The sequence below is a fragment of the Rhodococcus sp. 1163 genome, from assembly GCF_002091985.1.
Lineage (GTDB): Bacteria > Actinomycetota > Actinomycetes > Mycobacteriales > Mycobacteriaceae > Rhodococcoides.
Genome location: NZ_MKKX01000019.1, coordinates 1 through 82367 on the forward strand (window position 1 = coordinate 1; position 82367 = coordinate 82367).

Annotated in this window: 76 protein-coding genes, 1 tRNA gene, 3 rRNA genes and 1 riboswitch; of the genes, 29 read left to right on the plus strand and 51 right to left on the minus strand. The window is 61.8% G+C overall.

The genetic code is table 11. The features are described from left to right. Positions 1 to 235: 235 nt before the first annotated feature. The 3 genes from BJD99_RS08535 to murA all read right to left on the minus strand — a co-directional run bounded on the left by BJD99_RS08535 (position 236) and on the right by murA (position 4414). Positions 236 to 1753 (minus strand): 16S ribosomal RNA (locus BJD99_RS08535). A 741-nt stretch (positions 1754 to 2494) separates the two neighbouring features. Beyond that, positions 2495 to 2737 carry a hypothetical protein gene (locus BJD99_RS08540; RefSeq protein WP_143542096.1) on the minus strand — a complete coding sequence of 81 codons (243 nt, stop codon included), beginning with the start codon at positions 2735 to 2737 and terminating at the stop codon, positions 2495 to 2497. Between the two features lie 387 nt (positions 2738 to 3124). Next, positions 3125 to 4414, minus strand: a complete 1290-nt coding sequence (gene murA / locus BJD99_RS08545; protein WP_084346421.1) for a UDP-N-acetylglucosamine 1-carboxyvinyltransferase — start codon at positions 4412 to 4414, stop codon at positions 3125 to 3127. 54 nt (positions 4415 to 4468) lie between these two features. Here murA and BJD99_RS08550 point away from each other — a divergent pair, with 54 nt between their 5' ends. Beyond that, positions 4469 to 5053 (plus strand): cob(I)yrinic acid a,c-diamide adenosyltransferase, encoded by a 585-nt coding sequence (locus BJD99_RS08550; protein WP_084346422.1) that lies wholly within the window; start codon positions 4469 to 4471, stop codon positions 5051 to 5053. A 23-nt stretch (positions 5054 to 5076) separates the two neighbouring features. On the opposite strand, the gene BJD99_RS08555 is transcribed toward BJD99_RS08550, so the two are convergent. From BJD99_RS08555 to argS, 22 genes are all read right to left on the minus strand, one after another. Next, positions 5077 to 5514, minus strand: coding sequence for a DUF2550 domain-containing protein (locus tag BJD99_RS08555; protein ID WP_084346423.1), 438 nt, complete (start codon positions 5512 to 5514; stop codon positions 5077 to 5079). A 31-nt stretch (positions 5515 to 5545) separates the two neighbouring features. Next, positions 5546 to 5905, minus strand: a complete 360-nt coding sequence (locus BJD99_RS08560) for a F0F1 ATP synthase subunit epsilon (protein WP_084346424.1) — start codon at positions 5903 to 5905, stop codon at positions 5546 to 5548. 30 nt (positions 5906 to 5935) lie between these two features. Further along, positions 5936 to 7384 carry a F0F1 ATP synthase subunit beta gene (gene atpD / locus BJD99_RS08565; protein ID WP_084346425.1) on the minus strand — a complete coding sequence of 483 codons (1449 nt, stop codon included), beginning with the start codon at positions 7382 to 7384 and terminating at the stop codon, positions 5936 to 5938. A 3-nt stretch (positions 7385 to 7387) separates the two neighbouring features. Continuing rightward, positions 7388 to 8362, minus strand: coding sequence for a F0F1 ATP synthase subunit gamma (locus tag BJD99_RS08570; RefSeq protein ID WP_084346426.1), 975 nt, complete (start codon positions 8360 to 8362; stop codon positions 7388 to 7390). Positions 8363 to 8416: 54 nt separating this feature from the next. After that, positions 8417 to 10060 carry a F0F1 ATP synthase subunit alpha gene (gene atpA, locus BJD99_RS08575; RefSeq protein ID WP_084346427.1) on the minus strand — a complete coding sequence of 548 codons (1644 nt, stop codon included), beginning with the start codon at positions 10058 to 10060 and terminating at the stop codon, positions 8417 to 8419. Positions 10061 to 10151: 91 nt separating this feature from the next. Then, complete coding sequence (locus BJD99_RS08580) at positions 10152 to 10979, minus strand: F0F1 ATP synthase subunit delta (protein WP_084346428.1); 828 nt, start codon at positions 10977 to 10979, stop codon at positions 10152 to 10154. Between the two features lie 7 nt (positions 10980 to 10986). Further along, on the minus strand, positions 10987 to 11550 hold the full coding sequence (locus tag BJD99_RS08585) for a F0F1 ATP synthase subunit B (protein WP_084346429.1): 564 nt from the start codon (positions 11548 to 11550) through the stop codon (positions 10987 to 10989). 7 nt (positions 11551 to 11557) lie between these two features. After that, positions 11558 to 11806, minus strand: coding sequence for an ATP synthase F0 subunit C (locus BJD99_RS08590; RefSeq protein WP_084346430.1), 249 nt, complete (start codon positions 11804 to 11806; stop codon positions 11558 to 11560). Between the two features lie 69 nt (positions 11807 to 11875). After that, positions 11876 to 12601, minus strand: coding sequence for a F0F1 ATP synthase subunit A (gene atpB, locus BJD99_RS08595; protein WP_084346431.1), 726 nt, complete (start codon positions 12599 to 12601; stop codon positions 11876 to 11878). A 412-nt stretch (positions 12602 to 13013) separates the two neighbouring features. Next, positions 13014 to 13460: a hypothetical protein gene (locus BJD99_RS08605; protein ID WP_084346432.1), complete on the minus strand. Its 447-nt coding sequence runs from the start codon at positions 13458 to 13460 to the stop codon at positions 13014 to 13016. 31 nt (positions 13461 to 13491) lie between these two features. Beyond that, complete coding sequence (locus tag BJD99_RS08610) at positions 13492 to 14718, minus strand: glycosyltransferase family 4 protein (RefSeq protein WP_084346433.1); 1227 nt, start codon at positions 14716 to 14718, stop codon at positions 13492 to 13494. Further along, positions 14715 to 15998 carry a serine hydroxymethyltransferase gene (glyA, locus tag BJD99_RS08615; protein WP_084346434.1) on the minus strand — a complete coding sequence of 428 codons (1284 nt, stop codon included), beginning with the start codon at positions 15996 to 15998 and terminating at the stop codon, positions 14715 to 14717. Before glyA ends, BJD99_RS08610 begins: the two co-directional genes overlap by 4 nt. Further along, positions 15995 to 16663 carry an L-threonylcarbamoyladenylate synthase gene (locus BJD99_RS08620; protein WP_084346435.1) on the minus strand — a complete coding sequence of 223 codons (669 nt, stop codon included), beginning with the start codon at positions 16661 to 16663 and terminating at the stop codon, positions 15995 to 15997. The genes glyA and BJD99_RS08620 overlap by 4 nt, the downstream gene beginning before the upstream one ends. A gap of 70 nt (positions 16664 to 16733) precedes the next feature. Further along, on the minus strand, positions 16734 to 17618 hold the full coding sequence (prmC, locus tag BJD99_RS08625; protein ID WP_084346436.1) for a peptide chain release factor N(5)-glutamine methyltransferase: 885 nt from the start codon (positions 17616 to 17618) through the stop codon (positions 16734 to 16736). A 79-nt stretch (positions 17619 to 17697) separates the two neighbouring features. After that, positions 17698 to 18777 carry a peptide chain release factor 1 gene (gene prfA, locus BJD99_RS08630; protein ID WP_084346437.1) on the minus strand — a complete coding sequence of 360 codons (1080 nt, stop codon included), beginning with the start codon at positions 18775 to 18777 and terminating at the stop codon, positions 17698 to 17700. 109 nt (positions 18778 to 18886) lie between these two features. Then, positions 18887 to 19126, minus strand: a complete 240-nt coding sequence (gene rpmE / locus BJD99_RS08635) for a 50S ribosomal protein L31 (protein ID WP_084346438.1) — start codon at positions 19124 to 19126, stop codon at positions 18887 to 18889. 183 nt (positions 19127 to 19309) lie between these two features. Next, the gene (gene rho, locus BJD99_RS08640; RefSeq protein WP_084346488.1) at positions 19310 to 21520 is read right to left on the minus strand and encodes a transcription termination factor Rho; all 2211 of its coding nucleotides are present in this window, start codon (positions 21518 to 21520) and stop codon (positions 19310 to 19312) included. A 306-nt stretch (positions 21521 to 21826) separates the two neighbouring features. Further along, complete coding sequence (gene thrB / locus BJD99_RS08645) at positions 21827 to 22759, minus strand: homoserine kinase (protein WP_084346489.1); 933 nt, start codon at positions 22757 to 22759, stop codon at positions 21827 to 21829. 17 nt (positions 22760 to 22776) lie between these two features. Beyond that, positions 22777 to 23844, minus strand: coding sequence for a threonine synthase (thrC, locus tag BJD99_RS08650; protein WP_084346439.1), 1068 nt, complete (start codon positions 23842 to 23844; stop codon positions 22777 to 22779). Beyond that, complete coding sequence (locus BJD99_RS08655) at positions 23841 to 25145, minus strand: homoserine dehydrogenase (RefSeq protein ID WP_084346440.1); 1305 nt, start codon at positions 25143 to 25145, stop codon at positions 23841 to 23843. Before BJD99_RS08655 ends, thrC begins: the two co-directional genes overlap by 4 nt. Continuing rightward, the gene (gene lysA, locus BJD99_RS08660; protein WP_084346441.1) at positions 25142 to 26563 is read right to left on the minus strand and encodes a diaminopimelate decarboxylase; all 1422 of its coding nucleotides are present in this window, start codon (positions 26561 to 26563) and stop codon (positions 25142 to 25144) included. Before lysA ends, BJD99_RS08655 begins: the two co-directional genes overlap by 4 nt. Beyond that, a complete protein-coding gene (gene argS / locus BJD99_RS08665) occupies positions 26560 to 28212 on the minus strand; it encodes an arginine--tRNA ligase (RefSeq protein WP_084346442.1) in 1653 nt (550 codons plus the stop codon). Before argS ends, lysA begins: the two co-directional genes overlap by 4 nt. A 222-nt stretch (positions 28213 to 28434) precedes the next feature. Here argS and BJD99_RS08670 point away from each other — a divergent pair, with 222 nt between their 5' ends. Together BJD99_RS08670 and BJD99_RS08675 are read left to right on the plus strand one after the other, a co-directional pair. Next, entirely contained in the window at positions 28435 to 29358 is a 924-nt protein-coding gene (locus BJD99_RS08670; protein WP_084346443.1) for a DUF3105 domain-containing protein, read from the plus strand. Beyond that, a complete protein-coding gene (locus BJD99_RS08675) occupies positions 29355 to 30050 on the plus strand; it encodes a DUF305 domain-containing protein (protein ID WP_084346444.1) in 696 nt (231 codons plus the stop codon). The genes BJD99_RS08670 and BJD99_RS08675 overlap by 4 nt, the downstream gene beginning before the upstream one ends. A 19-nt stretch (positions 30051 to 30069) precedes the next feature. Here the strand turns inward: BJD99_RS08675 and BJD99_RS08680 are convergent, their stop codons facing one another. Next, positions 30070 to 32460 carry a phosphoketolase gene (locus tag BJD99_RS08680; protein ID WP_084346445.1) on the minus strand — a complete coding sequence of 797 codons (2391 nt, stop codon included), beginning with the start codon at positions 32458 to 32460 and terminating at the stop codon, positions 30070 to 30072. Between the two features lie 144 nt (positions 32461 to 32604). Here BJD99_RS08680 and BJD99_RS08685 point away from each other — a divergent pair. Continuing rightward, a tRNA-Arg gene (locus BJD99_RS08685) sits at positions 32605 to 32677 on the plus strand. A gap of 50 nt (positions 32678 to 32727) precedes the next feature. Beyond that, positions 32728 to 33576: a hypothetical protein gene (locus BJD99_RS08690; RefSeq protein WP_084346446.1), complete on the plus strand. Its 849-nt coding sequence runs from the start codon at positions 32728 to 32730 to the stop codon at positions 33574 to 33576. Here BJD99_RS08690 and BJD99_RS08695 read toward each other — a convergent pair. The 4 genes from BJD99_RS08695 to BJD99_RS08710 form a co-directional block, all read right to left on the minus strand. Continuing rightward, positions 33573 to 34685 carry a 3'(2'),5'-bisphosphate nucleotidase CysQ gene (locus BJD99_RS08695; protein WP_373270527.1) on the minus strand — a complete coding sequence of 371 codons (1113 nt, stop codon included), beginning with the start codon at positions 34683 to 34685 and terminating at the stop codon, positions 33573 to 33575. The two genes, BJD99_RS08690 and BJD99_RS08695, sit on opposite strands and share 4 nt — an antisense overlap. Further along, a complete protein-coding gene (gene cysC / locus BJD99_RS08700; RefSeq protein WP_084346448.1) occupies positions 34679 to 36520 on the minus strand; it encodes an adenylyl-sulfate kinase in 1842 nt (613 codons plus the stop codon). Before cysC ends, BJD99_RS08695 begins: the two co-directional genes overlap by 7 nt. After that, positions 36520 to 37431: a sulfate adenylyltransferase subunit CysD gene (gene cysD, locus BJD99_RS08705; RefSeq protein WP_084346449.1), complete on the minus strand. Its 912-nt coding sequence runs from the start codon at positions 37429 to 37431 to the stop codon at positions 36520 to 36522. The genes cysC and cysD overlap by 1 nt, the downstream gene beginning before the upstream one ends. A 93-nt stretch (positions 37432 to 37524) precedes the next feature. Beyond that, the gene (locus BJD99_RS08710) at positions 37525 to 38421 is read right to left on the minus strand and encodes a helix-turn-helix domain-containing protein (protein ID WP_084346450.1); all 897 of its coding nucleotides are present in this window, start codon (positions 38419 to 38421) and stop codon (positions 37525 to 37527) included. A gap of 91 nt (positions 38422 to 38512) precedes the next feature. On the opposite strand from BJD99_RS08710, the gene BJD99_RS08715 reads away from it, so the two are divergent. The 5 genes from BJD99_RS08715 (at position 38513) to BJD99_RS08735 (ending at position 42862) form a co-directional block, all read left to right on the plus strand. Further along, on the plus strand, positions 38513 to 39673 hold the full coding sequence (locus BJD99_RS08715; RefSeq protein WP_084346490.1) for a hypothetical protein: 1161 nt from the start codon (positions 38513 to 38515) through the stop codon (positions 39671 to 39673). Then, positions 39670 to 40452: an SDR family oxidoreductase gene (locus BJD99_RS08720; RefSeq protein ID WP_084346451.1), complete on the plus strand. Its 783-nt coding sequence runs from the start codon at positions 39670 to 39672 to the stop codon at positions 40450 to 40452. The genes BJD99_RS08715 and BJD99_RS08720 overlap by 4 nt, the downstream gene beginning before the upstream one ends. An 8-nt stretch (positions 40453 to 40460) precedes the next feature. Continuing rightward, the gene (locus tag BJD99_RS08725; RefSeq protein ID WP_084346452.1) at positions 40461 to 41606 is read left to right on the plus strand and encodes a sulfotransferase; all 1146 of its coding nucleotides are present in this window, start codon (positions 40461 to 40463) and stop codon (positions 41604 to 41606) included. A gap of 48 nt (positions 41607 to 41654) precedes the next feature. Beyond that, positions 41655 to 42245, plus strand: a complete 591-nt coding sequence (locus BJD99_RS08730) for a bifunctional 2-polyprenyl-6-hydroxyphenol methylase/3-demethylubiquinol 3-O-methyltransferase UbiG (RefSeq protein ID WP_084346453.1) — start codon at positions 41655 to 41657, stop codon at positions 42243 to 42245. Between the two features lie 89 nt (positions 42246 to 42334). Continuing rightward, positions 42335 to 42862: a MarR family winged helix-turn-helix transcriptional regulator gene (locus BJD99_RS08735; protein ID WP_084346454.1), complete on the plus strand. Its 528-nt coding sequence runs from the start codon at positions 42335 to 42337 to the stop codon at positions 42860 to 42862. Positions 42863 to 42943: 81 nt separating this feature from the next. On the opposite strand, the gene BJD99_RS08740 is transcribed toward BJD99_RS08735, so the two are convergent. From BJD99_RS08740 to BJD99_RS08770, 7 genes are all read right to left on the minus strand, one after another. Continuing rightward, the gene (locus BJD99_RS08740; protein ID WP_084346455.1) at positions 42944 to 43720 is read right to left on the minus strand and encodes an enoyl-CoA hydratase; all 777 of its coding nucleotides are present in this window, start codon (positions 43718 to 43720) and stop codon (positions 42944 to 42946) included. Then, positions 43717 to 44625 carry a 3-hydroxyisobutyrate dehydrogenase gene (mmsB, locus tag BJD99_RS08745; protein WP_084346456.1) on the minus strand — a complete coding sequence of 303 codons (909 nt, stop codon included), beginning with the start codon at positions 44623 to 44625 and terminating at the stop codon, positions 43717 to 43719. The genes BJD99_RS08740 and mmsB overlap by 4 nt, the downstream gene beginning before the upstream one ends. Next, on the minus strand, positions 44622 to 45680 hold the full coding sequence (locus BJD99_RS08750; RefSeq protein ID WP_084346457.1) for an enoyl-CoA hydratase/isomerase family protein: 1059 nt from the start codon (positions 45678 to 45680) through the stop codon (positions 44622 to 44624). Before BJD99_RS08750 ends, mmsB begins: the two co-directional genes overlap by 4 nt. Then, positions 45677 to 46816 (minus strand): isobutyryl-CoA dehydrogenase, encoded by a 1140-nt coding sequence (locus BJD99_RS08755; RefSeq protein WP_084346458.1) that lies wholly within the window; start codon positions 46814 to 46816, stop codon positions 45677 to 45679. Before BJD99_RS08755 ends, BJD99_RS08750 begins: the two co-directional genes overlap by 4 nt. Before the next feature lie 6 nt (positions 46817 to 46822). Continuing rightward, positions 46823 to 48328: a CoA-acylating methylmalonate-semialdehyde dehydrogenase gene (locus tag BJD99_RS08760; RefSeq protein ID WP_084346459.1), complete on the minus strand. Its 1506-nt coding sequence runs from the start codon at positions 48326 to 48328 to the stop codon at positions 46823 to 46825. Between the two features lie 75 nt (positions 48329 to 48403). Further along, positions 48404 to 49162, minus strand: coding sequence for an SWIM zinc finger family protein (locus tag BJD99_RS08765; protein WP_084346460.1), 759 nt, complete (start codon positions 49160 to 49162; stop codon positions 48404 to 48406). Continuing rightward, complete coding sequence (locus BJD99_RS08770) at positions 49162 to 51975, minus strand: DEAD/DEAH box helicase (RefSeq protein ID WP_084346461.1); 2814 nt, start codon at positions 51973 to 51975, stop codon at positions 49162 to 49164. Before BJD99_RS08770 ends, BJD99_RS08765 begins: the two co-directional genes overlap by 1 nt. Positions 51976 to 52159: 184 nt before the next feature. Here BJD99_RS08770 and BJD99_RS08775 point away from each other — a divergent pair, with 184 nt between their 5' ends. From BJD99_RS08775 to BJD99_RS08785, 3 genes are all read left to right on the plus strand, one after another. Continuing rightward, positions 52160 to 53077, plus strand: coding sequence for an NADP-dependent oxidoreductase (locus BJD99_RS08775; protein WP_084346462.1), 918 nt, complete (start codon positions 52160 to 52162; stop codon positions 53075 to 53077). Positions 53078 to 53192: 115 nt separating this feature from the next. Beyond that, positions 53193 to 53858: an HNH endonuclease family protein gene (locus tag BJD99_RS08780; RefSeq protein ID WP_084346491.1), complete on the plus strand. Its 666-nt coding sequence runs from the start codon at positions 53193 to 53195 to the stop codon at positions 53856 to 53858. A gap of 35 nt (positions 53859 to 53893) precedes the next feature. Beyond that, positions 53894 to 54706 carry a shikimate 5-dehydrogenase gene (locus BJD99_RS08785; protein WP_084346463.1) on the plus strand — a complete coding sequence of 271 codons (813 nt, stop codon included), beginning with the start codon at positions 53894 to 53896 and terminating at the stop codon, positions 54704 to 54706. On the opposite strand, the gene BJD99_RS08790 is transcribed toward BJD99_RS08785, so the two are convergent. Next, positions 54695 to 55543, minus strand: a complete 849-nt coding sequence (locus BJD99_RS08790) for an SGNH/GDSL hydrolase family protein (protein ID WP_084346492.1) — start codon at positions 55541 to 55543, stop codon at positions 54695 to 54697. The two genes, BJD99_RS08785 and BJD99_RS08790, sit on opposite strands and share 12 nt — an antisense overlap. Positions 55544 to 55629: 86 nt before the next feature. On the opposite strand from BJD99_RS08790, the gene BJD99_RS08795 reads away from it, so the two are divergent. Then, positions 55630 to 56829, plus strand: coding sequence for a benzoate/H(+) symporter BenE family transporter (locus tag BJD99_RS08795; protein WP_084346464.1), 1200 nt, complete (start codon positions 55630 to 55632; stop codon positions 56827 to 56829). A 6-nt stretch (positions 56830 to 56835) separates the two neighbouring features. Beyond that, positions 56836 to 57300 carry a thioesterase family protein gene (locus tag BJD99_RS08800; RefSeq protein WP_084346465.1) on the plus strand — a complete coding sequence of 155 codons (465 nt, stop codon included), beginning with the start codon at positions 56836 to 56838 and terminating at the stop codon, positions 57298 to 57300. Here the strand turns inward: BJD99_RS08800 and BJD99_RS08805 are convergent. Beyond that, positions 57297 to 58322: a phosphotransferase family protein gene (locus tag BJD99_RS08805; protein WP_084346466.1), complete on the minus strand. Its 1026-nt coding sequence runs from the start codon at positions 58320 to 58322 to the stop codon at positions 57297 to 57299. The two genes, BJD99_RS08800 and BJD99_RS08805, sit on opposite strands and share 4 nt — an antisense overlap. A 70-nt stretch (positions 58323 to 58392) precedes the next feature. After that, a complete protein-coding gene (locus tag BJD99_RS08810) occupies positions 58393 to 58770 on the minus strand; it encodes a hypothetical protein (protein WP_084346467.1) in 378 nt (125 codons plus the stop codon). A 328-nt stretch (positions 58771 to 59098) separates the two neighbouring features. Here BJD99_RS08810 and BJD99_RS08815 point away from each other — a divergent pair, with 328 nt between their 5' ends. Then, a complete protein-coding gene (locus BJD99_RS08815; protein WP_084346468.1) occupies positions 59099 to 60256 on the plus strand; it encodes an MFS transporter in 1158 nt (385 codons plus the stop codon). 90 nt (positions 60257 to 60346) lie between these two features. Then, a complete protein-coding gene (locus BJD99_RS08820; protein ID WP_084346469.1) occupies positions 60347 to 61036 on the plus strand; it encodes a hypothetical protein in 690 nt (229 codons plus the stop codon). Positions 61037 to 61099: 63 nt separating this feature from the next. On the opposite strand, the gene BJD99_RS08825 is transcribed toward BJD99_RS08820, so the two are convergent. Genes BJD99_RS08825 through BJD99_RS08835 form a run of 3 tightly spaced genes read right to left on the minus strand, consistent with a single transcriptional unit; the run spans position 61100 to position 63935 of the window. Next, entirely contained in the window at positions 61100 to 62521 is a 1422-nt protein-coding gene (locus tag BJD99_RS08825) for an NAD(P)(+) transhydrogenase (Re/Si-specific) subunit beta (RefSeq protein ID WP_084346470.1), read from the minus strand. Next, the gene (locus BJD99_RS08830; protein WP_084346471.1) at positions 62521 to 62859 is read right to left on the minus strand and encodes an NAD(P) transhydrogenase subunit alpha; all 339 of its coding nucleotides are present in this window, start codon (positions 62857 to 62859) and stop codon (positions 62521 to 62523) included. Before BJD99_RS08830 ends, BJD99_RS08825 begins: the two co-directional genes overlap by 1 nt. Beyond that, entirely contained in the window at positions 62859 to 63935 is a 1077-nt protein-coding gene (locus BJD99_RS08835; RefSeq protein WP_084346472.1) for a Re/Si-specific NAD(P)(+) transhydrogenase subunit alpha, read from the minus strand. Before BJD99_RS08835 ends, BJD99_RS08830 begins: the two co-directional genes overlap by 1 nt. Positions 63936 to 64270: 335 nt before the next feature. Between BJD99_RS08835 and BJD99_RS08840 the strand changes: the two genes are divergently transcribed. Together BJD99_RS08840 and BJD99_RS08845 are read left to right on the plus strand one after the other, a co-directional pair. Then, the gene (locus BJD99_RS08840; RefSeq protein ID WP_084346473.1) at positions 64271 to 64711 is read left to right on the plus strand and encodes an HIT family protein; all 441 of its coding nucleotides are present in this window, start codon (positions 64271 to 64273) and stop codon (positions 64709 to 64711) included. Beyond that, entirely contained in the window at positions 64708 to 65346 is a 639-nt protein-coding gene (locus BJD99_RS08845; protein ID WP_084346474.1) for a Type 1 glutamine amidotransferase-like domain-containing protein, read from the plus strand. The genes BJD99_RS08840 and BJD99_RS08845 overlap by 4 nt, the downstream gene beginning before the upstream one ends. Here BJD99_RS08845 and BJD99_RS08850 read toward each other — a convergent pair. Next, positions 65343 to 65654, minus strand: a complete 312-nt coding sequence (locus tag BJD99_RS08850; protein WP_084346475.1) for a hypothetical protein — start codon at positions 65652 to 65654, stop codon at positions 65343 to 65345. The two genes, BJD99_RS08845 and BJD99_RS08850, sit on opposite strands and share 4 nt — an antisense overlap. 124 nt (positions 65655 to 65778) lie before the next feature. Between BJD99_RS08850 and BJD99_RS08855 the strand changes: the two genes are divergently transcribed. The 3 genes from BJD99_RS08855 to BJD99_RS08865 all read left to right on the plus strand — a co-directional run bounded on the left by BJD99_RS08855 (position 65779) and on the right by BJD99_RS08865 (position 68344). Continuing rightward, positions 65779 to 66372, plus strand: coding sequence for a DUF3558 domain-containing protein (locus tag BJD99_RS08855; RefSeq protein ID WP_256895563.1), 594 nt, complete (start codon positions 65779 to 65781; stop codon positions 66370 to 66372). 9 nt (positions 66373 to 66381) lie between these two features. Next, positions 66382 to 66894, plus strand: a complete 513-nt coding sequence (locus BJD99_RS08860; RefSeq protein ID WP_084346477.1) for a DUF3558 domain-containing protein — start codon at positions 66382 to 66384, stop codon at positions 66892 to 66894. Between the two features lie 67 nt (positions 66895 to 66961). Then, the gene (locus BJD99_RS08865) at positions 66962 to 68344 is read left to right on the plus strand and encodes an FAD-binding oxidoreductase (protein WP_084346478.1); all 1383 of its coding nucleotides are present in this window, start codon (positions 66962 to 66964) and stop codon (positions 68342 to 68344) included. 17 nt (positions 68345 to 68361) lie between these two features. Here the strand turns inward: BJD99_RS08865 and BJD99_RS08870 are convergent, their stop codons facing one another. Beyond that, positions 68362 to 69879, minus strand: a complete 1518-nt coding sequence (locus BJD99_RS08870) for an ATP-dependent DNA ligase (RefSeq protein ID WP_084346493.1) — start codon at positions 69877 to 69879, stop codon at positions 68362 to 68364. Positions 69880 to 69941: 62 nt separating this feature from the next. After that, positions 69942 to 71501, minus strand: coding sequence for a carboxylesterase/lipase family protein (locus BJD99_RS08875; protein WP_084346479.1), 1560 nt, complete (start codon positions 71499 to 71501; stop codon positions 69942 to 69944). Positions 71502 to 71589: 88 nt separating this feature from the next. On the opposite strand from BJD99_RS08875, the gene BJD99_RS08880 reads away from it, so the two are divergent. From BJD99_RS08880 to BJD99_RS08900, 5 genes are all read left to right on the plus strand, one after another. Then, a complete protein-coding gene (locus BJD99_RS08880) occupies positions 71590 to 72243 on the plus strand; it encodes a hypothetical protein (RefSeq protein WP_084346480.1) in 654 nt (217 codons plus the stop codon). A 161-nt stretch (positions 72244 to 72404) separates the two neighbouring features. After that, positions 72405 to 72504, plus strand: a riboswitch (TPP riboswitch). Positions 72505 to 72545: 41 nt separating this feature from the next. Further along, on the plus strand, positions 72546 to 73238 hold the full coding sequence (locus BJD99_RS08885; RefSeq protein ID WP_256895565.1) for a TenA family protein: 693 nt from the start codon (positions 72546 to 72548) through the stop codon (positions 73236 to 73238). Next, positions 73235 to 74248 (plus strand): ABC transporter substrate-binding protein, encoded by a 1014-nt coding sequence (locus BJD99_RS08890; RefSeq protein ID WP_084346481.1) that lies wholly within the window; start codon positions 73235 to 73237, stop codon positions 74246 to 74248. The genes BJD99_RS08885 and BJD99_RS08890 overlap by 4 nt, the downstream gene beginning before the upstream one ends. Next, the gene (locus BJD99_RS08895; RefSeq protein ID WP_084346482.1) at positions 74226 to 75059 is read left to right on the plus strand and encodes an ABC transporter permease; all 834 of its coding nucleotides are present in this window, start codon (positions 74226 to 74228) and stop codon (positions 75057 to 75059) included. Before BJD99_RS08890 ends, BJD99_RS08895 begins: the two co-directional genes overlap by 23 nt. Then, positions 75056 to 75781, plus strand: coding sequence for an ABC transporter ATP-binding protein (locus tag BJD99_RS08900; RefSeq protein ID WP_084346483.1), 726 nt, complete (start codon positions 75056 to 75058; stop codon positions 75779 to 75781). The genes BJD99_RS08895 and BJD99_RS08900 overlap by 4 nt, the downstream gene beginning before the upstream one ends. A 2-nt stretch (positions 75782 to 75783) precedes the next feature. On the opposite strand, the gene BJD99_RS08905 is transcribed toward BJD99_RS08900, so the two are convergent. Then, the gene (locus BJD99_RS08905; protein WP_084346484.1) at positions 75784 to 76425 is read right to left on the minus strand and encodes an FMN-dependent NADH-azoreductase; all 642 of its coding nucleotides are present in this window, start codon (positions 76423 to 76425) and stop codon (positions 75784 to 75786) included. 58 nt (positions 76426 to 76483) lie between these two features. On the opposite strand from BJD99_RS08905, the gene BJD99_RS08910 reads away from it, so the two are divergent. After that, complete coding sequence (locus tag BJD99_RS08910; RefSeq protein WP_179142260.1) at positions 76484 to 76849, plus strand: helix-turn-helix domain-containing protein; 366 nt, start codon at positions 76484 to 76486, stop codon at positions 76847 to 76849. Positions 76850 to 76856: 7 nt separating this feature from the next. Here the strand turns inward: BJD99_RS08910 and BJD99_RS08915 are convergent, their stop codons facing one another. Then, positions 76857 to 77165: a homoserine dehydrogenase gene (locus BJD99_RS08915; RefSeq protein WP_084346485.1), complete on the minus strand. Its 309-nt coding sequence runs from the start codon at positions 77163 to 77165 to the stop codon at positions 76857 to 76859. Between the two features lie 240 nt (positions 77166 to 77405). Next, on the minus strand, positions 77406 to 78179 hold the full coding sequence (locus BJD99_RS08920; RefSeq protein WP_084346486.1) for a hypothetical protein: 774 nt from the start codon (positions 78177 to 78179) through the stop codon (positions 77406 to 77408). 134 nt (positions 78180 to 78313) lie between these two features. Between BJD99_RS08920 and BJD99_RS08925 the strand changes: the two genes are divergently transcribed. Continuing rightward, a complete protein-coding gene (locus BJD99_RS08925; RefSeq protein WP_084346487.1) occupies positions 78314 to 78619 on the plus strand; it encodes a GNAT family N-acetyltransferase in 306 nt (101 codons plus the stop codon). A 295-nt stretch (positions 78620 to 78914) separates the two neighbouring features. Here BJD99_RS08925 and rrf read toward each other — a convergent pair. Beyond that, positions 78915 to 79031, minus strand: a 5S ribosomal RNA gene (gene rrf, locus BJD99_RS08930). 133 nt (positions 79032 to 79164) lie between these two features. Beyond that, positions 79165 to 82322, minus strand: a 23S ribosomal RNA gene (locus tag BJD99_RS08935). Positions 82323 to 82367 lie beyond the last annotated feature (45 nt).

The window sequence follows — 82367 nt, forward strand, 5'->3', positions numbered from 1 at the left end:
CCTGTATCCGTCTTGCCTAGAAAGAAACACACTCACGCGTGTTCTCTCAGGACCCAACAGTATGCCGATATAGACCACGCCGGCCGACCACCAAGGATCAACCGATACGCACGATCTCATTGTCAGTGTTCCACCCGTGAGCTCCCGCAGATTCACATATGGAACCTAAACGGGCTCTGCCAGAACATCATCCAACACCTGTGTGCTGGTACATCTTCTGGAGAATGCTCCTTAGAAAGGAGGTGATCCAGCCGCACCTTCCGGTACGGCTACCTTGTTACGACTTCGTCCCAATCGCCGATCCCACCTTCGACGGCTCCCTCCCACAAGGGGTTAGGCCACCGGCTTCGGGTGTTACCGACTTTCATGACGTGACGGGCGGTGTGTACAAGGCCCGGGAACGTATTCACCGCAGCGTTGCTGATCTGCGATTACTAGCGACTCCGACTTCACGGGGTCGAGTTGCAGACCCCGATCCGAACTGAGACCAGCTTTAAGGGATTCGCTCCACCTCACGGTCTCGCAGCCCTCTGTACTGGCCATTGTAGCATGTGTGAAGCCCTGGACATAAGGGGCATGATGACTTGACGTCGTCCCCACCTTCCTCCGAGTTGACCCCGGCAGTCTCTTACGAGTCCCCGCCATAACGCGCTGGCAACATAAGATAGGGGTTGCGCTCGTTGCGGGACTTAACCCAACATCTCACGACACGAGCTGACGACAGCCATGCACCACCTGTACACCGACCACAAGGGGGGCCGTATCTCTACGGCTTTCCGGTGTATGTCAAACCCAGGTAAGGTTCTTCGCGTTGCATCGAATTAATCCACATGCTCCGCCGCTTGTGCGGGCCCCCGTCAATTCCTTTGAGTTTTAGCCTTGCGGCCGTACTCCCCAGGCGGGGCGCTTAATGCGTTAGCTACGGCACAGATTCCGTGGAAGGAACCCACACCTAGCGCCCACCGTTTACGGCGTGGACTACCAGGGTATCTAATCCTGTTTGCTACCCACGCTTTCGTTCCTCAGCGTCAGTTGTTTCCCAGAGACCCGCCTTCGCCACCGGTGTTCCTCCTGATATCTGCGCATTTCACCGCTACACCAGGAATTCCAGTCTCCCCTGAAACACTCAAGTCTGCCCGTATCGCCTGCAAGCCCGAAGTTGAGCCCCGGGTTTTCACAAACGACGCGACAAACCGCCTACGAACTCTTTACGCCCAGTAATTCCGGACAACGCTCGCACCCTACGTATTACCGCGGCTGCTGGCACGTAGTTAGCCGGTGCTTCTTCTGCAGGTACCGTCACTTGCGCTTCGTCCCTGCTGAAAGAGGTTTACAACCCGAAGGCCTTCATCCCTCACGCGGCGTCGCTGCATCAGGCTTTCGCCCATTGTGCAATATTCCCCACTGCTGCCTCCCGTAGGAGTCTGGGCCGTGTCTCAGTCCCAGTGTGGCCGGTCACCCTCTCAGGTCGGCTACCCGTCGTCGCCTTGGTAGGCCATTACCCCACCAACAAGCTGATAGGCCGCGGGCCCATCCTGCACCGATAAATCTTTCCACCCACCCCCATGCGAGAGCAGGTCATATCCGGTATTAGACCCAGTTTCCCAGGCTTATCCCAGAGTGCAGGGCAGATCACCCACGTGTTACTCACCCGTTCGCCGCTCGTGTACCCCGAAGGGCCTTACCGCTCGACTTGCATGTGTTAAGCACGCCGCCAGCGTTCGTCCTGAGCCAGGATCAAACTCTCCGTAAAAGACTCTAGATATCACAGCCGAAGCTGCTAATCAGTCAAAGACATAAGAGCCAAATCACTAGCAAAAAAACTCAACTAGCTATAAAACAACACCCAACCATAACCACCACAAGCGGATGATCATCGACATCGGATGCTTTCACCAAATATAAAATTCGGCACTGACATTCATCGACACACTGTTGAGTTCTCAAAGAACACGCACACACCACACAACCACGAAAATAATGTTCTCGCAGCGCCTGGGGCAACTGTTCCAGCGTATCCCAGCTTGGTCTCGGATGCAAAGATCCAACTCTTGGGGGATATTCTGTTTACTACAAGCCATTGAGACGAACTTCGTACAACCTCGTTGTCCCTGTCCGTGAAGACCGGGTCGGTGTCCGTGTCGCTCTGACTCGACAAAAGTTACGCGAGAGTGCACCCCTACGCAAATCGCCTGGTCACGGCAGTCCAGTCTCATATCGCCCCAGCTCAGCGCTCGGTCAATGCCGCCACACTCCCCAAACCAGCGACATTTGCCGACTGTGACGCCGGACATAGTGTTCACCAAGGTCTTCGAGTCCAGTTGCGGACGTCCCCCGGCGCCTGGAATTCGGCATCGAGACGGCGGTGAACTGCGGCTCCTACAAACCTGCCGTCGGCACCTGATCTGCTTCGGCGGCTATCGCATCGTCGCCAGGCCTTGGACCGCCGGCGGTCATCACTCGCTAGCCGAGCGCACTCCTCGGCACCATCGCGTCAGGGATTGATGCACGGAAGGACCCCCGGCTGACGATCGCCGCAAAGTCCACTCTCGTCACACCGTTCGATACCGAAGACCGGTGGCGGAATGCCGAAACCGTGAGCGAGCACCGACTTCAGGCGAGGAGTGTTGTAGCCCGTGCCCTCGTCGAGCAAGGATTGGAGGCCCACACCGGAGACAATGGGACTCACCAGCCAGGCGAAGAAGGGGTCTCGTTCACCGGGCCTGAGCGCGGTCACCGCCCACACTCAACGGCAACCCGCTTCCGAACGGCGGGAGAGGGCAGTGCGCGGACGACTTCGTTCTTGTCGAGCACACCACGCGAACACACCGATGCAACCTCGAACGAGAAGGGACGCGTCGCAGAATGCCAGCGTTTGCGAAAGCCGTTCTGGCACAGCCGTATCCGGCAGACTCACCTGCTGACCGACCAACTGGCCGTGGTCGGATCATCCAGCACCCGCGTAGTTACGTCACACCTCGACCTGACCGTTGGCTCCTTACCTCAGACGGTCGCGACCCCACGCCTGGATCACGGACTACTTCACGGGAAGCAACACCACGTGCCCCAGTGCCTTGACCGCCTGGGGCACGATTGTCAACCCCGAGCTAGCGGTGCAGCGCCGTCACTGCAGAAGCTCTGTCACCAAGGGCGCAGCTTCTTCGCTCACGCGCTCGATGTTGCCACCGAGGTCGGTCAGGTTCTCGACGAACTTCGGATATCCACGGTCTATGTGGAAGACGTCGTGAACCTCGGTGACGCCATCGGCACACAAACCAGCCAGCACCAGGCCTGCTCCTGCCCTGATGTCCGAGGACCACACCGGAGCGCTGGACAGCTGAGGCACACCGCGAACGACCGCATGATGCCCATCCGTTCTGGCATCGGCCCCCAGCCGGATCATCTCTTCGACGAAGCGAAAACGCGCCTCGAACACGTTTTCGGTGATCATCGACGTGCCGTTCGCTACCGCGGCCAATCCGATCGCCATCGGCTGCAGATCAGTCGGGAAACCGGGGAAGGGCAACGTCGCGAAATTGACCGCTGTCGGACGCTGGTGTTGAACGACGCGGAATCCGTCGGCCTCCAGGCTTATCTCGGACCCGGCGGAGCGCAGCTTGTCGAGGACAAGGGAGAGGTGCTTGGGGTTGACACCGCGAACACGGACATCGCCTCGCGTCATGGCCGCAGCAATACCCCAGGTCGCCGCGACGATGCGATCACCGATAACCCGATGAGTCGTCGGCGTCAAGGACTCGACACCCTTGATTGTCAAAGTCGAAGTTCCAGCACCCGAGACCTGCGCCCCCATGTTGTTGAGCATGTTGCACACATCGACGATGTCCGGTTCGCGGGCAGCGTTGTCGATGACGGTCTCACCCTTTGCAAGTACCGCAGCCATCAGGATGTTCTCGGTGGCCCCGACCGAGGGAAAGGCGAGGCGAATGTTTGCCCCGCGTAGCTCGTCAGCCTCCGCCACCACACAACCGTGCTGGATTTCGCTGTGTGCGCCGAGCAAGCGGAGCCCGGATTGATGCATGTCGAGGGGCCGCGACCCGATTGCATCGCCACCGGGAAGAGCAACCACCGCTCGCTTGCACCTGGCAACAAGCGGCCCCAGCACGCAGACCGAAGCCCTGAATTGTTTGACTGCCGGAAAATCCGCGTGATACTTCGGCTCTGCCGGCGTGGTGATGTGCACGACCGAACCCTCGAGTACAACCTCGCAGCCCAGGCCTCGCAAGACCTCGGCCATCAGAGGAACATCGAGTATGTCCGGACAATTGGTAATGGTGCTCGTCCCCTCGGCCAACAAGGTTGCCGCCATCAACTTGAGCACGCTGTTCTTCGCACCGCCGACAGACACCTCGCCGACGAGTCGGTTTCCTCCGGATACCAAAAAGCGTTCGCTCACGGTTCAACAGCGTAGCCGGGTCCGACTTCCCTACTGGAGCGGTACCGTTGCTCCATGGCTGTGCACTTGACCCGTATCTACACTCGCACCGGTGACGACGGGACGACCGGACTGAGCGATTTTTCCCGTGTCACCAAGAACGACCCCCGTCTTGTCGCCTACGCCGACTGCGACGAAACCAACGCAAGTCTCGGAGTCGTTCTGGCGCTTGGAAATCCGCCGGAAAAGATCGTGAAGGTCATTCGGACGATTCAAAGCGATCTGTTCGACGCAGGCGCAGATCTGTCCACACCCGTCGTCGCAGAACCCAAGTACCCGCCGCTACGAATCGATCAGTCGTACGTCGACAGATTGGAACAATGGTGCGACGAATTCAACGAAGAGCTCGATCCGTTGACGTCGTTCATACTCCCGGGTGGAACACCACTCGGAGCGCTCCTCCACACGGCTCGGACGATCGCTCGACGCGCCGAAAGGGCTGCATGGGCCGCTGTCGACGCGAGTCCCGAGGACACCAGCACGTTGCCGTCCAAATACTTGAACAGGCTGTCCGATCTACTGTTCATCCTCAGTAGGTATGCCAATCCTGGCGGCGATGTTCAGTGGGTGCCGGGAGCGTCGCGCTCTAGCGGCGAGTGATCACGCTCGAACGCCCCACGCGATCAACCTGCCGGCCGTCCGCGCTGCGATCTGCCGGACGGACGTGACTCCAGCCATGACATGAAGGCGGTCCGTGCGCCTCGGTCGAGGGCGATCTCGAAATGGCGGCCGGCGTCGGTCAGCTCGAGCACCGCAATTTCGTCGCTCATGATGTCGAATTCGTTCTCGCGGGGTTTACGCCGCTCGCCTACCTCGATGCCCTGACGGGTCAGCTTGTGGTCCGGACCCGGACGTAAGCTCGAGAGTTTGAAGAAAACTACGGTGTTGTCGCCGTATCGGATGACGCCGTGGCGCCATCCACTTCCGCCCGAGGACGGCGTCACGCGCATGATCGCGGCGGTTCCACCTTGGCGAAGAATGGTCAGTCGATACAGAAAAGCCGCGACGATTGCTGCGAGCAGCACAACCAGAATGACCAGAACAATCATTCCGATGCGCATGTCGCAGACTCCGTCGCGGCTTCTCGTTGATCTAGGCGCGCTCAGCGGCGCGAACTCGGCCCTTCGCGATTGCGAGGGCTTCCTTGTCGTCGCCGCCTGCGTCGAGCACCGAGCGAGCTGCATCGACGTCTATGTCCTGAGCAAAGTCCGCAGACTCCGCCAGAACGGTGACGGTCTTTCCCGTGACCGACAAGAATCCGCCGTGCACAGCAGCGACGATCTTCTCTCCGTCGGTCGTGGTGATGGACACGGTCCCGGCCTCGACCAGCTGGCCCAACACGGGCTCGTGCCCCACCATGATGCCGATCTCGCCCTCCGTGGTCTGAGCACTCACCAGGGTCGCGTTACCGGACCACAGTTTCTGCTCGACCGCGACGAGTGAAACCTCCATGCCGTTCGTTTCCGAAGAAGTCACGTCGGGCTACTTTCCGGCCATCTTCTTGGCTGCTGCCTCGACGTCGTCGAGACCACCACAGCTGTTGAAGGCCTGCTCGGGAAGGTGGTCGTACTCGCCCTTGGTGACCTTGTCGAAGGCCTCGATCGTGTCGGTCAACGACACGACCGATCCGGCTTCACCGGTGAACTTCTCGGCAACAATGAAGTTCTGGCCGAGGAACTTCTGGATACGGCGCGCGCGGCCGACCAGAACCTTGTCCTCTTCCTGAAGCTCGTCCATACCGAGGATCGCGATGATGTCCTGCAGTTCCTTGTACTTCTGCAGGATCCGCTTGACCTCGTTGGCGACGCGGAAGTGCTCTGCGCCGACAATGCTGGGCTCGAGGATTCGCGATGTCGAGCTCAGCGGGTCCACAGCGGGGTAGATACCCATCTGCGAAATCGGACGCGAAAGCTCGGTCGTTGCGTCGAGGTGCGCGAACGTCGTGGCGGGCGCCGGGTCGGTGTAGTCGTCGGCGGGAACGTAGATCGCCTGCAGTGAGGTGATCGAGCGTCCACGGGTCGAGGTGATGCGCTCCTGGAGCTCACCCATCTCGTCCGCCAGCGTCGGCTGGTAACCCACGGCGGAAGGCATGCGGCCCAGGAGGGTCGACACCTCCGAACCTGCCTGTGTGAAACGGAAGATGTTGTCGATGAACAGCAGAACGTCCTGACCCTGGACATCGCGGAAGTACTCCGCCATGGTCAGCGCCGACAGAGCGACGCGCATACGCGTGCCCGGCGGCTCGTCCATCTGGCCGAAGACAAGGGCGGTGTCCTGAAGGACGCCCATCTCTTCCATTTCGAGGTAGAGGTCGGTTCCCTCACGGGTGCGCTCACCGACGCCTGCGAACACCGAGGTGCCCGAGAACTCGCGAGCAATACGGGTAATCATCTCCTGGATGAGAACCGTCTTGCCCACGCCGGCACCGCCGAAGAGGCCGATCTTGCCGCCCTTGACGTACGGGGTGAGAAGGTCGATGACCTTGATACCGGTCTCGAGGATCTCGGTCTTGCCTTCGAGCTGATCGAAGGCTGGTGGCTTGCGGTGGATGCCCCACTGCTCGCCGTCACGGCCGAGGCCGGGTGTGTCGAGGCAGTCACCGAGGGCGTTGAAGACGTGGCCCTTGACGACGTCGCCGACAGGAACCGAGATCGGCTTGCCCGTGTCGGTCACCGAGGTTCCACGAACCAGGCCGTCGGTCGGCTGCATCGAGATGGTGCGGACCAGGTTGTCACCGAGGTGCTGAGCAACCTCGAGTGTCAGGGTCTTGGCCACCGTGGGCAGAGTGATCTCTGCATGGAGAGCGTTGAACAGGGCGGGGATGGCGCCGCGCGGGAACTCGACGTCCACAACGGGGCCGATGACCCGAACGACACGGCCGGACTGTGTGTCCGCTCCGCTCGCGTTCTCTTGGGCTACTGCTGCGGTCATTGCTTAGTCACTTCCTGCGCTGTCAGCCAACGCGTTAGCGCCACCGACGATTTCGCTGATTTCCTGGGTGATCTGGGCTTGCCGAGCCTGGTTAGCCTGACGGCTGAGAGTCTCGACCAATTCGTTCGCGTTGTCCGTCGCGGCCTTCATGGCGGTACGGCGTGCAGCCGACTCGGACGCAGCCGCATCGAGCAGCGAGGAGTAGATCCTCGTGCTGATGTACTTCGGCAGCAGAGCCGACAGAAGCGTTCCTGCCTCTGGTTCGAAGTCGTACTGGGCTTGGACATCGGACGCAGACGGGGAATCGGTGAGTGCATCGGCACCCATTTCGATTTCTTCGTCCGTGTACGAGACCTCCAGCGGAGCCATCCGACGCACCTCGGGCTTTTGCGTCAGCATCGACACGAAACGTGTGTAGACGATGTGCAGTTCGTCGACACCTTCGATGGTGCCTTCACCGTTCGGCGCATCGACTTCGTTGCCGGAGCCTGCCATGAAGAGCTCGACCAGGTGCTTACTGGCCTTGGCTGCGTCGGAGTAACCGGGCTCCTGCGAGAAGCCCGTCCAAGCTGCCTTCACATCGCGCTCACGGAAGGTGTAGTAACCGAGCCCTTTCGCCCCGAGCACGTAGATGACTGGATCCTTGCCCTCTTTGCGAAGAAGCTGGAAAAGCTCTTCCGCCTCTTTGAGGACGTTGGAGTTGTAGCCACCGCACATTCCACGGTCGCTGGTGACTACCAGAACCGCGGCACGCTTGGGCTCAGGACGCTCGTTCAGTAGCGGGTGGTCCAGCGAACCGGACGCACTCGCCAAAGCCGAGAGCACATTGGTGATCTCCTCCGCGTACGGCTTCGACGCCGCAACGCGGGCCTGTGCCTTGATGATTCGCGATGTCGCGATCAATTCTTGCGCTTTGGTGATCTTCTTGGTCGAGTTGACCGACTTGATCCGGGAACGCAGCTCGAGAATGCTTGCCATCTAGCTGTTCACGCTCCCTTCTCTACTCGTGAGAACACTGATCATGTCGCTGACCTACTTGCTGACTGTCTTGCGAGTGACGTTGACCTGTTCCTGGTTAACCTCGTCGGCGTTCAGCGTGTCCGCTTCTGCCTCGTTGACTACCCGGTTGCCCTCGGAATCCAAGAAGCCGGACTTGAACTTCTCGGTGGCCTCGGTCAGCGCCTTCTGCGCGCCATCGTCGAGTGCCTTGCCGCCGGCAATGCTCTCGTAGACGCCGCTGGCGTTGCGATGCAGGTCTTCGAGCAGCTCGGTCTCGAACCGGCGCACGTCGGCAACCGGAACGGAGTCGAATGCACCCTGGCCAGCGAGCCAGATCGAGACGATCTGATCTTCGACGGCGACCGGGGAGTACTGATCCTGCTTGAGCAGCTCGACCAGACGAGCGCCGCGCTCGAGCTGTGCCTTGGAGGCGGAGTCTAGGTCGGAGGCGAAAGCGGAGAAGGCTTCGAGCTCACGGAACTGAGCGAGCTCGAGACGCAGCGAGCCGGAGACCTTCTTCATTCCCTTGGTCTGCGCAGCGCCACCGACACGGGAGACCGAGATGCCGACGTTGATTGCGGGACGAACACCCTTGTTGAAGAGGTCGGACTCGAGGAAGACCTGACCGTCGGTGATCGAAATGACGTTGGTCGGGATGTAGGCCGAGACGTCGTTGGCCTTGGTCTCGATGATCGGCAGTGCCGTCAGCGAGCCGCCACCCAGTTCGTCGGACAGCTTCGCCGAGCGCTCCAACAAACGGGAGTGCAAGTAGAAGACGTCACCGGGGTATGCCTCACGGCCCGGCGGGCGACGTAGCAGCAGCGAGATGGCACGGTATGCCTCGGCCTGCTTGGTCAGGTCGTCGAACACGATCAGAACGTGCTTACCCTGGTACATCCAGTGCTGGCCGATGGCCGAGCCGGTGTACGGAGCAAGCCACTTGAAGCCGGCCGAATCGGATGCGGGAGCCGCGACGATCGTCGTGTACTCGAGCGCACCGCGCTCCTCGAGAGCAGCCTTGACGCCTGCAATCGTGGAGCCCTTCTGACCGATGGCGACATAGATGCAGCGAACCTGCTTGTTCTCGTCGCCGCTCTCCCAGTTGGCCTTCTGGTTCAGGATCGCGTCGATGCAGACCGCGGTCTTACCGGTCTTGCGGTCACCGATGATGAGCTGGCGCTGTCCACGGCCGATCGGGGTCATCGCGTCGATGGCCTTGATACCGGTCTGGAGCGGCTCTTCGACGGGCTGGCGCTCGAGCACCGAGGCTGCCTGCAATTCGAGAGCGCGATTCTCGCTGGACTCGATGTCTCCGAGGCCGTCGATGGGCTGTCCGAGAGGGTTGACAACGCGACCGAGGTAGCCGTCACCGACGGGGACGGAAAGTACGTCACCGGTCCGCTTGACTTCCTGGCCCTCTTCGATGTGCTCGTAGTCACCGAGGATGACGGCACCGATTTCGGTGGCGTCGAGGTTGAGTGCAACACCGAGCACTCCACCGGGGAATTCGAGCAGCTCGTTGGACATAGCCGACGGCAGTCCCGACACATGGGCGATTCCGTCGCTCGTGTCAGTAACCGTGCCGACCTCCTCGCGGGAGGACTCCGGTGAGTAGCTCGCGGTGAAGTTCTCGATCGCGCTACGGATCTCGTCGGAGGAGATCGTCAGCTCCGCCATATTTTTTCCTGCTCTTCCTTAAATGATCGCGGTGTCCAAGGCTTCGAATTTTCGAAGCGCTTCTTATCGGACTGTGGTGTCCGTACTCGGACTACTTGAGTGTCTTTCGCAATGCAGCGAGGCGGCCTGCCCCACTACCGTCGATGACCTCGTCGCCTATCCGGACCACGAGTCCGCTGAGCAGTTCGGTATCGACCTCGACGTGAACGGTGACCGGCTTGCCGTACGTACGGGTCAGCGTCGCGGTCAGCTTTTCGAGCTGACTGTCACTGAGTGGAGCCGCACTGGAGACGTGCGCAACGATCTGATTGCGCACCTGCGCGGCAAGTCCTGCCAAATGGTCGAATGCGTCGGCAGGCGCCGCCTTGCGGAGTCGACCGACAGACTGGAGTGCCAACGCCTCGGTAACTGCTGTCACCTTGCCGTAGAGCAGGCGTCCGAGAAGTTCGCGTTTCGCGTGAACAGGCTTGCCGAGATCCGACAGGTTCTGTTCGAGCACGGGGTTGGCCGCCACGATCCGACCCAGCCGGAACAATTCGTCCTCGACCGTATCGAGCTGATCCTGATCTGCTGCGGCGCGAAGCAGAGCTTCACGTCCCAGTTCGACCAGAGAATTCAGCAGATCCGATGGCTTGGACCAGCTGTCCGAAACAGCACTCACGAGAATCTTCGTAGTGGTCTCGGACACCTTGCCTGCGAACAGTTGCTGAGCGAGCGCGCTGCGGCGTTCGGCCGAAACCGACGCATCCGCGAGCGCGGTACGCAACGTGCGCTGCCCGTCGAGCGTCTCCACGACTGCGAAGAGCTCGGCACCCGTCTGCGCGGCAGCAGCAGTTGCAACTCCTGCCGACGCAGAACCCAGTGCATCGTTCGCAACCGAACGCGTGCGGGCAAGAGCCTCACGAGAAGTTGCGTACATGGTTATCTCACTTTCCGGCTGCAGAGTCAGCGGTGACGGAGTCGAGCTCGCTCAGGAAACGGTCGATCGAGCCTGCTCGCTTCGCCTCGTCGGACAACTGCTCTCCGATGACCTTCTCAGCGAGCTCTACTGCTGTGCGTCCGAGATCGCTTCGAAGTTCCGTGACGATCTGCTGACGCTGAGCAACGAGCTGATTGTGGCCTGCGGCCACGATCCGGTCGCTCTCTTCCTGCGCCTTCGTCTTCATTTCAGCGAGGATCGCCTGACCCTGGGTGCGCGCTTCCTCACGGATTTGCGCAGCCTCGGAACGTGCCTCGGCGAGCTGTGCATTGTAATGCTCGAGTGCTGCCTTGGCCTCGGCCTGAGCTTCTTCGGCCTTCTTGATGCCGCCTTCGATCAGATCTCCGCGCTCGGTCAATACCTTCTGGAAACTCGGAAGAATGTACTTCCAGAAGATGAAGCCGATAATGGCGATGCAGATCGCAGACCAAACAATGTCGTATGTCGCGGGGAGCAGAGGATTGATGTCCTCTTCGGCCTCCGCGGCCAAGATTGCGATGTTGGTTGCCATGTGGGGATTAACCGAACAGGAAGCCGGCGACGATACCGATCAGCGCGAGCGCTTCGGTGAACGCGATGCCGAGGAACATGTTGGTACGGATGGTGCCCTGCAGTTCGGGCTGGCGAGCGATGCCCTCGATGGCCTTACCAACCACGATGCCGATACCGATACCAGGTCCGATCGCGGCGAGACCGTAACCGATTGCACCGTATCCAGCGCCGGTCACCGTGCTGGTCGTTTCCTGTGCCAGGTACGCGAGGCTCATTAGAATTCCGTTCCCTTTCTGTTGCCCACTCGCCGGACGGCGCGTGGGTCAGGTCTAGCTAGTGGTGGATCAGTGTGAATCTGCGTGCAGCGCAAGGTCGATGTACACGGCTGTCAGCAGCGCAAAAATGTACGCCTGCAAGCCGATGACCAAGAGTTCGAAGAGAGTGAAGCCGAAACCTGCGGTCAGCGAGAAAATACCGAAGATCTTCATTCCCGCCGCGGCCTGGAAGAAAAAGAACTGAGTCGCGCTGAAGAACAGCACGAGCATGAGGTGGCCGGCAAGCATATTGGCCATGAGACGAACAGTCAGCGTGAACGGCCGCAGGATGAAGGTGGAGATGAACTCGACCGGCACCAGAACGAAGTGCAGCGCGAGGGGCACATCCGGAACCACGATGCTGCTCTTGACGTACTTGAACAACCCGTACTTCTTGATACCGACGTAGTTGAACGCCACGTACGCAATCAAGGCCAGAACCAGTGGCATACCGATTCGAGCGTTGGGCGAGATGTTCAGGAACGGAATCACCGACGAGAGGTTCATGAACAGAACCGCAAAGAAGATGGTCATGATGATGGGCGCGAACCGTTTGCCCTGCTCTTTGCCGAGAATCTCGTCGCAGATCTGCTCTTTGACGAAACTGAGTCCGTACTCGACGACGTTCTGCAGCCCACGAGGAACGATCTTCGGGCTTCTCATGGCGACCGCGAACAACACTACGAGCACGAGGCTCATCAGGATGCGGATAAGCATCAGCCGGTCGAGTTCGAAAGGGGTCCCTTCGAACAACACGGCGGGAGGAAAGAAGTCGGATATAGACGGCGGATGGAACTCCGCAGCCAGGTTGGTGACGCTCAGCGGTCTCTCCCGTGTTCGGGCCGCAGACTGCTAAGACTGCGGTTCGATCGGACATTGACGATCTATCAAGTCGACGATATCGGCTCGAGGTCGTCAGCAGCTGAGGCCTTGTCTTCACCGGCCAGCGTCTGTCGGGTGTCGGCGACTCACGTCGACTCGGCAGCTTGTCGAGCGCGTCTCGAAACTACGCACGCGCTTTCGGCTACCTGTAAAGATTGTCGTGCTCGCGAAATGTCCTGTTCGCGGCAGTTCAACCCTCACTTGGTCGGAACTTTATCAACCCAACTACGACGTTGTGTAGGTGGGGCCTCTTCTTGACCGATTACGACACAGTGTCGTACTACGTTCAGTCGGACTCGTGCTTGTCGGGCTGTTCGTCCACGTACGGCGCTTTGGTACGGACGACACCGTAGACCTCCGCCCCCAAAACGAGCACCAACGCCGCCACCACGACGAGTGCCAGCGACTTCTCACTGTAGAAGTCCATATCCTTGAGCAGCCCGAGGACGACGATCGCCAGCAACATCTTGACGAGCCAGCCGCCCAGGAGAACCGCACCGACCATCGTCGGCGGGAACTTGGACGTCAAGGCAATGGATAGGGCCGTGGTCAGAATGAACCCCCCTCCGAGGGCAGCGCCGATGAGCGCACCCCACAATCCTGGCAGCCCCGCGAAGAGGGTAGCGATGATCGCGCCGAGAACAGTCAGCACAACCAAACCGATGACGCCGTAGCGAACGGCGGAACGCATCGCGTCGGATTGATCGGGCACGGGCGCAGGAGAGAAGCTCACAGACGCACAGACTACCCAGCACAATCACTCGTCAGGACCGACGGCCTCGTCGACTGCTGTTCCTCGCGCGTCTTCGCTCTCGTGCCATGTCGAGTCGGACGGTCGGTACGGCGGTCACCACCAGCGCGAATACCAAACCCGCTGCCACGAGCAGGACGACGATTCTCCGATCGATCAGTGACGATCCGACGGCGCCGAACGCCAGAACCCCGACCCACAGATAGATCACCAGCACCACGCGGCGATGGGAATGACCGATCTGCAGCAAACGGTGATGCAGGTGCATCTTGTCCGGGCTGAAAGGGCTGCGTCCGGCGCGTGTTCGTCGTACGACGGCAAGAAGCATGTCCAGCATCGGAATGAACATGACGGCACCGACGAGGAGGAGTGGCGTAAGAAGTCCGACCAGATCCCGGGGCCCGTAGGCGGTCAGCGGGATACGGCCGGAGGCGCTGGTCGATACCGTGGCCAGCATCAGCCCGATCAGCATCGAACCCGAGTCACCCATGAAGATCCGCGCCGGCTGAAAGTTGTGCGGCAGGAAACCGAGGCAGGCACCGGCCAATGCGGCAGCTATCACCGCCGGCGGGTAGACGCCGACGTCTCCCCCTTGCTCGTTGAGCAGACCGACGGAGAAGATACAAATTGCCACCGAGGCGATCAGCCCCAAGCCCGCAGCGAGGCCGTCGAGGCCGTCGACGAAGTTCATCGCGTTGACCATCACCACGGTGACGAGAACCGTGACCAGACCGGCTTGCAGTTGATCGAGCACGACCGTGAAGCCGCCGTCCGACCAGGGCACATAGATGATGTACCAGCTCACGCCCATCACGACGAGCACACCGGCCGCGGTGACCTGGCCAACGAATTTGGTGAGTGCGTCCAGGCCCCAACGATCGTCGATGACTCCGACGCCGACGATCACGAAGCCGGCGACGAGCGCAGCAGGGATGTCCTGGGTGTACCCGAAACCGCGTGCAAGCGCTGGGAGTTGGGATGCGAACAGCAATGCGACCAGCATTCCGAGATACATGCCGGTCCCACCGAGTCTCGGTGTCGGAACGACATGAACATCACGCTCACGTGGTGCTGCAACCGCGCCGAACTTGTTCGCCAGCACCCGGACGCCGCCGGTCGCAAGAAAAGTCACGACCGCAGCAGTCAGACACACCAACAACAATTCTCGAATGGGGACGCCGGCGCCCTGGTTCGCCTGGGCCAGCACGTCGTAGGGTGCACCCACGGCGACGACGTTCATGCGCGAGAATAGGCCGGCTTGCGTGAGACGAGGTCGCCGACCTCTGCCTTCACAGCGGCAATCTCACGATCACCGACGACCGTCCCCTGTTCTGCGCGAACCGCACGTGCGACGAGCTTTCCGACGACGGCCATCTCGGACGTGTCGAAACCCTGCGTCGTGACCGCGGCCGATCCGACCCGTATACCGGATGCCACCGCAGGCGGAGCGGGGTCGAAGGGAATCGTGTTCTTGTTGAGCGTTATCCCCGCTGCCTCACACCGCGATTCCGCGCTGCGGCCATCGATCGCGAGACCTTGCAGATCCAGTAGCGCGAGGTGGGTATCCGTTCCGCCGGACACCGTGCGCATTCCGGACTCGACGAGCGAGTTGGACAAGGCTTGGGCGTTGGCTACGACGTTCAGCGCATATTTGCGGTAGCTCGGCGTCGCAGCCTCGGCGAACGCCACAGCCTTTGCCGCGATGGTGTGCATGAGCGGTCCACCCTGGCTGAACGGGAAGACTGCTTTGTCGATGGCACGAGCGTGATCGGCACGGCACATCAGCATGCCGCCGCGAGGACCTCGCAGAACCTTGTGGGTGGTGGCGGACACGACATCGGCAAACGGGACCGGAGACGGAATAGCCTGGCCCGCAACGAGACCGATGAAGTGAGCCGCGTCGACCCATAGGATGGCGCCGACCTCGTCTGCGATCGAACGAAAGTTAGCGAAGTCGATGAGGCGTGAGTACGCCGTAGCTCCGGCAACGATGATCTTGGGACGATGCACCAACGCCAGATCTCGTACTTCGTCGTAATCGATCAGCTCGGTGTCTTTCCGAACATGATAGGGAACGGGGCTGAACCACTTGCCCGAGAAGCTGACTTTCGAACCGTGAGTGAGGTGTCCGCCATGAGGCAAGCTCATGGCCAGGACCGCGTCGCCCGGTTTTGCGAACGCAGCGTACACAGCAAGATTCGCGTTTGCGCCCGAGTGCGGCTGAACATTGACATGGTCGGCACCGAACAGTGCCTTTGCCCGATCGACAGCGAGGTTCTCAGCGCGATCGACCATCTCGCAACCGCCGTAATACCGATGTCCGGGATACCCCTCGGCGTACTTGTTGGTGAGGATGCTTCCCTGCGCAGCCATCACTGCCGGGCTGGTCAGATTTTCACTGGCGATGAGCTGCAGTCCACCGCGGACCCGCTCCAGCTCACCGAGCAGGACATCGGCGATCTCCGGATCCTCAGCGTGCAGTTCGGCGAAGTCCGGGCCGTAGAAAGGCGCTTCACTCATGCGCTGGCACTCCCCCGCAGCAGACTCTCGACAGGCACGCCGAGAACCTCCGCGACAGCCGCTGCAGAGATCGCGCCCTCCCTGAGGATCCGCGGTGTCTCGGAGGTCAAATCGACAATGGTGGAGGCGACAGCGTGCTCGGACGGACCACCATCGAGGTAGACCGCAGCCGCCCCACCGAGCTGATCACGTGCCTCACCGACGGTGGTGGCTGGGGGTTGGCCGGAGATGTTCGCACTCGAGACTGCCAGCGGTCCCACTTCGCGCAGCAATTCGAGGGCGACAGGGTGCAGCGGCATCCGAAGCATGACTGTTCCCTGCGCATCTCCCAGATCCCACGCCAACGAAGGAGCTTGCTGGACGACGAGACTCAGCGCCCCGGGCCAAAAGGCCTTGATCAGATCGCGCGTCCTCGGGCGTACACCGGTAACGAGTCCGTCGATGGTGCTCCAGGATCCGACGAGAACCGGAACGGGCATATCGCGTCCTCGCCCCTTGGCGCGCAACAGATCGGTGACAGCACTGCTGTCGAATGCATCGGCGCCGAGTCCGTACAGGGTGTCGGTGGGCATCACGACCAGACGACCTGACTTGAGGGCGCCTCTGGCTGCGGTCAATCCTGCCGCGCGGGAGTCGGCTTGCTGGCAGTCGTAGACAGTGCTCACCCCTCTATCCTGTCACTGCGTTCCGGCCACAGATTCCCGAGCCTCACCCTGCGCGCCTCACAGGTGAAGTTCAGGACTCCGGAGTGACAGCTCGAGATGCGACGACGAACCGTGGACGGCCGGTCAGGTCGGGGTGCGGAGCAACGTCGGTGAATACTCGCCTACGCTCGAACAATTCTGCGACCCGTTCGCCGTGCGAGTCGTCGTGCTCGACACCGACTCCCCCGCCGACCCGAAGCCACCGCGCAATGTTGTCGATCATCGGCCCGATCACCGACAGTCCGTCCACGCCACCGAACAGCGCGATGTGGGGGTCGTGATCGGCTACCTCGGGTTCGAGAACGGCGCCCTCAGGGATGTACGGAGGGTTGGCGACGATGACATCTACCCGACCGTCCAGCTCTGCCAGTAGTGACCGATCAGTGACGTCGCCGTGGTGAAGGGTGATGGGGGTGTCCCCGAGCCCTGCGCGCAAGTCGGCATTGCGTCTCGCCCAGGCAAGTGCCGAAGGGTCGAGTTCGACAGCGTGGACCTGAGCGTCGGGTCTGGCGTTCGCCACGGCGAGGGCGAGTGCTCCCGACCCGGTGCACAGGTCGAGGACGACGGGAGGGCGATGATCGACGCCTTCGAGGAAGGCGAGCGCCCACCCGAGCAGCAACTCGGTCTCCGGACGCGGAACGAACACACCAGGGCCGACCTCGACGTCGATATTGCCCAGAGCTGTTGTGCCGGTGATGTATTGAAGAGGAATACGCTTTGCCCGTTGAGCGATCGTCTTCTGATAGGCGTCGATGACCTCCGGCTCCACGAGCGGCACGAGGCCCAGCCGACCACGCTCGACACCGAGGAGATGCGATGCCAGCAATTCGGCATCGACGCGGGGACTGGGAACTCCAGCAGCCTCGAGCGTCGACGTCGCTTCGAGAATTGCCAGGCGTAGTGGTTTACGGGTCACCGGTACAGCGTGCCATGACGCCGCGAGGTGAAGGAAAACGCCTGTTCAGAGCACAAGGGGACGAGGAAAACAGCCGAAACTACTCGGCCTGCATCCGTGCTTCACGGTCGGCCTTGCCCAGCGCATCGAGCAACGCGTCGAGTTCACCGTCGAGCACGGCATCCAAGTTGTGCGCCTTGAACCCGATGCGGTGATCGGTGATCCGGTTCTCGGGAAAGTTGTACGTGCGAATCCGCTCCGAACGGTCGACGGTACGAACCTGGCTCGCCCGTCCGGCCGCTGCCTCTTCGTCGGCAGCCTCCTCCGCTGCGGCTTGCATTCGCGCTGCGAGCACCTGCATGGCACGGGCCTTGTTCTGCAGCTGTGATCGCTCGTTCTGGCACGTGACCACGATTCCCGTGGGAAGGTGCGTGATTCGTACGGCGGAGTCGGTGGTGTTGACGCCCTGACCGCCCTTGCCCGACGAGCGATAGACATCGATGCGGAGATCGGTCTCGTCGATCTGGACTGCCTCCACCTCGTCGGGCTCCGGATAGACCAGAATTCCCGCCGCGGAGGTGTGCACTCGACCCTGAGATTCGGTGACGGGCACACGCTGCACGCGATGCACCCCGCCTTCGAACTTCAGCCGCGCCCACACGCCGTCGAGCGAACCGGACTTGGCCTTGATCGACAATGTGGCGTCCTTGTATCCGCCCAGGTCCGAGACGTTCGCGTCCAGTATCTCTACCCGCCATCCCCGACGTTCGGCGTACCGGAGATACATGCGCGCAAGATCAGCGGCGAACAGCGCCGATTCCTCGCCGCCCTCCCCTGACTTGACCTCCATGACGATGTCGTCGCCATCGTGCGGATCACGCGGGGCCAGAAGGTCTGCGAGTGTGTGTTCCAAGCGAACTACCGTCGCTTCGAGGTCCGGAATCTCCGCGGCGAACGAAGCATCGTCGGCCGCAAGTTCGCGGGCAGCTTCGAGATCGTCCTGTGCGGTCGTGAGCTTGCCGTACACCGACATGATGGGTGCCAGTTCGGCGAAACGTTTGCCTGCTCGACGCGCCGCCGAGGGATCGTTGTGCAGCGCGGGATCGGCCAGCTGCTGCTCGAGGCCCGAATGCTCGGCGAGAATATCGTCGATTGCCGAAGGCTTTGTCGTCCTCGCCATGATATTTCTCCGTCTTCAATAGATCCACAGTCGCTGCACGACACAGTCACCACATGAAAAAGCCGACGCCCGCCCTGCATACTTCGCAGGACGGGCGTCGGCGGAACAGCTATGCGTCGGCGTCGGCTTCGGTCTTCTTGCCGGCGCGCTTTCCGTAACGAGCCTCGAAACGTGCAACGCGACCACCGGTGTCGAGAATCTTCTGCTTGCCCGTGTAGAACGGGTGGCACTGCGAGCAGACCTCGACGCTGATGCGCTCTTTGTCGGTGGTGCTGTGGGTTTCGAAAGTATTGCCGCAACCGCACACAACAGTGGTGAGCGTGTAGTTGGGGTGGATTCCTGCCTTCATGGTGTCCCTTACCGTTCTTCTAGTGGTCGCCGGGTCGCCCTCGCCAATCGAGGACGTGAACCGGAACCGGACTCAGCCGATCAGTATGCCAGACGAAATGTCTGACCCGATCACCGGATCTTTCGCCCGATGTCTCGATGCCGACAGGTGCAACAACACTCGCACCTGTCGGCTTGTTCCCTGCTAGTTGTCGTCGATTCCGCCGGGAGCGGTCTTGGACACCTGCATCAGGAATTCGAGGTTGCTCTTGCTCTTCTTCAGACGATCGACAAGCAGGTCGATTGCCTGATGCGAGTCCAGGCCGGACAGCACACGCCGCAGCTTGTGCAGCACTGCCGCCTCGTCAGGATTGAGCAGCAACTCGTCCTTACGCGTGCCGGACGGGTTGACGTCGACCGCCGGGAACACACGTCGCTCGGCGATCTTGCGATCGAGCTTGAGCTCCGCGTTGCCGGTGCCCTTGAACTCCTCGAAGATGACGGTGTCACCGGTGGAACCGGTTTCGACCATCGCCGTGGCGATGATCGTCAGCGATCCACCGTTCTCGATGTTTCGAGCCGCACCGAGGAAACGCTTGGGTGGATACAGCGCCGTCGAATCGACGCCGCCGGAGAGGATCCGGCCCGAGGCAGGCGAACTGTTGTTGTACGCGCGGCCGAGTCGAGTGATCGAGTCGAGGAGGACGACCACGTCCTGGCCTGCTTCTACCAATCGCTTCGCACGCTCGATCGCAAGTTCCGCCACCGCGGTGTGATCGCCCGGTGGGCGGTCGAAAGTCGAGGCGATGACCTCGCCTTTCACCGAACGCTGCATGTCGGTGACTTCCTCGGGACGCTCGTCCACCAGGACGACCATCAGGTAGCACTCGGGATTGTTGACCGAGATCGCGTTGGCGATCGCCTGCAGAACGCTGGTCTTACCGGCCTTCGGCGGACTCACGATCAACGCACGCTGACCCTTACCGATCGGCATCACCAAGTCGATGATTCGAGTGGTGAGAATGTTCGGCGTCGTTTCCAGGCGCAAACGCTGGTTGGGGTACAACGGGGTCAGCTTGCCGAACTCGGGGCGCTTACGTGCTGCCTCGACGTCGCCACCGTTGACCGTGTCCAGACGAACCAACGGATTGAACTTCTGCCGCTGACCGGACTGCTCGCCTTCGCGTGCAACGCGAACCGCGCCTGTCACGGCGTCACCACGACGAAGACCGTTCTTACGGACGAGGTTCATCGAGACATAGACGTCGTTGGGCCCGGCAAGATACCCGGAGGTACGAACGAACGCGTAGTTGTCGAGGACGTCGAGGATGCCGGCTACGGGTTGCAGGACATCGTCTTCACGAATCTCGGGCTCACGCTCGCGGCTTTCGCCACCCTCGCCACGATCGCGTCCACGACGACGTTCGCGGAACCGACGGCCTCTACGCCCCCGGCCGTCGCCCTCGTCGTCCTGGTTGTTGTTGTCCCGACTGTCGCGAGGACCGTTGTTGCCACCGTTGTTGCCACTGCTGTTGCTATTGCGGTCTTCGCCACGACCGTCGCTCTGGTTTCGACTTCGGTTGCGGTTGTTCTCGTTGCGGTTGTTCTCACCACGGTTGTTGTCGGTGCGACTGTTGCCGTCTTCGTCCGATGAATCGCCACGATTTCCACGCGAGTCACTGCCGCGGGATTCACTGCCACGGGTTTCACTGCCACGGGATTCACTACCACGGGATTCACTACCACGGTCACCGCGTGAGTCGTTGCCGCGCTCTGAACGGGTCCTTCGTGGTCGCTCGTTGGACGAGGACTCCGACTGATCCGAACTGTTCGGGGTTGCGTTCACCGAGGACTGCTCGGTGTTGGCCTCGGGTGATTCAGCGGCGCCAGGCTGAGTGGCGGCGTTTGCCTGCGTAGCGGCGTTGGCCTGTGGCGTGGCGTCAGCCGGCGTAGCGGAATCGTCGAGCGGCAACTGGTCGGGCGCACCTGCGCGGCGACCTGCGGCTCTACGGCCTCGGGTACGGCGTGGGGCGTCGGTCGCGTCTTCGGCAGGAGCCTGTCCGGCCGACTGCGCAGCAGTCCGGTCAGGTGCATTCTCTGCACGCGCAGGGCTATCGACGACAGGCGTCGAGCTCACACCGACGGTGGCTGTACCTGGGCTCGACGGTGCCTTGTCTGCATCGGGCTCAGCGGCGCCGGACTTGGATGCGCCAGACTTGGAGCCGTCCGACTTTTGCGCACCGCTACCTGATTGACGCGCCGAAATGGCGGCGATCAGGTCGCCTTTGCGCATGCCGGAGACACTCTTGATTCCGAGTTCGCCAGCTAGGCTGCGTAGCTCGGTGAGCACCATTCCGGACAGCCCAGCTCCGCGGCGCGTCTTGTCAGGGGCGGAGATCAGTTCCGTATCGGTCACGGAGGTCCTTTCCTTCCCTCGCTCGCAGTGCGCAGCAGAGGGTTCGTTCCGGAGCACGAAGGTCGTATCGAACCCGGATATTTCCGTTCATGATCGACGCGATTCGGACAGACGACCGACCCGAGACCGCATGCAAACTACGGGAGGGGCCGAGCCAGGTACATCACGAAACTCGGACGTTGATTCCCCCGAATACTGTGACGTGATTGCCCTGGTGATAACCGGCGTCTGAAGCGCACGATGTACGGACTTTCCTCAGGATAGCCTCCGAGAGCGCAGTCGGCAACAACCGGTTACCAGCGAGTTTCAAGAAATGCAGACACCGTCTGCTACAGCGAGCTCGAGAACCCTTACACCTTCATCCTCGGCCAGCACTTTGAGGTCCTCGGGGAAGGGCACGGTGCACAGTGCCAGCACCGTCGGTCCAGCACCGGACAGCACCGCTGCGATACCCCTCGAGCGCAGCGTCTCTATCCACTTCGCGGACTCCGGTAGTGCGACCGACCGTTGCCCCTGATGCAGCAGATCTTCGGTGGCGGGCATCAGAAGATCCGGACGTTGGGTGAGCGCGACGACGGTCAGAGCTCCGCGGCTGACATTGAATGCAGCGTCGCGGTGCGGAACCAGTTCGGGCAAGAGCCCGCGAGTGTGCGACGTCGAGGACCGTTCGGCGGGAACCAACGCGACGACGTGGATGTCCGGATGAACCGCCAGCCGGACGGCCGAATACTCTCGTTGAGTGATGCTCGCGCTCGCCGGCTCGCTCCACGACACCACAGCACCGCCGAGGACGCTGGCAGATGCATTGTCAGGATGGCCCTCGAACTCCGACGCCAGCTGCACGAGCTGATCGAGGCTCAAAGTCAGGGCAGGATCGAGCTTGGCAGCGAGCCCGTTGGCCGCGGCCAAACCCCCGACGACGGCCGACGCCGAAGATCCCAATCCTCGCGAGTGCGGGATCACGTTGGTGCACACCACATCCAGACCATCTGCCCATACCCCGGCGGCTTCGAGTCCCCTCTCGATCGCTCGCACCACCAAATGGGTGGGACCCCAAGGCACGTCGTCCGCACCTTCACCTTGAACACGAATGCTCAGCCCGGACGCAGTCGTCGTCACCGAGATCTCGTCGTAGAGTCCCAGCGCGATTCCCAGGGTGTCGAAGCCGGGCCCGAGGTTCGCGCTGGACGCGGGAACCCGGGCCGTCACCGTCAAACCCTGCGGGAGTGTTGTCGTCATGGGCTGAGTCTTCGCCACTAGGCCAGCTCGAGGGCCGACGCGACAGCTACCGGATCGACCGGAATCGGCTCGACCACAGGCATTCCCGCCAGAGCAGTGTCGGGATCCTTCAGTCCGTTGCCGGTGACCGTGCAGACTACGGTCAGGCCACTGTCGAGCCAACCTTCCTTCCGCGCCGCAATCAGGCCGGCGATGCTCGCCGCGGACGCAGGCTCGACGAAGATGCCCTCGGTCTTGGCCACGAGACGGTACGCCTCGAGGATTTCCTCGTCGGTGGCGGCACGGAATGCACCGCCCGACTCCTCTTTGGCCGACACTGCACCGTTCCACGACGCCGGGGACCCGATACGAATTGCAGTTGCAATCGTTTCCGGCTCGGCAACGGGCGCGCCGTGTACGAGCGGTGCCGCACCTGCGGCCTGCACTCCGAGCATCCGCGGCTTGACCGTAGTAAGGCCGTCCCGAAAGTACTCCGAATAGCCGCGCCAATACGCAGTGATGTTGCCTGCGTTGCCTACCGGCAGCACATGGACGTCGGGAGCATTTCCCATTGCGTCACAGATCTCGAATGCCGCTGTCTTCTGGCCTTCGATACGAACGGGGTTCACCGAGTTGACGAGTCCGATCGTCGGGAACTCTGCGGTGGTCTTGCGTGCGAGTTCCAGGCAATCGTCGAAGTTGCCCTGCACCTGAATGATCTTCGCGCCGTGCATGACTGCCTGGGCAAGTTTGCCCATGGCGATCTTCCCCTGGGGGACGAGGACCGCGCAGCCCATGCCTGCCTTGGCCGCGTAGGCCGCCGCGGACGCCGAGGTGTTGCCGGTCGAGGCGCACAGAACAGCCTCCTGCCCGCGCGCAAGCGCGTCGGTGACTGCCATCGTCATACCGCGGTCCTTGAACGACCCGGTCGGGTTCAAGCCCTCGACCTTCAGATGGACCTCGCAACCGGTGAGCTCGGACAGTCGCTCTGCATGGATGAGCGGAGTTGCGCCCTCGAGCAGCGTCACGGTCTTCCAGTCGGGACCGATCGCGAGGCGAGAACGGTACGCCTCGATCAGGCCTGGCCAGGGGGTGTGGACGCTCATACGGTGGTGCCTTCCAATCGGAGAACGCTTGAAACGGAGGTGACGACGTCCATCTTTTCCAACGCCGACACGGTCTTGGACAACGCGGAATCCGACGCCAGATGAGTGACGACCACCAGGCAGGCGCCGTCGCCCGAACCCTGTTGACGCACGGTCGAGATGCTCACGTCGTGGTTGGCGAATTCAGCAGCGACGGTGGCCAGCACACCTGGGCGGTCGGCCACCTGCATGTTGACGTAGTACCTGGTGGTGATGTCGCCCATGGGAGCAATCTTCAGCTTTGCGTACTTGGATTCCAGCGGGCCACGGCCACCGTAGAACTTGTTTCGGGCGGCCATGACGAGGTCACCGAGAACGGCAGACGCAGTCGGAGCGCCGCCGGCACCTTGCCCGTAGAACATGAGACGTCCGGCAGCCTCGGCCTCGACGACGATGGCGTTGAACGCGCCGTTCACTGTGGCCAGCGGGTGGTCCAGCGGAACCAATGCCGGATACACACGCGCCGAGATTCGGTCCTGGCCATTGGGTGTGGTGATGCGCTCGCAGAGAGCGAGCAGCTTGATGGTGCAGTCGAGCGAGCGCGCCATCTCCAGGTCGGCCGAGGTGATCTTGCTGATGCCTTCACGGTAGACGTCGCCTGCCGTCACGCGAGTATGGAATGCGATCGACGCAAGGATGGCTGCTTTCGATGCCGCGTCGTAGCCTTCGACGTCGGCGGTGGGATCCGCCTCGGCGTAGCCCAATCGCCCTGCCTCGGCCAATGTCTCGGCGTAGTCCGCACCTGTCTCGTCCATCGCGGACAGGATGAAGTTGGTGGTGCCGTTGACGATTCCGGCCACTTTGTTGACACGGTCGCCTGCGAGGGACTGCATGAGCGGACGGACGACGGGAATGGCACCGGCGACCGCAGCCTCGAAGTACAGGTCGGCGCGCGACTTTTCGGCCGCGTCCGCCAACTCTCCGGTGTATTCCGCCAGCAGCGCCTTGTTGGCGGTCACCACCGACTTGCCCTTCTCCAGCGCGGCGAGGATCAGCTTGCGCGGTACCTCGATCCCACCGAGGACCTCGACCACGATGTCGACGTCGTCACGATCCACCAGCGCGGCCGGGTCATCGGTGAGCAACGCTGGGTCGACCCCGCGATCTCCGTCGATTCGACGTACGGCGATACCCCGGATCTCCAGGGGAACACCGACTCTCGCTTCGAAATCCGACGCGTTCTCGGTCAGTATGCGTACTACCTCGCTGCCGACGTTCCCGAGTCCGAGTACCGCGATGCCTATGGTCTTCTTCGATGTCATGGTTGCACCTCCAAGCTGAGCAGATCTTGCAATGTCTCCCGGCGCAGAACGAGGCGGGACTTTCCGTCTTTCACTGCCACCACGGCAGGTCGAGTAAGCAGGTTGTAGCGGCTCGACATCGAGTAGCAGTAAGCACCCGTCGCAGCTACCGCCAGCAGATCACCCGGACCGACATCACTCGGCATCCAAGTATTCTTGATCACCACATCGCCACTCTCGCAATGCTTTCCGACGACACGCGCCAGAACGCCCTCGGCCTCACTGTCTCGCGAGGCAAGCCGACAGTCGTACTCCGCCTGATACAGCGAGGTCCGGATGTTGTCACTCATTCCGCCGTCGACGCTGATGTAGCGCCTGCGCAACGCGGCATCGACGGTGACGTCCTTGATGGTTCCGACCTCATACAGAGTCACCGTGCCAGGACCTGCAATGGCGCGGCCAGGTTCGACATCGATCTTCGGAACAGGCAGACCGACCCGAGCGGATTCGGTCGCGACGATCGACTTCAACTTGGCGGCAAGCTCATCGATCGGTGGCGGATCGTCGCTCGGTATATAGGAAATACCCATGCCGCCGCCGAGGTCGATCGTCGAAATCTGTGACGTCTTGTCCACGCCGAATTCGGAGACCACCTCTGCCAGCATGCCGATCAGCTTGTGCGCAGCCAGTTCGAATCCGTCGACCTCGAAGATTTGCGACCCGATATGGCTGTGCAGTCCCACGAGCCGGAGGTTCCCTGCCGCGAACACTCGGCGGACGGCTTCGAGGGCAGAACCGTCGGCGAGCGAGAAGCCGAACTTCTGATCCTCGTGGGCAGTTGCAATGAATTCATGTGTATGTGCCTCGACTCCGACGGTCACGCGCACGAGGACGTCCTGTACGACGTCCATTCCACCGGCGATCGCGTCGAGCCGATCGATCTCGATCATCGAATCGAGGACCACGTGCTCGACACCGGCGGTGACGCCGGCAGTAAGTTCTGCGACGGACTTGTTGTTACCGTGCATGGCAATTCGGCCGGCCGGGAACCCCGCGGCAAGGGCGACACTCAGTTCGCCCCCGGAACACACGTCGAGCGAGAGCCCCTCGTCGGCGACCCAGCGCGCAATTTCCCCACACAGGAACGCTTTGGACGCGTAGTGAACGCGTGCGGGATCACCGAAAGCAACAGCCATTTCCCGTGCACGCGAACGGAAGTCGTCTTCGTCGATGACGAACAACGGTGTTCCGTACTCGGCTGCCAACTCCGTGACCGGCACTCCGGCCAGGGAGACAACGCCGTCGTCGGCGCGTTCGGCGTTGCGCGGATAGACATGCGCAGGAAGCATTGTCATGTCCGATGCAGTTGCCGGCTTTTCGGTCACGGTGTCCCCGATCGAGGTTGCGGCATGCTTCGGTCCTGCAGGATGTGCGCTCACATTCGCTCCGGTGCACTGACCCCGAGCAGCGCAAGGCCATTGGCCAGCACCTGCCTGGTTGCACTACCCAACGCCAAACGTGCGGTATTCACTGGGCCTGGCTCCTCGTCTCCTTGGGGAAGTACACGACATGCTCCATAGAAACGGTGGTAAGCGCCAGCCAATTCTTCCAGGTAGCGGGCGATGCGGTGCGGTTCACGCAAGTCTGCGGCACTGGCGACGACTCTCGGGTATTCGCCGATGGTCCTGATCAACTCGCCTTCCTGCTCGTGTGTGAGCAGGCTCAGATCCGGGTTTTCAGCGGTGACTCCCAGTTCGACGGCGCCGCGAGCGAGCGATGCGAGCCGGGCGTGCGCGTACTGGACGTAATAGACCGGGTTCTCGCTGCTCTCGCTGGCCCACAGTTCCAAGTCGATATCGATGCTCGAGTCGACGGAGGACCGGACCAGGGCGTACCGAGCCGCGTCGACGCCGATGGCATCGACGAGATCGTCCAACGTGATGACCGTGCCCGCGCGCTTGCTCATCCTGACGGCGACACCGTCACGCACCAGGTTGACCATTTGGCCGATCAGCACCTCGACGGTGTTCGGATCGTCACCGAAGGCAGCCGCAGCGGCCTTGAGTCGACCGATGTACCCGTGGTGATCGGCGCCGAGCATGTAGATGCACAGATCGAAGCCACGGCGGCGCTTGTCCTGGAAGTACGCGATGTCGCCGGCGATGTACGCGGCGTTGCCGTCACTCTTGATGACGACGCGATCTTTGTCGTCGCCGTAGTCGGTGCTCTTGAGCCACCATGCCCCATCGGCCTCGTACAGGCTGCCGGAATTCTTCAGGTACTCGACGCTGCGCTCGACGGCACCGGATTCGAACAGCGAGTTCTCGTGGAAGTAGACGTCGAAGTCGACGCCGAACTCGTGCAGGTTCTTCTTGATCTGTTCGAACATCAACTCGACGCCGATGGACCGAAATGTCTCGGCCGCGTCGTCCGGGGACAATGCGAGTGCTTGCGGGTTCTTGGCCAGTACCGCCGCTGCGATCTCACCTATATAGGCACCCGCGTATCCGTCTTCGGGTGCGGGTTCGCCTTTTGCCGCCGCGATGAGCGAGCGACTGAAGCGATCGATCTGCGCGCCGTGATCGTTGAAGTAGTACTCACGCACCACTTCGGCTCCCTGTGCCGAAAGAATCCGGCCGAGAGCGTCACCGACCGCGGCCCACCTGGTACCACCGAGGTGGATCGGACCCGTCGGGTTGGCGGAGACGAACTCGAGGTTGACCTTGACGTTGTCGAGCAACGTTCCGTTGCCGAACGCTGTGCCCTCTGCCAGAGCCTGCGCAACGATCGCGCCCTGAGCATCGGCGGCAAGCCGGATATTGAGGAACCCGGGCCCGGCGACCTCGGCGCTGGCGATCGCGGGCTCGGCGGCAAGTGCTTCGGCGAGCCACCCGGCGAAGTCACGCGGATTCGCGCCCGCCTTCTTGGCGACCTGAAGAGCAACATTGGTGGCGTAATCGCCGTGCTCAGGGTTCCGCGGACGCTCGACCGTCAGCGTTGGGGGCAGCACGGACACGTCGAGGCCGCGTTGGGCAAGCACCTTCGCGGCGGTCGCGCGTAGCAGTTCGGCAAGGTCGGCGGGAGTCACAGGTAACCATCTTATGGTCTGGAGCACGGCCGGTTCGCAGCCAGTACCTACACCAGACCCACTCGAGACCACCGTCACCGCTGCAGCTCCCTCGAAGGGTCCGCTCGGAGCGGAGAACGTACAGTGGTGGCGCTCTGCGATAACGGTCGCCATCTTGTCGCAGAGCCTGCCAGCTTTGTGTGCTCCGGCACACGCCCCACAACGGAAAGAGCGACGACAGCGATGCCCACGGGTGAAGAGAGCGGCGGTCAGGGCAAGAAGTCGGCCGCCAAAGCCAACAAGGCCATCAAAGGCGCAAAAAAGAAGAACAGAAGCATACCAGCCGTCAAAGGCGGATTGGCCAAGAGTGGACCGCAGGTTCCCTGGCTGACCATCGGTGCCGTGGTGGTCGTCGTCGGCCTGGTCGCAATCCTGGCCGTCAACCTCTTCCCCAAGTATCAGGACCAGGCCGAGGCGCAGAAGTTCGCGCCGAGCGAAAGCAACCAGGACCCTTCGTCGTCGATCGCCGATGTAGTGAAGATGGATTACCCCGCCGCGCTGCACGTCTCTCCCGAGCAACGCGTCGCGTACGACCAGCTGCCACCGTTCGGTGGTCCGCACGATGCGGTGTGGGCTACCTGCACCGGCGTCGTCTATCCGGAAGCCATCCGCACTGAAAACGCAGTGCACGGTCTCGAGCACGGTGCCGTCTGGGTCACATACAACCCCGATGAACTGAGCGAGGACGAAATCTCGAAGCTGGCCGACAAGGTCGACGGCGAGTCCTACATGATGATGTCGCCGTACCCAGGAATGGATACGCCGGTCTCTTTGCAGTCGTGGGGCCACCAGCTCAAGTTGGACAGTGTCGACGACGAGCGGATCGGCCAGTTCATCGCAGCGCTGCGTCTGAACCGTTACGCATACCCGGAGGTCGGCGCGAGCTGCGCGACCATTCCGGGTTCGTTCGATCCGGACAACCCACCGCCGTTCGATCCGTCGGCGCCCGGCGCTGAGGCTGTGCCCATGGATGGTGCAGGGATCACTCCGGACGCGAGTGAGATGTCGGGTGCCGGTGCTGGCACCGCGGGTCTACCGGCCGATCTGCAACTTCCGAGCGATCTGCAGTTGCCCCCCGAACTGCAGCAGCAGGCTCCGACACCATGACGTCGGTGGAGGAGCGGCCCCGGGCCGTACGGAGCCAGAAGACGGTGTTGCTGATTCTCGGCACCGTCGCCGCGATTGCGGTCGGTTTCGCACTCGGCTTCCTCGCGCGCACTACGTTTCTCGGCGGGGACGACTCGGTTCCTGCCGCAGACTCGGTCGATGTCGGTTTCGCGCAGGACATGTCGGTCCATCACAACCAAGCGATCGACATGTCCGCTGTCGCGTTGACCAACGCCGAGGATCAGCGCGTGAAGACTTTGGCGTTCGACATGCTGACTTCCCAGCAGAACCAGGTCGGTCAGATGCAGGGCTGGCTCGCGGTCTGGGATCGCTCTCCTGTGGGCCCGGACGGCTACATGGGCTGGATGTCCGGGGACGAGCACGGCCATTCGATGGCATCGATGACGCCGGCTGAATCAGGCTCGATGGCAGTCATGCCCGGCATGGCAACCAACGACGAGCTGGCCGCATTGCGGAAGGCAACCGGCCCTGCCGTCGACGTGATGTTCCTGCAGTTGATGCTGCGGCATCATGAGGGTGGGCTTGCGATGATGGAATACGCCGCAGATCACGCGGAGACGCCTGCGCTGGTTCGGCTCGCACAGTCGATGATCTCGACGCAGGAAGGTGAAGCCACGCTCATGAAGCAGATGCTCGCCGAGCGTGGCGCCGAACCACTTCCTTTCAATTAGGTCGAACCTTCGGCTCGCGTCAGCGCGCGGAATACGTCCAGTCGGTCACCTCGGGCATATCCTCGAGGTGCTCGACGATGTAGCTCGCATGCCGCACCAATTGCGCATTACAGAATTTCACGAGTTCACTGCCGTTTTCCGGTACTCGACGCGATCGCCGTAACGCCTCGAGCACGAGGTGATACCGACTCATCTTGTTGAGCACGACCATGTCGAACGGCGTTGTGGTGGTGCCCTGTTCGTTGAACCCGCGGACGTGGAAGCGACCCGCGCCGGTGCGGCCGTGCAGTAGTTCGTGGACTGCGCGTGGGTAGCCATGGAATGCGAACACGACGTCGGTGTCTGCGGTGAACAGACCCACGAACTTGTCCTCCGGGAAGCCGTGCGGATGCTCGTCCGGAGTCATCAACGCCATCAGATCGACGACGTTGACCATCCGAACCCGCAGGTACGGAACCCAATCGCGCAAGATCTCCGCCGCCGCAAGTACCTCCTGAGTGGGAACATCCCCCGCCGCGGCGAGGACGACGTCGGGCACGTTCGGAGCGCCGTCGGAGTCGGTCTCGGTCCCCGCCCACTCCCAGATCGACGCTCCCGCTGCGCAATGCGCGTTGGCCTGCTCGAGCGTCAGATACTGCAGGTGGGGCTGTTTGTCGACCACGATCAGATTGACGTGATCACGACTGCGCAGGCAGTGATCGGAGATCGACAGCAACGTGTTGGAGTCCGGCGGCAGCCAGATTCGAACGACCGCAGGTGAGAGCGGGATGACGGCGTCGATCATTCCTGGGCCCTGGTGCGAAAAGCCGTTGTGGTCATTTCGCCAGCACGTACTGGTCAGCAGGACGTTCAGTGACGCGACTGGTTCACGCCACGGCAGGTCGGCTGCATGTTGTAACCATTTCACGTGCTGGATCATCATCGACACGCTTACCATCGCGAACGCCTCGTAGCTGGCGAAGACGCCGTGCCCGCCTGCGAGAACGTATGCCTCCAACCATCCCTCGCACAGGTGTTCACTGAGCACCTCCATGACACGACCGTCCGCCGAAAGATGGTCGTCCCACTCCTCGGTCGGCAGCTGCCAGCATCGATCGGTTTCCTCGAACACCGCGGCCAGTCGATTGCTCGACGTCTCGTCCGGGCAGAACAGCCGGAAGTTGCCACCGCCGTCGGGGCGTTTGTTGTCGGCGTAGATGTCGCGCATGAGTTCGCCGAGGACCCGGGTCGTCTCGTGGAAGCCCCCTCCAGGTAATTCGATCGCGATCTCGTACTTCTCGAGCGGCGGAATCCGAAGAGGCTGAAGGAGTCTGCCACCGTTGGCGTACGGCGTCGATCCCATTCTCTTGTCCCCCGACGGTGCCAATGCAGCAAGTTCGGGAACGAGAGCGCCGTCGGCGTCGAACAGCGCCTCCGGCTCGTACGAGCGCATCCAGGATTCGAGCTGCGCAAGATGTGCGGGGTTGCTCCGCACTCCGGACAGCGGCACCTGGTGGGCCCGGAAGGTCCCCTCTACCAGGACCCCGTCGACGGTGTGCGGCCCTGTCCACCCCTTCGGGGTGCGCACGATGATGGCCGGCCATCGCACCTGGGCGGGGGCACTGCCTGATCGTGCTGCATCTTGAATGTCACGAATTTTGCTGTGCGAGTTTCGTATTGCTTCTTCGAGGGCTGGAAAAACGAGTCGAGGATCATCACCGGAAACGACGACCGGGTCCCAACCCTGCCCGTGCAGGAAGTCGACGATGTCCTCGTCTTTGCTGCGTCCGAATACCGTGGGCCCTGCAATTTTCGCTCCGTTGAGATTCAGAATCGGCAGCACGGCACCGTCGCGGCGCGGGTTGAGAAACGCCGGCAACTTCCACGAGCCTGCGAGAGGGCCGGTTTCGGCCTCACCGTCGCCGATCACACACGCCACCGTCAGATCCGGCCGGTCGAACGCTGCACCACCGGCATGTACGAGCGCATACCCGAGCTCGCCGCCCTCGTGGATGCTGCCCGGCGTCTGCACACTCACATGACTGGGAATGCCACCGGGCGAGGAGAACTGACGACACAGACGGTGTACACCCTCGGTGTCCCGCGAGATATGCGGATAGATCTCCGAGTACGTTCCCTCGAGATAGGTCGACGCGACGAGTGCCGGCCCGCCGTGGCCGGGGCCCGTCACGTACAGCCAGTCCGCGCCGGTGTTCTTGATGTTTCGGTTGAGCAAGGTGTAGATCATCGACAGGCACGGGCTGGTCCCCCAGTGCCCCAGCAAACGCGGCTTGATGTGCGCTGCGGTGAGGGGCTCACGCAGCAACGTGTTGTCCTTCAGGTAGATCTGGGCCACGGTCAGGTAGTTGGCAGCTGCCCACCACCTCAGATCGAGGTCCAGATCTTCGCTCGAATAGTTGTGATCGGTCACGTGTGTCCTTTCCTCTACGTAGATGCCCCCCGACTGTCCTCCTTCTAGGTCAACATGAGGGTGATTTCAGGTGACGGATGGGATGCGCTAGTCTTGGACCCGCCCACAGGCACGCCGGAATTTCAGTACGCACAACTCCGGCGCGCCCCCGTAGCTCAGGGGATAGAGCGTTCGCCTCCGGAGCGAAAGGTCGCAGGTTCGAATCCTGCCGGGGGCACACCTGCGTCACACGCTTTCCTAATGCCACCCTTGATGCAAACATGGGTCGTGGCCGATACCGAACTCGACAACACCGCATCCGAACTGTGTGCCGTCGATCCACAAGGCTTCGTCGCCGCGCGCACAGCCGCGGTTGCAGCGGCCAAGGAATCCGGCAACCGAAAACTCGCGGCCGCGATCGGCAAGCTCCGTAAACCCACGACTGTCGCATGGATGGTCAACCTCCTGGTACGCGAAGAACCCGAGGACATCGCAGAGCTGTTCGATATCGGCAACAGCCTGCGCGAGGCGCAGCGAAGATCGTTGGCCGACGAACTCAAGGAACTCTCCGCCGCGCGCGCACAGTCGATTCGCGCGCTGACGCGTCGGGCCGTGGAGATTGCTCGCGAACACGGCCACCCGAGCACAGAGAATGCGGCACGAGAAGTCGGACAGACGCTGGGTGCCGCGCTCGCGGACCCCGAGATCGGCGCGCGGGTGCAGGCAGGCCGCGTCGTGACTGCGGAGTCCTACAGCGGTTTCGGGCCCGCAGTGCTCACCTTGGCGCCCGAGCCCGAGAACACCGCCGAGGAACCACCGGAGGAACCGAAAGCCGACACGCGCCTCGAGGAAGCCCGCGAACAGCTCACCGACGCCCAAGAGGACGAAGAGTCCGCCCGCGAGGCCGTCGACTCTGCAGACTCTGCGGCCGAAGCCGCTTCCACGGACCTTTCCGAGATCAAGGAGCGATTGGCCCGCCTACGTGCCGAACTCCACGACGCCGAGGTCGAGGAGGCTTCGGCCCGCACGACCGAGAAGTCGGCGGATCGCCAAGCGCGACGCCTGCGACGAGTTCTCACCGATGCCGAGGCCAGAACAGCCGAGTTGCGTAGCGCGGTGGAGGGCCTCGGCCGCTAACCTACCGGTTCGATGATCGCCGTGATGGCCACGATATCGCCTGCCGGAATGTCGAAATGCTCGGTCACTGCCACCGACATACCGCCGTCGAACTCGAGAGAGAAACGTGCCACGACGCTGTTGCCCCATTCGCGGATCGCTACCTCTCCGATGCCGCTGATCGGCGTGTACTGGGCGCCGTTCTCGAGTTCGTGCCTGATGAATGCTCCGGTGTCACCGGTTTGCTGTCCGTTCTCCACACGTCGACACCCGTCGGCGAGACGGACCTTGGTGGCATCGTGACTGAGCAGAGCCTTGATGTATTCACGTGCCATCGCGACGCGACCGGAATCCACCTCACGCGTGGCGTAGGTGGCAATTCCAGCCAGGAGTGGTTGCGCGAGCTCCGGCCTGCAGATCAGCAAGTCCGGCAGATAGGGATGGGACTGGTTGTACCGCAACGGTGTTCCGTCGATGCGCGAGCAATGCAAACCCGCGGCGAGTGCGACGCCGACGGGCGCTGCCGAGTCCCACTCCCACTGGCCACCGGAATGCACGTAGGCGTCGACCTCCCCGCGCACGACTGCCATGGCTTTGGCACCTGCCGAACCCATGGTCACGACGTCGGCATCGACCGCGCGCGCGAGATCGTTCATGTAGTAGGGCGGCCGAGAGTCGCTGACCACAAGCGTGGGCCTACCGGACTGCGGCGGCGGGCCGGTGACGTCGGCGGTCGAGTAGACGACGCCCAGCGCAGGCTGGGCGACTGCCGACGCCGTCATCCCCTTGTCTTTTTCCCACAGGCCCACGTGCACTGCCCAGTCGGTTCGCCCGTCGATGCCGTATTCGCGGGAACCGTCGAGGGGGTCGATGATCCAGACACGGGCCGCATCCAGCCTGCGGAGATCATCGGCCGACTCTTCGGAAAGCACTGCGTCGCCGGGGCGTTCACCTGCCAATCGGCCCAGGATCAGGGCATCGGCTTCGGTGTCGCCGAGCCTGCCGAGCTCCCGTCCCTGAGTCGTTCGTCCTTCGCGTTCGCGGATGTCGAGCAGCAATCGGCCTGCGGACTGGGCGAGGTCGGCGGCGAATCGGGCATCGTCTTCGGCCGAATGTAGGGCGCTCACGATCCCAACAATTCCACAATCCGAGCGGCCTGTGTTGCCGGATCACCGTCGGAGGCCGCCAACACCAATTCGGGGTGCTCGGGAGCTTCGTAAGGGTCGTCCACCCCGGTGAAACCGGTGATCTCACCAGCGATAGCTTTGGCGTACATACCTTTCGGGTCGCGCGCTGCGCAGACGTCGAACGGAGTGTCGACGAACACCTCGAAGAAGGGCAGTCCGGCCTTCTCGTGCACCTTCCGCACCTCGTCGCGGTCTTCGCGGTACGGGCTGATGAGACAGGCGATCGCGACCACTCCGGCGTCGGCAATCAGTTGGGCGACGGCCCCCACCCTCCGTACGTTCTCGGTGCGGTCGGCTGCATCGAACCCGAGATCGGAATTGAGCCCGTGACGCAGGTTGTCTCCGTCCAACCGATATGCCGGTCGCCCCGACGCCACCAGCAGACGTTCCAGTTCCGCTGCCACAGTCGACTTTCCCGAAGCCGACAAGCCGGTCAACCAGATCGTGGCGCCGAGCGTTGCACGTTCCTCGCGGGCGACACGGGACGAATGCCAGACGACTTTCGCTGCCGACAACGTGGGGCCGGTGATCATCCCGGCGGCGACGGTGGCTCCGGACGACTCGTCGACGAGCAGGAAGCTGCCGGTGACTCGGTTGCGTCGGTACGGATCGAACAGGATCGGATTGTGGGTGCGGATCTGCACTCGGCCGATGTCGTTGATACTCAACGATTGTGCAGCTTCGTCACGATGCAGAGTATTGACGTCGAGCCGGTAGTCCAGTTTTTCCACCCTCGCTGGTGTCGACGCCGTGGTGTGCATCAGCACGTACCGGTCGTCACTGCGCAACTGTGCGCCCTCTGCGAGCCAACAGACCATGGCATCGAGCTCTGTTCCGACGAGCGGACGATTGTTGGGTCGACACAGCATGTCCCCGCGCCCGACGTCGACCTTGTCCTCGAGTTCGATACACACCGCCGACGGCGCGAACCCCTCGTCGACCGGCGTTCCACCCGGTCCCCACACCGCTGCGATTCTGGTGACGAATCCGGAGGGGAGCGCTACGACTTCATCCCCGGGTTTGAACACTCCGCTGGCCACGGTGCCCGCATACCCGCGGAAGTCGGCATGTTCACCGGAGCTGTGTTTCGGCCGAACTACGTATTGGACCGGGAATCGAGCGTCGATGAGGTTGCGGTCGGAGGCAACGTGAACGTCCTCGAGGTGGTGCAGAAGCGAGCTCCCCTCGTACCAGGGCATCTGGGCGGTGCGATGAACGACGTTGTCTCCGTCGATGGCCGACATCGGTACGAACGTGAGGTCGGGTACTTCGAGTTTCATCGCGAATTCGCGGAACTCCGCTTTGATCTCTTCGTACCGAGCACACGAATAGTCGACGAGATCCATCTTGTTGATGCACAACACGAGATGTCGGATACCGAGCAACGACGAGAGAAACGCATGGCGCTTCGTCTGTTCGAGGATCCCGTGACGAGCATCGACGAGTATCAGCGCAAGATCGGCCGTCGAAGCGCCGGTCACCATGTTCCTGGTGTACTGCTGGTGCCCCGGCGTATCGGCGATGATGAATTTTCTTCTCGGCGTGGAGAAGTAGCGATACGCGACGTCGATCGTGATGCCCTGTTCCCGCTCGGCGCGCAGTCCGTCGGTGAGCAGTGCGAGATCGACGGTGTCGCCGCCACGTTCACGACTGGTCTTCTCCACGGCCTCCAACTGATCCTCGAAGATTGCCTTCGAGTCGTAGAGGAGCCGACCGATGAGAGTCGATTTGCCGTCGTCGACGCTTCCCGCCGTAGCTACCCGAAGCAGTTGCGACATCAGAAGTACCCTTCCTTCTTGCGGTCTTCCATTCCGGCCTCCGATATACGGTCGTCGGCCCGCGTCGCACCACGCTCGGTCATTCTGCTGGCGGCCACTTCCAGTACGACGTCGTGCGCATCGGCGGCGGAGGACTGCACACACCCGGTGCAGGTCGCGTCGCCGACGGTACGAAAGCGGACCATCTCCTCGAAGGGTTCTTCCCCTGGCAGCACCGGTACGAATCTCGAGACTGCCAGGAGCATTCCGGCTCGTGGCACGACCGTGCGGTTGTGCGCGTAATAGATGTGTGGGAGTTCGATCTGCTCTGCCTCGATGTACTGCCAGATGTCGAGTTCGGTCCAGTTCGACAGTGGAAACACGCGAAAGTGTTCGCCTCGCCGGTGACGGCCGTTGTACAACTGCCACAATTCCGGGCGCTGGCGACGCGGATCCCACTGGCCATGTTCGTCACGAAAGCTGAAGACACGCTCTTTGGCACGCGCCTTCTCCTCGTCCCGACGGGCACCACCGAACACGGCGTCGAACGAGTTCTCGGCGATCGCGCGTAGCAGTGTCGCGGTCTGGAGTCGGTTACGACTGGCCCCCGGCCCGCTCTCCTCGATCGAGCGTCCCGAGTCGATGTCGTCCTGCACGCTGGCCACGGTCAGGTTGACGCCGAAATGCTCGACCGCACGGTCGCGGAAGGACAGGACCTCGTCGAAATTGTGGCCGGTGTCGATGTGCATGACGGCGAACGGGAGCCGGGCGGGCCAGAAGGCTTTGGCTGCCACATGAAGCATCACCACCGAGTCCTTGCCGCCGGAGAACAGCAGCACCGGACGTTCGGCGGTAGCGGCGACTTCACGGAAGATATGGACGGCTTCCGCTTCGAGCGCAGCAAGGTGCGTGAGTTCGTACGAGGTCGACATCGGTGAAGCCCTCCGATCACAACGCATCGGTCCATATTTGGACCGGTGCGGTTCAAATCCGTGATCGAAGAATAGAACGTGTTTCAGTATTGGTCAACGGGTCGGCGCAAGACCGCCTACTTCTGCCGTGATCGCACCGGCAGCCGCAGCGAGCGCTTGCCCACGCTCGGCAATGTCCTCGCCCGAGATCGACGCTCCGACATGCAGAGTCAGCACCAACGACTGATGACCCTGCGCGTCGTATGTCGGGGCCGCGATGACGCTGACCTCGTGCGTAGCTTCGGCACCAGCCTCCTCCGCGCCCAGGTACACCCGCTCACCCAGGCCGGACACCATCTCACCGAGGAGTTCGCGGACCTCCCCCGGAAGATCGTGTGCGGCAACACCCGCCATGACGGTATGCAACCTCTGCCCCACAGCCGTCAACGTCTCGACGAGATACCCGGTTCTGCGGCACTCGTCGACCACGCGGCGAAGATGAGCGACGTCCATCCGCACCGGCAGTGTCGGTTCACGACCCAGCCACGAATCGAGTCGCTCGTCGGTATCCCACAGCACGTACATGAGCCCTACCGGCGGCGCGAACGGATAGACCTGCCCCACCTTCACGGCAGCCTGCCGCCCGTCGGGGCAGGTCAACTCGAGGATGGTGATGCGATCGCCGACCACGCCCGAAGCCGTGCACGTCGTGTCGTATCGCGCACTGAGAGCTTCGAGGTGCGTGCGCGCGAGCGGGCCGACCGCGAACCCCTGCTGCGCCGCACGCCCGGCGGCGATCAGCGCGGGACCGAGGCCGTAGGTGACCGAAACAGGGTCGCGGACCAGGTATCCAGCGCCGACCAGTGAGGTCAGGATGCCCAGACAGGTGGGCTTGCTCAGACCGAGTTCACGTGCCAGCGCCGAGAGTCCGAAACGTCGGTCACTCCTGGCAACCATGAAGTCCAGCACCGCGACGACGCGGTCGGTGGGGGGCGAGTTGCGACTGGTCATTGACCCCTCCTAGAACACGTTCTATTGTCGATACAGAACCCGTTCTACCACATCGGTACATATTTGTACCACTAGGCACGAGGAGATGGGTGTGCTCACCGATTCACTCGCAGAAGCAATCACAGCGGCCGAGAAGATCATCGAAGACGCTCCGCACATACGAACAGAACAGGACCTGCTCGAGGGATACGACTACCTCGCCGGCAGCATCCGCGCATCCATACAGATGGCCTGGGCGTACGACAAGGACTTCCCGTTCTTCGCCAGCTCGACCGGCCCGTACACGAAGATGGGCCTCGACAACCCGGACACGCTCTACTTTCACGCCAACATTCGTGACGATGCGGAATACATCGTACGCGGAACACGGGGCACCACAACCGATCTCAGCTTTCAGATACTCAAGGGTGACTACTCCCCCGTCGATGTGCCGGACAGCTTGACCGCCTTCGACGATCGCTCGATCGACATCGCCGACGACGGCACATTCGAAGTGCACTTCGGTCGTCCTTCCGACCTGCCCAACCACTTCACCCTCGGCGAGGGTTCCTCGATGCTGGTTGTCCGCGAGGTCTACAACGACTGGTCCGCAGCGAGGGGCACGCTCACCATCCATCGGGCAGGCACATCAGGGGAATCCCCCGCGCCGCCCACGAAAGAATCTGTGGCGAAACGTTATGCCACCGCAGGCAAGATGCTCCTCGGCCGCATCCACACCTTTTTGCAGTTCCCACAGTGGTTCTACCTCAATCTCGACGTCAACACCCTCACCGAACCGCGGCTCACGCCAGGAGGATTGAGCACCCAGTATTCTTCGGCCGGTCACTACGAACTGCGCGAGGACCAGGCCATGATCATCACGGTGCCCGTGTCCGACGCACCGTATCAAGGGTTCCAGCTGGGCAGCATGTGGTACATCTCCCTCGACTACATCAACCACCAAACTTCGTTGACTGCAGAGCAGGCGCAGACCGATCCGGACGGCTACATCCGGCTGGTGGTCAGCGAACGAAACCCGCAGGTGACCAACTGGATCGAAACGACAGGTCATGCCCGCGGTTACGCGCAGTTCCGATGGCAACGAGTCGCCCGAGAGATGACCGCGGCAGACGGACCCACCGTAGAAGTAGTCGACTTCGACGACATTTCCTCGCATCTACCGCACTACGACGCGAACAAGATTTCACCGGCGGACTTCGCCCTGCGCATCGCAGCCCGTCGCGACGCTGTCGGACGAAGGATGCTCGGATGACAGGACAACTCGACGGCAAAGTTGTCGTCGTCTCCGGCGTCGGACCATCCCTCGGCCGGTCCATCGCACTACGCAGCGCCGCCGCGGGCGCCGATCTGGTGCTGGCCGCACGCACCGAAAGCTACCTTCTCGAAGTCGGCAAAGAAGTTGCCGAACTCGGCCGAACAGCGGTCACCGTCACGACCGACATCACCGACGAAGCTTCTTCCCAAGCGCTGGTCACCCGTGCAGTCGAGGAGTTCGGCCACGTCGACGTACTTGTCAACAATGCCTTCGCGATACCGTCGATGAAAGACCTCGCCCACACCGACCCTGCCGTCATCCGGCAGGGATTGGAACTGTCACTGTTCGGAACGCTGCGCCTCTCGCAGTTGTTCACCCCGGCGTTGGCGGAGTCCACCGGTTCGATCGTCATGATCAACTCGGCCGTCATCAGGCACTCGCAGCCCAAGTACGGCGGCTACAAGATCGCCAAAGCTGCATTGCTCGCCATGTCGCAAACCCTCGCCAGCGAGCTGGGCCCGCAGGGAATTCGGGTCAACACTGTTGCGCCCGGATACATCTGGGGCGAGTCACTGAAAGGCTACTTCGACCACATGGCGAAGAAGTACGGCATCACCAGCGAACAGATCTACGAGCAAACTGCCGCGACGATGGACTTGCGACGGCTGCCCGAACCCGACGAGATCGCCGACGCCGTCGTATTCCTCGCTTCCCCGTCGGCTCGCGCGATCACCGGCCAATGTCTCGACGTCAACTGCGGCGAATACCACCACTAGGAGCGCACATGACCAGCACGGAACGCACCGACGTCGGTACCGTCGAGGATCTACACAGATCGGCCACCAAGTTCACCGGCCTCGACGATTTCGGTTCCGACGACTATGTCGAAGCTCTCGGTGTCCTGCTCGACTCGTACAACCGTGATGCCCAACTTTCCGCACTCGGATCGAAGATGAGCCGGTACTTCCTGCGCGGCGCGCTGGTCGCGCGTTCACTCAGTGAGCTCGCGTGGAAGCAGAATCCGACACACGCCGACGTCACGATCGAGCGGCCGATCTTCGTGACCGGCCTTCCTCGCACCGGCACGACGGCGCTGCATCGGCTGCTCACCGCCGACCCGTCGCACCAGGGTTTGGAGATGTGGCTGACCGAGATGCCGCAACCTCGGCCGCCGCGTGAGACCTGGGAAACCAATCCTCTGTTCGCGCAGATCGAGAAAGGGTTTGCGCAACACCACGTCGAACACCCCGAGTTCATGGGGGTGCACTACATGTCCGCCGCCGAAGTCGAGGAATGCTGGCAGCTACTGCGACAATCGGTGCAGTCCATAGCCTACGAATGCCTCGCTTACCTACCGACCTATTCGGCGTGGCTGGCCGAACAGAGCTGGCTCTCGACCTACCAGCGACACCGGAAGAACCTCCAGCTCATCGGAATGAACGACACCGATCGCCGTTGGGTTCTGAAGAATCCGAGCCACCTGTTCGCACTCGACGAGCTGCTACAGGTCTACCCGGACGCGCTGGTCATCCAGTGCCACCGCGAACCCCGCACGATCATGCCGTCGATGTGCAGCCTCGCCGAACACGCCACCGAAGGCTGGTCGGACCTGTTCCGCGGCAACGTCATCGGGCGCACCCAGGTCGATCTGTGGGAGCGTGGGCTCAACAGTTTCTCCGCCGCACGGTCCGGTGCGAACTCGGCGCAGTTCTACGACGTCGACTACCACGACTTCGTCGCCGACCCCCTCCGCACAGTCGAGCAGGTGTACCAGAACTTCGGACTCGATCTCACCGAGAATGCACGCTCCGCCATGGACGCCATGCACACCGAAAGCAGAAGTGGGCAACGGCGGCCCGCTCACAAGTACACGCTCGAAGACTTCGGCCTCGACGGCGAAGACATCGACCGCCGGTTCGGGACGAGATAACTCCGCAGGTCGGTGATGCACGACCCCGGTGAACGCTAGGGTGGCGGGATGGCTCCGACACGCTGGCAGATCGACAACACCGAGGACCAGTCCAGAGAGTACGTCGAACGTTTCGCGCGACTTCGAGCGCGAGGCGTCGACCTACACGGCGAGGCGCGGATGATCGACGCACTCCTGGCGCCGGGCAGTTCGGTCCTCGACGCAGGTTGTGGCACAGCCCGTCTCGGCGCCGAACTCGCCCGGCGCGGACATCGAGTCACCGCAGTGGATCTCGATCCGGTCTTCGTCGAAGCCGCACGAGAGCACACCGACCTGACAGTTCATCAGGCCGATCTGACCGAACTCGACCTCGGTGAGACATTCGATGCCGTCGTGGTCGCCGGCAACGTGATGGTCTTCATGACACCGGGCACCGAACGATCAGCTCTCGAGCGGATGGCGGCGCACCTGAAGCCCGGAGGAGTCTTCGTCGCCGGATTCGCCACCGACAGGGAGTACACCGTGGAGAAGTTCGACGCCGACCTGAAGTCGGCCGGCTTACTTCACGAGCACCGCTTCTCGACGTGGGATCTGCGACCGTGGCACGAGGGTGCGGACTGGGCTGTGACCGTAGCCAGAGCTCCTCAACTGCTTGCCTGACCTTTCGGGTCGAGGACACGATTGCAGCAGGCATCGTTCTACTGGGCAGAGACGGGCATCCTCCCCGCGTCCCATGGGAGGATGGAGGAATGCCAGCGCCACTTCCACTCGATCCCATTGCAGAGGCCCACCGTCAGTGGACCGCACATGGATGGGGTGACGTTGCCGACGGAATGGCCGCTGTCACTTCGTTGATGCGGGCTCAGCAGATCATGCTCGCGCGAGTCGAAGAGACGCTCAAGCCGACTGGATTGACGTTCTCCCGCTACGAACTTCTCACCCTGCTGACGTTCACCAAGAACGGTGCGCTGCCGATGGCGAAGGCCAGTGCGAGACTGCAGGTACACCCCACGAGCGTCACCAACGCCGTCGACCGCCTCGAAGCGGCGGGGTACGTGCGCCGAATGCCTCACCCGAGTGATCGTCGAACTACGTTGGTGGAGATCACCGAAGCGGGTCGCACACTGGCCGTCGACGCCACCGAGAAACTCAACGAACAGGTATTCAGCAAGCCTGGTTTGTCGAAGGAACGTCTGACGTCGCTGGTGCGTATTCTTGCCGAGCTGAGGCGCACAGCCGGTGACTTCGAGGACATCGGGTCGTCGCCGGCCTGGTGAAGGGAGCATGCTCAGCTTCGCTGTATCCGCGCACGAAGCAGCCCTGCTGTCACTGTCGGACAACAGGGCTGAACGTATGGGTCACCGATTGACGAATGTCGCCTGACGCTTGTCGATGAAGGCAGACATGCCTTCCTTCTGATCCTCGGTCGCGAAGGTCGAATGAAACAGCCGACGCTCGAAACGAATGCCCTCGGACAACGAGGATTCGAACGAACGGTTGACCGCATCCTTGGCCATCATCGCAATCGGAAGCGACATCTCGGCGATGGTCGTCGCGGTGGCGATAGCGTCGTCGAGCAGGTCTGCGGCGGGTACGATCCGCGAGACGAGCCCGGCTCGCTCGGCCTCGTCGACCTTCATGTTTCGCCCGGTCAGGATCATTTCCATCGCCTTGGCCTTACCGACTGCGCGAGTGAGGCGCTGCGACCCACCGATTCCGGGGATGACCCCCAGCTTGATCTCCGGCTGACCGAATACCGCTGTGTCGGAAGCGATCAGGATATCGCACAGCATCGCCAGCTCGCAGCCGCCACCGAGCGCGTATCCCGATACGGCCGCGACGATCGGTGTGCGCGCTGCCGACAGTCGATCCCAGGCACTGAACAGGTCCTCGGTATAGACGTCCATGTACGACTTCGGCTGCATTTCCTTGATATCGGCACCCGCAGCGAATGCCTTCTCCGAGCCGGTGATCAGGATAGCTCCGATACCGTGGTCGCCGTCGAGGTCTTCGACCGCGGACACCACCTCGTGCATCAGCTGAGAGTTCAACGCGTTGAGCGCCTTCGGCCGATTCAGCGTGATGATCCCGACGCGACCTCGCCGCTCCAGCAGAATTGTTTCGTAGTCGCTCATGTACTCTCCCCTGTCGAACGTTCGCGAATGTCGTTGATGATGCCGGAGAAGTCCACGTCCGTTCCGCCACCGGATGTTTCCTTGAACTCGGAGTAGAGCTCAGCGGCCTTGAGTCCGAGGACGCCGTGAACACCGTTGTTGCGCAGCGCATTGGCAGCAAGACCGAGATCTTTGTCCATCAAGGCTGCCGCGAACCCTGGAGTGTAGTCGTTGTTGGCCGGGCTGGTCGGAACCGGTCCTGGCACAGGGCAATTGGTAGTCAGCGCCCAGCACTGCCCGGACGCGGTGGATGCGACGTCGAACAATGCTTGATTGCTGAGGCCGAGCTTCTCACCGAGCACGAAGGCCTCGCTGATCGCAATCATCGACACCCCGAGGATCATGTTGTTGCAGATCTTGGCGGCTTGGCCGTTGCCTGCTGCGCCACAATGCACCACTTTGCGACCCATGACATCGAGAACAGCTGCAGCCGAGGCGAAGTCCTCTTCGGACCCGCCGACCATGAACGTCAGCGTGCCCGCAGTCGCACCGCCGACACCACCCGATACCGGAGCGTCGAGACCGCGGTGGCCCGCGTCGTCGACAAGCTTGTGCGCCGCATGCGCGTCGGCGACATCGATGGTGGAGGAATCGATGAACAAGGTTCCAGGCGCGGCAACTGGAAGTAGATCCTTGTACAGATCGAGCACGAGCTTGCCGTTGGGCAGCATCGTGATCACGACATCCGCGTTCGACACTGCAGCCACGGCAGATTCGACGACGGTCACGCCGTCCTTCGTTGCCTGCGCCAGCGCTGCAGGGACGAGATCGAAGCCCTGAACCGTGTATCCGGCTTTCACCAGGTTCGCTGCCATCGGTCCGCCCATATGGCCGAGACCGACGAAACCGATCGTGTTCTCACTCATCGCTGCCCTCCAAGTTCGTTGCTCAATCCCAGTTCGGCGGCACCCAACGGGGCGAAATAGCGATCGACGTCCTCGCTGGTGACATCGGCGAGTGTCGGCGGAGACCACTTAGGGTTTCTGTCCTTCTCCACCACCTGTGCTCGGATTCCCTCGACGAGGTCATGTGAATCCAGACTGGCCGAGGACACCCGATATTCATCGTCGAGGACTTCCTCGAGCGAGGCGGCATCGGCGGCCCGCCGCAGCGATTTCAGCGTGACCTTCAGGGCGACCGGTGACTTCGATTCGATGTCGTCGGCAGCCATGTGTGCGTCGGGTACCTCACTGCGCCGCAAGCGGTCCACGATTTCTTCGACGGTATCGGCGCTGTACGCGGCGTCGATCCAGCTGCGTGCAGCGTCGAGACTCGATGTGGGTGCCGGTTCGGTGAACGAAGCCAACGCATCGGCGAGGGTTCCGGTTTCGAGTGCAGCGTAGAAGTCCGGCAACTTGTCGGAGGGGATGTAGTGGTCGGCGAACCCGGCCGCGATGGCGTCACCTGCACCCATGCGGGCGGTGGTGAGGCCGAGGTGCGTTCCCAATTCTCCGGGGGCACGGGAGAGCAGAAACGTCCCGCCGACGTCGGGGATGAAACCGATACCGACCTCGGGCATCGCGAGCTTCGAGCGGTCGGTCACGATTCGGGTGTTGGCGTGGGCGGACAGTCCGACACCGCCGCCCATCACCACTCCGTCCATGATTGCCACGTACGGCTTGGGGAATCGCGAGATAGCCGCATTGAGGATGTACTCGTCGCGCCAGAAGACCTTCGACCCGCTACCGCCCTCTTTTGCGTCGTGGTAGATCGAGACGATGTCACCACCGGCACACAAGCCACGTTCGCCTGCGCCGGTGAGGAGTACCAGTTCGACCTCATCGTCGACGGCCCACTTCTCGAGCTGCGGCGCGATGTCGAGCACCATCGCATGATTCAACGCGTTGATGGCTTTCGGACGGTTGAGCGTGATTCGGCCGACGCCACCGCGCAGGTCGAACAACACCTCGGGTTCGCTCATGCTGCTCCCACAATCGAGCGAGCCACGACGACTCGCATTATCTCGTTGGTCCCTTCGAGGATCTGATGGACACGAAGGTCTCGGACGATCTTCTCCACACCGTACTCCGCGAGATAGCCGTAGCCACCGAGTAACTGCAGTGCGGCGTTGGCGACGTCGAATCCGGTGTCGGTTCCGAATCTCTTTGCCATAGCGCAGAGTTCGACCTTGTCCTCGGCCCCGGTCTGCAACGCCTCCGCAGCGCGCCACAGCAGAGTTCGGGCGGCTTCGAGCTCGGTCTTCATATCTGCCAGTCGGAACTGCAGGGCCTGCGCGTCGAGCAATCGATTGCCGAAGGCCTTGCGCTCGGCGAGGTAGGACACCGCTTTGTCGAGAGCGCTCTGTGCGCCACCGATCGAGCAGGCGGCGATGTTGAGGCGTCCGCCGTTGAGGCCGTTCATCGCGATGCGGAAACCGTCGCCCTCGTTTCCGAGCACGTTGGCGGCCGGAACACGGACATCCTCGAAGACGACCTGCCGCGTCGGCTGGGCATTCCAGCCCATCTTCTTCTCGTTCGCTCCGAACGACAGGCCTGCGGAGTCCTTCGGTACGACGATTGCCGAAATGCCCTTGGGCCCAGCTTCACCCGTTCGCGCCATCACGACGTAGATCTCGGATACCCCGGCCCCGGAGATGAACTGCTTCACTCCGTTGAGGATGTAGTCGTCGCCGTCGCGGACAGCCTTGGTCGTCAGTGCCGCGGCATCGGATCCGGCACCTGGTTCGGTGAGGCAGTAGCTTCCGAGCTGGTCCATCGCGCACAGCCCCGGCACCCACTGACGACGTTGCTCGTCGTTGCCATAGGTGTCGATCATCCACGTCACCATGTTGTGGATGGAGATGTACGCCGCGATCGACGGATCACCGGTGGCAAGTTGCTCGAAGATGCGCACCGCATCCACGCGCGTCAGATCCGACCCGCCGACGTCCTCACCGATGTAGATTCCGCCCATACCCAGGCCGGCAGCTTTGCGCAGTACGTCGACGGGAAAGTGCTTGTTCTGATCCCATTCGACTGCCTTCGGTGCCAGGAACTCGTCGGCGAAGTCGCGTGCTGTTTCGTTGATCGCCCGTTCGTCCTCGGTCAATGTGAACATCGGCGGTCAGTCCATGTTCGGGATGACGAAGTGGTTCGCAGTTTCTTCTTTTTTGCCCGAAGGCCAACGCTGCGTGACCGTCTTGGTCTTGGTGTAGAAGCGAATCGAATCGGGTCCGTGCTGGTTCAGATCGCCGAATCCCGAACGCTTCCAACCACCGAAGGTGTGGTATGCGATCGGCACCGGAATCGGGACGTTGACGCCGACCATGCCGACCTGAACGCGTGAGCAGAAGTCACGCGCGGTGTCACCGTCGCGAGTGAAGATCGAGACACCGTTGCCGTACTCGTGTTCGGACGGCAGACGCAGTGCATCCTCGTAATCCTCGGCGCGGACGACGATCAGGACGGGACCGAAGATCTCTTCCTTGTAGATGCGCATGTCCGTCGTCACCTTGTCGAACAGTGTTGCGCCGGCGAAGAATCCGTTCTCGTGGCCCTCGAGCTCGAAGCCGCGCCCGTCGACGACGAGTTCGGCACCCTCGTCGACGCCGATCTGGGTGTAGTCGTTGACTCGCTTCAGTGCATCGCTACCGACGAGTGGACCGAAGTCCGCGTTCTCGTCGTCACTGCGGCCGATCTTCAGGTTCTTGACACGCTCGGTCAACTTGGCCACCAGTGCGTCGGCCGTCTCTTCACCGACCGGAACAGCAACCGAAATCGCCATGCAACGCTCACCCGCAGAGCCGTACGCGGCACCGAGGAGTGCGTCGGCGACCTGGTCGAGATCGGCGTCGGGCATGATCAGGGCGTGGTTCTTGGCGCCGCCGAAGCACTGTGCACGCTTGCCGTTCTTGGCGGCGGTCTCGTAGATGTACTGCGCGATCGGCGTGGAGCCGACGAAGCCGATGGCCTTGACGCGATCGTCGTTCAGTAGAACGTCGACGGCGTTCTTGCCACCGTTGACGACGTTGAAGACGCCCGGCGGCAGACCTGCTTCGAGGAACAGTTCGGCCAGCTTGAGCGGCACCGAGGGGTCGCGCTCGGAAGGCTTGAGAATGAATGCGTTGCCGGTGGCGATGGCTGGGCCGGCCTTCCACAGCGGGATCATGGCGGGGAAGTTGAACGGAGTGATCCCTGCAACGACTCCGAGCGGCTGACGCATGGAGTAGACGTCGATGCCACCACCGGCACCCTCGGTGTATTCGCCCTTGAGAAGGTGCGGAACGCCGATCGCGAACTCGATGACCTCGAGACCACGCTGGACGTCGCCCTTGGCGTCTGCGACGGTTTTGCCGTGCTCGCTCGAGAGCAACCTGGCCAGCTCGTCCATGTCTCGGTTGATGAGCTCGACGAACTTCATCAGGATGCGGGCACGACGCTGCGGATTCCACTTGGCCCATTCGACCTGGGCTTTCTCTGCATCCGCGATCACGGCCTCGACCTCGGCATCACTGGCCAGCGGCACGAGTGCCTGCACCTCGCCGGTGTTCGGATCGAAAACGTCACCGAAGTTGCCCGAGGTGCCGGAGACGTGCTTGCCGCCGATGAAGTGCGAGAGCTCGCGAGTCATGAGATCCGTCCTAACCGATACGAGAAGATGATGTGTTGCCATCCTATAGTCGGACATCCATGTATGTCTAGAGGTTTACTCGCCCAACCTCCGATAGAAGCCCACAAGATCGGCGACAGCCGAACTGACCTCGAACTCCTCGTAGCCACCCGAGCGGAAGGCGCGGCGCAGGATCAACGGGTCGAGATCGTCGATCGCCGGAGAAAATTCCACCCGCGGCAACGACGGAAACGACATCTCGTTGCCGAACCAGTCCTCACGATCGAACTCGATCTCGCATTCCCCGACATCCTCGATCAACATTTCCAGATCGACGCCACGCAACGTCAGAATCGTCGCCGCCGAAGCGTCGATGTGCTCGGCCGCGATATACATCAGCGCAGCCGCATGCTTGCAGGGCCACTCGTCGTCCGGGCAGGTGCAATCGAAATCGAGCTGACCCTTGTCGTGCGGCAGAAGCGTCGAGGCAAGCTCCTGCGGGATCGCGTTGGACGCAAGTTCCGCGAGCATCCCCGGATTGGAGCGCACCCTGCCCACCAGAGCCGAAACCTCGCCCTGTGACAGCGGATCCACGGTCACCGACGCCGAGAACGGTTCGAGCTGACTTCCCTGAACCTCGCCGTAGATCTGACCGCGTTCGACCCCGAGCGTCAGCACCTGACCACCTCGGGCATACGTACGTCCCCGCGCAATCCGACCCGGATCTGCCAGCTCTTCCATGGCGGTGACGAAGTGGCGGCCCCACCAGGTCTGCCCGAAAGCTCCACGCTTGTTCTGTGATTCGATGCCGCCCTTGACTTTACGACGTCTACCGTACTGACCGAAGTCCGCCATCACTCCCCCACTGCATCTTCGCTGAGGCGGAACAACTCACGCAATTCGCCGGTGTCCATCTCGGTCACCCAGTTCTCACCCGTCCCGACGGCGAGGTCCGCAAGATCCTGTTTCGAATCCAGCATCCCATCGATACGTTCTTCGACGGTGCCCACGCACAACAACTTTCGCACGTGAACGTTCTTGCGTTGACCGATTCGAAACGCACGATCGGTAGCCTGATTCTCCACCGCCGGGTTCCACCACCGATCAAGGTGCACAACATGATTGGCCGCAGTCAAGTTCAGACCGGTGCCGCCTGCCTTGAGGGAGAGCATCATGATCGGCGGCCCGCCGTCCTCCTGAAATTTCTCGACCATCGCATCACGGTTCGTCTTGCTGACGCCACCGTGCAGGAACGGAACTTCGGTACCGAACCGCTCGGCGAAATACGGTCCGACGAGTTCCCCGAACTCGCGAAACTGCGTGAACAGCAGCACCTTTTCGTTATCCCCGAGAACCGAATCGAGAATGTCCTCCACCAATCCGACCTTCCCGGACCGATGCTGACCGCGCTTGAGCACCGGCGAACCGTCGGACAGAAAATGCGCGGGATGATTGCAGACCTGCTTCAAGCGAGTGAGGGCCGAGAGCACCGCCCCCTTACGCTTCATGCCCTTCGCGTCGGCGATCTGAGCCATCATCTCGTCCACGACTGCCTTGTAGAGCCCCGCCTGCTCGGCCGTCAGATTTGCGCGAACCGTCATCTCGACCTTGTCCGGCAGGTCGGCAATGACCGTCGGATCGGTCTTGACGCGACGAAGAATGAACGGCGAGGTGATCGCACGCAAGCGTGTGACTGCGCTCTCGTCCTGCTCTCGCTCGATCGGCACCGAGAACCGCTTGCGGAAATCAGCAGGCGCACCGAGCATTCCGGGATTCGCGAAATCGAGAATGGACCGAAGCTCGTCCAGCCTGTTCTCGACGGGCGTGCCGGTCAAGGCCAGTTTCAGGTCGGCGGGAATCGCCCGAGCAGCCTTGGCTTGAACCGTCCCGGCGTTCTTGATGTGCTGGGCCTCATCGAGAACCACTCGGCGCCACGTCCGAGCCGCGAACTGCGCTCGATCCTTGGCCATCAGGGCGTAGGTCGTGACAATGAGATCGTGCTCGCTGATCGCCTGCTCGAGGGCGTCGTCCCGCAACCGCGCCGGGCCGTGATGAACCAGTACCCGTAGGCCAGGAGTGAACTTTGCGGCTTCACGCTGCCAGTTGCCGACGACCGACATGGGTGCGACCAACAGCGTCGGCGTCGGGCTCTTCTCGTGTGCAAGCAGAGCCAGCACCTGCAGCGTCTTCCCCAGTCCCATGTCGTCGGCCAGAATTGCGCCCAACCCCAACCGAGACATGAACGCCAGCCAGTCCAGACCACGTTCCTGGTAGGGCCGCAGAACAGCATTCACACCCGCGGGCAACGGAATCCGCTCCGGAGTGGCGTCGGGCTGCAGCAGCGTCTTTGCCCACCCGGTAGCGGTGATCTCCTCGACGGGTGCAGGCGGCGGCGAGGAGATCGTCATTTCGCGCATCAACTTGCCCAGTTCGGTTCCGTCGCCATGATGCTGCGCAACGTATTTGGCGGCGGCGGCGAGCTGGCTTCCGTCGGCCAGCACCCACACCCCACGAAGACGGACCAGGTCGCCCTTGGACACTGCCAGCCGATTCAACTCGGCCTCGGTCAGCACCATGTCGCCGAGCTGCAGTTGCCAGTCGTACGAAATGAGCTCATCCATCCCGACGGCGCGGTTCTCGGCGGCCTTCGTCACGGCAGGCGAATCGACCCGCAGTCGCATCGACGGGTCCAGTCGACTCCATGCCCTGGGCAGCAGGACGGTCGTCCCCGACTCCGAAAGTGCTTTCGCGCCGTGTTCGACCAGATCGATCACCACAGAGGTGGGCAGCAGAAGATCCAGGGTCCCAGGGTGGGACGGGAGGTCACGCAACCGCGGGTACGCCGCGACCGCCTCTCCGAGCTTGCGGACCGCCGTGCTCAACAGGCTCGCGTCGACCTTTCGGCTCATGGGCACCGGAATCGGAGCTTCCCCATCGGCCCGCAAACACACCTGAAGCTTCCACAACGCTTCTTCGCTCTCGTCTGCCTCCGCGGCCTCGTCGTCCGGCTCCAGCAAACGCAACACGAGCGCGGGTTCGTCGACGGTGAGGCTTGCCCGCCACTTGTCCAACAACGTCGCGGTCTGCGTCGTACCGTCCTCGACGGAATCGTCGTCAACAAGCGCAGCCAACAACGGATGATCCGAATCAGGCTTTCCCAGTATCGATCGCACGATCGGATCGGTGATCTCTTCGAGGAAGTCCTCCAACAACTTCTTCGGCCTGTTGCCGTGGCACTGAACCGAAGGCATCGTCACAGCCAGCTCACTGAGCCACGCGCGCTGACGTTCCCCACCGACAAGACGCCACCTGGGCCACCAGTGCCCCTCGATGAGGATCAGCGCGGGCACGACGCGCCCGGCCCGCACCCATCGCTCGACTCCCTTCGCAACATGCCCGAGATACCGAAGGTCCCCGGACATCGCCGCGTGCGAGGCCGGGGTGCGCAGTAGAAGCTCGGCAGCATCGACCGGCGCGAGCGCAAGAGCAGGCACACGTACCACCCGTGGGTCGCCCGCACCTGCAGGCGGGAACGCGACCTCGACCTTGTGACGGAAGGTCCGGGCCGCCGCCCGGGCGTGCGTGGCCGGAAGATCCGGTTCACTGCCGGACACCTCTTCCTGCCACAGCATCAGCCCCGAACCTGGAGACCAGAGACCATGCAGCATTGGTCCATCCAAGCAGGGCGGTATCAGCGCAGTTGGGTGTGGTGTTCCAGTTGCATCCATTTCCGACGGGATCCCGTCCGCTCGGTGCGTAATCGGAACACCATGCCCATTCGGAGACCGATAAATCGGCGAATCGAGGCGACTTCGGTAACGGAAGAACCGGACATTGAGGCACAGTATGTAGATGATCGCTTACGGATTCAGTGAGTACGGTGGCCCCGAAACCGAGTACTTTCTCGACATTCCCATCGCCGATCCTGGGCCGGGACAACTACTCGTCGCTGTCCATGCTGCTGGGGTCAATCCGGCTGATTGGAAGGTAAGGGCAGGTAACCGTAAGGACACTGTTCGGACACCTCTGCCTGCGGTTCTGGGACGCGAGGTGGCGGGTACCGTTGTTCAGATCGGCCCACACGTAGACGGATTCTCGGTCGGAGATCACGTCTTCGGCGCGACAGCCTCCGGCCATGGCGGCTATGCGCAGTACACCGTGTTGAACGCTGCGAATGCAGCGCACAAGCCGGAGAGCGTTCCGTTCACCTCCGCCGCCACACTCGCAGTCGCGGCCGGCACGGCGTACGACGCACTCGATCAGCTGGGGCTGCGCAAGAAGGACACTCTGCTGGTGCTCGGCGCGGGCGGTGGCGTGGGATCCTCGGCGCTGCAGTTGGCTCACGCCGACGGAATCGCCGCGGTCGGAGTATCGAGCGCGGCAAAGCGTGAGTGGGTGGAGAGTATGCGCGCGAAGTTCGTCGAGTCCGGCGACAGTTTCTCCGACGAGATCATGGTTGCCGTGCCGGAGGGAGTGGACGGCATTTTCGACCTGGTCGGGGGTGACACCTTGAGAGCCGCGGCAAAGCTGGCGAAATCAGGTGCCCCGATCATCAGCGTGGCCGACCCGACACTCGCGGGTTCACTGGGCGGTACTTCGGTGGTCCGGGATCGCACTGCGGTCGCCTTCACGCGTCTGGCAGAACTGGTTGCCTCGGGAGTTCTACGTCCACGTATCGATCATGTTTTTCCTCTGGAGCAAGCAGGCACGGCATTGGCACTCGTAGAAGATGGGCACGTTGCGGGCAAGGTCGTCCTGGAAGTCGGCTGATTGCACCTTTGTCGGTGCCATACGGCACACTCTCGAGAGTCAACTGTGGTTCGAGGATTGGGTGTGTGTGAAGAAGCTGCGTATCGCGCTGCTGTTGGTGGCGGTCACTTTCGCGATGGCGGCGTTCGGTTCCTGCGATAGCGGGATACCCGGTTTCGCACCTCCGCCTCCTGCGCCGGGCAGCCCCACCCGCGTGCAGATCGAGGAACTTCTCGCCCAGGTGCCGGTCGTTGCCGCGAGGCCGGATGCCCTCGGTTACGAGCGTGGGTGCAAAAAGAATGAAGGTTGCGTCTTCGGTCCAGCATGGACCGACGACTACGACGGACCCGGCGGTCACGACGGTTGCGACACCCGCAACAACGTCCTCGCTCGCAGTATGAGCGCGTTGGTGTTCCGGGAAGGCACCCACAACTGTGTCGTCCTCGAAGGCTCTCTTGCCGACCCGTACTCGGGTGAGGTCGTGAAGTTCAGCAAATCGGACGCAAGCGCGGTTCAGATCGATCACGTGTACGCGTTGTCCGCAGCCTGGGACATGGGCGCCAACGGGTGGCTACCGGACAAGCGAGTGCGATTCGCCAACGACCTCGATTTCAATCTTCTCGCTGTCAACGGACACGACAATCAGTCGAAGAGCGACGACACACCTTCGCACTGGCTGCCCCCGAACAAGGCATATCACTGCTTCTACGCAGGGAAATATCTCTCCGTGGCCGCGCAATACGGGCTACCCATCACGCAGGCGGATCAGCGCGCCCTGGCCACGGTGGCCGAGAACTGCTGATACTGCCTACGGCCGGCCGGAATAGACTTGGGGTCATGACTCGCTCGTTGACCAAGGACACCAGACTCTGCATGTCACTGTCCGGGCGTCCCAGCAACATCGGCACCAGATTCCACAACTACCTCTACCACGAGTTGGACCTGGATTACCTGTACAAGGCGTTCACCACCACCGACCTGCCCGCGGCCATCGGCGGTGTCCGCGCGCTCGGTATCCGTGGTTGCGCCGTGTCCATGCCGTTCAAGGAAGCTGCCATAGAGCTGGTCGACGTAGTGCACGATTCGGCGCGTGCCATCGAGTCGGTGAACACCATCGTCAACGAAGACGGCGTCCTGCACGCTTACAACACCGACTACCAGGCCGTCGCGGATCTCCTTGCTGCTTCGGGCTTTTCATCAGAGTTCACCGTCGCCGTCACCGGCAGCGGTGGGATGGCGAAAGCTGTCGTCGCGGCGCTTCGCGATTCTGGTTTCACCAAGGGAACAGTCGTTGCGCGCAACTCCACGACCGGAAATACGCTCGCGGAGGCCTACGCGTACGACTGGGCACCGGAGTCCGTGGCTGCGGACCTTCTGGTGAACGTCACTCCCATCGGCATGGAAGGCGGGCCCGATGCCGACGCGTCACCGTTCACCGACGCCCAGATCCATTCTGCGCAAGCAGTATTCGATGTCGTGGCGATGCCGTCGGAGACGCCGTTCGTTGCCGCAGCACGTGCCGCAGGCAAACCGGCAGTAACGGGCGCGCAGGTCATCGCATTGCAGGCGGCAGAGCAGTTCTTCCTCTACACCGGTGTTCGGCCTACAGGCGATCAAATCGCCCGTGCATCCGAGTTTTCACGACGCTAACGCTTTCTCCACTTCCGCGGCCATGGCGGCCTCTCCAGCAGCGTTGGGGTGCACCGGTACGAACTGATCCGAGAACAACAGCGGTTCGGCCCACCTCGTTCCGACAGCCTGACAACCATCGTGCCCCTCGGACACCACGGACATGTCGACGAACGTCGTGTCGGTCTCGGCGGCTGCGCTGGCGATGCTCGTGTTCAGCGTCCGCTGCAGACTGCGCAGGTAGGGGACGTCTCCCGGCGCGACCGGCATCTGCGGCGCGCACCCGATCGTGGGCGGGAGGAGCCACTGATAGCCGACGACGACCACGCGCGCCCGTGGAGCGCGCCGCTCGATGTCGCCGAGCGCCTGCCGAATGGCCGGGTAGGTCCGCGAGGTGATGGTGTCTTCGAAACTTGTCCCGTACTGATCTGCACACGGGCTGTACGCACCCGGCGATCTCAGTGCCGCACTGACGCACGAGGAGATCGCACGGGCGAAAACGTCGCTGTCGTTCCCCCCGATCATCAGGGTGACCAGGTCGGTCGAGTCCGACAGCGCATCGAATTGAGGCGGGGTGTCGGGGCGCTGACGGCCGTAGAAGTCCTCGGTCGACGCCCCGCCGCAGCTCACGTCTTCGAGCTGGAAACCGCGCTCTTCTGCAACGATCCGAGCGAAGTTTCTTTCCGACCTCAGGCACCCGAGTGGAGCGCCCGCGGCCAGTGGAAGCACACCGCTGCCCGCGCTGAAGCTGTCACCGAGGTTGACGTGCTCGACGATCGGACCAGCCTGCGCACTAGGGGCACAGAACGCACCGGCCATCAGCAGAACAACCACACTTGCCAGGTTTCGGACGAGCATGTGAAAAGTATGCGCCTCCGCGTGCCCTGTTTTCTCGAACTCGCTGATCGCGCGCCATCGCATGTCACAGGGCATCATCTACATTCGTGCCCGATCACCCAGCCACCACTACTGCGCCCGATGAGGGACGAGTGCAGCCGATCCTCGCAGGCATCGTCGCCGCGCTCGTCGGATTCACCAGTTCGTTCGCCGTCGTCCTCACCGGACTTCGTGCCGTCGGAGCAACGCCGACCGAAGCAGCCTCAGGACTCCTCGCCGTCATGATCACCCAAGGTGTCGGCATGGTGTATCTCTCGCGCCGCTATCGACAGCCCATCACGCTCGCCTGGTCGACTCCTGGCGCAGCGTTGCTGGCGGGCACCGGAACTGTCGTCGGCGGCTGGCCTGCAGCCGTCGGAGCCTTCGTCGTGGTGGGTGTCCTGATCGTCGCAACGGGGCTGTGGCCCCGACTGGGCAAGTTGATCCAATCGATTCCGACATCACTCGCCCAAGCGATGCTCGCCGGGGTACTGCTGCCGTTGTGCCTGCAACCGGTCACAGCATTTGCTACTTCCCCGGCGGTGATCGCTCCAGTAATTCTGGTATGGCTTGTCCTGCAACGATTCTCCCAGCGTTGGGCGGTTCCTGCTGCCTTCGGCGCGGCTGCGATCGTCATCGCCATCGATGTGTCGAGTCAGGATCGAATTCCCCGCGCACTCGATCTGATTCCACGAATCGATCCGACGATGCCGCACTGGACATGGCAGGCAATCATCGGAATAGCGCTGCCGTTGTACATCGTGACCATGGCGTCGCAGAACATCCCGGGAGTGGCGGTGATGACCTCGTTCGGCTACGACGTCCCGTGGCGACCGGTCTCGAGTATCACCGGAATCGGCACTGTCCTCGGTGCCCCATTCGGCGGTCACGCAATCAACTTGGCCGCCATCAGCGCTGCGCTGGCAGCTGGACCCAGTGCGCATCCGGACACGAAACGACGCTGGATCGCAGCCTTTTCGGCAGGGTGGTTCTACCTTTTCCTCGCACTGTGCTCGGCAGCCGTGGCTACCCTCGTCGCGGTTGCTCCACCCGGCGTCGTCGAAACGGTTGCCGGTCTTGCACTTTTCGGAACACTCGGTGCATCGCTCGCCGGCGCACTGAAAGCAGTGACCGGTCGTGAGGCTGCAATCCTCACCTTCCTCATCGCCGCTTCGGGCGTGGTGGTCTTCGGTATCGGATCGGCATTCTGGGCTCTGGTTGTCGGCCTGCTCCTGCGCTGGGTTCTAGCGCGTAAGCCGATAGAGTAAGCATGCATGACTGCCTCCGCCGATCAGCGCGCCGAGCACAACCCGGCATCCGAATACCCCGCTCTGTGGCCCGTCGGGACGCGGTGGGACGACAACGACCACTATGGCCACGTCAACAATGTCACGTATTACTCGTATTTCGACACTGCGGTGAACGGGTGGCTGATGGCGACGACCGGCCTCGACATTCGGCTACTGTCCGCGATCGGCGTCGTCGCAGAAACTTCGTGCAATTACCACCGCGAGCTGTCGTTCCCCGATCGACTCCAAGTCGGGCTGTCGGTCGAAAAACTCGGAACACGCAGCATCGTCTACAAGCTCGCCCTCTTTCGTGAAGCCGTAGGCGAGGAGTTGCAGCTTGCTGCAACCGGCCGCTTCGTACACGTCTACGTCGACGCCCAGACCCGTCGACCTGTGCCGATTCCCACCGAAATCGAAGCAGCAGCACGCACTCTGGTGATACCGAACTAAATGCCGATATCGTCCGCGGTCGACACGGCCCGCCCCACGATGTCGTCGATCAACGAAGTCGTGGGAGATCCGGCGTCGGCGCGGTTACGGACATCGGCCTCGGCCCGACGCATGACACCCTCGGCGATAATCGAAAGCTTCCACAGCGCCAGCACCTGCCAAAATCCTGCCGACGTGACATCACGGCCCGTCTTGGCCGCATATTCGGCAGTCAGTTCATCGCGCGTCGGGAATCCTGCCGCAGTGGACGCCATGAAGGGGCCCGCGACGGCGTCCCCTGCCTCGGGCCAGTAGGCGAGAAGCCCGCCGAGGTCGGCGAGTGGATCACCGAGCGTACTGAGCTCCCAGTCGACCACGGCGAGAATCGAACCCCTGGTCGGTGACACGATCACGTTGTTGAGATGAAAATCGCCATGTACCAGCGAAAGCTCGTGTTGCTCGGGAATGTTTGCCGCCAATCGCGCGGCGAGGGAGTCGATTGCGGGCACCTCACGAGACTTGGACTGCTCCCATTGCTTTGTCCAGCGCTTGAGTTGACGGGCCGCGTACGAGCCGTGGCTTGCAAGGTCGAGAAGGCCGACGCTCTCGAGATCTACGCGATGGATGGCGGCCAAGGCCCCCACCATGTTGAGGCCGACTGCTCTACGGACCTCCGCTGGTAACCGTTCCGCAGTGTTCACCGAGTCTAGGACCACGCCGTCCACGAAGCTCATCAGTACGAGAGGTACTTCCGATATCCGGGGATCGTCCGACACAGCCAGCATCTTGGGTACCGGAACAGGTGTGTTCTGCAACGCGGACATGATTCGATGCTCACGCACGACGTCGTGTGCCGACGCCAGCAGGTGACCGAGCGGTGGCCGACGCATGATCCACCGACTCCCGCCCGCATCACTGACGGAGTAGGTCAAGTTGGACTGTCCGTTGCCGACGCGCTCGAAATTCAACGGCGACACCGCACCGATACCCAGACTTCCGATCCACTCGGCGACTGCGGGTTCGTCCACACCTGCTGTGGTCATTTGCTTCCTTCCCTCCAGCACTTACTCGATTGGGAGGATGGTAGCCAAGACCCCGACAGCGGGGGTGGGATCAGCTGGCGCGCATCAAATCTGTATCGGCATCGCTGGAGGTCACACTTTCTACCGTCGAACCCACCTCGCGGCGGGCAGCGATCTCATCGACGTCGCCCACCAGGAGAGACACGAGCGATTCGGGCTCACGGAGCCAGGCGTCTGCCATTGTGCGTAGTTCTGCTCCAGCGAACAGCCCGCTCATCTCGAGGGCGCCGACCCACTCGGCTACGACCTCGGGAGTGGCCTCGGGTAGCGAGATGCGTTCGAGTCGAGCAACCTCGAATTCATAGCAAAAGAATGCACGCATCATGTCGAGCTGACTTCGAGAGAGGGTCTGCGCTTCACCGCTGGCAGTAGCGACAGCATCCGAACAACGAGCGTCTGCGAGCGTCATGATTTCTCCTTCGAGCGGCTCCGCCTCGTGATGCCGATGAGACCCAAGAGGCATTGACCTGGTCGAGACCGTTTCAGGATCGTTACGCTCCATCTGTAACGAATACCGCTCATGGCCGATGGGAAGAAACTACGCCCTCTCCCACTGGTGCCGCCAGACGAAATCACGCGTTGTGACCAGCGTCACAGCAGTGGCGCAATCCGCACCTGACTCAGCACCGAATACTTCTTCCGAACAGGCATGCAGTGCGCCAGGGCCCGACTCGACCGACAATCGCCAGGTAACGTTGGGCTTCGTGGTAGATGTTCCCGTTGGCGTACCGCCGCGCATGAAACGGGCACGCGTCGCAATTTTCACGATATTCGCCGTCAACGGGTTCCTCTTTGCCGTCTGGGTCGTGCACATTCCGATGGTCGAGCGCCGCACCGGCATCTCGCACGCCACGCTGGGATCGTTGCTGCTCCTTCTTGCGGTCGGCGCGATCTTCGGAATGCAGGCTTCTGGGCGCCTCTCCGATCGCTTCGGCAGTGATCGACTCGTTATGTTTTCGGCCTCGATGTTGGGCGTTGCATTGATGGGGCCGGCACTGTCGACCGGCGTCGTCACTCTCGGCGCGTCACTGTTCGTGGTGGGAATGTCCAACGGCGCTCTCGACGTGGCGATGAACGCTCAAGCAGTCGAGGTCGAGCGCATGTATCCGAGACCGATCATGGCGGCCTTTCACGCCTTGTTCTCTGTGGGCGGTGTACTCGGAGCACTGATAGGTGCCGCGACACTGGAAGCCGAACTTCCGATCGAGATGTCGATGGGCGGCGCCGCGCTACTCGGCCTGATCGCCATCGCATCGTGCCGGTCGTTTCTACTGCGCGCGACTCACACCTCGACATCACCGAATCGCTCCGACGCGCCCGCGCTCGGCTGGTTCTCTCCGCGGGTACTCGGCCTCGGTGCACTGGCGTTCGCGCTGTTTCTGTCCGAGGGCGTCGCCAACGACTGGAGCACGTTGCAGGTGAAGGAACATCTCGACACCTCGGACGGGATCGCGGCGCTCGCGTTCGGCTTCTTCGCATCGGCGATGACCGTCGGCCGCTTCTGCGCGGACCGCATCAGCGCGCAATTCGGCCCGGTCGCCGTCGTTCGCTACGGCAGCCTAGTGGCCGCAGCGGGGATGCTCCTTGTGCTCGTGTCCGAGTCCCTACCGCTCGCGTTGGCAGGCTGGGCGGCCTTCGGCCTCGGATTGTCCGGGAGCATCCCTCAGATATTCACCAGCGCAGGCAACCTCGGATCAGGTGCGCCGGCGACGAATATGTCGCGCGTCGTCGGCATGGGTTATGTGGGGTTCCTCGCCGGTCCTGCCGTCATCGGCTGGTTGTCGCACGTCGTTCCACTTACGGCCGCGATGGCAGTTCCCTTGGCTCTTACCTTGCTCGCAGCCGCAACCGCCGGAACCGTTCGTTCGCCACACGTCCGCATGGAGAGCACCTGAACGGAATTCACGGCCGATTCACATCGAGCGCTCAGGGTCATGATGCAGTGTCGTGGCCATGAATCGTGCAGACCAAGCGGTGCTGGGCCTATGACCACGAACACCGACAGCATGGAACTTGTCGAACTGAACGAAGAGGAACTGGACGCAGTCTTCCGCCGACGTGGCACGACTGTGCGAGCAATCGCGGCCGGAACAGCAGCTCTGACGTTGCTGACCATCCTGGTCGTATTACCGACACTAGGGTTCACCTACCCGCACTCACGCGTAGTCGTGACCGAACTTGTCGGCCTGTCGGAGAAAGTGCTCCAGGCCTTCGGCATCACACCGGTGCTGATTGCCGTCGCGGCACTGACGGTCGTAGCCCTGATTCGCAAACTTCACTACGGAATCGGCGCGGTGATCACTCTGACGATCGGTGCTTCGCTGACTACCGCTGCGGTTCGGACATGGGCGGCGGGCTGGGTTCCTGCCTCTGCGCTCCCCAACGGCTACGTGACAGCGTGCGCAGCACTGATGTGCGCTGCCACCCTCGTCGCCGCCACCCGGCATCTACCGATCGTGTGGGGCCTCGGAACTGTGGCAGTGATGGCGGTCGGCACCGCTGCAATCATCAGTGGAGCGGCGACGATCATCGGCGTCACCACAACCCTGCTGATCGTCGCCGGATGGTGGGCCGCGGCGTCCGCAGTGATGCTGTACTCACCCGTCGCCGCCCAGAGGGAAGCGCGCAACCCACTGGACACTGCAGCCATGGCAGTACAGCGGCGGCTGCGCTGAACCGAGAAAACGACCGAGCCTCACTTCGAGGCTCGGTCGTTTTCGGGCTCAGCTACCTGATTGCTACAGAGCCTTGAGTTCCTCGGTCACATCGGACACCGACTTCTTGGCGTCACCGAAGAGCATCGAAGTGCCCTCGGCGAAGAAGAGCGGATTCTCGATTCCCGCGAATCCGGAGGACATCGAACGCTTGAGCACGATAACCGACTTGGACTGATCGACGTTCAGAATCGGCATCCCGTAGATCGGGGAAGACGAATCGTTGCGAGCAGCCGGGTTGGTGACATCGTTCGCGCCGATCACCAAGGTGACGTCGGTGCGAGAGAACTCGTCGTTGATGTCGTCCATTTCCTTCATCGCGTCGTACTCGACGTCGGCCTCGGCAAGCAACACGTTCATGTGTCCCGGCATACGGCCGGCGACCGGGTGAATCGCGTACTTGACCTCGACACCCTTCGCTTCGAGCAACTTGGCCATGTCCTTGACCGCATGCTGCGCCTGCGCCACGGCGAGACCGTAACCGGGAACGACGATGACCTGGTTTGCGTATGCCATCTGAATAGCAGCATCGGCAGCCGACGTCGCCTTCGCGGTGCCCCCAGCAGCCCCCGCCGGTCCGGCTGCAGCATCGCCGCCACCGAACCCGCCGGCAACGATCGCCGGAATCGACCGGTTCATGGCCTTGGCCATCAAGTTCGTCAAAATTGTGCCCGACGCGCCGACGATCATGCCCGCCACGATCATTGCCGTGTTGTTCAGAGCCAGACCTGCTGCCGCAGCCGACAAACCGGTCAACGCGTTGAGCAGCGAGATGACCACCGGCATATCCGCGCCACCGATCGGCAACACCACCGTCAAACCGAGAATGCCTGCCAGCACCAAGACTGCGACGATCCACCACTGCGAGACACCGGCGCCGGGGGTGGCATTGATTCCGATCACTACCGCTGCGGCAACGGCGCCGATGAGCAGAAGCGCGTTCATCGGCTGCTGCAGCTTCCCGATCGTGATCGGAGAGCCCGGCAATGTTTCCTGGAGCTTGAGGAACGCGATGAGCGAACCCCAGAACGAGATGGAACCGATGATCGCCGCGAAGAGCGAACCGATGACAATGTGCACCGTCGGCGACTCGCCATGGTTGAAGTCCGAGAACCCGGAGGTGTCGAGGAACTCTGCCCACGCGATCAACGCGACCGTGCCGCCGCCGACACCGTTGAACAGTGCCACCAGCTGAGGCATACCGGTCATCTTCACTCGGCGTGCCGGCGGAATACCCAGAGCGACACCGACGACGAGGCCTACGATGATCAGAATCCAATTCTCGGTGTCCCGAATCGCGATCAGCGTCGCGACGACTGCGACGAACATGCCGACCGCGGCGATCTGGTTACCGCGAACAGCCGTCTTCGGACCGGTCAGACCCATCAGACCGTAGATGAACATGCCGAAGGCAACGATGTAGAGAATGTTGACGAGATTGTCCATCAGGAGTCAGCACCCTTCTCGACGGATCCAGGGGCAACTGCGGCGGGCACAGGCTTGGACTTGAACATGCTGAGCATGCGATCGGTGACGACGAATCCACCGATCACATTGACAGTTCCGAACACCAAGGCGACGAACAGGATGATCTGCAGACCGATCGAGGGATCCTCGACCTTGCCCAGCACCACCAGTGCGCCGAGCACAACGATGCCGTGGATGGCGTTGGTACCGGACATGAGCGGGGTGTGCAAGGTGTTGGGCACCTTGGAGATCACCGCGAAGCCCACGAACCCGGACAACACCAGGATCGCGATATTCGCCAACAGCGGGGTGTACATCAGTTCTCCTTCTCACGTGTCACGCATGCACCAGCGAGGACTTCGTCCGAAAAATCAGGAGCGAGGCCACCGTCGACGAGCATAAGTTCGAGCAACGCCGAAATGTTCTTCGAGTACAGCTCGCTTGCGTGCTCGGGCATGGTGGCAGGCAGATTCAACGGCGAGGCGATGGTGACAGCGTGCTTGACGACGGTCCGACCGGGCTCGGTCAACTCGCAGTTACCGCCGGTCTCACCGGCGAGGTCGACCACGACACTTCCGGGCTTCATGCCCTCGACGGCCGCGGCCGTCACCAGACGTGGCGCCGGACGCCCGGGCACCAACGCGGTCGTGATGACGACGTCGAAACCCTTGATTGCTTCTTCGAGGGCGTCTTGCTGCTGCGTACGCTCCTCCTCGGTCAGTTCGCGGGCATAGCCACCTTCACCTGCTGCGTCGATCCCGAGGTCGAGCCACTGAGCGCCGACCGAGCGGACCTGATCGGCAACCTCGGGGCGCACGTCGTACCCGGTCGGGCGACTGCCGAGACGCTTGGCTGTCGCCAAAGCCTGCAATCCGGCGACACCGACACCGAGGACCAGGACTGTTGCCGGCTTGACCGTGCCGGCGGCGGTGGTGAGCATCGGAAAGAATCTTGTCGACTCGGACGCCGCTAGCAGCACTGACTTGTAGCCCGCGACATTCGCCTGTGAAGACAATGCGTCCATGACCTGCGCACGAGAGATACGGGGAATCGCCTCGACGGCGAACGCCTGCACGCCCGCTGCCTTCAGCGCACCGATACTGTTCTCCGCATTACGCGGCGCCAGGAATCCGATCAGCGTCGAACCCGAAGAGAGCTTCGCGACCTCGGCATCGGTGGGCGGTGCGACCTTGACGACGACATCGGCACCCCAAGGGTCCCCGATCCTCGCGCCGGCCGATACATACAGCTCGTCCGGAATCAGTGCGCCCAGGCCTGCGCCGGACTCGACGATCACCTCGACGCCTTTGCCGATCAGCGACGCCACGATTTTCGGAACCAACGCGACGCGACGCTCGCCCTCTCCGGACTCGCGGACTACGCCCACTCGCACCGGTTTACCTGTGCTCGTTCCTTCAGCGCTGGTGCCCGGTGTGCTCGGATTGTTCTCAGTGCTCTGCGATGTTTCCAAATCTCCGACTTTCGTGAGTTGATTGGCGCCTACGGTTTCGTCGAATGGTTACTTCATCCGCGCGACGAGGAGGCGAATCCATGCGACAAGGCACAAGGTTTCTGATGATAGCCAGAGTCGATAGATCTTAGGTAACCCACGCCACAGTAAGTTCCACCCAGAAGCGAGCGCGATGTATCGCGACGTGCGGGTATGCCACCCAACGTGATCGACGTCATAGGTGACCGGCAGGTAGAGGCTCGCCTACTGTAAACCCAATGATCGAGTGCGTTTTCTGCGGCATCGTCGAAGGCGACTTACCGGCGACGATCGTGTTCGAAACCGACGACGTATTGGCGTTTCTGGATATTCGCCCTGTAGCCAGGGGCCACATCGTGGTTGTCCCGAAATTGCACGCAGCTGATCTCGACTCGTTGGATCCAGCACTCGGCGCGGCAGTATTCGCAGCCGGTCATCGACTTTCACGCGCACTTCGACGATCGGACCTGAGTACCGACGGCGCCAATCTCGTCGTCAACGACGGGCGGGCCGCTTTCCAGACTGTCTTCCACACCCATCTTCATGTCGTTCCCAGGTGGACGGGTGACAAGTTGCGCTTCGCGGGAGGGTTCGTCTTTCGACGGTTGCGCAAACCGGAGGAGACCGCGGACGCGATCAGGGAGGGCATCGTTCGCTTGTCCCGAGAGGGTCGACCATGAAAATGTTTTTGGCGTCGTATCGATTCGGTGATCACGTCGAGAAGTTCCTCGGGTTGACGGGAACGCCGGGACGCATTGCGGTCATCGCCTCAGCTGTCGACGGATGGCCGAGCGCCGCCCGCCAGTCGGCAGTCACCACCGAAGTACGAGACCTGCGGGCGCTCGGATTCGATCCATACGAACTCGACCTCCGTTCGTTCATCGACCGCCCTGAGCAACTGGCGAAGGAGCTCGATCGCTACGGCACCGTCTGGGTCCGCGGTGGCAACACCTTTGTTCTACGTGCGCAATTGAGCCGCAGCGGGGCGGACTTCGCGATAGCACGTCGAGTGCGCGAGGGGACCCTCACCTACGGCGGCTACAGCGCCGGCGCGTGTGTCGTGTCGACCACCTTGCGCGGAATCGAGGCGGCCGACGATCCGGACGAGGTGTTACCGGCCACCGGCACCGAAGTTGTGTGGAACGGGCTGGGTCTGATCGATTTCGCGTTAGTTCCACATTTCGGATCGATCCTCGACGACAACTGTTCCGGACCGAAGATGGTCTCGCAGTACGAGCGAGAGAACATTGCGTACCGGACCCTGACCGACGAGCAGGTAGTCGTGATCGACGGCGAACTACCTATCTTCCTTTAACCGGACTGGGCAATGGGCGCGAGACGGTCGAGCGACGCCCATGCCATATCGCACCTTTTGCGGGTCATCTCGTCCGCGTCGATGAGAAGAGTGTCCAGGAGTAACCGAGGTTGTCGTTTCCACGTGATCTCCACGTGCTCGACGACCGCTCGATCGAAAAGGCCGGATAGCTCGAGCGCAACGATCCACTCGTGAACGTCACCACGATGGATCATCTCGATGGTGTCGTAATCGACTCCGCCGCCTTGGAATTCGTACGAGAAGATCGCGGCGATGAATGTCCAGGACTTACTGGTGGAATCCATCATGTTTCTCACCCTCCTTGGTACCCGGCCGAGTCGCCGAGCAGCTACCACTAGTGGTGGACGCTAGCCTCAACAGCCACCTGATTTCGTGTCGTCGCTGCATCAATCAGGTAACAGAGTGGCTGATGTGACAGATGTGACTCCAATAGCCAGGTCCTCTCCGCGTCGAATCCGCCGCCTCGGTATGGTTCTGCACGTGTGGAAGCGCGGAATTCCGTTCGGTGTCGCAGTGCTGGTTCTTGCTGCCACCGGCTGTTCCGCGGAGAACTCGGAATCCACTCTCGATTCGGCCACTTCTACGGCGGCCCCGACACCGGCCACGGAGGAGCTTTTCGTCGGAGAGTGCGGTTCGATGACAGACGAGCAGTTGGGTTCTATCACCGGAGTCCCCGGTATCGCCTCCTCCTCCAAGAATGGTGTCCGGTGCAGGTGGGAGGCACCCAATTCCGGTGCGTACGCCATGTTCACGTGGTATCGAGGTAGCCCGATCGACCGCGAACGATCCGTCGCCGCGCAGATCGGTCGCGAGATCGCGTACATCGATGTCGACGGACACCCAGGTTTCACCGCCAAAGGTGCCGATACGTCATGTGAAGCGGCAGTCGAATCCGGGGACGGATTTCTGCATTGGTCGCTGAACTATGCATTTGCGGTACCTCCTCGCGACAGCTGCGAGGTTGTCGAGGACCTGGCCCGCGCAACCGTAGCGAACGCGAAGTAGGTGAGAGCGATGAACCGAACTCGGACGCGAGTTGCCGTGGTGACAGCAACATTGCTACTTGCCGGCTGCAGTACCACCATCGAAGGAACCCCCACACCTGCCGGATTGGGCGGCGATTCACAGTTCGACAAACTGCTGCAGGAATGCACGGCCGTCCCGAACGACAAGATCGCCGAATCCGTCCAGGCGGATGTCGTGGACCAGTACTTCTACGGCGCAGTCTGCATGTGGACGGGCACCGGGGCCGCAGGCTCGGTGGACGTCACATTCGCCTGGTTCGAGAACAATTCTCTCGGTCGTGAGCGGGCACTGGCCGAACAGCTGAACTACGCAATCGAACCCGTCACGGTTGCCGGTACGAACGCTTTTCTCTCACGCCGACCCGGTGATCCCGCGTCGTGTGGCATCACCGCCGCGTACACCGGCACCATTACCTGGTGGGTGCAGTATCGCGGCGGGACCGTCGACCCCTGTGTAGGTGCGACGAAGCTCGCCGAACTGACGCTGCAACGCAATCAATAACGACTCGCGATCCCCGTCCGACCCATACCCTCGACAGCGAGAGCCGAGATCGAGACGAGGATGAGCGATGAGTGAACCGATCGAACTGGATCCGCGGCTACTCGCGTTGAAGCGCTCGTTACCCGACGGCGCGGTTCTCACCGATCCTGATCTGACGGAGGGCTACCGCCACGATTGGGCCAAGGACCCGGATGCCGGAGCTCCGCTGGCGGTAGTTCGGACCACCTGCACCGTCGATGTGCAAAATGTCATGAAATGGGCCAGCACACACAATGTTTCGGTAGTTCCTCGCGGAGCTGGATCCGGACTGTCCGGTGGCGCGACGGCCGTCGACGGCGGAATCGTGCTCAGCACCGAACTGATGCGTGACATCACGGTGGATCCGGTCACCCGCATCGCGGTCACCCAACCCGGACTACTCAACGTCGAAGTCAAGAAGGCTGCTGCCGAACACGGGCTCTGGTACCCGCCGGATCCGTCGTCGTTCGAGATGTGTTCGATCGGCGGGAATGCCGCTACCAATGCGGGCGGTCTGTGCTGCGTCAAATACGGGGTGACCGCAGATTATGTGCTCGGTCTCGAGGTCGTTCTCGCCGATGGCACCGCGGTACGACTCGGTGGCCCGCGCCTGAAAGATGTTGCGGGCCTGTCACTGACCAAACTATTCATCGGCAGCGAGGGGACGCTCGGCATCATCACCGAGATCACCGTGCGTCTCATTCCGGCCCAACCGCCGGCCAGCACCGTTGTTGCGTCGTTCTCCTCGGTTCGTGACGCGACCACCGCCATCCTCGCGATCACCCGCTCGCTACGGCCATCGATGCTCGAATTCATGGATCGTGCGTCGATCGGCGCAGTCGAGGACGCGATGAAGATGGGCCTGGACCGCGGAGCCGCAGCGATGCTGATTGCCCGTTCGGACTCCCCCGGTGACGACCGCGCGCATGAAATCGAGATCATGGCGGCCGCGTGCACCGAGGCTGGTGCATCCGAAGTCTTCACAACCGACGATCCGGATGAGGGCGAGGCTTTCGCTGCTGCAAGGCGATTCGCGATTCCCGCTGTGGAACGTCTCGGCAGTCTGCTCCTCGAGGACGTCGGTGTGCCGCTCCCCGCGCTACCCGACCTCGTCGAAGGTATCGAACGAATCTCCGAAAAGTACGCAGTCCTAGTCGCTGTCATCGCCCACGCCGGAGACGGAAACACTCACCCGCTCATCGTGTTCGATCCTGCCGATGTCGATATGACACGTCGTGCCAACATCGCTTTCGGAGCGATCATGGACCTGGCACTGACCCTTGGCGGCACCATCACCGGCGAGCACGGAGTAGGCAGGCTGAAGAAAGCGTGGCTACCCGACCAGGTGGGAGCGGACGTCATGGAGCTCACTCAGCGGATCAAGACCGCCCTCGACCCCAGCGGCATTCTCAATCCCGGCGCAATCCTCTGACACAGCGCGGTATGCGCTCAGGTGGACGGCAGAAGGAGCGCGCGAACGGCATCGATCGTGTCGGCTTCAGCCAGTGTCTTGTCGGGCCGGTATCGGAGCACCCGGGCGAATCGAAGCGCAACTCCGCCTGCATAGCGGGTGCTCTTCTGCACACCGTCGAGTTCGATCTCGACGACAAGATCGGGATACACGTACACAGTGTGCTCATCACGTGAACTCTCGTGTTTCGGAAACTCCTCGGTCTGCCATTGCAGCAGTACATCGGTGAGCCCCTTGAATGTCTTGCCGACCATGATCGGATCCCCACCGCTTGGATCGCGCGCCCCGAGATGCAGATTGGACAGCCGGCCCGTCCGCCTGCCGTAGCCCCATTCCGCACCGAGTACCACCAGATCCAACGTGTGCTCGGGCTTGACCTTCTGCCACGTGCGGCCGCGTCGGCCCGCGGCGTAAGGCGCCGACAACGACTTGACCATCACACCTTCGTGCCCGGCGGCCAACGCCTCCTCGAAGTACCCGGCTACAGCGTCGGCGTCCGGGCGTACCACTGACGGAATCCGATGAATGGGTGCAACCTGTTCCAGCGCTGCCAGCCGGCGTTCGAGCGGTTCGTCCAGCAGATCCACGCCGTCGAGATGCAGGCAGTCGAAGAAGTACGGCTGCAGAAGCAACTCGTGGGCACTCTGGGCACCGAACCGACTCATCGTCTCCTGAAAAGGACGCGGCCTGCCACTGTCGGTGAGTGCGAGGGTTTCCCCATCGAGTACGACGCTGGTGCACGGCAACGCTCGGATCAACTCGACGAGCTCCGGCACGCTGTCGGTGATCTCCCGCAGGGTCCTGGTGTAGATATGTACATCTTCACCCGATCGATGGACCTGGATGCGAGCCCCGTCCAGTTTGTACTCCAAACTCACCTCGCCTGCGAATTCGATCCACGCCGCGGCCGACGACTCCGCGGGCGAGGCCAACATCGGACGCACCGGGCGACCCACCTCGAGTTCGAAGAGTGCCAGTGCAGTCTCGCCTCCGGCCAGCGCAGCGGACGCCGTTGCCGATAAATTCCCGGAGAGCATGAAAGCCCGTCGGACCGGGTCGATTTTCAGTCCCGCCGCAGCAGCAATCGCGTCGGTCATCACGCCTTCGAGTGCACCCTGGCGCAACTCGCCGGTCAGCAACCGAACCAGAAACACGCGCTCGTCACCCGTCGACCGCCCAAGAAGATCCGTCAGGACCTCGCGACGTCGGGCGGTCGAACCCGGACCGGAGGTCGAGGCAACCGTCGTGATCTTCGTATCGACCTCGGCGACGGTGAGTGTGCCCGCGGCGGACGGATCGACGTCGATATCGGCCAAGGTCCGCCAGCCCACGCCGATTCGGCCCTGCGGCAATTCACCGGACAGCCACGCCACCACGGTGGCGGTCTCCGATGGGTCGACCTCGGTGAGCAACAGCCGCAGCGCCTCGGTCTTGGCCTTACGGGAGCGAGTGGCACCCACGGCCAACGAGGTCTCGACGATTCGGATGAACAGCACCAGATGTAAGTATCCCGAAGTGGACCAGCTCAATCCACCTCGATCCACCGACCCTGGCAACGTCAGGTGAAGCCGAGCACCTGATCTCCCCATGCCGCGCGTAGAACGGCGTCCGGGTCTTCGACAAGAGAATCCTGGGTGTCGATGACAAGTGTGGAGCGCGTCGGCTCGACGTAGGGCGCCCAATGCTTCGCACCGTCGAGGGTGGCGGGGACTCCGTGCTGGGCGAAGGCGACCCATCGCTTCATCACACGCAGCGATACTGCCGTCGCTGCCTTGCGGCCACCGAGCCAGAATGTCGGATCTCGATTCAACGTTCCGAAATTGCCGAAGACATATGGCAACTCGGTCGCGTGTCCCGCACCTATACGAGCAGCCTTCAGCATCGGTGTCGCATGATCGAATCGATACATCCAGACTGGCGCAAATCTACTGTGCGCGTCCGCGATCCACATCGTCGGCATTCGAAATCCAGCATCCCTCGACATCGCAAGTGCACCAGCCGATTTCGATCGATCCGGATAAGCCGACATGATTTCCGCGATCCGGAACGCCGGCAGATCCGAGTGATCGTTCGCGATCGCACGAAACATCTCCGTGACGGTGTCCGACGTGACCGGCATCAACGGTGACTTCATCAAGCGGAAGATCGATGCCTCGTCGTGATTCGTTCCGATGATCAACGGGATGCGGTGCGAGTATCCCTTCTGGAACGCTGCAACGGGATACCGCGGGACGACATCTCCGTCGACTACCGGCGCGAGCCCCAACGTGCCCGGCACCCGCGTCGGGACGTCGTAACACAGGGTGTCGCCCGCCTCGACGAGACGCATGAAGTCGACGGTTTTCAACTCCCCGATTCGATCCGGAGTGATATCGACGAGTTCGAGGAATCTCGTGGCCACGGCCGCCGCGCGTTCCGGTCCGTACACCGACGTCGCGGGCGCACTTTGCACGATAGCGCGGTGAAACAGCCCATCGGCCTTCGGCGAGGTCATCAGTGTCGTGACCGACGCGCCACCCGAGGACTCGCCGAACACGGTCACGTTCGACGGATCACCACCGAACGATTCCACGCAACGCTGCACCCATTCGAGTGCTGCGATCTGATCACGCAAGCCGAGATTCGTCTCGAAGACCGTCTCCGCTGTAGAGAACGACGACAAGTCGAGGAATCCGAAAGCCCCGACGCGATAGTTGACGGTGACGAGCACCAGATCACCGAGTTCGGCCAGCCGCCTGCCATCGTAAACGCTCTGCGCAGAGGAACCGAGCGAGTACGCACCGCCGTGAATCCACACCATCACCGGCCGAGGTCTACCGTCGGGCTCGGGTGCCCAAACATTGACCGACAGACAGTCCTCCGACATCGGGATCGTCGGATCGATCGGCACCGGATTAGCTTTGCCCTGGGGTGCCACGTCACCGAAACGTCGACAATCCCGGGCTCCTGCCCACGGTTCCACGGGCCGCGGAGACCTGAAGCGATGTTCGCCGGCGGTCGCAGCCGCGTATGGGATCCCCTTCCACACGAAGTGCGTGCCGTCGCGGTACCCGATCACGTCGCCGTCCGGAGTGTGCACCTGACATGTCCAAACGCCGTCTTGCTCGACTTCGGTCATGGCATTCCTCCGTATCCGACGTAGGCACATCCGATACTGGTCAAGGTACCAATTCCCGGGACCTATCCGTCCACTTTAAGCTGGCAAGATGAACCGACTACGCGCATGCGGCGCAGCCGTTGGTGCAGCGTCCGCCCTGGTTCTTTCCGGATGCGGTTCCGATGTCGACGGCAGCGCAACGGCGCCGCTTGCGACCGTCGACACCGACCCACCGTCGGTGGTCCGCACGACGCCCGCGACTGCACCCTCGCCGACGACATCGGCCGCCCCGACAACAAACACCTCGACGACTCCCGACAAACCGACGACGAGCAGTCCCCCGCCGACCGCCGACCCGTCCCAGTACAAGAGCACTGCCGGGTTCTTCTACTTCACCAGCCCGAGTGGCAAGTTCGAATGCGCGATCGTCGTGACCGAGACCTCGGTCGCTGGGTGTCACGGCGAGTTCCCCCGCTCGGCCCCGCGAGTGGCGGGAAGCGGTGCTCCAGAGTCTTCGGTGGCTCCCAACACCGTCGAGATCACTGCAGGATCCCCTGCCAGGTTTCTCAGCTCAGGCGATCCGCGCTTTCATCGGTTCGACGGGACTGCGAAGGAACTGCCGTACGGGCTCACACTCGCCGTACCCGGAAGTGGGCGTTCCAATGGGCTCGAATGCCGAGTCGAGGAGTCGTCCGGGGTCACCTGCCTGGATCAGGTCGGCCATGGTTTCACGGTGTCGGACAAGGCATTCGAGCTGAAGTAGACGCAGTTTCGAAAGAGTGTTTCGGCAGCGCGCGACCTCACCTCAGATACCGGCTAGGAATCCTCGGTAGACGAAATGTTGCGCGCCACCACCAGGCATCGAGGACCCTGCGACAGCCCGCTCGACACCGCATCGCCGACCAAGGGTGCTAGGGTCGGCGATGTTCTGACACGGGGTGCGTCCGTACATGCGGATGCTGAGATCACACCCGTCGAACCTGATGCAGGTAATGCTGACGAAGGGATGTCAAGGCGATGACTGCGCCTTTAAACTCGGTGGACTCTGTCCGCCACACGGATCTTATGTGGGGCTCGACATCTTCGTTGCGTCACGCGATCGACCAACTCGAATTTCTGACACTGCTGGGCGAGGGCACGCTGCCGCTCGACGCGTTCCGCAGATATCTCGAGCAGGATCGGCTGTACCTGGCGGGATACGCGAAAGCGCTGGCTATTCTCGCATCGAAAGCTCCGGACACCGCGACTGCCGCGTTCTGGGCCACCTCCGCGGCGAGCGCAGTCGAGGAGGCGACACTTCACGAGTCAATTCTCGTCGGTGATGCGCTCCCCCCGACGGATGCGCAGGCCATGCATTCACCAACCTGCCTCGGGTACGTCTCGTACTTGGTAGCAACCGCCGCCACCGAGCCCTATCCCGTTGCGGCGGCGGCGATCCTGCCATGCTTCTGGATCTACGCCGACGTGGCCGTCCGCCTGTCGGTATCGGCCGCACAGGTTCTCCACCATGATCCGGATCACCCCTACGCACAATGGGTTTCGACGTACGACTCGGAAGAATTCCGTGATGTCGTCGACTGCGCGCGCCTGCTGGTAGACGACGCCGCTCGGCTCGCTACCGATGCTCAACGAAGCGCCATGATCGACGCATTCGTCATCGCGACACGGTACGAATCGATGTTCTGGGACAGCGCACTTCACCCCGCACCGTGGCCAACTTCCTCTTCCGAGATTGCCGCTTCGGAGGTAACACCGTGACACTTTCCCGAAAAATCGGCGCCCTCGCGGTAGCCGTCGTCACCGTCACATCGCTGACTTCGTGTGCACAATCCACCGACTCCGATACCATCCGCTTCGCACTCGATTGGACACCGAACACCAACCACACCGGGCTGTACGTCGCTTTACAGGAGGGATACTTCGCCGACGCCGGACTCGACGTCGAAATCCTGCCGTACAACAGCACCTCCCCGGACACTCTGGTCGACGCGGGCAACGCCGAGTTCGGCATCAGTACGCAGAGTTCAACTACATTCGCGAAAACCGCTGGAGCTCAAATCATTTCGGTACTGGCCCCGCTGCAACACTGGGCCACCGGAATCGGGGTGAAAGCCGACCGCGAAGACATACCGAGCCCGAAAGCCTTGGACGGCAAAGTCTACGCAGGCTTCGGTGATACCGGCGAGAAGGCCGGACTACGCCAAGTCATCCAGAACGACGGCGGCAAAGGTGAGTACGACACCGTCGTACTCGGAACCTCGGCCTACGAGGCCGTGTATTCGGGCACAGCGGACTTCACCGTGTCCTACCTGGCGTGGGAGGGTATCGAGGCCGAGCACAGCGGTACTCCGATGAAGTACTTCGACTACACCGACTACGGCTTCCCCGACGCCTATGCACTCACGGTCAACGGTAACGAGAACTGGCTGGCAAGCCATCCCGACGAGGCCGAGAAATTCGTCCAGGCGCTGCAACGCGGCTACCAACTCGCGGCAGACGATCCGGTCCGCGCCGCGCAGGACATCATCGATGCGAATCCGGGAGTCTTCACGGACGAGCAATTGGTCTTCGAAAGCCAGCAGATGCTCGCCGACCGCTACATGCTGGACGAGTCGGGCGCGGTCGGGCGACAGAACCTCGACAAATGGACCGAATATTCGAAATTCCTGTACGAAAACGGTGTCCTGGTCGATCAAGGCGGCAACGCCGTCGACGCCGAGCCCGACTGGTCCACCTACTTCACCGATGACTACCTCGGCGCTCAGTAGCGCGGCGTTCGGCGCAGTCGAACGGCCGGCGAAGCGTAGACCGCGAATCGGGGCTGCGGTCAGGTGGGCCTTGCCGTCGGTCACCATCGTCGTGGTGCTCGTCATCGGATGGCAGGTCTATGTCCAGCTCAGCGGGATCCGACCACAGGTACTGCCCTCGCCGTCGAGAATCGTGGCTCAGGGTTGGGCGCAGCGCGACGCCATCGCCGAGAATGCAGCAGCAACTCTCCAAGTCACCGTTCTCGGATTTGCAGTATCCCTGGTAGTTGCCTGGATACTTGCCGTCGCCGTCGACTTCTCACCATGGCTCCGACGAGCAGTGGTGCCGCTGTTCGTGATCTCGCAGACGCTTCCGATCATCGCTATTGCCCCACTGCTGATCATCTGGTTCGGGTTCGGACTACTTCCCAAGATTCTCGTGATCGCGCTCGCTACGTTCTTCCCCATGGCCATCGGCCTCATCGAAGGATTCGCGGCAGCCGATCGAGATGCGCGCGCACTCCTGGCGAGCATGGGCGCAACCCGCTGGCAGCAGTTTCGATATATTCGTCTGCCCTCTGCGATGCCCCGCTTCTTCACCTCGCTTCGTATCGGAATCACGTACGCCGTCGTGGGTGCCATCTTCGCCGAATACGCAGGAGCCAGCGCCGGACTCGGGATATACATGAGCCAGCAGAAGAACTCGTTCCGCACCGATCTCGTCCTGGCTGCGGTGCTCGTCACGGCCGTTATCAGCGTGACGCTCTTCCTGCTGACCTACGCCGTTGAACGCGTCGTCGCCCCCTGGGCGCAGGACAGTCGGCCGCGATGACGGCCGTGCATCTGTCCGGACTCACGAAGTCCTACGGCGACCGGCCAATCCTCGACGGGGTCAGCTTCGACGTCGAGCCTGGAGAGTTCGTTTCCGTCATCGGTCCGAGCGGCTCGGGCAAGAGCACAGTATTCAATATGATTGCCGGTCTCGATACCCCGGACAGCGGAGTCGTCGAGGCACCCCCGTGCGCTTATATGCCACAGAAGGACCTGCTGTTTCCGTGGCGCACTGTGCTCGACAACACGACACTCGGCCTCGAGGTTCGCGGGATGAGCAAGAAGCAAGCGCGGATCCAGGCGCAGAAACTCTTTCCCGCCTTCGGGCTCGAGGGATACCAGAAGGCGAGGCCCTCCGAATTGTCCGGCGGGATGCGGCAGCGAGCAGCGATGCTGCGCACGGTGATTCAAGAACGCGAGGTACTACTGCTCGACGAGCCGTTCGGAGCCCTCGACTCGCTGACCCGCACCAGCATGCAAGCGTGGCTGCAGGACGTCTGGCTCGACTACCGATGGACCGTCCTGATGATCACCCACGACATCCGGGAAGCTGTCTATCTCTCGGATCGGGTGATCGTACTATCGGACAAGCCGGCACATGTACGACGGCAAGTGACGGTATCGCTGCCGAGGCCACGAAAGCTCGACGTCGTCACGACACCGCACTTCGCTGCGCTGGAAGCCGAACTGATGGAGGTGTTGATCGGCAACCCCGGCCGCTGATCTCAGCCCAGCCGTGCCGCAAGATCCGCGACCGCAACCCACGCGGTGTCCAGGCTGTCTCTGGACCGAGGAACCAGGGTCGCCATCGCGGGTACACGGGTCGCCAACGTCAGATCGACCACGACAACGAACAGATCCATTCCGAGCGCGGCACCGAGAACCTGTTGTAACAGCGGAACGGCGTGATCGGTACCGAAGTCAGGTGTCCCCGCCCCGTACTCGTTGCCACGACTCGACACCACTACCACCGGCTTGCCTTGGAGTGGACGAGTCGGGCCGTCGAACGGAACCGTGACACCGGGAACATGGACATAGTCGATCCATGCTTTCAGTGTCGACGGAACCGACCAGTTGTACATCGGAGCACCGATCACCACGACGTCAGCCGAGATCACCTCGTCGATCAACGTTTTTTGCAACGCCTCTGCCTCGGGAGGCACAGCCTCGTCCGGCGTCCGCAAATGTGGGGCCCAATGCATCGCCGACGTCGGAAGATGCGGCAGCGGATCTCGGTGCAAATCGCGATGGATCACCGAGTGGTCCGGGCTCTGCTCATGCCACACATCCGAAAAATGTGCCGTGACCGCGCGTGAGACGGAATTACTCAGGTCGGCGGACGAATCGAGATGCAGCAACTGCGGCATGAAGCACTCCTGGGATCGAGGGGGTACCGAACAGGATATGCCGCAGTAGGGTTCAGACATGGACCACCGGTACATCGCAGCGGCGCTCTCACCTCAGGACGCGCGTCGAGTCACTTCGTCGATTTCCGATGCGGACGGACGAACTCCGCACCTGGCATTGGACGGAGCCGATCTCGATATCGACGAGTCCGGTCGGCGCGCAGTGATGGAACTACTCCGTCAACTCGCGTCAGGGACCGCTGTGACGATCGGACCGGTCAACGAGTTGCTCACCACTTCACAGGCGGCAGACCTTCTCGGAGTATCCGACACATATGTTCGCAAACTCGCAGACGCAGGGTCACTGGCCATCGAAATGCGTGGAACCCACCGACGCTTTCGCCTGGAAGACCTCATCCGGCATCGGGAGAAGTTCACACCCTAGCGTCGCGTCAGCCGGCTTGGCGTCCGAGCAGCTCCGACTGCAATGTCAAGAGATCACGAAACGCTTCCCCTGATGCTCGCCACAGTTGATGTGCATCGATGTAGTCGACACCGAGAAGATTGACGTCTCCGCGATATGCGCCCACGTCCACCGACAGCTTGCCCACAATGATCGCTATATCGCGATCGAGGTGTTCGCCATCCGATCGCTCCAGGTTCCGGAATTGCGAAGAGAAGTAGTCGGCCGTGATCCGATGGTCGACGAACTGCGCTACCAGAATCACGAAACGTGATGCGTGAAGGGACGACTGCTCCACTGGGCTGACCTCTCCTACAGGTCGACAACCCGCCAAGGTCGCCACAAATTATTGCCGGCTCGGACCGGCGACAGTGCTGACGAAACTCCGCCATCAGAAAGATCGCATGAGTGGGGGTGTCGAGATTCGAATGCTAAAACCTGACCTGCGCCCAACGATAGCGACCTAAACACGACCCGATGCCGGTTATTGAGATCGTTGTGAGCGATCACAACAACCAGATCAGCGGATTCGCGGACGTTACTGCAGAGTTCCTAGAGGAAGTCGCTCTGGAGTATCCAATTCCCAGAATTTCCAGCCATCCCTGACCTCGATATCGCCGCTGATATGCGTGGCTACAGCGCTGGCAGCTTGCGTAGGATCGTCGAACCGTCGCCCCTCCATCGGCCCCTGCATGATCTCGAGGCGCTTGTTGGACGGGTCGAATCGGGCACTCAGACGGTAGCCGTCGAAATCGGCGACGACCCGGACCCGCAGATCTGGGATCTCTTCCTCAGCCGCAACAGCTTTCTTCGACGGGCCGCGACGCACGGCCGGCTTGGCCCGGTGAACAGCGGCAGCGCGAGCTTCCTCTTCCAGCTTTGGATCGGCAGCCGCATGCAGACCCAACAGCGACCACTTGTTGCGTCCGTGTTGGACTCGCCCGACCGCGATAGCGTGGTGACCAGTTCGAGTGCGAAGCGGCGAATCCTGTACCCACAAATCGACTTCGCCGCGAATATCAGCCGCCATCTCTTCGGAAGACACCATGAAGAACGACGGCTCGGAAGCACCCAGATCCACGAACACCCAGTAAGACGACCCGGTGTCGTCACTTGCCAACGACTCGTCCTGACGACGAGCCTTCCAATCGCCTACGGCCTTGGACCGCACCCGAACCACGCAGCTCGAACCGTCTACACCCCAAACCTGAACTGGATTACGCCGCGACGTCGTCAGCCGTTCGGCCCGACCGCCGCGCAATACAACAGCGCCGATGAAGGCCCTGATTCCCTGCTCCGATACATCTTCCACCTATGCCACCTCTGGTCTGCTTACCCGTGCAGATGATGAGAAGTGCCTACGACGGGTGGCGCGCACGACTCGTATATCCACCTCAGCCTAGTCGCCCAACCACCCCGACAGGAACCCGTGCACAATCGATCACTATGGAACACCGCATCGAACACCTACCAGAGCAGCATCGATTCGAGATATATCTCGACAAATCCCTCGCCGGATTCTCCGACTACCTGGAGTCGGACGGCATACGAACGTTCAACCACACCGTGACACTCCCCGAACATCGCGGCCACGGGCTCGCGGCGATATTGACAGAACACGTCCTCGAAGACAGCCGCGCAGGAGGGTTCTCCGTAATCCCGGCATGCTGGTTCGTACGGGAGTTCATCGAGTCGAGCGCAGGTCGCTACGACGATCTACTCCAGTCGTCCGAATCTCCCGGCCAGATATAGCCCCGCTTATTGCTTCAATGGTCCATTCATACGATCAGATAGCGTCGGTGCGCCATCGAAGCAGTGCCGTCGACGGTGTCGATGACGACAGGAATGCCGATGATGCGCCCCCTGACCGCGTCGATGGACCATTCATACGATCAGATAACGTCGGTGCGCCACCGAAGCGACCGTCGAACACGAATGTGGGATGTGGGCCCGCCGACGCTATCGACACAGCAGCCACCAGCACACCAAGAGCAATAAACGCAGTAAAGCCCCCAACCATACGGTTGGGGGCTTCACTACACAATGTGTTCGGCGGTGTCCTACTCTCCCACACCCTGTCGAGTGCAGTACCATCGGCGCTGGAGGGCTTAGCTTCCGGGTTCGGAATGGGACCGGGCGTTTCCCCTCCGCTATGGCCGCCGTAACTCTATGAAACAGTTACACACGGAACACAACGAACCATTCACACATAACGGTGAATGAAGTTGGCTCATTCAATTTTGTAATACTGAAACGTGTGCTGTTTCAGATATTGCACAGTGGACGCGTAGCTTCTTTGTGGTAAGTCCTCGGCCTATTAGTACCAGTCACCTACATCGGTTACCCGACTTCCAGTTCTGGCCTATCAACCCGGTGGTCTGCCGGGGGCCTTACCCCCTCGAGGGGGTGAGAAACCTCATCTTGGAACAGGCTTCCCGCTTAGATGCTTTCAGCGGTTATCCCTTCCGAACGTAGCTAACCAGCGGTGCTCCTGGTGGAACAACTGGCACACCAGAGGTTCGTCCGTCCCGGTCCTCTCGTACTAGGGACAGCCTTCCTCAAGTTTCTTACGCGCGCGGCGGATAGAGACCGAACTGTCTCACGACGTTCTAAACCCAGCTCGCGTGCCGCTTTAATGGGCGAACAGCCCAACCCTTGGGACCTACTCCAGCCCCAGGATGCGACGAGCCGACATCGAGGTGCCAAACCATCCCGTCGATATGGACTCTTGGGGAAGATCAGCCTGTTATCCCCGGGGTACCTTTTATCCGTTGAGCGACACCGCTTCCACATGCCGGTGCCGGATCACTAGTCCCGACTTTCGTCCCTGCTCGACGTGTCAGTCTCACAGTCAAGCTCCCTTGTGCACTTGCACTCGACACCTGATTGCCAACCAGGCTGAGGGAACCTTTGGGCGCCTCCGTTACATTTTAGGAGGCAACCGCCCCAGTTAAACTACCCACCAGGCACTGTCCCTGAACCAGATCATGGTCCGAGGTTAAGGTATCCAATACGATCAGAGTGGTATTTCAACAACGACTCCACAGTAACTGGCGTCACCGCTTCACAGTCTCCCACCTATCCTACACAAACCGAACCGAACACCAATACCAAGCTATAGTGAAGGTCCCGGGGTCTTTTCGTCCTGCCGCGCGTAACGAGCATCTTTACTCGTAATGCAATTTCGCCGAGTCTATGGTTGAGACAGCTGAGAAGTCGTTACGCCATTCGTGCAGGTCGGAACTTACCCGACAAGGAATTTCGCTACCTTAGGATGGTTATAGTTACCACCGCCGTTTACTGGGGCTTAAATTCTCAGCTTCGCCACCGAAGTGACTAACCGGTCCTCTTAACCTTCCAGCACCGGGCAGGCGTCAGTCCGTATACATCGTCTTACGACTTCGCACGGACCTGTGTTTTTAGTAAACAGTCGCTTCTCACTGGTCTCTGCGACCCCACCCAGCTCAGAACGAAAAGTTCATCACCAGACAGGGTCCCCCTTCTCCCGAAGTTACGGGGGCATTTTGCCGAGTTCCTTAACCATAGTTATCTCGATCGCCTTAGTATTCTCTACCTGACCACCTGTGTCGGTTTGGGGTACGGGCCGTGTGAAAGCTCGCTAGAGGCTTTTCTCGGCAGCATAGGATCACTGAATTCGCCTCAATCGGCTACGCATCACCTCTCAGGCATCATGAACGGCGGATTTGCCTACCGTTCGCCCTACAGGCTTACACCAGTATTACCACTGACTGGCCCAGCTACCTTCCTGCGTCACCCCATCGCTTGGCTACTACCAGATCAGGTCCTGCGCATCCACCACACCCCTCACTCTCGAAAGAGATCAGTAACGTGGATTCAGGGCAGTTAGTATCACTGATTCACCATGGGCGCGTTCACACGGGTACGGGAATATCAACCCGTTGTCCATCGGCTACGCCTGTCGGCCTCGTCTTAGGTCCCGACTCACCCTGGGCGGATTAACCTGGCCCAGGAACCCTTGGTCATTCGGCGGACGAGTTTCTCACTCGTCTTTCGCTACTCATGCCTGCATTCTCACTCGCACAGCCTCCACACCTGGATCACTCCGATGCTTCCATGGCTGCACGACGCTCCCCTACCCACCCACACACCTGGCACACTCCTCGTAAGGAACATGCGGGCTATTGTATGAGTGCCGCAGCTTCGGTGGTGTACTTGAGCCCCGCTACATTGTCGGCGCAGGATCACTTGACCAGTGAGCTATTACGCACTCTTTCAAGGGTGGCTGCTTCTAAGCCAACCTCCTGGTTGTCTTCGCGACCCCACATCCTTTTCCACTTAGTACACGCTTAGGGACCTTAGCTGGCGATCTGGGCTGTTTCCCTCTCGACTACGAACCTTATCGCCCGCAGTCTCACTGCCACGCTCTCACTCATCGGCATTCGGAGTTTGGCTGATTTCGGTAAGCCGGTAAGCCCCCTAGACCATCCAGTAGCTCTACCTCCGATGAGAAACACGTGACGCTGCACCTAAATGCATTTCGGGGAGAACCAGCTATCACGGAGTTTGATTGGCCTTTCACCCCTACCCACAACTCATCCCCTCAGTTTTCAACCTAAGTGGGTTCGGTCCTCCACGACGTCTTACCGTCGCTTCAACCTGGCCATGGGTAGATCACTCCGCTTCGGGTCTAGAGCACGCCACTACACACCTCACGGTGATACGCCCTATTCGGACTCGCTTTCGCTACGGCTACCCCACACGGGTTAACCTCGCGACATGCCACTAACTCGCAGGCTCATTCTTCAAAAGGCACGCCATCACCAGCAACAGAACAAACTGTTCACCAGCTCTGACGGATTGTAAGCGCACGGTTTCAGGTACTATTTCACTCCCCTCCCGGGGTACTTTTCACCTTTCCCTCACGGTACTAGTCCGCTATCGGTCACCAGGGAGTATTCAGGCTTATCGGGTGGTCCCGACAGATTCACAGCAGATTTCACGGGCCCGCTGCTACTTGGGTATTCACTACGACAGTCACAGTATTTTCGTCTACGGGATTCTCACCCTCTACGACAGGCCGTTCCAGACCACTTCGACTAACACCATGATTTCTTACTGTCGGCCGATCCGGCAGAATCGACAAAGTAAACCCCACAACCCTCCATACGCAACCCCTGCCGGGTATCACACGCACAAAGTTTGGCCTCATCCGCTTTCGCTCGCCACTACTCACGGAATCACAATTGTTTTCTCTTCCTGTGGGTACTGAGATGTTTCACTTCCCCACGTTCCCTCCACACACCCTATATATTCAGGTGCAGGTAACACGACATCACTCGTGCTGGGTTTCCCCATTCGGACACCCTCGGATCACAGCTCGGTTGACAGCTCCCCGAGGCTTATCGCAGCCTCCTACGTCCTTCATCGGCTCCTGGTGCCAAGGCATCCACCGTACGCTCTTCATTACTTACAACAAAGATGCTCGCGTCCACTGTGCAATTCTCAAACAACACACACA

Coding starts and splice junctions, on each gene's coding strand:
- BJD99_RS08900 (WP_084346483.1), top strand. CDS start 75,056: ATGACGGCCGTGCATCTGTCCGGACTCACGAAGTCCTACGGCGACCGG.
- BJD99_RS08785 (WP_084346463.1), top strand. CDS start 53,894: ATGACTCGCTCGTTGACCAAGGACACCAGACTCTGCATGTCACTGTCC.
- BJD99_RS08675 (WP_084346444.1), top strand. CDS start 29,355: ATGACGTCGGTGGAGGAGCGGCCCCGGGCCGTACGGAGCCAGAAGACG.
- BJD99_RS08770 (WP_084346461.1), bottom strand. CDS start 51,975: ATGCTGCATGGTCTCTGGTCTCCAGGTTCGGGGCTGATGCTGTGGCAG.
- BJD99_RS08610 (WP_084346433.1), bottom strand. CDS start 14,718: ATGAACGTCGTCGCCGTGGGTGCACCCTACGACGTGCTGGCCCAGGCG.
- BJD99_RS08820 (WP_084346469.1), top strand. CDS start 60,347: ATGACCACGAACACCGACAGCATGGAACTTGTCGAACTGAACGAAGAG.
- BJD99_RS08740 (WP_084346455.1), bottom strand. CDS start 43,720: ATGAGCGACTACGAAACAATTCTGCTGGAGCGGCGAGGTCGCGTCGGG.
- BJD99_RS08750 (WP_084346457.1), bottom strand. CDS start 45,680: ATGAGCGAACCCGAGGTGTTGTTCGACCTGCGCGGTGGCGTCGGCCGA.
- BJD99_RS08775 (WP_084346462.1), top strand. CDS start 52,160: ATGATCGCTTACGGATTCAGTGAGTACGGTGGCCCCGAAACCGAGTAC.
- BJD99_RS08555 (WP_084346423.1), bottom strand. CDS start 5,514: ATGCGCATCGGAATGATTGTTCTGGTCATTCTGGTTGTGCTGCTCGCA.
- BJD99_RS08845 (WP_084346474.1), top strand. CDS start 64,708: ATGAAAATGTTTTTGGCGTCGTATCGATTCGGTGATCACGTCGAGAAG.
- BJD99_RS08550 (WP_084346422.1), top strand. CDS start 4,469: ATGGCTGTGCACTTGACCCGTATCTACACTCGCACCGGTGACGACGGG.
- BJD99_RS08830 (WP_084346471.1), bottom strand. CDS start 62,859: ATGTACACCCCGCTGTTGGCGAATATCGCGATCCTGGTGTTGTCCGGG.
- BJD99_RS08860 (WP_084346477.1), top strand. CDS start 66,382: ATGAACCGAACTCGGACGCGAGTTGCCGTGGTGACAGCAACATTGCTA.
- BJD99_RS08800 (WP_084346465.1), top strand. CDS start 56,836: ATGACTGCCTCCGCCGATCAGCGCGCCGAGCACAACCCGGCATCCGAA.
- BJD99_RS08815 (WP_084346468.1), top strand. CDS start 59,099: ATGAAACGGGCACGCGTCGCAATTTTCACGATATTCGCCGTCAACGGG.
- atpD (WP_084346425.1), bottom strand. CDS start 7,384: ATGACCGCAGCAGTAGCCCAAGAGAACGCGAGCGGAGCGGACACACAG.
- BJD99_RS08710 (WP_084346450.1), bottom strand. CDS start 38,421: ATGACCAGTCGCAACTCGCCCCCCACCGACCGCGTCGTCGCGGTGCTG.
- rpmE (WP_084346438.1), bottom strand. CDS start 19,126: ATGAAGGCAGGAATCCACCCCAACTACACGCTCACCACTGTTGTGTGC.
- BJD99_RS08910 (WP_179142260.1), top strand. CDS start 76,484: ATGGACCACCGGTACATCGCAGCGGCGCTCTCACCTCAGGACGCGCGT.
- BJD99_RS08905 (WP_084346484.1), bottom strand. CDS start 76,425: ATGCCGCAGTTGCTGCATCTCGATTCGTCCGCCGACCTGAGTAATTCC.
- prfA (WP_084346437.1), bottom strand. CDS start 18,777: ATGGCGAGGACGACAAAGCCTTCGGCAATCGACGATATTCTCGCCGAG.
- BJD99_RS08850 (WP_084346475.1), bottom strand. CDS start 65,654: ATGATGGATTCCACCAGTAAGTCCTGGACATTCATCGCCGCGATCTTC.
- BJD99_RS08580 (WP_084346428.1), bottom strand. CDS start 10,979: ATGTACGCAACTTCTCGTGAGGCTCTTGCCCGCACGCGTTCGGTTGCG.
- BJD99_RS08585 (WP_084346429.1), bottom strand. CDS start 11,550: ATGGCAACCAACATCGCAATCTTGGCCGCGGAGGCCGAAGAGGACATC.
- thrC (WP_084346439.1), bottom strand. CDS start 23,844: ATGAGCGTCCACACCCCCTGGCCAGGCCTGATCGAGGCGTACCGTTCT.
- BJD99_RS08765 (WP_084346460.1), bottom strand. CDS start 49,162: ATGGCGGACTTCGGTCAGTACGGTAGACGTCGTAAAGTCAAGGGCGGC.
- cysC (WP_084346448.1), bottom strand. CDS start 36,520: ATGTCGCAACTGCTTCGGGTAGCTACGGCGGGAAGCGTCGACGACGGC.
- BJD99_RS08805 (WP_084346466.1), bottom strand. CDS start 58,322: ATGACCACAGCAGGTGTGGACGAACCCGCAGTCGCCGAGTGGATCGGA.
- thrB (WP_084346489.1), bottom strand. CDS start 22,759: ATGACGACAACACTCCCGCAGGGTTTGACGGTGACGGCCCGGGTTCCC.
- BJD99_RS08735 (WP_084346454.1), top strand. CDS start 42,335: ATGCCAGCGCCACTTCCACTCGATCCCATTGCAGAGGCCCACCGTCAG.
- BJD99_RS08865 (WP_084346478.1), top strand. CDS start 66,962: ATGAGTGAACCGATCGAACTGGATCCGCGGCTACTCGCGTTGAAGCGC.
- BJD99_RS08885 (WP_256895565.1), top strand. CDS start 72,546: ATGTGGGGCTCGACATCTTCGTTGCGTCACGCGATCGACCAACTCGAA.
- BJD99_RS08810 (WP_084346467.1), bottom strand. CDS start 58,770: ATGACGCTCGCAGACGCTCGTTGTTCGGATGCTGTCGCTACTGCCAGC.
- BJD99_RS08925 (WP_084346487.1), top strand. CDS start 78,314: ATGGAACACCGCATCGAACACCTACCAGAGCAGCATCGATTCGAGATA.
- BJD99_RS08760 (WP_084346459.1), bottom strand. CDS start 48,328: ATGACTCGCGAGCTCTCGCACTTCATCGGCGGCAAGCACGTCTCCGGC.
- glyA (WP_084346434.1), bottom strand. CDS start 15,998: ATGAGTGAAGCGCCTTTCTACGGCCCGGACTTCGCCGAACTGCACGCT.
- cysD (WP_084346449.1), bottom strand. CDS start 37,431: ATGTCGACCTCGTACGAACTCACGCACCTTGCTGCGCTCGAAGCGGAA.
- BJD99_RS08875 (WP_084346479.1), bottom strand. CDS start 71,501: ATGACCGAAGTCGAGCAAGACGGCGTTTGGACATGTCAGGTGCACACT.
- BJD99_RS08780 (WP_084346491.1), top strand. CDS start 53,193: ATGGCGGCGTTCGGTTCCTGCGATAGCGGGATACCCGGTTTCGCACCT.
- mmsB (WP_084346456.1), bottom strand. CDS start 44,625: ATGAGTGAGAACACGATCGGTTTCGTCGGTCTCGGCCATATGGGCGGA.
- BJD99_RS08730 (WP_084346453.1), top strand. CDS start 41,655: ATGGCTCCGACACGCTGGCAGATCGACAACACCGAGGACCAGTCCAGA.
- BJD99_RS08755 (WP_084346458.1), bottom strand. CDS start 46,816: ATGTTCACATTGACCGAGGACGAACGGGCGATCAACGAAACAGCACGC.
- BJD99_RS08655 (WP_084346440.1), bottom strand. CDS start 25,145: ATGACATCGAAGAAGACCATAGGCATCGCGGTACTCGGACTCGGGAAC.
- atpA (WP_084346427.1), bottom strand. CDS start 10,060: ATGGCGGAGCTGACGATCTCCTCCGACGAGATCCGTAGCGCGATCGAG.
- BJD99_RS08840 (WP_084346473.1), top strand. CDS start 64,271: ATGATCGAGTGCGTTTTCTGCGGCATCGTCGAAGGCGACTTACCGGCG.
- BJD99_RS08725 (WP_084346452.1), top strand. CDS start 40,461: ATGACCAGCACGGAACGCACCGACGTCGGTACCGTCGAGGATCTACAC.
- BJD99_RS08825 (WP_084346470.1), bottom strand. CDS start 62,521: ATGGACAATCTCGTCAACATTCTCTACATCGTTGCCTTCGGCATGTTC.
- BJD99_RS08880 (WP_084346480.1), top strand. CDS start 71,590: ATGAACCGACTACGCGCATGCGGCGCAGCCGTTGGTGCAGCGTCCGCC.
- BJD99_RS08590 (WP_084346430.1), bottom strand. CDS start 11,806: ATGAGCCTCGCGTACCTGGCACAGGAAACGACCAGCACGGTGACCGGC.
- BJD99_RS08560 (WP_084346424.1), bottom strand. CDS start 5,905: ATGGAGGTTTCACTCGTCGCGGTCGAGCAGAAACTGTGGTCCGGTAAC.
- BJD99_RS08790 (WP_084346492.1), bottom strand. CDS start 55,543: ATGCTCGTCCGAAACCTGGCAAGTGTGGTTGTTCTGCTGATGGCCGGT.
- BJD99_RS08570 (WP_084346426.1), bottom strand. CDS start 8,362: ATGGCAAGCATTCTCGAGCTGCGTTCCCGGATCAAGTCGGTCAACTCG.
- BJD99_RS08895 (WP_084346482.1), top strand. CDS start 74,226: ATGACTACCTCGGCGCTCAGTAGCGCGGCGTTCGGCGCAGTCGAACGG.
- BJD99_RS08670 (WP_084346443.1), top strand. CDS start 28,435: ATGCCCACGGGTGAAGAGAGCGGCGGTCAGGGCAAGAAGTCGGCCGCC.
- BJD99_RS08720 (WP_084346451.1), top strand. CDS start 39,670: ATGACAGGACAACTCGACGGCAAAGTTGTCGTCGTCTCCGGCGTCGGA.